The sequence below is a fragment of the Pseudomonas massiliensis genome, assembly GCF_000826105.1.
In the GTDB taxonomy this organism is placed as follows: Bacteria; Pseudomonadota; Gammaproteobacteria; order Pseudomonadales; family Pseudomonadaceae; genus Aquipseudomonas; species Aquipseudomonas massiliensis.
The window spans coordinates 2162376-2272429 of the sequence record NZ_CCYK01000007.1 but is presented as its reverse complement, the minus strand read 5'-3'; the positions used below and the strand labels follow the sequence as shown (position 1 = coordinate 2272429).

The window sequence follows — 110054 nt, the reverse complement described above, 5'->3', positions numbered from 1 at the left end:
CCGCGTAGCTGGGGCATGGGGTGAAGACATCACAGCGATAGCGAATTTCATGACGCTTCCGAGTAACAGAATGCCCTGATTCTAATCGTTCAGGCACAAAAAAGCCCGCCGAAGCGGGCTAGGGGTAAGCAACGTATCAGTCGTCCCGGCCCATCAGGCCGAACAGTTGCAGCAGGCTCACGAACAGGTTGTAGATGGAAACATACAAGCTGACGGTCGCCATGATGTAGTTGCGCTCACCGCCATGAATGATGGCGCTGGTCTGGAACAGGATGCACACGGATGAGAACAGCACGAAGCCCGCGCTGATAGCCAGTTGCAAGCCGCTGATCTGGAAGAACAGGCCCGCCACGGTAGCGCCCAGCAGCACGAAGAAGCCAGCTGTGATGAACCCGGACAGGAAGGACATGTCCTTGCGGGTGATCAGCACATAGGCCGACAGGCCACCGAATACCAGCGCGGTCATGGCGAAAGCGGAACTCACCACCTCGGCGCCACCGGCCATGCCCAGGTAGCGGTTTAGGATAGGCCCGAGGATGAAGCCCATGAAGCCGGTGAGGGCGAAGGTGGAGACGATGCCCCAGACCGAATCCTGCAGCTTGCTGGTGAGGAAGAACAAACCATAGAAGCCGATCAGCACCACGAATACGTTCGGGTAGCGGACGTTCATCTGCTGCGCCGCGAACGCCATCAGGGCGCTGAACGCGAGGGTAAGGGCAAGCAGGCCATAGGTGTTGCGCAGCACTCGGCTGACTTCCAGCTCGGCGCTTTTCGCGCTCTGGCTGAGGGTGTAATCCTGTTCGCGCATGGCGAAACTCCTTTAGGTCGTTGATGAGGCGATTGAACAGGCCTTTCGGCCCGGGGGCAAGCGCCATATCCGCCCCTGAAAGCTTTGGTCGCAAATGAGCATACCAAAGCCAGGCAACAAAGCCAGCGTCAGTGTTTGACAGCGTATTTCATTCCGGTATGATGGCGCCCGCAATACGAGGAGGTGTGGCCGAGTGGTTTAAGGCAGCGGTCTTGAAAACCGCCGATGGGCAACTATCCTAGAGTTCGAATCTCTACGCCTCCGCCATCTTCAAACCCCTGAGAAATCAGGGGTTTTGTGTTTTTGGGGCTGGCGCTTCCGAAGGCCTAAAAAGCAGGCGTTCCAGAATAGAAATGGAACAGTTCCAGAACTCAGCCTATTTCGCCGGCTTGGCGGTGACGCCGACGCGCCGGTAGACCTTCTTAGTGATGTCGCTCTTGGTGTGCCCAAGCAGCAGGCTGGCGTCCTCCAGGTTCTTGATCTCCGATGCGGCTTTCGGCCGAATGTCCCGGAACTGGAAAGCCTGGATGCGCGCTATTAATAGGGTGTCGCCGGCGGCGGTCGCAAGCTCGCTAGCCTTCGCCCTGGCATCATCCCAGCGGCGGCGAAGCATGGGCGCAGTCAGGCGCTTGCCGTGTTTGCTGATGAGCAGGTACTGCGAGGCATGCTCCGCTGTGCGCTTGTCGATCATCTCCACCAGCCGGCCCAGGCTGTTCAGCGAACCATCCTCGTGGCGCATCATGATCCGCAGCTTCTGGCTGGTCTTGTTCTGTTGCACAAGTAGGTAATCGCCCTCGATGTCGTCCCGGCGCATCAGCAGCACGTCCGCTGGGCGCTGTCCGGTCAGGTACGCCAGATCCATGGCTTCCTGCAGCTCCGGCGCCGCGGATTGGTATACGGCTGCCCAGACTGCCTCGTTGGCGTAGTAGTCCCGCGGCGCCTCCTTGTTCTTGCGAACGCCCTGGCAGGGATTCTCCTTGGCAGTGAGCCCCCACTCTCGAGCCATGTTGAAGACGTGCGATAGCGTAGCGATCTCCCGGTTGGCGCGGACCTTTGCCGTCCGTGCGTCCCGGTATTGGGCGATCATCGATGGGCTGATGGCGTCGACAGGGGCAGTGTCGAACACGGCGCGAAGGTGCTTCAGCTCGGCGCGGTTGTCCCGCTGGGTTCGCGCGGCCTTCTTCGGGATAATGTCTCGTTCATATCGGTCGAAGATCGACTTCATGACTTTCAAGTCCGAGGGCTTGTCCCTCGCTTCGAGCTCAGCCCACTTCATGCGGGCCTGATCCAGATCCTTTCCTAGAGGGATGTCTTTCCCTGTCTGGTCGCGGTAATAGTAGGCGACCCAAGTTTTTCCGTTCTTGCGTGTTCTGGTGCGTTGATACATCCGTGGCGGCAAATGCCGATATTCTGTATTCCTGGGCCGCATGCTCAGTTGATTCTCGAAAAGTCAGGTGTCCATGAGGGTTCAGGAAGGGGCGGCGGGCTCACCAGCCCTGGCGTGGGCGCGAGGCCCAACATCAGGCGCATATAGGCACGCCCGACCAAGGGCCGGCCGCCGCGGCTTTCTACAAAGCGCCAGCCGCGATCGCGCAGCCAGCGGCGCTGGTAGTGCCGTTGCTTGTAGCCGGTGACCTCAGCCAGCTCCTCTTCGGAGAGAATTTCAGTCTCCATGGGTATCTCCAGGCCGCCCGGGGCGGCGGTCGGGGTTAGGCGGTGGCCTTGGCGATGGTCGCTTCGAAGCGGGCGGCCAGGTTGGCGTTCACTTCAGCCTTCTCGGCGCTCTCTGCGGTGCCCTTGGCTCGGTGTAGCTCTTCATAGCGGCGCAGTGTTGCGGCGGCCAGGGCCAAGTCGGCGAGCAGATCGGGCGAGGCGGCCATCAACTGAGCATTCTTCTGCTGCTCCCCAAGCTCCATGAAGTCGGCGCCCGTGGCCAAGGCAATTTGTGATTGGCCTTTACCATTGGTGTACTCCCTGACAGGGCCGCCGTGGATGACACCGTGGCGCATCAAAACCCAGGGACCAGGCGTGTGCTTAATTTCGGACATAGCAATACCTCACCCACCGCCACCGGCAGGCTGAATAGGGAAGGGGGTTAGGCTGGGGTGTTGGGAGAGAGGGTGTCGTCGGCCAGGGCGGCATCAATAGCTTCGCAATCTTCATCAGTGCGCGGGCCACGCCATGCCTTACGCAGCAACCCCACCAACTCGGCGTTCTTGGCGCGCAGGGCGCCGATGTCAGTTCGCTGAGAAACGATCGTGTCGGCCAAGTCATTTCGGTGCTTTTCGGATCGTTCCACCTCCGCCTCCAACTCGGCATTCCGCGCAGCCATGCCAGCCACTACCTGGGTACAGGCGTCTAGGCGAACGAGAGGATGCAGAAGCTGCTCAAGCCCGTTAGCGAAGTCATAATCAACATCATCATCTTCGCCGCCGGTAGCGTTCTCCATTCCTTCGCGCAGATACTCTTTCACGTCCTCAGACAGTTCCACCGGCTCCGGCAGCCCCTGTGCCGCCTTGCTCAGCCAGGCTGTGAAGGCGTCTAGGCGAACAAATTTTGACCCAGGCGGCACGGTCATTCGATCTACAAGCCAATCAAGCCCGCGATCAGGGTCAAGCCAAGCCACTGGCTCCAAGGATGGCAACCCTGCCGCCACGGTCGGCGCTATGCACTTCGGGCAAGTCGGGCGAGGCCCGCCCCATAGCTCCTCTGGCCTACAGTCACCGGCCTTCAAGGCTGCCAATTCTTCTTCGCTCGGCTGGCAGCATGGCGCCACGGTCGGCGCGGGCTTATCTTCTTCATGCTGCATAATTCTCAAACCTCTGGATGATGGCTTTGGCAACCTTTTGGTCGCTTTGCTTGGCGGCAATAATTTTGGCTTGCTCTATCTTCTTAGAAACCCAAGCCAAATGCGCTTCTTCCGGGGAATCATAAATTCCCAAGTGAATCTGCACTCCGTCTACGGAGCATCGAGCCGTGTATCTACCATTACGGGTAAGCACGCCTCGCGGCAAGCCGTCCTTCTTTCTTGAGGACGTGTTCGTCAGAAATGAGTTTGTAGCGCCATCAACGAAAACACATGTTTCTGACGAGTAAATCTTGTTACCAGGGAAAAGCAGGTCTTTATCAAGCTCCTTACCTTCCCAATCTTGCTTTTCCATCCATGCCTTGAAATTAGAGAATGTCAGCCATTCCTTCGCTACTTCACATCCTACATAGCTAGGCTATCTTGTTGACCGTGCTGGTATGGAGGTGAACCGCTCTGGCAGCGGCGATCACGCCCAAGTGCCGGTGAGCGCGAATGGTGGCCACCACTTCCGGATCATCCGTGGTGCTGACTAGCGGCCCGGCTGGTGTGCGATCAATCGTCACGATCCGGCCGCCAGATGCGAAGAAGGCAGCCTTAGCTGCCTCCAGTTCGGCCTGCCGTGGCCGCTGCGATGATGTCGTTGGTGCTCATGTACGCCTCACTTAATGCGAATGGAGGACTGACCACGCTCCAGGCGCGCGCCGGGGATTTCTTCGCCAGCCTTCAGCTTGGCGGCAATTGCGGTCTTGTCGGGAGATACGTCGGTCTTCACCCGCATCAGCTCGTCAGGCAGCTGGTCCGGGTCGTCCACGACCACCGATTCGCGACCATTGGCCAGGGTGATGGTGAACAGCGGGCAGCTGATCTTGCTGATGCCCGACGCTTCCATGTTCTCCCGGAGGTATTCCCGAATCTGGTTCTGGCGATTGGTGAGCAGGCGCCTGCGCTCCTGTAGGCGCTCAATCTCGCGGTCCAGCGCATCCGTGTCCGAATCCATGTTCAGGATGATCCGGCTTACGGCCAGGGCCTTGTCGTTGAACTCGGCCTCGATGGCGCCCATGGTGTCGCGGACGGCGATAGCCAGGTCTTCGTCGGCGTTCTCAGCTAGGACAGCCAGCTCCTTGAACTGGCCGGTCAATTCGTAGAGGTGGCTCATGCTGCAGCCTCCTGATTGAAGCGGGGCGTGAGCGTGGCGAGCTCCCGAGCGATCCGCTTGACCCCGGCATCATCCCGGCGCGCTGTGAGGCGGCGGACAGCGGCGTCATGCAGCTTCTTCAGCTCATTCAGCGTCTGGGCGCCCTGCATCGTCTCAACCACCGACTTGATATATTCCAGGCGCTCCTGATTCTGCTTCTCCAGCTCCGCTTCCCGGTCTTCGGCCTGCTCGACCGCCACTTCTTCCTGGCGCTGGGCCACATAATCGCGGTCGTCGAACATGCCCAGGAACACGTCAGCGCTGAAGCCGAGCATCGATAGGGACTTTTTGATGGCATCTGTCAGGGACTTCTTCGGTGCCTCGCCATCAGTGGTGGTGCCATACTTCGACTTGTAGAGGTACGGAGTACATCCGTACTGCTCAATCTCCCCACGCTCGCCGTCCAGCTTGAACCAGAAGGCGATCTTGATCGTGTGGTGCAACTCGAAGCCCAGGCTGACCCGCTTATCGCCCTCGCCGCTGAACATCTCGGCGCCCTTGTCGAAGCGCTCTTCCACGATGTTCCAGCCGAAACCGATGCCCGCGGGCCCGAACACTTCGGTGGCCTTCATGATCATCGCCGTGCCGTTCAGGCTGGTGATGTTCTGGCCGCCGACCTTGGCTTCCTTGGTGAACCTGGTATCGGTCTTCTCGACCTGATCCCAGATCTTCATGTTCATAGACATAGGGGCTCCCTGCGCTTCGCTGAGCGCATACAGAAAGGGAAGGGGAAAGGGGTTTAAGCAGTAACAGACCCGCCCAGGGCGCTGAGCAGCAACCAGAGGCTACAGATCAGCAGGGCCAGGAATGAACCGCGTAGGCGGGCGATGCGCTTGGCGCGTTGGTAGGTGGTCATGGCATGGCCATCCCGATCTCAGCTGCAGCGCGGACGATGGCGCGGCGAGTCATCTGGTAATGGCAAGAGTTTGGCTCAGTAAACTCACACCAGACCTCATCGCCAGCTTCGTCGCAAACATCTACGCCGGTTTCACAGGGCTTTACTTGCAGGCTGAGATCTACTGCCAGCCGCAGCGCATCGCCGTCATTGCGCAGCGGATTCCAGTGCCCGCGCCGCTGCTCATTTGGCGCATATTTGAATGGCCAGTCTTCATTCCTGCATGTGCAAGGAACGATCTGTACGCCAGCCGCCTTAGCCGCCAGCTCCAGCAATTCACGATCATTCATGACGCGCCCTCACAGCCACCCGCTTCCCCTTCAAGGTCACGGACAGCCTTTGCTTCAGGTCCGCGACACGGTGCTCCCTGGGCAGGCCCAGGACTTCGTTTACGGGCAGCGCGAATCCGATCATGGCCATGCTGCGTTCCAGTTGGGCCAGTTGCTCGTCGATAATTGTGGGGTAGGGTGCGGTGGTCATGGCTGTTCTCCCGTGGCTTTGGCAATGGCATAGCGGCCTCTCACCCATGCATCGATCGACTCTGGAGATATGTCCCGGCGATCGCCCATCCAGGCGATACACATTTGCAGAGCCTTCAGCAGATCAGGCGCGGCTTCGATTAGCCGTGCGTCCGGGCCAGGCTTGATCCGGATGGCGGCTTCCGGCAGGTAAGCGCATGGCTCCCAGCGCGAACCGTCCCACCGGGCGACGCCATGTACTGATGGCGTGCGGTAGTAAACCGGCTCGCTTCGAACGCCTTCCTTGAGCGGGAGCAGATGCGTTGCCCCCTCTGGTGCTGTGCTCATGCCGCTCTCCTTACGTCACGCTGTGCAAGGCGCCGGAAGCGCTCGCAGTAGTAGTGGAACTCGTCAGCCTTGATCTGGCCGCCCATGTAGGCATCGATGATCTTCTTCTCGACCATCGCCTCGTAGAACGGGACTGGGCGCTCTTCCAGATCATCCAGATAGCGCCCGATCAGAACGTGGATGCTGTTCATAGCTCGTCGTCCGCGCGGTCCTGCTCAACCCCGGCTTCGGCCAGGTGTTTAACCATGCTCTCGGCGATCTCGTGCAGGACACCCAAGGAGTGATCCGTAGGGCCCAGCAGCCGGCGCGCCATGGCCTGCCGAGCGTTGCCGCACATGGCATCGACTACCAGCTGGGCGAAGTTCAGGTCGTCGTCCTGATCGAGGCGGCAGGTCAGGTGCTCCTGAACCCGCAGCAGGAAGTCCGCGTGCGTCACTGTCGCCACGTGCCAGCCGCGTCGGGACACTTTGATGTCTTCGCCGCGGGCCAGGCGCTCGGCCGCATCGTCGATCCAGCGCTGTAGTGCTTCCTGTTCGGCGCTGTCGTCCGCCGGTTCGGCGTTGTCATAGCGCAGCTGTGCTTTGAGTAGTGCGTTCATGGGCGCCTCCGGGGACGCTGATAAAACCGCAGTGGCCAGACGCCAAGCGCGGGTGACCAGACCCACCGTGAGGTGGCTTGGCGTCTGCCGCTGCGGTCGTAAGTGGGGAAGGGGTGATGCAGATGGCCGGCGAACCGGGGCGGGGTTGTTTACTTGCCTAGAACCGCCTTGGTAACCACTCGCGGGAATTTCTTTTCTCGAATCGCCTTCACCTGGCTATCGGTCAGCATGTCTGCCATGTAGAGGTAGGTGATCGCGTGGTTCAGGCGGTCGAGGCGCTCAGCCTCTTTCGCATCCATTTCCGGAAACTGCTCTGCGAACGGCCTTGCCGCCCAGCCTTGCTCGAATGTGCCTGGCATTGATATGCCCTCCAGGGCTCCTGTGGATTTCCAAAACGCCCGGTCGCCCAGGCGCTTCAGCAAATCGTTCGGTCTCTCAGGCCCGGCTCGCTCACACCGGCTCACGCTTCCCCCTCGATTGGGCATGCGTGCTATTTGGTAGCCAGCCACGCCGCCAGGCGGGTCATCACTGACCGCTGGTTGTACCCGTTGTCGTCTTTGCGCGGCACGACGTTTGGAAGTGCATCACAGAAGGCGTGCACGTCCTCGATTTCCTTTGTAGCTTCAATGGCGCGTGCCTGGTGATAGCTGATGGTGCCTTTTGTACTCTCCAGCTCCTTGGTCAGCTTGGCGATTGCCTCATTGGCCTGTTTAAGCAGGGTGCTTGCGGCGGGTTTGCGGGTTGCCATGTTCTTGCCCTCCGGGGCGATTTATTTCCCTGATACCCCTCGCGAGAAGGGCATCGAGGAAATCTGTCCCTCATTACCGCCAGGGTGGCGGGGCGCATTGCTTGCCGGGTCATTCGCGCGGTTCGAGCGTTTCGCTCTCGATCAGCCGTCCAGGTTGTTCCTGTCGTGGGCAGGCTTTCGGGCCTGTCTGATCGCCGGTCGCCGGTAGAGGCAATGCGGTCTGTTGGGTGTTGCGTCGAGTTGTATAAAGAGCGAGGGCCTTTTGAGGGCCTGCCACATCGCTGCGGCATGGACGTAATATCACGCATCGTGTTTATCCCTGTCAACACATACTGTGATTATTTTATCACGGGCACAAAAAAGCCCGCTCAGTGGCGGGCTTGGGTCAGGCAGGCAGGATCAGAGGGCAAAAGAAAACCCGCCGGGGCGGGCTTTATGTGTGCGGAGCTGGTGTCCTTCTTTCAGTGCATCGAGGCGCCATAGTGCTGTTGGAAGTCACTGAACAAGATGGTCGAGGCCAGACCCCCAAGCACGGATAGCTCATCCTCAGCTTTTTTCCGTTTTCCGGCGCGGTCATCAACGATGAACAAGATGTCGGCTGGGTCTTCAATTTTACTAATCAATACTGCCTTTCTGAGCTTCGGGTTGACGGATTGAGGTATGGGAGCTACCGCGTCGATATAGGTATCGCCCCATAAGAAGTCGAATGACATTTCCACTTTGCCCACCTGGAGAGAGGCATTGCGAATCAGCTTCCGACCAGGCGCCTTCGCCCTTAAAAGGAGCTCAATTTCGTCAGTGAGCGAGAAGTCAGTATCGCCCTCGGCAGATCGTTCCTCCTCCCATGCCAGCACCGCAGCCATCAATCGAAGGATTTGTGCGCCCCATACATTCAGATCGGTCGCCGGGAAGGTAGCTTCGAAGGCGCCCGAATCAGATAGAGTAAAACCGAATTTCAGGCCAAGGTTATCCAGGCCTCTCCAGTTTCTCTTGTCTGACAGTGGGTAGCCAATTGATCTGAGGGCGAAAAGCGTCACGCCATCATCTGTGAATTCCACGAGGCTTCCACGCTCAATCAGGTAGAAGTCGAGAGGTTTCCCGCCGGGAAGCGTGATCGGGGTGCTTATGTAGGTCGCGGGACCACTACCGGCATCAATGATCTGACAATGCCAGCCAGCCCTGGTGAAAAAATTTCCACATCCGAGTGCGCACATGGCTATTGTCCAAAAAGATCATGACCGAACGGTGGAACGATAGACATCCGCTCACTCTGGATTCTAGCGTGGCGCACAAAGCGGTCAACCCACCCCTGCTCAGCGGGGCCGGTAATTGAAGACCTGACCTCTCGGGTGATCTCGTCAAGCCTGTAGTCGCCAAGGTGGATATGCGGGCCAAACAGGGGAGTGCCGTCTTTGTACCTATGCGATCTCTGGTGAGAGGGCCATATCTCAAGCATAAATACCCGGTGCCGCTCCTTGCCCTCCTTGTGCATAAGCCCGTAAGTCACCCTATCACCCATCCGGCCGGCCTGGAATTCGCCTTTGAAGTAGAGATGAGGAATGGTGACGCGGCGCTCATCAAGAAGAAGGCTTGTAGCCTCCTTCCATCCACTATGGCTTGGCTTTTCCGCCCATTCTATATCTTCGGCTATGAACTTGATCTGCCTGCACCACTTGCGGCAGTCGTCAAGCCACGTTTCTTTAATCATTCGTCAACATCCCTGCCTAAAATGTCACCCCTTGCGCGGTTACTACCAACCCAAAGCGCCCCGCCTCACCCCAATACCGCCCGCGGCCACTTGGCATCCACAACCTTGCCCACGATCACCCAGGTGTCGTCCACCTCAACGGTGGGGAAGGCTGGGTTCAATGGCTTCAAGTAGGCCTTGCCGGAATCCCAGATGTACTGCTTGAAGGTCGCTTCGTCGGTATCGACCAGCTTGGCCACCACGTAATTTCCGGGTTCCACGTCGAAACCCGGCGCCACCAGGATGACCATGCCTTCGATGAAGGAGATACCCCCCTGGGCAGTCATAGACGGCCCCCTGACCTTCAGCCAGAACCCATGCTCGCCGGCCCAGGCATCAGAGGGGTGCATTTCACATGTGGCGATATTCGACAGCTCTACTGCTTCCACGGGCATCCCAGCCTGAACCCAACTGATTTCGGGGTATTCGTAATAGCGCACCGGGCCCGGCGCGGGCTCGATGTTCCGGTCCACCTGGTAGGTAGCGCCGCTCTCCCTGACTTTATGGCCCGACTTCTCGCCAGACACGACCAGCTGCAGCACCGATATGCCAAGCACGCCAGCGATGGTTTCTAGGTCGGCAAAGGAGGGCTCGCGAGCGTCCGTTTCGTAGTTACCCACACGCGACTGCGACTTCCAGCCGCACGCTTCCGCTAGCTGCGCCTGCGAAAGGCGCGCTGCTTTCCTGAGTTTTTTAAGGCGTTGCCCAAAGGTCTCGTTCATGCGCGGGATTCAATCACGGATTGAAATGCCCGGCTTTCACTTATTGTGATTGATTTAAACACAATCTGTGTTTTATCCTTCTGGCATCTATGGAGGAAAACCCGATGAACCGAGTCCGAACGATCCGCGAAGAGGCTGGCGTAACGCAGGCAGCGCTGCGCCGGGCGCTCGGCTGGAACCAGTCACGCTTGGCCAACTATGAGTCAGGCCTTCGCCTGCCTGGGCTCAACGAAGCCAGGGAGATCGTAGGTGCGCTGAACAGCCTCGGCGTGAAGTGCGACCTAGACGATGCGTTCCCTCCAGCTAAATCAGCCGCTTAACCCTACCTATTCCTTTATCAGCAGTAAGGAGCACCACCCGAATGGCCTTCGATAACCCTGCCCACAAGCGCAGCGAAGTAATTAAGACCCGCCACAAGCCGGAAGAAGCGCGGAAGTTACGCATGGAAGCCCGCATGGCCGGCATGCAGCTCGCGACCTATGTGTACGAACTGGCAAACCTAGCTCGCAGCCTGGGTGCTGCCGATCTTCTTCGCGAAATGCACGGTGCCAGCTCGCAGGATAAATCGGCTTAAGACCCCTATGGAGGGCCTATGCCTGAAACGACATTCGAAATGTTGCCGCCAGAGGTTCAGGAGGAGGTTCGACAGGTAAGTGTTGACCTTGGATGGAGCCTTTGCCGAGCGACAGACGAGTACCTGGAGATGGGCAAGTCGTTAGCGATTCAAGCCCAGCTCAAGCAGATGAAGCGCAAGGCACCAGTGCTCGCGCTAGCAGGACACAAAAAGGGCCTCGATCGGGGCTAATTGTGGAACAGAAGGGGCTAACGCTTTCTTCGGGACGAAAAAAAGCCGGGGTAGTGACCCGGCTCTCTTAACAACCATATGCAGGGCCCAAGTATATGCAAATCCAGACACAAGGCAATACCCAGCAGTTCGCGCCACAAAACGACGGCTTTCAAAACGTGGCGCGCACAGTTTCCATGAGCAGCCTAGAGCTGGTTGACTTCATCAACACCCCGAGTCACCAGCCGCTCATTCAACCGGTAGCGGGGCCATGGCCTACCTATAGCCAGTGCCGCCACCTTCCCGAACAAGACCGCTGGCAGATCTATGAGTCGGCCAAGGCCTACCGCCGGATGCTGGAAGACACCGGCTTCCTGATGGCTGAAACCTACGACCAATTCATCAAGCGCGTCACCGACGAGCTGGAGATCTGAGATGAACTACTACAGCCACAACATCGGTGACTACGCCCAGGCCACTTCCCATCTCACCCTGGTTGAAGATGCCATCTACAGCCGACTGCTGCGCCGCTATTACGCCGAGGAGCAGGCGATTGTGAATGACCTTCCACAGGTATGCCGGTGGGTAGGTGCGCGCTCCCAGGAAGAGAAAGAGGCGGTGGCCACGGTACTGAGCGAGTTCTTCACCTTGGACAGCGGAGCATGGCACAACAAGCGCGCGGAGCAGGAAATACAGGCGTATCGAGCGAAGGCTGAAACCAATCGGGTTAATGGAAAAAAGGGTGGGCGTCCTTCTGGGAAGCCATTGGAAACCCAGTCGGTTATTTCTGGGTTAGCGAATGAAACCCAGCAAGAACCCAGTCGTAACCCTAACCAAGAACCAATAACCAATAACCAAGAACCAGAAGATCAAGATCAAAAGATTTGCGCCGCTACCGCAGCGCCAGCTCCAAGCGCTGAGCAAGAGACCATCCTCGACCCTGTTCAACCCAAGGCGAGTAAGGGCAGCCGCCTAGCCAAGGGCTGGACACTTCCTGAGGACTGGCGCGATTGGGCTCTGACCAACCGCCCAGACCTGGGGCCGAGCGGCATAGCCCTCGAAGCAGACAAATTCCGCGACCACTGGCTGGCCGCCACTGGCACCAAGGCGACCAAGGCAGATTGGCTGGCCACCTGGCGCAACTGGGTGCGCAACGCCAACGGCTCCCGCAACGTCCACGCCTTCGCCCCGAAGTCCCGCTACACCAACCTGCCTCAGGTGAACGCCGACGAGATTCGAGCCAGGACCGAAGAGAACAAGCGCCTGGGGGTTCGTCGTGCGAATTTCTAAGTTCGGCGCTCAACCTCGGGTGAAGACTCGCCCTGACAACTGCGAAACCCATGGGCCGTTCGATCGCAAGCTGATCGAGGCATTCGATGGCGATAATCGCGTACTGGGTTGCCCAAATTGCCATTGGGAGGCGCTGAACACCGCCGCCGTCGATTCCGAGGCCCACAAGCAGGCCGCCGACCTCAAGCGCTGGCGCTCACTGAACGCCAGGCTGTTCGCCACCGGTATCGCGCTGCGGTTCCGCCCCTGCTCGCTGGATAACTACCTGACCCGTTTGCCCGGCCAGGCTCAGGCGCTCGCCGTGTGCCAAGCCTACGTAGACCAATTCGAAGAGTGCCTGGACGCTGGCCGCTGCCTGCTGATGCTGGGCAACTTCGGGAACGGGAAGACTCACCTAGGCTGCGCGATCCTCAAGTCGGTGGTTACCCGCTATGGCGCCACCGCCCTGTACGCACCTGCCCCGGACATCATCGCCGCGCTCAAGGCCAGCTTCGCCAAGGGATCGGAAGACACCGAGCAATCCATCTTGGCCGACCTGTCCGCAGTGGATCTTCTGCTGATCGACGAGCTTGGGGCCCAGGGCGGAACGGAGTTTGAGCGCCATTCCCTGCACACGATTATCGATACCCGGTACCGCAACATGCTGCCGACCATCATCACATCCAACCTGCCTTCGTCCGAGCTATCCGACTACATCGGCGACCGCGCCCTGGACCGCCTGCGCCAGAACGGGGGAGAGGCCATCGCATTCACCTGGGAATCACACCGAGGGGGTGAGGCATGAGCCGCCAACTACACAGCCCTGAGGCCGAATACGGTGTTTTGGGCGCCATGATGCTTGACCCGTCCCTATTCGACGACATCACCAGCCGTCTGAGCGTGGAGGACTTCTACGAGCACGACAACGCGGCGCTGTTTGATGCGATCAAGGATTGCCACAAGGCCGGCGAGCCGATCGATCCCGTAACCGTAGGAGTGAATTACCCCTTCATGCCCAGCGGAGAGAGCACCATAGCCTACGCCGGGCTGATAGCGAAGGAGGTTCCCTCTACCGCCAACTGGAAGTCCTACGCCAAGACCGTAGCCGAGCGCGCCGTTCTGCGCCGGCTGGTCAACGCAGCCGATGCGGTTCGCGATATGGCGACGGAGGATGCTCCCGTCGCTGACATCATCGCCCGCGCCCAACAGGCCATGGCAGATCTGCGCGACCTGAACGAAGACACCCCCGACTACAAGCGGCTCGACTCGATCATCACTGCCAACATCGAAGTCATCGACGAGAAGTTCAACCGCCGGGCCCAGGCAGGCCTGCAAACAGGCCTGGTCGATCTGGACAAGATGATCAAGTCGCTCAAGCCCAAGACCGTCACGGTAGTGGGCGGCCTGCCAGGCAGCGGCAAAACTACCCTGGCCATGCAGATCTGCCAGCACGTCGCGCTCAACGATCATGGCACCGCATTGGTATTCAGCCTGGAAATGCCTGAGGAAGAGTTGGGCAACCGTATGCTGGCCTCCGTAGGGGCGATCGACTTCAGCCGGATCGATATCGGCCATACGCTGGAAGACGAGGACTGGCCCCGGCTGACCTCTGCGGTCAACAGGATCAAGGGCAAGCCGCTGTTCGTCTGCGATAAGCCAGGGATGACCCTCTCCAAGATCCGCTCCATCGCCCGCAAGGTGCAGAAGGAGCATGGGTTGGCCGTCTTGGCCATCGATTACATCGGCCTGATCAAGTCCGAAGAACGGGTGCAGAACCGTACTGCCGAGCTGGCCAAAATTTCTACGGGAATCGTGAGCCTGGCCAAGGAGCTAAACGTGCCAGTAATCCTGCTGGCCCAGCTCAACCGCGAATCGACCAAGCGCCCTGGCAAGAAGCCCATTGCAAGCGACCTCAAGGACTGCGGCCAAATCGAGGCCGACGCCCACATGATCCTGCTGGTGCACCGCGACCACGACACCGAGGCCGGCCAGAACGGCGTGACTGAAATCATCATGCCCAAGTGCCGCCACGCCCAGGTGGGGAGCTGTCTTGTTCAGCAGCAGGGCAAGTTCCTGCGATTCGTCAACTTCGCCGGCACCAGAGAGGTTTCCCAGGAGGAAGTCGAGATGGGTCGTGGATTCCGCAAGGAGCGTTTCTGATGACCAACCCAGCAAAAAAACTAACTCCGGCCACCGAGGACCTGGTGCGCTTACGTGATGACATCGCGATGCACGCCTTGAACGCCATGGTTATCGCCGGCGGCTGGGGTATGACCCAGGACGATGGCAGTCACCGCAAATACGCGAACATGCGCGAGTACTCAGACGCCGCCTACCTGTTCGCTGACTACATGCTGGCCGCACGGGAGCGCAGGCAATGACCGACTACAGCGAACTGAAGCGGCTGGCTGAGGCTGGCATGCCAAAAGGTGAGTGCGCCGTATGCCAGGCGCCCCTCATGAAGAAACCTCATGAGACTTGGGCCAAGTTTGAAATTCGCAAGGTTTGCAGCGTGCCGTGCGCGAACGCTAACCGTGCCGCGATAAAGATTGGAACTCGGTTCGGAATGCTCACCGTCACCAAAAATGCCGGCGTGAAAAGCGGCCTTGTGCACTGGTCCTGCCTTTGCGATTGCGGAAATGAGATGACGACTACTGGGTCCTCTCTCCGCCTCCAGCACACGATTTCCTGTGGTTGCGCACGCGCCCACGCAAACAAGAAGCGCCTTACGACTCACGGCCTGTCAAAAACTCACCCCCTCTACGCTACTTGGTCATCAATGCGTGACCGCTGCAAAAACCCTGCGAACCACGCCTACAAAAACTACGGCGGCAGGGGTATTTCGGTGTGCGCCCGTTGGGATTCATTTGAGTTGTTTGTGGAGGATCTTGGCGATAAGCCAGGACCTTCCTACTCAATCGACCGGATAAACAACGACGGTAATTACGAGCCTGGGAATATTCGCTGGGCCACACCGCTTGAACAGGTGCGGAATCGGAGGGTTTCAAAATGACGGAACTTGAGATTCTCCAAGCAAGAAATCTGGCCCTGATCGCCGAGAACGAGCGCCTTGAGGCATGGCGTACCGCATTCCTTTCCGAACGATCCGCGCAAATTCGACAGCGCGACCAGCTCAAGGCCGAGAACGAAGCCCTGCGCAATGGGTTAGTGAAGATCATTGAAATGAACCGGCAGCACGCAGAGGACCAGTACGGCGACGCGAACAAGGCTGAAAGCTGGTCTTGCGTGACCGTGGCGAGGGAAGCCATGGCCAAGGAGGCCCGCCCATGAGCAAGTCACTGGGTCACCTGTACATCGCTCGCCGCGCCTGCGGGAAGGTATCGGCCATGTGCTGGGATGACGCGAACGACAAGAAGGGCACCGCCAAGTGCGTGGCCGGGTACATCAAGCGTGGTGATTCGGTGGAGCACGTCGAGCGTTTCGAGGGCGATCCGATGCCTGAGTGGATCTGCCGACCGGGCTGCAACGACTGCATGGGGGTTAAGCCATGACCGACCGCGCCCGCTCCGAATTCAACACCTGGTGGGAGCGCCAGCCCTTCAAGGACCAGTTCGCAGACGTGAAGGAGCAGATGGGGAACGTCTGGGTGGCAAGTAGGGAAATGAAGGCGGCCCAAATCCCCGAATGGTCTGGCTGGGCGGTTCAATACCCAGGGAAGCTACCGAAGCTCTATGGCGCACTTGAAATCGCCGAGCTGAATTGGTGTCCCGACGAAGGCGCTGACCTGATCAAGCTCGCTGTAGTGGAGCGAATGGTGGCGAAGCCATGACCCGCGAGCGCACCTTCCGCATTCAGGGCGCCGCTGGCGTCCGCCCGGCCTTCATTGCTGCTTGGAATCTCGTTCAGGGCCTCATGAGGGAAGCAGGCGCCGGTTATGAACTGGTCCTGCGCCCGCTCAAGTCGAAGCGCTCGATTGATCAGAACCGCCGCTACTGGGCATTGCTCCGTGAGATCGCCGCGGTGGCATGGGTCGAGGGTCGGCTGTACCCCGATGAGGTATGGCACGAACAGTTCAAGCGCTGGTTCATCGGCTGCGATGAGGTGGTGATGCCTGATGGCTCGACCGAGATGCGCGGGATCAGCACCACGAAGCTGAGCATTGCCGAGTTCGGCGACTACATGACCCGCATAGAGCAGTGGGCCGCCGAGCAGGGCTGGCCGCTGATGGTGGAGGCAGCATGAGACAAACCAAGCTCACCAAGGCCGCCCGTGGCCGTGACTGCCAGGTGCGTGTGCCGGGCATATGCAATCACAACCCTGAAACGGCCGTGCTGGCGCATTACCGCCTCGCTGGTACCTCGGGTATGGGATTCAAGCCAAACGACCTACAGGGCGCCTGGGCGTGCTCTGCGTGCCATGACTACTGCGACTTCCGGGACCGGCGCGCCAGTGACCGGGATCAGGCGAGGCTCTACCTCGCTGAAGGTGTGCTCAGAACGCTCAATATCCTGGTGCAAGAGGGCCTGATCGCATGAGCCAGAGAAGAGAAGAATGCAAGCGTAGGCTGATTTCGGAACTTCTTGCCTACGACTCGTCCGCCGGTGTTCTGCGGTGGAAGAAGGATCAGGGCAGAGGTCGTGCGGGCGAGCCGGCTGGTGCAGTTAAGGCTCCTGGCTACATCAAGATTGGCCTCGGGGGATTCGGCTTTCTGGCCCATCGCCTGATTTGGGAGATGCACTACGGCACCTTGGGAGACCGAGAAATTGATCATGTGAACGGGATCGGAACTGATAACCGCTTGGCCAACCTGCGCATAGCTACGCGCTCGGAGAACCTGTGCAACACCAGACTTAGATCGGACAACACCAGCGGGGTTAAGGGGTTATACCGGCTAAGAACAGGGAAGTGGAGAGCAGAGATATACCTCCACGGTAAGCGGATCACCTTCGGGCCTTTTGAAACTGTGGAGGCCGGCAAGTCGGCACTCGCTGCCAAGAGGACGGAGCTTCACGGGGCTTTTGCTAACGAAGGCACCCAAGCCATTTTGATCAGTGAAGGAGTCGTAGCAGCATGATTGACCTCAGCACCTGGAACTTAACGATCCCGGCCGGCGCCTCGGTGATTCCCACCAACAAGCTGAACTCGGGCTACCAAGACCCGTTCTTCCAGCGCCAGGCGGACGGATCGCTAACCTTTATCGCGCCATCCAACGGCGTAAACATCAAATCCACCAAGAACAGCACCTATCCGCGCTCAGAGCTGCGCGAGACGCTAACCAATGGTGACGACAAGGAAGCGAACTGGAAGCCCGCCAGCGCCGAGCTGCACAGCCTGGAAGCCGAGCTGGCGGTACAGGAGCTGCCCAAGTCGAAGAAGGCGATCATTGGCCAGATCCATGGCGAGACCGATCACCCCCCGCTGAAGATCCAGATTACCGACACCACGATCTATGCCCAGCTGCGCCGCAAGCTCGACGGTGACGAAGACAAGCCCGTATTGCTCAAGGGCTACACCCTGGGCCAGTTCATCACCTACCGCTTCGAGATCAGCAAGGACGGCAAAGCCAAGTTCTTCATCAACGGCAAGCAGGTGATCAATGACGATCTTCCCGAGGACGGCTACCAGTTCGACATGAAGTCCTACGCCAAGGACACCTGGTACTTCAAGGCAGGGATCTACAGCCAAGAGAAGGTGGGCGGCACCGGTACCGGCCGAGCCACGTTCCGGGCGCTTACTGCCTATCACGGCCCGGCCAAGGCCGCCGAGCCTGAGACTCCGGCGACGACACCCGCCACCCCAAGCGCACCTACCACCCCGGCCGAGCCCACCCTGGCCGACCAGATCACCGCCGTCTTCAACAGCTGGAAGGCAGGCACCACCACTGCCTATGACGCCCTGGTAGCGATGAACAAGTTCTCCAAGCAGGTCGCCAGCATCCCGACCAGCGAGGAACGGGCGCCGTATTACAGCCAGATCACCGACTACAAGCTGCGCATCAACGGATCGAAGAAGTAGCCATGACCATGCTGACGCTTCCCTGGCCGCCGGCCGCATGCAGTCCCAAAGGAAAATGGTCGTTGGAAGAGGACGCCGCACTGAGGGTGTGGCTGGAAGCAGGGGCAAGCCAGGCGGAAATCGCCGTGGCGTCAGGCCGCACCGCCGGGTCGGTTAAGAACCGTGCCTGGCGGCTGGGCCTACTTGAGTCGAGAGCTTGGACGCCTGAGCAAGAGCAGCTGCTGCGACAAGCATGGGCGGCTGGTTCGATAGTTGATGTGGCTGCGGTTTCCGCAGCTATAGGCAAGTCCAAGTTCGCCGTCTACATCAGGGCGTCACGGCTCGGGCTAGGCGATTACTCGCGGCCGATTGTCGAGGAAAGAAAAGTCAGGACAAAAATGTTTGAGGATGCTGAAGAGCGCCGTGCGCACTTGTCGGCAGTGCGCAAGCGCTTAGTTGCCGAACGTGGGCATCCTCGGCACATGGCTGGCAAAAAGCACACAGATGCCACGAAAGCACTCCTGTCCCAGGCCTCCATACGAGCGAATGCTGCTAAGACTCCTGAACAAAAGATGGCTGCCGTGATGAAGGCGGCAAAGACCAGGGTCGCTAATGGCACACACATACGACCGCGGCCGAATGCTTCCTGGAAAGCGGGCTGGCGAGAGATTGGAGGTGTCCGCAAGTACTACCGATCAAAGTGGGAGGCGAATTATGCCCACTACCTGGAATGGCTCAAGCAACAAGGACAAATAGCCTCATGGGCCCATGAACCGAAGACCTTCTGGTTCGAGGGCGTTAAGCGGGGTTGTGTCAGCTATCTGCCCGATTTCCTTGTAATTGAAAACGACGGCAGAGAAGCCTTCCACGAGGTGAAAGGCTGGATGGATGCTCGAAGCGCAACAAAGATCAAGCGCATGGCCAAGTACCACCCGGACGTGACGCTGATCGTCATCGACAGCTCGGCCTACGGAAAGCTCAAGACAAAAGTATCGAGAATCGTCCCTGGATGGGAGGCGTGACTGTGAGCAAAGAAACCACGAAAGGCGGCGCTGTGCGCGTCCGCATCGAAGCATTAGCGGGAGAGGCAGCATGAAACTGATCGGAGCACGTCAAGCCTGGGCCGACTCGCAGCATGAGTCGAACGCGTCCATTACCGGTGCGGCGCTGGAATCGGCCGAGTCGGCCACGAAAATCAAGGCTGCCAGGATGCGCCGCCATGAGGTGGTATTTGCCGCCATAGGTGAGGAAGAGGAAGCCCGCATCAAGATCGTCCGCCAGCGCATCAGCATTGCCGAGACACGGCGCACCCCTTTAGGCCGGTCAACCGCCCGGGCGGCCCACTTGGTCATGATGGGCAAGATACAGCGCGCCATTGAAACTCTGCCGTTCCAGGTCCAGCAGTTCGGGCACTTCATGTACCACCCGATGATGACCATGCAGCATGTCATGAACGCCGTGGCGCTGATCACCGCTAGGGCTGACCTGTCCGCACTCACCGACCAGAAACGTCAGAAGGTGTATTGCCTGATCACTATGGCGCTCCAGTCCTATAAGTCCGAGGTGCGTGGTGGGCCTCAATGGGGGCCGGCCAGGGTCGCGGAGGACATCCAGGCGTTCTTTGGCGTGTCGATCGACCCCAAGAATTGGACGCGTGACTGGCTGGACCTTTGGGATTCGCTGCGAAAAGTGATTCAAGAAGCGGATATCGAGGCGCAAAGCCCGGTTTGGCAGGTGATTCACGCGGAAAAGGCTGAAAACGCGGCATAATCATGTTGACATGACGGGAGAATGGAAGTAATTTTTCCATAGTGCGCAAGTCACACCCCCGCGCAAGCCATTCAGAACCCAGCCTAACCCGCTGGGTTTTTTCGTTTCTGCGCATCACACGTCCAGCAATGAAGGCGCAATCCCCAAAGCCGCTGCGATTTTATCGCGCGTGGCCTTGCGTGGCTTTGCTGCTTGCTCTTGCTGGGCATAGGCGGATTGGCTGATTCCGATACGCTCGGCCACCTGGGCTTGAGAAAGGCCAAGATGCTTGCGCCAGGCGCCAACGATGGTCAGGTTATCCTTCACCATATACCCGACGACCTCGTTAGGAATCAGGTCATCCTCCGGATGATCCTTGACGTAGTCCGCGTAAGGGATGACCACGAAGGCCGGCGCTCCGTCCGGCCCGTTGATGATCTGTACGTTAGTAGGTGTGTTCATCACGCTTTTTTACCTCTTCGATGTTCACGATCTTCACGGCGCCGTCCCAATCGAACATCACGCGGTAGTTGCCTACCCGGAGCCGGTACCCGTACTGGTGGTTGGTGAGGCCTTTGATGTTCTGGACGTTCGGCATGTAGGCAAGGGCTTGAGCTGCATCGTAGATCCTGACCTGTTCGGCCTTGTGGATCTTGCCGAGTTGCTTGAGCGCTTTCCGTGTCCAGTTGATCTTGTTCATGTTTGCCTCACTGTGTATGGAGGCATTATAAGTATTTCGATAAGTATTTGCAAGGGTTTGTTCGGGATTTGCCCGAAATAATACTTCTAATGCTTATGGCTATCGCCCGGGTATGGCAGGCGCCCGCCGATCACCCTCCGGCCGCAGGGCCTCAATAGTCTCCCGCTCCAGGAGCAGAAGCCACGGTGCCTACCATGCTTGAACTTGCCCTCTCATGGAGTCAGTTCGGGTTGCTCGGCGTGGTGGGCGGTGTGGCGAGCTACTTCTACAAAGGGTCCACCGAGCCACGGTTCTCCCTGCGCTTCTTCATCTCCAAGCTGGTCCTGGCCTTCTTCGTGGGCAAGGTCGCCGGTGAATTCATCGCTGCAGACAATCAGTTCAAGTCGGGCTACATCATGTTGCTCGGCTTTTTCGCGTATCCGGTCCTGGCAGTACTTGAGGTCAAGGTGAAGGGCTGGGTTGAGAACTACAACCCGAGAGGGCCCCCGTGATGCTTATCGTGTCCATGCTGGCCCTGATCAGCTTCGTGCTGGTGTTCATCCATGGCGCCGTGTTCGCACTGCTGCCGCGCCCCAGGCGCCAGGCTGACAATTGCGAAGTCGCCTTCATGATGGCAGTCGCGTTCTGCTATGTGGTGACCTTCACGTTCCTATGGGTGTACGAGCCCTGGAAGCTGACAGCCAACACACCCCCGAGCGCGATGTTCGTGGGGCTGACCATCTTCAATGCCGGGTACTTCTTCCGGCGCATCGGAGCGTTGATCGACGGACGTGAACGACGCAGAAACCAGCGGCGTGCCGAGGACGAATCGGTTGATCGTCGCGTCCGGAGACCTTCCGAATGAGAGTAGCCAAGGGCATGGCCCGGCTCATGGTCTGGATTGTCCTAGTGTTCTTCACCGGGAACGGCCTGGGCTATGTGTTCCGCACCTATGAGTGCCGAAGCGACCGCGTGCGAATCTACGTCGCGGCCCCAGGGTATGAGGTAGAGCAGGGGATCCCCGCCAAGCTGTACGGAATGCAGGTAACCCGCTGCACGTTGCCCCAGCAGTGGGGCGGGGACCGAGGGCCGCTAGAGGGCTACCCGTAGCGCGCCACATTTCCATATACGCCAGTTTCGTGGCGCGGAGGTCCGATGCTCATAATCAAAGAACTCGACGACTACCGCCCACATCTGATGGTGGTCGCCAGTGATGGGGTGCATCTCATCCCCCAAGCCCTGATCGAGAACATCATCGCCGGCCGCAAAGAATCAATGCTGCTCACCGAGCCCGTGATACGGCGGGTGCTGGAAGAGTGGCTGGAGAAAGTAATCCAATGACAACCAAGCAACCCGACTGGGAGGCGATTGAACGAGCCTACCGGGCCGGGTCGCTTTCGGTCAGAGCCATAGGCGAAGCCCAAGGCGTCAACCACGCCACCATCCTCAAGCGTGCGAAGAAGGAAGGGTGGGCTCGCGACCTGACCCAGCAAGTCAGGACGGCAACAAAGCAGAAGGTCACCACCGCCGTAACCGGAACCAGTCACCAGTCACCACTGGTTACCGATGCCGAGATCATTGAAGAGGCCGCTACCCAAGCCGCATCCGTGGTGCTGGCCCACCGCACTGGACTGGCCCAATGGCGAGCGATTGCCGACAAGCTGTCCGTGGCCCTGTCCGAGATGGAAGTGAACGAAGCCAATCTGGGCGACTTCTCCCGCGCGCTGAATGCCGGGGTCGATGCCCAGCTCAAGGTTATCAAGGGCGAGCGCCAGGCCTATAACCTTGACAGCGAGGAAGGCGACAAGACCGTGGGCGAGCTGGCCTCCCTGATGGATGAGCTATCGAAGGAAGCCTGACCATGAAGCCCGAGCATTTGAAGTTGCTCAGGGACAAGCGGTGGCGGCTGAACAACCTGTACTTCATCACGGACAAGCAGGGCAAGCAGACCCGCTTTCGGATGACGGCAGAGCAGCTGGAGTACTTCGAAGGCCTGCATACACGCAACATCATCCTCAAGGCGCGCCAGCTCGGCTTCACCACTGAGCAGTGCATCATCCAGCTGGACGCCGCGCTATTCGAGTCGGCGAAGTGCGCCCTGATCGCCCATACGCTGAACGACGCCAAGCGCCTGTTCCGCGAGAAGATCAAATACGCCTACGACCACTTGCCCGCCGAGATCAAGGCAGCCAACCCGGCCAGCAACGACGCCGCAGGCGAACTGGTATTCAGCAAGGGCGGATCGCTCTACGTGTCCACCTCCTTCCGGGGTGGCACGCTGCGTTACCTGCATGTCTCCGAATTCGGGAAGATTTGCGCCAAGTTTCCGCACAAGGCGCGCGAGATCGTCACCGGTGCGTTCGAAGCCGTGGCCGCTGATTGTTTCGTGACCATCGAGTCCACGGCAGAGGGTCGGGCGGGCTACTTCTTCGAGTACAGCCAGACCGCCGAGAAACAGACCAAGCTAGGCCATCGCCTGGGCGCCCTGGACTGGAAGTTCTTCTTCTTCAGCTGGTGGAAGAACGCGGCCTACTGGCTCGAACCCGCTGGAGCGCTCATACCCGAGCGACTGACCGCCTATTTCAACGAGCTGGCCGGTAAGCATGGGATCGTGACCAGCCCCGGCCAGCGCGCCTGGTATGCGGCCAAGGAACGAACCTTGGGCGAGGACATGAAGCGGGAATATCCATCGATACCCGCAGAGGCGTTCCAGCAATCGGTAGAAGGCGCCTACTACGCCCAGCAATTCGCCAAGCTGTATGCCGACCGGCGCATTTGCCCGTTGCCCGATAACAGCCACCTACCTGTGATGACCTTCTGGGACATCGGGGTCAGCGACTCCACCGCCGTGTGGTTCGTGCGCAAGGTGGGCGAGCAGTGGCACATCATCGATTACTACGAGAACAGCGGCGAAGGCCTGCGCCACTACATGACCATGCTCAAGCGCAAGGGATACACCTATTCCGAGCATTGGGGGCCGCACGACATCGACAACCGAGAGTTTGGCAGCGATGCCAAGACCCGGCGCGAGCTGGCCCGCGAAGGCTACGAGATCGACGGGCAGAAATTCACCATGAACTTCCAGGTGGTGCCCAAGCTTGGCGTCAATGACGGCATCGAGCAGGTGCGCGAGATCCTGGCCCGCTGCGTCTTCGATGAGAGCAGGTGCGAAGAGGGCATCGCCTGCCTGGAGAACTACCGCAAGGAATGGGATGACAAGCGCGGCTGCTGGAAAGACAAGCCGCTCCACGACTGGACTTCGCACGGCTCTGACGCCTTCCGCTACTTCGCCGTGGCGAAGATGGCCCGCAAGCCGATCACCGCAATCAAGATGGGGTTTGCCCGCTAATGCCCAACGTACAATTCACCCGCCCGGAATACGACGCGGCCCTGTCGCGCTGGCGGCTGGTGCGTGACGTGTGCCAAGGGTCCGAAACCATCAAATACAGGCAGGACGTGTACCTGCCCAGGCCAAACCCCGAAGACAAGAGCGAGGACAACAAGGCTCGCTATGACAGCTACCTGAAGCGCGCCGTCTTCTACAACGCGACGGGTCGCACGAAGCGCAGCCTGATCGGCGCCGTGTTCCGCACGTGGCCTACGTTGACCGTGCCAGCGACCCTGGAATACGTGAACGAGGACGCGGACGGGCAAGGGATCAGCATCTACCAACAATCGCAGTCGGTCGTAGGCCACATCCTCGAGGTGGGCCGTCATGGCCTGCTGGTGGACTACCCACCAGTTGAAGCTGGCGCAGTAAGCCGAGCGCAGAGCGCGGCCGCTGCTATCCGCCCGACCATCTCCAGCTATGTGGCCGAGGCCATCATCAACTGGAAGACACGCAAGGTAGGCGGCCAAGTGCTGCTTAGCCTGGTGGTGCTGAAGGAGCGGGTAGACAAGGACACCGACGACGGATTCGGCGTGGAGATCCGCGACCAGTACCGCGTGCTGCGCCTGAACGACACCGGCCAGTACGAGCAGGAGGTCTGGACGGACGTAGGCGGCAGCTGGGACGTGATCGACGCCCGTATGCCGCTGGATGGCTCGGGCAAGCCCTGGCCCTTCATTCCGTTCGCCTTCGTGGGCAGCGAGAACAACGATTCCAGCCTGGACGACGCACCGCTGTACGACATGGCCGAGATCAACCTCGGGCACTACCGCAACAGCGCTGACTATGAAGAGGCCAGCTACCTGGTGGGCCAGCCTCAGCCTTGGATGTCTGGCCTGGACGAGATGTGGCGTGATCACCTGGAAGAGAAGGGGATCTACCTTGGCTCCCGCGCGCCCTGGCTGCTCCCGGCCGGCGGCCAGTGCGGCCTGATGCAGGCCCAGCCCAACAGCTTGGCGAAAGAAGCCATGGACGCCAAGGAGACCCAGATGGTGGCCTTGGGCGCCCGGCTGATCGAGCGGGGCAGCGCAGCCAAGACCGCCACCCAGGCCGACAACGAGAGCGCGGCGGAACACAGCATCCTGTCGCTGGCCGTATCCAACGTGAGCGAGGCCTACAACCTTTGCCTGACCTGGATGTGTCAGTTCCTCGGCGTGAAAGGCGAAGCGGTCTACAAGCTTGCTCAGGACTTCAGCCAGGTCACCCTGGATGCAACCATTCTCACGGCGCTATTCAACGCTGTGCAGGGCGGGAAGCTGCCGGAAGCGGACTTCTGGCAGTACCTGCGCGACCGCGGGGTCATCAACCCCGAGAAGACCGACGACGAGATCCGTGGCGAGCTGGAAGCCCAGGGCCCGAGCCTGGAGCTAGACGAGGAAGACGACGATGGCGGCGAACCGAGCGATTCTTGACGCGACGATCCGCCATGCCGTGTTCCTTGAGCGGCTGAAGTCCAATGAAGTGACCAAGTTCGCCCCGTTTCTAAAGGAGATCGACCGTGGCCTACGGGAGCGGCTGACCAAGGCTGACATGACAGCCTACAACCGGTCCCGCCTGGAGAAGCTGCTCAAGGACGTGGATAGCCTGCTGCTGGGCATCTTCGGCCGCTTCACCGATCAGCTTCAGCTGGACCTGGTGGACATCGCCAACTACGAAGCCGAGTTCGAGGCGGCCAGCCTTAACAACGCCATGCCAGCCGGGGTAAGCCTGGAAGCCGCTGTGCCGACCGCTGAGGCGATCCGCGCGGCAATCCTGACCAACCCCTTAGGCGTGCGAGGCGCGGACGGCGGCAAGCTGCTGGGCTCGTTCATCGAGGACTGGACCACGGCAGAGCGCACGCGGGTGGCTGGTGCTATCCGGCAGGGGTTCTTCGAAGGGCAGACCAACTTTCAGATCATCAAGAACATCCGAGGCACCAAGGCGCTGGGCTACAAGGACGGCATCCTGGCCACGACCGACCGCAACGCGGCCACGGTGGTGCGCACCGCGGTGCAGCATGTTGCCAGCCAAGCGCGCATGGAGACGGCCAAGGCCAACCCCAAGCTGGTGACCGGCATCAGGCTGATCGCCACCCTGGACAGCCGCACCAGCCAGATATGCCGCAGCCTGGACCAGCGCACTTTCCCGGTGAACGAAGGGCCCAGGCCGCCGTTTCATCCGAACTGCCGGACCAGCTTCGTGCTGATCACCCGCCTGAACGAGATGTTCGGCAAGGGCGCCACGCGGGCCTCAAAAGGCGCCGATGGGGCAGGGCAGGTAAGCGCCGATGTGACCTATTACGCCTGGCTCAAGCAGCAACCGGCAGCATTCCAGGACAAGGCCCTGGGCCCGACCCGGGGAAAGCTGTTCCGCAACGGCGGGCTCTCGGCTGAGCGCTTCGCCTCACTCCAGCTAGATCGAAACTTCGCACCAATGACCCTCGACGAGATGAAAGCGGTTGAGCCGCTGGCATTCGAGCGCGCGGGTATCAACTAGCAGGCTGGGCCTGCCAATCGTCTCCGGGAGACACGATGAAATACCTGATCGACAAGGCCGCATACGACGCTTTGGAGCCATCCCTCCAGGCTTTTTACAAGGCCCAGGGAGAAAACTACGTGCTGGCAGTGGAAGGACTGCCCGAGCCTGAGGACACCAGCGGCCTGAAAGCCAAGGTGGACCAACTGCTGGCCGAGAAGAAGGCCGAAGCCGAGAAGCGCAAGCAGGCTGAGGACGCCGCCCGCCTGGCTGCCGAAGAGGCAGCGCGCAAGAATGGCGACACCGAGGCGCTGGACCGCAGCTGGAACGAGAAGCACACCAAGGCCCTGACCGAGAAGGAACAGGCCTTGGGCGCGCTACAGGCCCAGGTTCACGCCCTGACCGTTGGCGCCACGGCTGCCCGCCTGGCTGGCGAACTGGCCGTCCAGGGCTCGGCCCTTGTGCTCCAACAGCTGATCGAACCGCGCCTGTCGATGGAGATCCGCGACGGCAAGCCCGTGGTGGTCGTGCTGGACGCCGAACGTCGGCCGTCCGCCCTGACCGTAGACGAATTCAAGCAGCAACTCTTCAACGATGCCTCCCTGGCGCCGTTGATCGCAGCAAGCAAGGCGACTGGTGGCGGGGCCTCCGGTGGCAAAGGCGGCGGGGCCGCGAAGAAGTTCAGCGAAATGACTGGCATGGAGCGAGTAGAGCTCCGCCGAAACAATCCCGCCGAGTACGAGCGCCTCAAGAAAGCGCAAGCGTAGGCCAAGCAAAGGAATAACCAGCAATGCCAACCATTCTTTCCGATGTGGTCTTCCGCGACGAACTGCGCGACTACATCAACGTAACCACCGTCGAGCAGACTGCATTCTTCCAGTCCGGCATCCTCGTTCAGAACAGCGATATGTCGACGCTGCTCGCCGGCCCGTCCAATACCTTCACCATCCCGTGGTGGGTTGACCTGGACGCTTCGGTCGAGTCGAACTACTCGAACGACGTGTACACCGACATCGCGACCCCGCTGTCTGTACACACCGCCAGCATGCAGGCACGCGCCGCGTACCTCAACGAAGGCTGGAACGCGATGCAGCTGGTGAAAAACATCACCAACCAGGATCCGCTGGAGTTCGTGGCCGGCCGCCTGACCAGCTACTGGCAGCGCGTGGCCCAGCGCCGCACCATCGCCACTGCTGTGGGCATCTACAACGACAACGTGGCCGGTAATGGCGGCGACATGGTTGTCGATGCCGGCGGCCCCATCAGCGCTGCCTCGATCATCCGCGCCCGCGGAACCATGGGCGACTATGGCAGCGATACCCTCGGCGTGATCGTGATGCACTCTGCTGTGCATGAGCAGCTGCAGATCCTCAACCTGATCGACTTCACGCCTATCGGCGATCAGGTGCCACTGGCCGGCCGCTACCAGGGCATGCGGGTGGTGCTGGACGACGGCATGCCCATCATCGGTACCGGTGCTGATGCCAAGTACCTGTCCATCCTGTTCCGCCCAGGCGCCATCGGCTATGCCGAGCAGCAGCCTGAAAATGACCTGGGCTACCAGATCGAAGAAGAGCGCGGTAACGGCGGTGGCGCCGAAACCCTCTGGACCCGACGCAACTTCGTGATCCATCCGCTGGGTTACTCGTTCACCTCGGCGACCATCACCGGTACCCCGGGCACCACTCGGCCAGCCTCCGCCAACTGGCAGGACCTGGCCCTGGCCACCAACTGGACCCGCGGCGTGGACCGCAAGCAAGTGCCGATGGCATTCGTGCTGTCCAGCGTAGCGGCCTGAGCCTGACCCGGCCCACTCCGGGCCGGGCATACCGAGGATGTGATCATGGAACAAGACAAGTACATCGACCCGAACGACAAGGCCCGCTGGGGCTTCGGCGGGGACGAGAAGGGCATCACCGTTGCCCCTCAGACCGTAGGCGAGACTGGCGGCGTAGAGCACGCTCGCAGCGAGCCGCGAGATGAGGGCGCCGTGAACGCCGGCGGCGGCACTTCTCAGCCCCAGGCCAAGGCCTCCGGTGACGCAGACCCGCGTGATAGCCTCACCAAAGAGGAAATCAAGGCCGAGCTGGACGCCAAGAGCGTCACCTACAGCGCCAGCGCCAACAAGTCTGAGCTGCTCGAGCTGCTCAAAGCCCAGGGGTAACACATGCTCATCATCGAGGACGGTACCGGCAAGCCGGACGCTGACAGCTATTCCACCGTTGAGGAGCTGGTCAGCTATGCCAAGCGGTATGGCCTGACCATTCCTGACGGCGAGGAAGCGCAGGAAGCGTTGCTGCGCCGGGCCGCCTTGGCGATGGATGGGCTTTCCTGGAAGGGATGCCGGGCCAAGGCCACCCAAGCCCTGGCCTGGCCCCGCCGTGATGCGCTGGTGGACCGGGCGTACCTACCGGTAAACCTGATCCCCGGCCGAATCGCCTACGGGCAGATGGCCCTGGCCGCAGAGATCTACCAAGATGACATCGACCCACCGGAGCAGCGCAAAGGCGCCGTGACCCGGGAGCGCGTCGAAGGCGTGGTAGATGTCGAGTACGCCGCCATCAGCAACACCAGCCGCAAGCTGTTACCCGCGGCGCCTGACCGGCCCAGCCGGACCCAATTCGCAGATTACCTGGCCAAGCGAGGACTGTTCGCTGTCCGCGCCTGACCCATAAGGAGCCCTATGTCGGCCTTCTACGACAGGATGGCCGATACGGCCCTGCGCCTGATTAGCCAGTACGGCCAGACCATGACCCTCCGTGAGGTCACGCCTGGAACGTACGACCCCAGTACAGGCGAGACATCTCCCGACGCTGCCACAGAAACCTCCGTATCCGGCGTGCTCATCGAGTACACCGGCCAAGAGCGTCAGAACAACAGCCTGATTCAGCAGGGCGACAAAAAGGTCCTGATGCCCGCCAAGGGCCTGGCCAAGCCTTCGCTGAACAGCAAAATCCTGATCCAGAGCGAGCTGTGGACCATCGTCCCGCCGCTCAAGGTGATGAACCCAGCCGGCACCCCGCTGGTGTATGAACTGCAGGTGCGCCGATGAGCCGCTATGCCGGGGCAACCGGCAGCTTCGCGCTGGACCTGGCCAAGTTCGCCCAGCAGTCACAGGACGCCATAGACGAGACGCTGCAAGAGGTCGTGATCGAGCTTGGCAACAGCCTGATCCGCATGTCGCCCGTAGACACCGGGCGATTCCGCGGCAACTGGCAGTTCAGCATCGGCACGCCAGCCAGTGGCAGCCTGGATACGAACGACCCCAGCGGGAACGAGACTTCGGCCAGGATCGTAGGCGATTCCATCCTGTTCAAGGCAGGGGAGACGGCCTACATCGTGAACAACCTGCCTTATGCGATACCGCTCGAATATGGCCACTCTGAACAAGCCCCTAGCGGCATGGTGAGGATCACCCTTGCCCGCTTCCAGGCCATCGTCGAGGAAGCCATCAGGACGAACAAGGTATGAGCCACAAGATCATCCGCTCGCTCTTTCAGGCCCGCCTGGCCGCCTGGGCTGCCGCCCGCACCCCTCCGCTGCGGGTGGCGTACGAGAACGTGGACTTCACGCCCGCGACCGATGAGCTTTACCTGAAGGCTTATAACCTGCCAGCAGGCACCGACAGCGAGACCCTCACGGCTGACCACAAGCGTTACACCGGCCTATTCCAAGTGACGATCGTCGGCCCGTCTAGCAAGGGCACTGGCGCTCTGGAGGGGGTCGTGGATGAGCTGGCCGCGCTGTTCCCGCTCTACGATCGCCTGACCGGCAATGGCCTGACAGCCCTAGTTCTGACGCCAGTCGATCAAGGCCCAGGCATACCGAACGACACCACGTATTCCGTCGCCGCGAGCTTCCAATACCGCGCTGACACCGAATAACCAGGAGGTCCGATGGACCTGAATGAGTTTCAAGCCCGAAAAAAGGCGCTCGAAGATGAACTGGCGCGAACCATCCAGCAAGCCTTCAGCCAGTTCAAGGCCGTTACCGGCGTGGGTATCCTCGCGATTGACGTGAATATCTACCGCACCTATCCAGTTGGCGACCCGGCGCCCGACCCACTGGTTGGCACTGTCACCCTGGTCGTCGACCTGTAAACCAATTCCGCCCGTTGGGCAACCCACCACCCGCTCCGGCGGGTTTTTTCGTTTAGAGGACCATCCAAATGGCGTTCACTCTGCCCAACGGCTCTACCTTCGACTTCGCTGCATCCGCTGGTACTGCTGTCGCTATCACCGCGATCACCAACGCAAACCCTGCCGTGGCCACCGCCGCGGGCCATGGCCTGGACGATGGTGACGTGATTGTTATTACCTCCGGCTGGTCGAAGCTTACCGGGCGTACCGTGCGCGTCACCGACGTGACCGCTGATGCCTTTGCCCTGGAAGGCATCAACACCACCAACACCCAGCGCTACCCGGCCGGTGCCGGCAAGGGCTCGCTCAGCCAGGTGTTGACCTGGGTGCAGATTCCCCAGATCACTGAGGTGGCCACTTCCGGCGGCGACCAGCAGTTCCTGACCTTCGGCTTCCTCGAAGACGACGACGACCGCCAGATCCCTACCACCAAGTCGCCGGCGAGCATGACCCTGACTGTGGCCGATGATCCGACTCAGCCCTATGTGCCTGTGGTCGAAGCGGCCGACGAGGACAAGGAAGTGCGCGCTCAGCGTCTGAACCTGCCGAATGGCGACGTGATTCTGTACAACTCCATCGCCTCGATCACCAGCACCCCGACCTTGTCGCGTAACAACCTGATGACCCGCGCTATCAGCCTGGCGCTGCAAGGCCGCGTGACCCGCTATAGCGCGGCGTAAGGAAGCCCCATGCCAACGTTCAAGATCGCTCAGAACCCCACCTTCAAGGCGACGGTGCAGGTTCCCCGCATCGGCGGCGACCCGGTGCCGGTTGAATTCGAGTTCAAATACATGGATCGCCCGGCACTTGCTGAACTATTCGACCGCTGGGGCGAGGCGCGGCGGGCGCTGCTGGAGCGCGTACAGAAGGAGGAGCTCAGCCTGTCGGACTCCACCCAGGCCGAGATCCAACTTCAGGCGCAGCAGATCAGCGAGGTCACGGCAAGCTGGGCCTTCGATGAGCCCTTCAGCGAGGAAAGCGTAAAGGCCCTGGTCACCACCTGCGTGGGTGCGCCCAAGGCAGTGATCGAGGCCTACCAGCAAGCCTACAGCCCGAGCCGTCTGGGAAACTCACAAGCGTAGCCCGGGCCATGTACGAGGCCGGCCCCGATGAGAAGCAGCTAGCCGCATTCGGGCTGACGCTATCCGATCTGCCGGAAACGGTGGTCGAGGTCCTGCCTGACGTGTGGCCAGCCTTCCACCTGTTCCGCGCCTTGTCCACGCAGTGGCGAACGGGCATGGCCGGGGCCACTGGCCTGGACTACGCAGCTATACCGGTAACCGGCGACCTGCTCGGGATGACTACCGAGGAAATCCGAACTGCTTTCGAGGACATCCGCATCATGGAGGGCGAGGCTTTGGATGTGATGCGGCCTCCAGCGGAGCAATCATGATAGATTCCGACGTTTCGAGTTGGAGAAGTCGTATGAAGCGTTACGCGTTTCTACTAGCGGGTGGTCTAGTGCTTGCCGGATGTGGAGATTCGAGGCTGGATGCAGCTCATACCGCTGTGAAAGGGCAATTGAAAGACCCGGGCTCAGCACAGTTCCAGAACGACCGAGTGCTTGACTCGGGCCGCGTGTGTGGTGAAGTCAACGCCAAAAACGCTATGGGTGGATATACCGGATTCAAGCCATACACCTACGCAGAAAAGCAGCCGCCACTAATCGGACAAGAGGACTGGCAGGCCGAAACAGTCGCTGACTACTGCAAAGACCAAAAATAAGACCCGCTCCGGCGGGTTTTTTTACGCCGGAGGAAAACATGACCTCGATCGCTGAGCTTGGTATACGCGTCGATTCTACAGAAGCAGCTCAGGCGGCGACCGATCTCGACAAGCTAACGCAGGCCGGCGGAAAGGCTGAGAAATCTACTGCTACCTTAGCGGCTCAATCTGATAAGGCCGAAGCCGCGTTAAAGGATCTGAGTCAGCAGGCCCAGGCGGCAGAAAAAGCGACCGCGGGTTTTGCTAACCAAGCGCAGAAAGCGGGCGTGTCCGCAGCTCAAACCGCAGCAGCTTTGAGGGGAGTCCCCGCTCAGTTCACAGATATCGTGACTAGCCTCCAAGGCGGCCAGGCGCCATTGACCGTGCTGCTCCAGCAGGGCGGCCAGCTGAAGGACATGTTTGGCGGGGTTGGGCCCGCAGCGCGCGCCCTCGGAGGCTATGTTGCGGGACTGGTGAACCCATTCACAGTCGCCGCTGCGGCTGCTGCCACCCTGGGGGTTGCCTACTACAAGGGCGCGGATGAAGCCGAAGAGTTCCAGAAAGCGATCATCCTCACCGGAAATGCTAGCGGCACGACGGCTGATTCACTTGCCGAGATGGCAAGGCAGGTATCTGCCACCGTAGGCACAACCGGTTCGGCCGCGGAAGTCCTTACCCAACTGGCCAGCAACGGTAACATCGCCAGCGAAAGCTTCGCGGCGATCACCGAAGCTGCCTTGGACATGCAGCGATCAACAGGGCGCGCGGTTGAAGATACGGTTGCCGAGTTCGCGAAGATCGCAAAGGATCCGGTAGCTGCGGCCCAAGAACTGAATAGCCAGTACCACTTCCTCACCCAGGCTGTGTATTCCCAAATCGTTGCGCTCAAGGAGCAAAACGACACGCAAGGCGCAGCCAAGGTTCTGACCGACGCCTACGTTGATACGATTCGTACGCGAAGCCATGAGGTGACTGAAAATCTTTCCCTCTGGGAAAAGGGTTGGAAGGCGCTTAAAGGTGAAGTGTCGGCCACTGTAGATGCTCTGAAAGACGTAGGTCGCGAACAAACGAGCGCGTCACGTATCGACGAACTCACCAAGAAGATCGCCTATGCGAAAGATGCCGTCCGGGCCGATCCAGACGACATCGACTCCAAGCGGGTTCTGGCCAACGCTCAACTAGAGCTGCAGTTCCTTACGCAGCAGCGCGACACTCAGCTTGCACTGGCAGCTGCCAGAAAGCTTGATGCGGACAACCAAGCAGCTGCGGTGCTGGCAACTAAGAACATCGATAGCATCGAGAAAGCGGCGCTCACCACGGCCCAAAAGCGTAACAAGGCCCTAGAAGACTACGCCAGGAACCTCGAAGCGATCCGAAAGGTGAATCCGAACGACTCCCGTCTTTCGGCGGACACCGTAGCGAAAACGCGGGCAAATATTGCTCAGCAGTACAAAGACCCCAAGGCCGCCGCCGGCAATGTTGATCTGTCTGGCTTCAACGCCCAGAAGAACGCCCTGGCCGAACTAGTCAGCACCTACCAGAACTCCTACAAGGAACTGGACGCCGCCCAGCGCGCCGGGGTGATCAGCCAGGAAACCTACACAGCCCAGCGCGCCACCCTGATCCGCGCCGAGCGGGAGGAGGTGATGGCAGGGTATGAGGCCGAGATCGCCGCGCTCGAGGAGGCCAAAGGCCGGGCCAGCACTTCAGCCGCCCAGCGCATCCAGCTGGACGAGAAGATTGCAGACGCCCGCACCTCTATGGTCAAGGCCCAGAAGGACGCGGACAGCCAGCTTGAAGTGCTCGCTACCAACGAGCAGGGCAGGCTGGCCAAGCAGGCCCAGGCTGTGAAGACGTACACCGATGCGCTGAACAATCAGGTGGAGACGCTTCGCCAGCAGGGCCAGCAGGCGGCAGCCACCCTTGGCATGGGCGACCGGCAGAGCAGCCTATACCAAGCCCAGAACGCCATAGACGACCGGGTAAACCAGCAGAAGCTGGACCTGGCCAACCAGTACGGCGATGGTTCGCGCGGTATGAGCCTGGACGAGTACAACCAGAAGCTGGCGGCGCTCAACAAGACTCAGCAGGACCTGCACGACACGGTACTGGCCAACTACAACGACATGACCGCTGCCCAGGGCAATTGGTCTGCCGGCGCCTCGGCTGCCTGGCAGAACTACTTGGACAACGGGCAGAACGTGGCCGGTCAAATGAAGACCGCATTCACTGACCTCTACGACGGCCTGACCGATTCGCTGGTGGACTTCGCCTTCGGGGCGGACGAGAGCTTCGGCGACGTGGCGGTCAGCTTCGCCAAGATGCTGGCCAAGATGGCCGTGCAGTCCGCTGCTTCCAGTGTGTTCAGCAGCATCTTCGGCAGCATCGGCACGGCCAGCATCGCCGGATTGGGCGGAGCCGCAAGCTCCGGTGCCTCCGGCTTTGACTTCGGCCTAGGCAGCGCTTCCTCAGGGCTTACCTACTCGGGCGGCTTTTCCAGTGGCGGCTATACCGGCGATGGCGGCAAGTTCGAGCCGGCCGGCATTGTCCATGGAGGCGAGTTCGTGCTCCGCAAGGAGGTGGTCAGCCAGCCAGGCATGCGCGGCTACCTTGAAGGGCTGAACGCCCGCGGCTATGCCGATGGCGGATATGTTGGCGGGGTGGCTTCGCGTCTGGCCGGTTCTTCAAGCTCCAACGCGCCCCAAGTGAACATCAACATCGCCAGCGATGGCAGCTCTCAGGTGAGCTCCAACACCAGCGGCCTGGAGTCGTTCGGGGCAGAAATCGGTGACTTCGTGACCCGCAAGTTCAAGGAGTTGGAAGCTAAGTCGCTCAGCCCCCAGGGCAACATCCGCAAAGCAATTAATGGGAGGGGCTAATGGCTGACACCTTCAAGTGGAAGCCTGACCGCTCGGCGCCGGGCACCTTCACCCAAAGGGTACGGTCGGCGCAGTTCGGCAACGGCTACACCCAGCGCGCCGCCGACGGCATCAATAACGAAACGCAGTCTTGGGACCTGACTTTCACCGGCAGCAAGGCGCGCATCATCGAGATCCTGACCTTCCTGCGGGAGCAGGAGGGCTACAAGGCCTTCATCTGGTCCACGCCCTTCGACGGCCCGCTGTATTTCACCTGCGCCAGCTTCCAACCGACCGACCAGGGCGGGGGAGCCTGGATGCTTACCGCTACCTTTGACCAGACCCACCAGGTGACCTGATGGCCGAAAGCATTTACGAGGACATCCAGCGCCTGGAGGTCGGCCAGTACGTCGAGCTCTTCGAACTGGACCTCATCGGCTTGGGCGGCGACGTGTACCGCTTCCACGGTTACACCCGGGTAGGCCCGATCTACTGGCAGGGCCTGGAGTACTCACCCTGGCCGATCAAGGTCGAGGGCATGGGGATGACCGGGGAGGGGCAGCAGAACAACCCTACGCTGACCGTGGCGAACGTGACGGGCTTCATTACCGCGCTGTGTGCCACGTATCAGGATCTGGTAGACGCCAAGGTGGTCAGGCATCGCACTCTGGGCCGGTACTTGGATGCCGCGAACTTCCCCGAGGGCAACCCGGAGGCCGACCCGAACGAGTACTTCTCGGACGATCTCTACACCATCGACCAGAAGCAGGCCGCCGACAGCCAGACCGTCGCCTTCGTGCTGAAGTCCCCGCTGATCGCGACCGACCGCAAACTGCCTGGGCGCCAGATCGTAGCCAACTGCTGCCAGTGGCTTGTTATCGGGCAGTATCGTGGTCCGTACTGCGGATATACAGGTAGCGTTTATGCAACTGAAGACGATGTTCTGACCGATGATCCGGCGAAAGACCAATGCTCTGGGACGCTGCGCGGATGCAAGCTCAGGTTTGGGGAAAACAACCAACTTCGCTACGGAAGTTTCCCCAGCGCAGGCTATTGATGGCCTGTAGAATGAGAGGGCGCGGCTAGACCGGCCAGTCGAAAAGCAGTTCACTCACTGCCTGCCGCGCTCCTACATGAGTGATCGAATGGAGTGATTCGATATGCCAAAAAAGATTGATCTGACAGGTCAGCGCTTCTTCCGTCTGACTGCGATCCGCGAACATGGCTACCGCAACAAAAAGGTTTGGTGGTGGTGCCGCTGTGATTGCGGGGTAGAAAAGGAAGTTGCTGCCGCCACCCTTCGCCAAGGCAAAGCTAAGTCCTGTGGCTGCTGGAAATCCGAGGAATTCAAGTCTCGCGTTACAGATCATGGGTGCTCGGGCCACCCTTGGTACAAATCATGGGAAGCGGCCAAGGCTCGATGCCAGAACCCGGCAAATGACGTTTATCACTTGTACGGTGGTCGCGGGATTCGTTTCTGTGAGCGCTGGGAAGACCCGCGCAATTTCCTCGCTGACATGGGCGAACGACCCGCTGGGATGTCGCTAGACCGTATCAACCCTGACGGTCATTACGAGCCAGGCAATTGCCGCTGGGCTACTGCGCTCCAGCAGGGTCAGTTCCGCCGTACCAATCGCCGCTTCGAAATCAACGGAGAGACGCTGAATGCGTTCGAGGCGAGTCGCAGGTACGGATTGTCTGCAACGGAGATATGCAGGCGCGTTGATTCCGGCATGACCGCCCAAGAGGCTATTGAAATAGGCCTCAAACAGGGCTGGCGCCGAGAACGGCAAAAGTCAGCCTGACATTTCATGAAGCCCGGCCACTGCGCCGGGTTTTTTATGCCCTAGAGGTTCCCATGCGACTGTCCAAGGACACCATCCAGGCGATCTACGACGACGCCAGCGCCCGGCTGCCCAACGAAGCGTGCGGCTTCATCGTCCGCGCCGACCGGATCAACCGCTATGTGCCTGCCGAAAACGCCGCGGCGAACCCTGCGGAGGATTTTCGGATCAGCGCCGAGGCCTGGGCCGAAGCGGAGGATCAGGGCAAGGTGGTCGCCATCGTGCACAGCCATCCGGGCCAGTCCGCGCGCCTGAGCCATGCCGACCGGGTATCGATGGAGGCCACGGGCTTGCCCTGGCTGGTGGTTGAAGTCCGCGAGGGCGAACCCACCGGCCACCTGATCCATGAGCCCACCGGTTATCAGGCGCCGCTGGTGGGGCGTCCGTTCCAGCATGGTGTTCTGGATTGCTACACCCTGGTGCGCGATTACTACCAGCGCGAACTGGGCATCCAACTGCCGGACTACGTGCGAGAGGATGGTTGGTGGGACCAGGGCCAGGACCTCTATGCCGACAACTTCGCCGCGGCGGGCTTCGAGCCGGTGAGCCCTGACGATCTGCGCCAGGGTGACCTGATCGTGATGCAGGTTCGCGCGCCAGTGGCTAACCACGCGGGCGTCTATCTGGCCGACGGCGTGCTCAAGACCGAGCCTGACCTGCACCCGGCACCGGGCGCCATCCTGCATCACCTCTACGGCCGTGATTCCAAGCGGGACCCCTTTGGCGGGTTCTGGCGGGAGGCGGCGCGCTTCTACATGCGACACAAGGATTCCCCCCATGGCTGAGCGGCTTAGAACGGTTCGCCTGTACGGCAAGCTCGGCGCCCGGTTTGGCCGGGTGCATCAACTGGCGGTCAACTCGGCTGCCGAGGCCATTCGTGCGTTGGGCGTGCTGCATCAAGGCTTCGAACAGTTCTTGATCGACTCCAAGGACATGGGCCTGGCCTTCGCTGTGTTCTACGGCAAGCGCAACCTGGGCGAGGACCAGCTGCGGGACCCGCCCAGTCACAACGACATCCGCATCGCGCCGGTGGTGCAAGGCTCCAAAAGCGGAGGGCTTCAAGTTGTACTCGGCATCGCACTGATCGCCATCGCCACGATTGCAACAGCAGGCGTTGCGGGGCTTGCCTCTGCTGCCGCATGGGGCGCAGCTATTGGAGGTGGAGGCTGGGGCATTGTCGGCTCGATCGGCCTATCGCTCGCGCTCGGCGGTGTCGCCCAGATGATCACTGGCACCCAGTCGGGTATCAGCAGCAGTGAAAGCGCTGACAACACGCCGAGCTATAACTTTTCGGGCATCAAGAACACCACCACCCAGGGTAACCCGGTCCCGCTGTGTTACGGCGAGATGACTGTTGGTTCTGCCTGCATTTCGCTGGGCATCGTCGCCGAAGACGAGCAATAGAGGCACGCATGAATATGATGGTAGTCCGGGGCGCCAAAGGCAGCTCCAGTACGCACACGCCTGTAGAAAGCCCAGACAGCCTGATTAACACCAGCTACGCCAACATTCTGGACGCACTAAGCGAAGGGCCGATGGTCGGATTGGTCAACGGCGCACAGTCGATCTACTTCGACGAAACCCCGCTGGCTGGCAGCGATGGCACCCTGAACTTCACCGGCGTGACCTGGGAGCAGCGTACCGGCGAGCACGATCAGGACTACATCACTGGATTCCCCGCGGTGGAGAGCGAGCACTCGGTAGGCGTAGAGCTGACCGCGAAGCAGCCTTGGACCCAAGCCATCACCAACCTCGAACTTTCCGCCGTGCGCCTGCAGTTGGGCGCCAGCACGCTGTACCAGCAGGAAAGCGACGGCGACACTGTGGGCTACACTGTCAACTATCAAGTGCTGTTGTCCACGGACGGCTCTGACTATGTGCCGGTAATCACCACTTCCTTTAGCGGCAAGACCACCAGCGGCTATCAGCGCTCGCACCGCGTAGATCTGCCCGCAGCCGAAGAAGGCTGGTCCATCCGGGTGCTGCGCACTACCCCCGATTCGACTAGTTCGAGCATCCAGGCCACCACCAGCGTGGTCAGCTACACCGAGGTGATTGATGCCAAGCTCCAGTATCCCTACACCGGCCTTGTTGGGCTAAAGGTCGACGCGAGCCAATTCTCGTCCATCCCGGAGCGAGCTTACCGCATCCGTGGGCGCATCATTTCAGTACCGGCCAACTATGAGCCGGCCACCCGAACCTATACCGGGACCTGGGACGGCACCTTCAAGCTGGCCTGGACCGATAACCCGGCCTGGATCTACCGCGACCTGATCCTCAACGACCGCTACGGCCTGGGCCGCTTCATTAGCGATTCGCAGGTGGACAAGTGGGCGCTGTACCAGATCGCCAGGTATTGCGACGAACTGGTCGACGACGGCAAGGGCGGCACTGAACCCCGGTTCACCTGCAACCTGTACCTGCAGTCGCGCAACGACGCGCTGACAGTGCTGCAGGACATCGCTAGCATCTTCCGCGGCATGGCGTATTACGCCGCCAGCTCCGTCACCGTATCGGCAGACATGCCCAGTGACCCGGTGTACACCTACACCAACGCCAACGTCATCGACGGTAAGTTTTCCCGCGCGGGTTCTTCGGGCTCGACCCGCTACAGCGTGGCCAAGGTCAGCTGGACGAACCGGGAGAACTTCGGCGAGCAGAAGGTGGAGTACGTCCAGAATCAGAAGTCGGTGGCGCGCTACGGCATCCGGGAAACCGAGCTGACCGCGTTTGGCTGCGTGTCGCAGGGCCAGGCCCAGCGCCTGGGGCACTACACGCTGCTGACCAACCAGCTGGAAACGGACACCATCAGCTTCAGCGTCGGCCTGGACGGCGTAATCGCGCGGCCCGGGCAGGTCGTACGGGTGGCTGACCAGAACCACGCCGGCCGGCCCATCGGCGGACGCCTCAAGAACGCTACTTTGAACACCGTGGTGGTGGACGATGACCTGACCGTTGCCGCGGGCGATACCCTGGTGGTCATTCAGCCCAACGGCAAGGCGCAGACCCGCATCATCCGGGCCGTTGCCGGACGCTCGATCACGGTCACCGAGGCGTTCGACGAAGCGCCCCTGGCCGAATCGATCTATGCCATCGAGACCGCCGAGGTGGTGCCCGAGACCTATCGCATCCTGACCGTCACCGAGAACTTCGGCGACGACAAGCTCCAGTACGACGTGGTGGCGGTTCAGCACAACCCGAGCAAGTTCGCGGCCATCGACAACGGCGCCCAGATCGTCACCTTGCCCACCACCACGCTGCCCGGCGCGGTGCAGGCCAAGCCGACCAACGTCGCGCTGTCGACCTTCGATGCAGTGAAGCAGGGCCTGACCGTGGCCACCATGCGGGTGACCTGGGACGCGGCCAAGGGGGCCAACGGTTACAACGTTTGGTGGAAGCGCAATTCGGGCGACTGGGTATACGCCGGGGTGACCTACACCACCTCGATCGAGGTGTCTGGCATCTACAGCGGCACCTACACCGCCCGGGTGTCCGCCGTAGGCGTTGGTAACGCGACTTCGCTCTGGGCCTACTCCGAGCCGACCCAGCTCTACGGCAAGACTGGCGAGCCGCCGGCCCTGGCCAGCTTCTCCACCACCTCGGAGATATTCGGCATTCGGCTGAACTGGACCTTCCCGGAAGGCGCCGAGGACACGCTCTACACCGAAGTACAGGAATCGGTCGCTTCGGACGGCAGCAGTCCGGCGCAGCTGGGGCTGGTGTCCTACCCCGCGCGGACTTACCTCAAGTCGGGCATGGCTGCCGGCGTGACCCGGTTCTTTCGGGCACGCCTGGGGGATCGCAGCGGGAATACCGGACCCTGGACCAGTTGGGCAATGGGCCAATCCAGTTCAGCTGCCGGGGATATCCTGACCTACCTTGCAGGACAGATCGGTGAGACCGAACTGGCCCAGGAACTCCAGCAGAAGATTGAGGAAATTGACGACCTTAAAGAGCAGATCGCTGCGCTTGACGGACTAAAGGCCTACCAAGCGGATCAAGCCTACGCCAAGGGCGACATGGTGGTCAGTGGTGAACGCATTTACCAAGCGTCCCAAACGGTACCTGCAAATACACCGCCACCTAATGCTATCTATTGGACTGACGTAGGCCAGTCGCTCCAGACGGTCGCCGGCTTGGCGCAGCAGGTCGCGCAAAACACCGCGGCTATCACTGATGTCCAGGCCGAAGCAAAAAGTACCCAGACCCTACGTGCTGCTTTGCGCGAGGATACGGGGGAGGGTGAGCTACAAGATGCACTCAAGCTGTGGGATACACAGGCCTCATACGCCAAGGAAGTGGTGGTTCGTGCGAACCAGGACCAGGCCTTGGTACAAACCACTGAAGTATTGCAGGCGAGCGTGGCGTCGAGTGATGCCAAGATCACCAATGTTCAGACGGTGGTAGCCAACAATCAGTCGGCAACAGCGCAGCAGATTTCCCAACTTCAAACATCGATCGGCAGTAACTCAGCGGCGATCCAGACGGTGAGCCAGGCCCAGGCCAACACGGACGGCAAGCTGTCCACTATGTGGTCGGTGAAGATGCAGCTCAACGCCAACGGCCAGTACGTGGCCGCGGGCATTGGGCTGGGCATTGAGAACACGGCCGCAGGGCTGCAAAGCCAGTTCCTGGTCTCGGCAGACCGGTTCGCCGTGGTGGGCACGACCGCTGGCGGCACGACGTTCACCCCGTTCGTGGTCCAGAACGGCCAGGTGTACATCAGCCAGGCCTTCATCGGCGACGGCACGATCACCAGCGCGAAGATCGGTGACTACATCCAGTCCACGAATTATGTCGCAGGCTCTGCGGGCTGGCGCCTGAACAAGAACGGCACCTTCGAGATCAACGCCACGGTCGCTGGACAGGGCCGGGTCATCATGGATAACAACGGCGTCAGGGTGTTCGATGCGAATGGCGTCAAGCGTGTGAATCTCGGGAATCTCTCAATATGAGCTATGGGCTGAACGTCTGGGATGGCAACGGCAAGCTCACACTGGGCTTAAGCGATTCCATCTCTCGGCTATTGGGGACCGTGCAGACGACGAAGGGACTTAACGGCTCGATATCCGCCGATTTCTCCAAGGGCAGGCCTTGGGCCCAGATACTCAACACAGGGGTGACGGGCGCTTCCGTCACCCCTCAAGTAACTATCTCGGGCAATACGTTGAGCTGGGCCTACACCGGCAACGCGTCAATGTACGTGTCGGTGGTCATACTTTATGGGGTGTACTAATGGGGTTTGGCCTTGAGGTCAGGAACGATGCCAGCTACCTGCAGATCGATCAGGATTACCGAAATCAAGTCCTGCTCAACAGGGTAACGGTCAACACAACCACAGCCGCGGCGGCTGGCGTGGCGGGCCGGGACACCTGGCTCGCCACTTGGTACCGCTACCGTGCACAGAGCCCAGAGTCTCTCATCGCGCTACGTTGTACCAGCACCCTATGCCTGATCTTCGGGGTCACACTTGAGAACGGTACCTATGTCTGGACCATCTGCTGCTACGCCGGGCCAGCCAGCGTACCGGTGGAAATATTCGAATTCGGGCCGGCACCGGTTTCAGCGAATTCAGGGTATGGCCTGAACGTCTTCGACGCGCAGGGACGTCTCGCCTTTTCCTCTAACTTCCAATACATGAAGGTCGTCGACTACATCAATGTGGCGAACTTTACCGACCCGCTCAATGGCCAGGATCAGCTGACCGGCGCGACAGTGACTTACACCGCCGGGCGAAGTTATGCCGTCTGTAGCGGCTGGGGCGCGGGCATCTATGACGCCTATCAAGTTTGGACAAACGAGTGGGAGGTCTCGCTCTTGATGATGGGATTCACCAGTGTAGATGCGGGCTTTCGGGTCAAGGGCGAGTACTTCTACAGCCAGAGCGCTAGCAACGGCGGCGGGACCGGGGCAACCGATTACAAGTACCAGCTGGTGATCATCGACGTCACCGATCTCTGATTCAACTCGCAACCTATCTATTGTTTTCAGGAGTCCCCCAATGGCTTGGTACCGAGCGGGCACGGTTTCGTGCACCCAAAATTCCACCACGGTGACCGGCACGGGCACTGCCTTTGCCGCTAACGCCCGGGTCGGGGACGCCTTCATGGGCCCAGACGGGCGCTGGTATGAGGTGGTGAACGTAGCCAGCGATACCGTGCTTTCCATCCAGCCCGCCTACCTGGGCGCGACCGTGGCGGTCGGCACCTATGCCCTGGCACCCATGCAGGGTTATGTGAAGGATTCGGCTGACGCGCTGCGGACGTTGGTGAACAAGTTCGGGGCGCTTGCTGCAAATCTGGCCGATTACATCCCAGATGCTACGGCCATTTCAGGGCTTATACCGTCATGGAATAGCTCTTCATCCATGACGTTTAGCTCGGGATCGGCTGCGCTGGTTACGGGCGCCAAGATAAATGTCGCGGCAGCGATTACGGTAAGCGGACTCACTGGGCTTGCAACAAGCAGCTGGTACTATGCATACCTGTACCTGAATGGCAGTGTCGCGCAAATTGAACTGGTGACTACAGCACCGTCTTCGCCATATTTAGGCTCTGCACGATCAAAAACAGGCGATACATCCCGACGATTCCTCGGCGCATTCCGTACAAATACGTCAGGCGGCCTAATGAGGTTCGATATAGATGCAAGCAATATTTTTAACTACCAAGAAGATGTAACAGTTGCTCCGCTGTTGGTCCTAAGCGCTGGCGCTGCTCAGGCAGCCACGGTCGTATCGCTTTCGTCAGTAGTACCCGTCACAACGCGGACAGCAAAAATAGCAGTGATTAACACCGGAACCCCTACTGCATTCATCTACCCAGCTGACGCACTCTCAAGCATTTTCTTCAGTCAGTCTGCAGGTGGTCGCGCTTCAATAGTTGTTCCAACAAACGCTTCTCAGCAGATTGCCTACGGTCACGGGAATGCAACTGGCGCGGCGCTTTACATCGACGTTCAAGGCTATGGGATGGATCGGTAAATGACCTATGCAATCACTGCCACAGGCTGGCGAGCGGTGCCGGATGACATGCGTCCGTCCCAGCTTTCACCGGGTGAGACGCTGGTGACGGAGATCAGCGACGAGATCCTCGCTTCCATGTCCAGCGCGAGAGCTCCTCAGCTCATCGCAGCGCGGCGCTTCACCGCCGAAACAGCTGGTATCACAGTGGGTGGCATGGCCATCGACACGGGCCGCGACAGCCAGGCACTCATCACCGGTGCCCGACTCGCCGGCATGGACGATCCGTCGTATGTCTGTAACTGGAAAACCCCAGAGGGCTTCATTCAGCTGAATGCCGAAACTGTCAGGGCCGTGGCCAACGCGGTTCGCGCCCATGTGCAAGCGTGTTTTGACCGCGAAGCAGCGCTGCTGACCATGGTTGAGGACGGGAGCTACACAGAGGCAGCGCTTGATGAGGGCTGGCCATGATTCTTGCCCCGGGCAAGTTCGCCGCCGGCGCGGCCACCCGCCAGATCAACCGTTGGCAGTTCCAGCTTCTGGAGCCTCTGGTCTTCAACGACCCAGAGCATGGTCAACTGACCGTGCCGGAAACCTTCGTCAGCGACCTAGCCTCGGTCCGGGTGCTGCGCGAGATCTGCCGGTGGGCCGCACTGGCCGCCGTGCTGCTGGGGCTGTTCCTAACTTCGGTCAGTTGGCTGGCTACGGCCATGTGGGTGGTCGCCGTAGGCGCCTTGGCCCTGTACGGCCTAGTGGTCGGCTACGGGATGCGCGCCGCGATCCTGCATGACTACCTCTACAGCACGGCCCTGTTGCCCAGGGCTGAGTGTGATGCGGTCTTCAGCCGGGCCATGCACACCGGAGACGGGACCGCCCATTGGCGCACCTGGCTGTTCTGGGTCGGCGTCCGCCTCGGGGGCGCGAAGCATTACGGCATTGCCTGATCCCTACCGTAGGGACAAACGACACCCGCCATGAGCGGGTTTTTTTACGCCTGGAGAAACCATGCAGATCACTGAAGAGCAGCTGAAGCGGATCATGCCGCTGGCCGGCAGCCGCGCGGCGACCTATGTCGGCCCGCTGAACTCGACCATCGCCTATTACGGCATTAACACACCGGAGCGGGTAGCGGCTTTCCTGGCCCAGGTCGGCCATGAGTCGGGCCAGCTGCGCTACGCCAAGGAATTGGGCAGCGATGCCTACTTGGCCAAGTACGACACGGGCGGCCTGGCCAAGCGTCTGGGCAATACAGCCGAGGCCGACGGCGACGGCCAGATGTACCGGGGCAGGGGACTGATTCAAGTCACGGGGCGCGCCAACTACCTGAATTGCAGCATGGCGCTCTTTCGAGACATCCGTCTGCTGAATGAGCCGCAGCTGCTTGAGCAACCGCAGTGGGCCGCGATGTCCGCTGGCTGGTACTGGTCCACCCGCCGCCTCAACGAGCTGGCCGATGCCGGCGAATTCGAGGCTATCACACGCAAGATCAATGGCGGGCTCAATGGCCTGGCTGAACGGCTGGACCTTTATGCGCAGGCGCTCAAGGTGCTTGCGTGACAGCCCTGCAGTGGAAGCTGCTCGGCTATGCCGGCGCTGTGCTTCTGGCTGTGCTCGCCTGTGGCGGGGCGCTCTATGGGGCCTACCGCCATGGCGAAACGACTGCCGACCTGCGCTGGCAGGCCAAAGCGGCGGACCAGCAGGCCCTCCAGGCAAAGGCCCGCGCCGCCGCGGAGGGTAATGCCCGTACAGAAGAGCAGCGCCGGCAGACGGCCGCCAATGAGGTGGGAAACGATGCGCGAAGGGAAAGCGCGGCACTGGCCGCTGATGTGGCTGGGGCTGATGGCGCTGGTCAGCGGGTGCGCGACGCGGCAGATGCCTTTGCCGCCGGAGCCAGTTGCAGACCCAGCGATCCCGGCATTGCCCGCCGAGGGGAGGCAGCCACCCGCGCCGCCATGGTGCTCTCCGAACTGTTCAAGCGGGCTGACCAAAGAGCGGGAGAGCTGGCAGCAGCGTATGACCGAGCCCGAATAGCGGGCCTGGCATGCGAAAGAACGTATGACGCACTGACCAACAAACAGGGGAAGAGGAATGGCATCACGAAGTGATCAATTTGTGCTCAAGTACAGCTACGGGGTCCATACCCTGGCTGTGAAGGCGAACGGTGGAAGCGTCTCGGTCGAGAAGCAGGTAGGGACGGATTGGGTGGTGGCGGATACCTTCGCGGCTGACGGCGTTCACCGGCTGGACCTGGGCAACACGCCCACGCGGTTCACGCCCCGGGGCGGCGCTGCCTATGAGGTGGCCAAGTGAGCCTGGTCGTGGGTGCAAAGCCCACCCGCCGGCGCATCCGTCGCGGCCTGGGCCTGCTGGGGGACAGCTTCAGCGCCAACTGTCATTCCATCGGAGCCACCGTCTATGGCACCGAGGCCTATGGCTACGCTGGCGCGATAGCGGCCAAGACCGGCCTGTTCCCTGACTACCGGGACAATCAGGGCAAGGTGGGCGACCACACCGGGCAGTTCATGGCCCGGCTGCCGGCGGCCATTGCCTCGGCTACTGCTGACTTGTGGCTGCTGCTGTCTCGCACCAACGACAGCACCACCGCAGGCATGAGCCTGGCCGACACCAAGGCCAACGTTATGAAGCTGGTCACCGCCTTCCAGAACATCCCGGGCAAGTACCTGGTGGTGGGAACCGGAACCCCGCGGTTCGGAGCCAAGGCACTGACCGGTACCGCGCTGCAGGAGGCGATCGACTATAAGGATTGGGTGCTTCAGTACGTAAGCCAGTTCGTGCCGGTGGTGAACATCTGGGACGGCTTCACGGAAGATATGACAGTGGAGGGGTTGCACCCGAACCTGCTGGGCGCGGACTTCATCCAGTCCCGTGTGGTCCCGGTGATCAACGCCAACTTCGAATTCTTCGGGGTGCCGCTGCCGACCGACGCCGCCGACCTGTACTCAGCCATTCGCCCATTCGGCTGCCTGAACGCCAACCCGCTGATGACCGGCACGGGCGGCACCATCAACGCTTCGACGAACCCAGTGGCCGGCTCAGTCCTGGCTGACAGCTACAAGGCGTCCGGCTCAGGCCTGACCGGCATCACCACGCGCTGGTACAAGGAGCCGGCGGCCTACGGCGAGGCCCAGGTAATCGAGCTGGGCGGCACAATGGCGGCGGCAGGGGGATACATCTATCTCCAGCCAGCGGCAAACGTCACGCTCGCCAACCTGACGGCCAATGATGTGATCGAGATGGTTTCGGCGCCGGAGATCGTCGGCAACAGCCGCGGCATTCTGGGCTGGGAAGCCGAACTCATCATCAACAAGCCGGTGGCTGGCACGGCAACCACGATCTATTACCGCTCGATGGACAAGTACCAGGAGCCCTTCACCCTTCCGGCCAACTGGAAAGGGGCGCTGGAGACACAGCGGTACACCTACGACGCCACCGAAACGACCATCAGCTGCCGGATGGGCCTGTACCTGGCCACGGGCATCGCCCAGGATTCGAAGGTCAAGGTTGCGCAGTTCGGCTTGAGGAAGGTTTGATCGATAAGGGTAAAGGATGACCCGGCCAGGAAGGCAGGGACTCGGCAGGATGTGCCGGGGAGGGCAGAGCGACTGGCAAAATGGCTGGAAAATGAGTTCCAGAACTTCAGCAGCACCACCAGTAAATACGGGGCCTTGAGGGCTAAAATAATGTCCACGTTATGGAACGCGAAACGTACTCCAGCCCTCGCCAGTAGGGGATTTATATAGCGGTCTTGAAAACCGCCGATGGGCAACTATCCTAGAGTTCGAATCTCTACGCCTCCGCCATCTTCAAACCCCTGAGAAATCAGGGGTTTTTGCGTTTTTGGGGTACCTGAAAAGCTTTCGCTTCGCGGGCCATTTGTCCCGCAACTCCGGAAAGTACGCCGCACCTGTGGCTAAGTGGTTCCTGCAATACCGAGACCGACCTTCAAACCCCACTTCCGGGGACGCGATCTTTTCCGAGGCAGTTTCCCCTGTCTGCACCCCAGACTTTCAAAGGAAACACCCCCAGGTAGCCACACTCGAAGCGCTCACCCAGGTACCTTTGCTGAGTCTCAGCCCGAGCCGCTGGCGTGCGCACCTTTGGGCCCCAATCGGTTGACGGGATTGGCTGGCGTACTTCGGTCAAGACGGTTCCAGCGCCCAGGAAGTGATGAGTTTCAGTCATTTCTCCACGCTGCTCGACGCTGTCGCGCGGGGGCAAGGCGTCGGCTTGGCCTGGCGACACCTGGTACAAGACCGCCTCGACGACGGAACCCTGATCGCGCCCTTGACGCAGTGCCTTGCGGCTCCTGATCGCAAGCATTACCTGGTGTACCGCCGCGATTCCATACGTGATGCCAATCTGCTTTGCTTGCGCGACTGGTTGCTGGAACAAACGGATTATCTAAGGAACGGGGCGCCGCCTTAACGGCGCACCAAGGATAGAGCGCATTGCTCAGGATGCGTCGATCCAGATGGTTTTGATCTCAGTGTACTGATCATGGGCCCAAATGGATTTGTCTCGACCGCCAAAGCCCGACGCCTTGTACCCTCCGAAGGGGGTAGAGGCATCGCCCTCGCCGAAGCAGTTCACGGTCACTATCCCGGCCCTTATCCCTCGCGATAGTCGTAAGGCATTGCGCAAGCTGCCGGTGTACGCAGAAGCTGCAAGGCCATACACCGTGTCGTTGGCCAATTCCAATGCCTGTTCGATTGTCTGGAAGGTTGTAACGCTGAGAACAGGGCCGAAGATCTCTTCTTGGAATAGACGGTCCTTAGGCTGGACGCCATCGATGATGGTGGGCTCCACGAACACACCGGCATGGGTGTCTCCACCGGCCACCACTTGCATATGCTCAGTGATCGCCTGATCCAGATAGCCCTTGACCTTCTGGAAGTGCGCCTGGCTTACCAGCGCGCCCAGACGATGGTCAGGGTCCAGGGGATCTCCCATCCGCCATTCGCTTAGGTGCGCCTTGATGCGTGCCAGCAACTCGTCTTTCACCGCCTCGTGGACGATCAGACGCGAGGAAGCTGAACAGTTCTCCCCCATGTTCCAGAACGCTCCGTTCACCACGTGTTGAGCTACGTGGTCCAGATCTTCCGCATCATCCATGACCACGGCCGGGTTTTTCCCGCCGCACTCGAGCACTATGCGCTTGAGGTTGGATTCGCTGGCGTATTTCAAGAACAGGCGTCCGGTGTCGGTGGAACCGGTGAAGCTGACCATGGCCACATCTGGATGACGGCCAATGGGCTCGCCCGCTTCGCGACCGCCGCCGGGAACCACGTTGAACACGCCTGAGGGAATTCCCGCATCGATGGCTAACTGCGCCACGCGAAGTGTCGTCAGGCTGGTTTCCTTCGCCGGCTTGACCACAATCGAGCAACCGGCTGCCAGGGATGGCCCGATTTTCCAGGCCAGCATCAGTAACGGAAAATTCCACGGCAGAACCAGGCCGACCACCCCGATGGGCTCGCGCACCACCATGGTCACCGCCCCAGCGCCGACTGGGGCGGTGGAATCGTAGATCTTGTCTATGAGTTCGGCGTGCCAGCGCAATGTGTTTATGGTTTCAGGCACATCAATGGTCTGGCACTCACGCACCGGCTTGCCACTGTCCAGGCTCTCCAGGACCGCCAGCTCGTGACTATTGTCTTCCAACAGCTGAGCCAGACGCAGCAGCGCAGCTTTGCGTGCCGAGGGCGGTTGGCTGTGCCAACGGCCATCATCAAAGGCGGCCTTGGCGCTGGCGACCGCCAGGTCAACATCCTCGGCCTGGCAGGACGCTATTTCCGTCAATGCCTCCCCTGTGGCCGGGTTAAGCGTAGTGAAGGTCTGACCCGATAGCGCGGGTTGAAACCTGCCATCGATGAAGGCCTGGTTGGGGAGGTTCAGGTTCGCTGCCACATCCGCATAACCCTGCTTGCTCAATAGAGAAGTCATTACGCCTCCTTGGCGGCCTGCGCCACTTGGTTCTTCACGTTTTGGATAATGTCGGCCAACGTCGCCTTTTCTTCGCTATTCAAGCCCTTGAGCGGAGCACGCAGACCGCCGGTTTTCAGTCCGTTGAGTTCGCAGCCGTATTTGATGGATTGCACGAATTTGCCGCTTTCAAGGAAATCCATCAGGGGAAGCATCGCCGACATGATCTTACGCCCTTTAACGAAATCCCCTTTCAGTACACAGGCCTCATAGAGTGCTACATGCTCGGCGGGAATGAAGTTGGAGCCGGCGCACACCCAACTTCTAGCGCCCCAGGCGAAGAATTCCAGCGCTTGGTCATCCCAGCCGCATGAAATTTGAAGATCAGGATGCGAATGAGCCAGGCGGTGCAGCCGATTCATGTCCCCGGAACTTTCCTTGATTGCGCAGATGTTCGCGCACCCTTGCACTGCCTCGAAAAACGCATCCTGCATGGCGACGCCGGTCCGTGCAGGGTAGTTGTACAGCATGATCGGCAGGCCGGCGGCCTGGTCCACGGCCAGTACATGGTCGGCCAGCTCTTGCTGGGTGGGCAGGGCGTAAGGAGGGCAACTGACCATGATGGCGTCAGCGCCAGCGCGCCGCGCGGACTGGGCATAATGGATGGCGTCCTCGGTGCGGATCGCCCCGGTGCCTATTACCAAGGGGAGCTGATCCTTGAGAATATCCTTCGCCAAGGCGATGAGCGCGACTCGCTCCTCCGGCGCGTGCGCATAATATTCCCCGGTGGAGCCGCCAATCACGATGCCATGTACTTTGGACTGCACTAGATAGTCTAGCATTTCAGCGAATGCACACTGGTCGATGCTGCCGTCGGCGGCAAGAGGCGTGATCGCCGGCGTGAAGATCCCATCGAAGTTCATTTTTCATCTCCTAGCGGAAGGATTGGTAAGGTCCGTTTATTGGCCTGTAAGCCTTAGCGGAAGGCAAATAAAACCAAGAACGCGGTATGCGTCGACGGGGCGAGCTCAGCTCTCACGGCCGGCCCGATACTGTCCCCACATCAAATTCATGTTCACGCCCAACGACAGAAAGGGTTGTGGCGGATTGCCGTTGGGCCCAGGTGCTGTCAGAAGAAATGCCGTCAGCTCGTCTTCTTGCCCTGCCAGCCAATCCCCCAGTAGCGCTCCGCTGATCGTCCCCCGCGTGACGCCCAGGCCGTTGCAGCCCAGCGCGGCGAAAACGTTGTTGGCAAGCTGGCCAAAGAAACCGTTGTGGTTGCGTGCCATAGCCAGCGCCCCTCCCCAGGTGTATTGGAACTCCACGTCGGGAAGCATTGGAAAACGTGCTTCGAACGATGCGCGGTGGCGATGGACAAACCGTTGATTGAACTTTGCCTTGCTGCGCCCGTCCGGATTGAAACTGAAACTGTTACGGATCAACAGCCGGTTGTCGGGAGTGCGGCGTACCGTGGTACCAAAGGGGTCTGCGGGAATGGCGCCCCAATACGGCTTGCCGCCGAGGCGGTGTTGCTCGTCGATGGTAAGAGGCCGGGTGAGGCTGCCGTATGTGTATATGGGCAGCATGCTTCCCTTTAGAAATCCAAAGCGCATGCCAAACGAATTGTTGGCCAGCACCAGCTTCTCTGCCGTGATGCTGCCTTGAGCATGCTTAAGTAGTGTATGTGTCCCGTATTCCACTTCGCGGATGGGGGTCCATTCATAGAGCGTGACGTTGGCCGGCAAGCTGTCGGCCAACCCTTTCACCAGCGCCGATGGCTGCACCAATACCGCTCCGGGCGTATAAAGCGCCTGCCGGTAGAAATGAGTTCCAAGGTGTTGCGGCAGGATATCCCTATCGATCATTTCATAGGGCTGGTCCAGCTTATCCAGCCCTCGCCGGTAGGCTTCAAGAACTTGGATGCCTCGATCTTCCACCGCGGCCTGATACTTGCCACAACTTTTCAGTTGGCAATCGATTCCATGTTGCGCCACCAGCTCCTTGAGCAGGGTTTGCCCAGCGATATTGAGTTTTAGGCTCTTGCGGGCAAGCGTTATATCACCGATGTAATCTTCAGCGCCGATATCGTGCGGCAGGTCGATGGCGAATCCGGCGTTACGGCCGGAAGGGCCAAGACCTACTTCCTGGGCCTCCACCAATACGATTTCATCAGCTGGAAAGTTTATCGCTAGTTGCCGCGCTGCTGCCAATCCCGTGAATCCAGCGCCTACCACTACCCAAGGCGCGCTGCTATGCCCCTTATGAGCGGGGCAAGGTGTACGGGGCTGGCTCAGGTGGTACCAGCCACAACTGTTATCATCGGCGGGTAGCGAACTTACTTTCATGAATGAACCTTCAATCCAGATAACTGATGAGCGCGCGCCAGCCGCGCTTGGAAACGTGCATACGGATAAACAGATATTCGTCGGGTTATTTCTGGTCGCTCGAAATCGGATCGATCAGTCCATATCAAAAACCTGATGCAATAGCGTAGCGCTGATTACTCACTTGATCGCATAACTCATAGGCATCCCGAAAAACCATCGGAGGGACCCCAAAAATTTCTTTGAAACGTTTGTAAAAGTGTGGGTAGCTGACAAAGCCAGTGGCGATTGCCACTTCGGTCAAGGAACGGTTGCTCTGCACGATCAATTGTCTTGCGCGTGTGAGGCGCAGTTCCATGTAATACCGGTTTGGGCCCGCTCCTAGATAACGAGCGAAGCGACGCTCCAATTGGCGCCGAGAGACGCCCACTTGGCCAGCGATGTCCTCAACGGCTAAGGGCTCCTCAATGTGCTTTTCCATCAGGGCAAGCGCTACAGCCAGCAGCTTGGGGACAGTCTTGGGCCCATGGTCAGTGCCTAGCTTCTGCGGCGCTTCGAAGGGGCGCGCTGCAAGATGTATCCGGCGGATTTCTTCCACACGGTCGTCGCTGTCGTCGACTTTGAACCGGGACATTATTCGCAGCATGAGCTCCATAACGTAAGTTGCGTCTGAACAACTGCCGAAATTACCGCTGATGGCGAAGCCGCCGGTTTCCGCCACCTTCACCGTCCGGTAGTACTCTGTGATTAACGCGCGGGTGTCTTCGTGGCAATAACACATCTGTCCATCGATAAGGCCGGCGTCGGCCATGTGGAAGGCACCGTTCCATAGACCGGCGATAATGGCCTGGTTAGCGGCGGCCTGACGCAGCGCGCGGGCATGAGTACGGTCTGGCGCCAAGCGCACTCGGTGCCCCCCTACCACTACTACAAGTGAGTGGTCCATGGCGGTAGGTACCAGCTTTGCAGTTTGTACGACAAGACCGATATCGCTCGATTGAGGCCCGCCTTCAAGCGAATAGCAGGCCACTTCGAAACGGGGCTGACCTTCGCGCAAGCTAGCGCTGGCGAGTGCGTCCATCGCTGATGAGAATGAGGTCAGCGAAAAATGCTTCAGGAGGATGAACGCGACCTTTACCGTCTGCTCGCAGCATGGCTTAGTGGTTTTGCCAAATGGGGCCAGATTCTGACGGCCCAGCACACTTTGAAATCGTTCGTTCATGGAAACGGTTTCCTTGCTCCGCATGTCGCCAATGCAAGGCCACTACGAAGGTGGCCTGCAAAGATCAAGGTTTGGCTGCTGCCCTCGCATCACGCAGCCAACCGTCGTAGACGCTTTGATGTGCCTTGATCCACTCAGCCGCATGGCGCTTGATATCCGCCAGAGATTTCTCCCCCTTCTGCATCCGCAAGTTCTGGGCGCTTTCGTCGGCCGTACTGATGGTGTACTCAGAGAGGAATTTGGCCGCCGCAGGGTTCTTCTCAGCAAAGTCCTTGTTCAACACGGCCTTGACGGTATCCACCGGGGCGCCAAGATTCTTGCCTTCGTAGAAGGTATCTTTACTTTGCTTGCCGTCTGGAAGTGAAGTGAAAGGCACCGGGAGCCACACCACGTCCTTGCCTTCTACCAGCACTCCCGCAATCCATTGGGGAACCCAGGTGTAATAGAAGATCGGCTTACTCTGCTGATATCGGGCGATGGTGTCGGCCATGAGCGCGAAATAGGACCCGCGGTTGTCTGTTACCGTATCCTTGAGGCCGTACGCCTCCAACTGATGCTCTACCAGCAATTCGCATCCCCAGCCCGGGTTGCACCCAGTCAGGTCTGCCTTTCCATCCCCATTGCTGTCGAAGAGTTTGGCAATCTCTGGTTTCTTGAAGTCCGAGACGCTCTGGATGTGGTAAGCATCGGCGGTCTTCTTGTCGATCATGAATCCTTGCAGCACACCGGTCATGACATCCCCGGCTTTGACCATAGTGTCATCACCGCCGGCCTTTTCGTAAAAGCCCTGGTGTAGTTGGTTCCACATGTGAACGGTAAAGTCAGCATCACCGTACGACAAGGCCAGGAAAAGCGCTGGATAGTCGGTTTCCTTAGGTTCCTTGACGTCATAGCCCAGCTCTTTCAAACCGGCCATGGCAATTTCGCCACGGAAGCGCTCTTCGGCAATGGTCGGGAAAATAGGCGTGATGCTTTCGCCCTTGCCAGGCTCGTTGGAGTTGGCCGCATGGGCCGTTCCAGCCAGCGAGCCTGCAAGGAGGGTCGCAGCCAGGCATTTGAGCAGAGGGTGTTTGCGCATGGTCGTTTTCATGGTTCACCGGGGTCAGAGGGCGGGCAGGTTCAATGAGTCACTGGCTGCGCCAGGGTTTTCTTCTTCTTTTTGAGCTTGAATGCCAGGCCGATCGGCCCTGTTTCGTACCAGCGCAGCCCTGTGGCCATGTGGCTGCTTCGTTCGCCCAGTGCCTGGGTGAAACGATCCAGGAAGATCGCAAGGAGCACCAGCCCCGCGCCCCCGACGCTGGCCAGGGCCATGTCCAAGCGCCCGATTCCACTGAGCACCATCAAACCGAGACCGCCTACCGAAATCATCGAGGCTACCACCACCATCGACAGCGCGAGCATGAGAGTCTGATTCAGCCCAGCCATGATGGTCGGCGCTGCCAGGGGAAGCTGCACCTTCAGCAGCATCTGGGTCGCGGTACAACCGAACGCACGGGCCGCCTCGACCTTGTCTTGTGGAACCTGGCGGATGCCAAGGTTGGTGAGCCGTACCAGCGGCGCCACCGAGAAGATGATGGTGACGATAACCCCCGGCACGTTCCCGATACCGAACAGCATTACCACCGGCACCAGATAGACGAAGGCGGGCAGGGTCTGCATGGCGTCCAGCACAGGGCGGATGAACATCTCCAAGCGATCGCTGCGAGCGCACAGGATGCCCAATGGAATCCCGACCAGTGCGCAGAACAGCAGCGAAGTCAAAACCAGCGCCAGAGTCACCATGGACTCATTCCACACACCGATAAGCCCAAGGCCCGTGAGCGTGCATATGGTAAAGGCAGCGATTTTGCGCCCACCTATCTGCCAACTGATCAGCCCCGCCAAGATGATGAAAACGGTGGGCGGCACAGACAGCAGGCCACCTTGGATGGCGTCCAGCACTTGGTCGACGGGCCATCGGATCGAGCGGAACAGGTCACGGAAGTTGTGTACCAGGTAGCGCAGAGCCGCTTCCACCCAGTTCCCCAGGGGCAGGGTAAACGTTTTAAAAGGGTCGAGAAAATTGAAATCAGACATAGCCTTGCCTCGGTTCCTGGTGCGCGTTCGAAAACAGCGTTGGCGTTAAGCTCTACTCAGGCAGCTCAGTAGCTGGCCTTGTGAGATGCTGCCCTTGTACAAGCCCGCGTTGTCGATTACAGGGATGGGGCAGGTTGCCGTGGCAACGATGGGAAGGATCTCCTTGAGCGGAGTGTCCGCCAGGAGCACCGGCTGGGTGCCGGCTATATAAGGGGCGGCTACATCGGGTCGGGCAATGTCGCCCGCCCGTAGGATCCGGCTACTATCGAACCCATTGAAAAAGGTCCGTACGTAGTTGTTGGCAGGGCGCGACAATAGTTCGTGGGGAGTACCAATCTGCACCACGCGCCCGCCCTCCATGATCGCGATCCGATGGCCGATCCGCACCGCTTCGTCGATATCATGGGAAATGAAGATGATGGTACGGTTCTGCTCGGCCTGCAGCTTGATCAGTTCGCCTTGCATTTCGCTACGGATCAGCGGGTCGAGGGCGGAAAATGCCTCGTCCATCAATAGAATTGCCGGGTCGTTGGCCAGGGCACGTGCCAGGCCTACCCGCTGCTGCATTCCGCCTGAAAGCTGATGAGGAAAGCAATGCTCCTGCCCAGCCAGCCCGACCTGTCGCAGGGCCTCCACCGAGCGGCCGTTGCGCTCGCGCTCGTTGACCCCGCTGATTTGAAGACCAAAACCGACGTTGTCCAGGACGTTCATGTGCGGCATCAAAGCGAATGATTGAAATACCATTCCCATGTCCTTGCGCCGAACCTGAAGCAGGTCCTTGTCAGCCAGGCCGGTGATCTCGTTTCCGTTAAGGAAGATCGAACCGGAAGTAGGCTCGATCAAGCGATTGAACAGTCGCACCATGGTGGACTTTCCGGAACCGGAGAGGCCCATGATCACGAAGATCTCGCCACGCCTGACCGCGAAGTCCGCGTCGAACACACCGATCACCTGGCCGGTTTTTTCGAATACTTCTCCCTTCGACGCGCCCGCCTTGAGCATCTGCATAGCTAGGCCCGGCTGGGCACCGAATACCTTATAAACATTTTTGACTGAAATGATGTCGTCAGTGCGGGTCATGGCTAGCCTCCTGGGTACCGGGAACACCTGTGAGCCTGAGCGAACAAGGTCCAAACGGATAGGTTTTTCTTGGGCAGTAGCAATGATTCGCGTAAGTCACAATTCTTTCCTTTTGTTATTTTTCAGCCTAGGAAATGAGGCGTTTTTTCAATCTATGCGCATCCACCAAGCGCTTCCAGCAACATTTACAGGCACGAATGGATAACCTGTCGTTATGAAAAACTATGGCCGGACCCGCTGTGTTCAGGAGAGCGTCTCAAAGCGGCGCGAGTGTCCTGGCAGCGACCGTAACAGTGGCCGTGCCAAGCGGCTTTGCGCTAGGCTCCCGGCGCAATTTAGCCCAGAGGCATTCGACGAGGCTCCTAGATGTCCAAACACGTTGATCCGGACACCGTACTGCTGACCATGCCCTCGTTAAGGGCGGTCAAGGCGTTCGTAGCTGCGGCGAAATACCAGAGCTTCACCCGGGCCGCGGAGGCACTGTGCGTTTCGCAGGCGGCAATCAGCCGCCAAATCCGTGACCTGGAAGGTTTTCTCGGAACCAAACTGTTCAACCGTGTAGGGCGTACCGTGGAATTGACCAGCACGGGCACGCTCTTCTTCGATGCGGCGCAGTTATCCTTCGTGAACATTGCGCAGGCCGCGGAACGCATCCGCCACAGCCGCGCTGAAAAACGCGTATTGACAATCTGCTGCTCCCCCGCCTTTTCGGCTCTATGGCTGTCAAACCACTTCCCCGAGTTCTTCGCCCAGAACCAGGACATCGGTTTGAACATCATCACCAGCCAGAATTTTCTCACCATGGAGCCTGGCGCCGAACCCGACATTTTCATTACCAAGATTCTTGCCATAAGGGAGGGGTACCGGAGTTATCCGCTGTGCTACGACATCATCTATCCGGTCTGTTCGCCCCAGTACCTCCAGCAAAACCCTGGAATCACTCATCTGAAGGGCGTATACGACAGCGCTCTGCTCGACTTGAGTCCCTACGGCCGCTCGCAGGTTGCCGAACATGTGGATTGGGGCGTGTGGCTGGCATTCCAGGCGGTCGATCTGGATGATCGCTCCCGCGCCAGCCCGCAGATATTCCATGCCAATGATTACAACCTGCTCATAAGCCTGGCGCTGACCCACCAAGGTATCGCCTTGGGTTGGAATCATTTGGTTGCGCGCCAGGTCGAGCTAGGCGCATTGGTTCGCCCCATCAAAGAGCAAGTGGTGTTGCGAAACAGCTGGCATTACGTTGCTTGCCGCGAGAACAGTGAAAACGAAGATGCCGTTCGCCGATTCCGAGAATGGATACTCAGCAAGTTTTCTCGCCATCCCTCTGGTTAACCACCGGTTATCGTCTCTACGGCAAAAAAGTCGCTCGTTTGGTATCGGCGGGGGCGTCATTGTAGGAAGTGGAGCAGCCCGCTCCGGTTAGCCATACAAGGAGGGAGTGGATGTCGCTTTTTGAGTATTGTCGTGAGTTTGATTTCTCCCAGGCCCCCGTTCATACCCAGGGAATTCTCAGAAAAAGCCTGCTGGACCTGCTAGGTGTCATGGCGGGGGCGGTAGGTAACGATACGAGCCAACGAATCTATCGATACGCTCAGGTCAACTATCCGGCTGGTGGCTTCATGAGCCGCCTGCCTTTCGATGGCCGTCGCGTAGGCGTACTCGGCGCCGGGTGGGCTGGCGGATTCATGGCCGACAGCCTCGATGCTCACGAAGGCCACTTCACGTCCAAGGGGCACGCGGGCGCCACGGTCGTCCCCGCGGTGTTGGCCCTGGCTGATGCTCTTCAGCGTCAAGGCAAGCCTATCAGCGGTCATGAACTCCTGAGCGTGCTTTGCCTGGGCTATGAGACCGCGTTGAGGGCGGGCGTGGCCTTGATGGCCACTTCGCCCACTTACCATGCGTCAGGAGGGTTTTCGGCTATCGGCGTCGTCTGCGCGGGCGCCCGCATGCTGGGCTTCGATGAAGCGCGGTTTCGTCATGCCCTGGGCATAGCCGAGTACTTTAGTCCCCGTTGTCCGATGATGCGCGTGGTTCAGGCACCGACCATGCTTCGCGATGCTCATGGCGCCGGTGCGTTCGTGGGCCTGAACGCGCTTTTGATGGCCCGTGAGGGTCTTACCGGTGCTCCTGCCGAAACCATTGAAGGCCAGGACGTGGCACCGTATTGGCATGACCTGGGCAAGCGCTGGGAAATCGACAGCCAATACTTCAAGCCCTGGCCTGTGTGTCGTTGGGCTCAGCCTGCGCTTACGGCAATGCTCGCGCTGCGCCAAGCCAGGACCGATCTGACCGCCCAGAGCATCCACTCCATACGGGTGGAAACCTTCTATGAGTCCATGTGCCTGCAAGGGCACCGGCCAATGAACGCCGATGAAGCCCAGTATGCCTTGGCGTTTCCCTTGGCTGCGCTGGTTGTCAGAGGACAGGTCGGACCAGCTGAGGTCACCGGTGCATCCATCGAAGCGCCAGACATCCTAGCCATGAGCGCTCGCATCGAAGTTGTGGAGGCCGCGGACATCTCCGCGCGATTCCCAGAGGAAATCCTTTCTCGTCTGGTGGTAACGCTCAAGACCGGGGAAGTGCTTGTATCACCGGTTACAGCGGCCAAGGGCGACCCGAACAATCCTATGAGTCCGGAGGAAATCAGCCGCAAGTTCGATCTCTTCGCAACCACGACCTTGGGCGTCGACCACGTTGAAGCCGTCAAGCGCGCTGTAGTGGGGCTTGGCGAAGCCAAGGACGCGATCTCAACGCTCGGTGCGGTGTTCAAACCGGCCAGGGGGTTGAAGACGGATGCCGCTAAAGTCGCAAGCCCAAGCTGAGCCGCCATCGGACTGTCCGTGGATAACCTCAGCGCATCCTTTGTCTGTGCAAAATGTCGTTTGTGGTTTCTCAAGAAAGGGGTATAGCCTGCAATTCGGCTGTTTCGCCTCCGGCCTGTCAGCCACAGGTCATCCAGGTATCTTTATAACAACAACGATTCGAGTCTTCTTCTATTCGCCACTGCCCACGTACTCGAATGTCTGGAGGAAACAATGAATTCTACCCAAGCCGTGATAGACCTGATTGCCAAGCGCAAACCGCGCCATGCGTTGCCACGAGAGTTATACAGCGCGCCGGAGGTGTATCGTCAGGACCTGGAGCAGATATGGCATCGGGATTGGGTGTTCGCCGGCCATACGTTTGAAATTCCCAAGGCTGGGCAGTATTTTACCCTGCAGATCGGGGATTATCCCGTTGCTGTCGTTCGCGGCAAGGACGGGCAGGTACGCGCGTTCCATAATGCGTGTCGCCATCGCGGCGCCAAAGTTTGCGAAGAAGCCCAGGGCAAGGTGGCCAAGATGGTTTGCCCCTATCATAAGTGGACCTTCGAGCTAGATGGCACGCTTCTGTTCGCCGGCAATATGGGTCAGGATTTCGACAAAACGCAATACAATCTCAAACCGGTACACTGTGAGATCGTACAGTCGTACATTTATGTCTGCGTTGCCGCCAAGGCACCTGATTTCGAAGCGTTCCGTACGGCGGTAACTCCTTTCGTTGCTCCGCACTTCCTGGAAGATTGCAAGGTCGCTTTCGAGTCCAATTTGGTCGAGCGCGGCAACTGGAAGCTCGTATTTGAAAATAACCGTGAATGTTTCCATTGCGACGGTACCCATCCCGAGTTAATGAATTCCTTCGTTGAAAATCTGTCGGTAGCTGGCGTAGGCGGCGACGACGATCCAGAATTGTCCGCGCATTGGGCACGTTGCGAGCTCGCAGGCATGCCCAGCCGCCTGGTCATGGACATCAATGGGCGGTTCCGGATGACTCGCATTCCGCTCTCCGCCGGTGCGGTCAGCTACACAATGGATGGTAAACCGGCGGTAAACGGCCGCTTGGACAAGAGCGGCGAAGCCGATATAGGCGCGCTTCTGTATTTCAACTACCCTTCAACATGGAATCACTTTCTAGGTGACCATGCGCTCAGTTTCAGGGTGCTCCCGCTGGGGCCCAATGAAACGCTGGTCACTACCAAGTGGCTGGTGCCCAGTACAGCCGTGGAAGGGGTCGACTACGATCTGGATCGCCTCACCAAGGTATGGCTGGCTACCAATGATCAAGACCGCAAGCTGGTCGAGGGCACCCAGATGGGGGTTAATTCACCATCCTACGAACCAGGCCCTTTTTCGGAGATTGCGGAAAACGGGGTCTGCCAGTTCGATGACTGGTATTGTTCGACCATGCTTGACCGTCTGCGCGGGCCGATTTCACTTAAATCAGTAGGCTAACGCAAGAACGCGGCCCCTGTTACTCCATGCAGCTTCGTGCGGAGTAATCAGTAATATCATATGCAGCCCGAACGGCTTCACACATGCGGGCTGCAATCCATAAGAATCTTGGCTATGAAGGGTATATGGATAGCGCAACTGCCAACCGAGGCGATACCTTAAGGTACCGGCGACGTAGTATGTAGCCGGCCAACTCAGTGGCTAGAACCATGATAGGTTACACCACTCCTTGGGACACGATCGTAGACCGCTACATGGACACTCACGCGGATTAGTTGCATCACTACATAGTCACCTCGGTATTTGTCGGCAATTCGCTCCGGAGCGCACATCGCGCCGATAGCTTCCATTTGGCAGGATGAGCCACATTAGGTTGTGAGCCCAGCGGTGACCCTGCATAGCATTTCGTGGCCGTCAAAGACGTGGCTGTATCGCAGGGGCTTAATAGCCCCGTTGCCGATCGATACAGCCTTGCAAACACTCGCCGCGTTGATGGCGCCTGATGTTCTCCAGCAGGCTGTTGAATGCGCTTTGAGGCGCCGTCATCGCGCCAATATGCGGCGTCAGCCAAATGAGTGGGTGCGTCCAGAATGGATGATTCCCCGGCGGAGGTTCATCCCCGAGGACATCCAAAATGGCATGGCTTAGGTGCCCGCCATCAAGGGCTTCAAGCAGATCGTTCTCTTGGAGATGCGCTCCACGGCCGAGATTGACGAGGCTGGCACCTACTGGCAGAGCGGCCAGGGAGTTCGCGTTGAGAATGCCACGTGTGTCGTCGGTCAACGGCAGCAGGCATACCAGGATGTCGCATTGCCTCAGGAATGCGTGTAGGTGGGCATCGCCGGCGTAGCATTCCACCCCAGGCAGGGATTTCTGGGACCGGGACCACCCGCTGAGCCTGAAGCCGAAGGGCCGTAAGCTCTCCAGCACCGCCCGCCCCAGGTTGCCCAGCCCCATTACGCCTACCCGTCGTTGAGCGGCAGGTACCAGGGCATGGGGTTGCCAATGCTTGAGCGTCTGTTGGCGCTGGTACATCGGGATCTGCCGATGAAGAGCGAGAACGGCGAAGCAGGCGTATTCCACGATGCCTTGGGCGATGCCTGGGTCCAGCATGCGCACCACTTCAATGGCCGGAGGCAACAGGCTCAGATCAAACTGATCCACTCCCGCGGACGTCGCGAAAATCACCTCGAGGTTGGGGAATTTTTCGTGCAGTCCCTGAGGCGGTTGCCAGGCGGCAAAATAGCGCACCTCCTGCGGGTCGTCGATCTCTGGCCAGAAGCGGACATCCAGCTCAGGTGCGTGGGTTTCGAACAAGGTTTTCCAGGCGGCGGCGCGGGCATCGTCGACTTTGAACACAAGGGCCATGGCAGTCTCGGCGGGGCAGGTTTGAGCACTCACGATGCCAGATCCGCACGCCACAATCTCCCGTATCGCGGATGGTATACGGGAGACTCTATGCTATTGCCGGGTTCAGACCGCAGCCGCGATGGCCTTGCCCAACGCCTCGGTATTCCCGGTGCCGCCTATGTCTGCGGTGAGCGGGGCGTTCTCGGGGCCCATGGCCAATACCGCTTCGATGGCAGCGACGACGTCGGCACCGGCTTCGGGGTGGCCCAGGTGCTCGAGCATCATCGCGCCGCACCAGATTTGCCCAATGGGGTTGGCGATGCCCTTGCCAGCGATGTCCGGCGCCGAACCATGCACCGGCTCGAACAGGCTGGGGAATCGGCGCTCCGGGTTGATGTTGGCGGACGGCGCGATGCCGATGGTGCCAGTGCAGGCCGGGCCCAGGTCGGACAGGATATCGCCGAACAGGTTGCTTGCCACTACCACGTCGAACCAGTCGGGGTGCAATACGAAGTTCGCAGTCAGAATGTCGATGTGGTACTTGTCCACCTTTACGTCAGGGTAGTGTTCGCCCATGGCCGCGACCCGCTCATCCCAGTACGGCATGGTGATCGCGATGCCGTTGGATTTGGTCGCCGAAGTCAGGTGCTTCTTGGGGCGTTTCTGCGCCAGTTCATAGGCGAACTTCAGAATGCGATCCACGCCCACTCGGGTCATCACCGTTTCCTGCAACACGATCTCGCGCTCGGTGCCGGGGAACATCTTGCCGCCGACGCTGGAGTATTCGCCCTCGGTATTCTCCCGTACCACCCAGAAGTCGATGTCTCCCGGCTTGCGATTGGCCAGGGGGGCTTTCACGCCTGGCATCAGTCGGCAAGGGCGCAGATTGACGTATTGATCGAACTCGCGGCGGAACTGCAAGAGCGAATCCCAAAGGGAAATATGGTCCGGCACGACGTCGGGCCAGCCTACGGCGCCGAAGTAGATCGCATCATAGCCCTTGAGCAGGTCGAACCAGTTGTCGGGCATCATCTTGCCGTGGGCCAGGTAATAGTCGGCGCTGGCGAAGTCGAACCAGTCCCAGCGCAGCTCGATGTCGTGCCGCGCGGCAACCGCATCGAGAACACGCACGCCCTCTGGCATCACCTCTTTGCCAATCCCGTCGCCGGGGATCACCGCAATCTTGTACTGGGCCTTGCTCATGGTTCGACTCCTGGGATTGATAGGGCACGCAGCTCAGTGTATTGAATGACCAGTGATTAACAATCAGCTATTCAAGAAAGCCATTCTTGGATTTATGGAAAGAATCAATGAGCGCAATCGATGACCTGAGTTTCTTCCAACAGGTAGCCAGTCGGGGCAGTCTCACTGAGGTTGCGCGCCAGCTGGGGCTGTCGCTACCGGCCGTCAGCAAGCGCCTGAGCCAGCTTGAGGCACGGCTGGGCGTACAGTTATTACAGCGCACCACCCGCAGGCTTTCGCTCACCCCCGAAGGCTCGTTGTACCTGGAGGGCGGCCGGCCGATCTTGCGCCAACTCGAAGAATTGGAAAATGCCCTGACCAGCCAGCAGTTGAAGTTGCAGGGGCGGCTGCGCATCAATGCCACCCTGGGGTTCGGTCGCCGACACTTGGCGCCGGTGGTTTCCAGTTTCGCGCGCCTTCACCCGGAGCTGGCGCTGTCTCTGGAACTCACGACCCAGCCCGTGAGCCTCCTCGGCGATGAGTTCGACCTGAGCATTTGCATGGGAGAACCCCCGGATTCCCGGTTGATTGCTGTTCGCCTGCTTCACAACCCACGGATTTTATGTGCGGCTCCGGAATACCTTGAAGCTATGCCTCCCTTGAGGAGCGTGGCGGATCTGGCGCGCCACAACTGCATCGTGCTTCGCCAGTTTGGCAGTGACTATGGTATCTGGCGCTTCCACCGGGGCGGGCAGGACTACGCCCACAAGGTGAATGGCACTCTGTCGAGCAATGACGGTGAAGTGGCACTGCGTCTGGCACTAGATGGACACGGCTTGATCATGCGCTCCCGCTGGAATGTGCAGGAACACCTGGATAGCGGCCGTCTGCATGCGGTGCTGGTCGATTACCAAACGCCCCCGGCTGATGTGTTTGCGATATATCAACACCGCCGCCACATACCGCGGCGTATTTCCGAGTTTGCACGGTACCTTGGCCAGGAACTCGCCAAGCGCTTGCCGTTCGCGGCGATCGAGTAAGACCACAATGGTCATATTTGACGGGCCTATCCCAACAGGCATGATTTGAAAGCATGGCTCGCCTGACTATTGGTGCATTGTCCATGGCCGTCTCGCTCTTGTAACGTTGATGCGGCCACACCCCCGAATAACAACATCAGGTTAGCCCCCGAGCGGCCGCCAGAATGAGCACCGCTACTCCGACACTGCCGAATTGACCTCCCTCCAGGATGATTTGCCATGAAAACCTTGTCCGTTGCTCAAGTGTTCGGTCCGGCCCTGTCCCTGTTGGCGTTTTCGGTAGTGGGAAGCGTGCCCGCACTGGCCGATCAAATCACGTTTGTGTCCCAAGGGGGCAGCTACCAGGAGGCGCAGACGAGCGCCATTCTGGACCCCGCCGCGAAAGTGCTGAACATCACCATCAAGCAGGACAGTGCGCCGGATGCCTGGCCCATGGTCAAGGCCCAGGGCGAAGCTAAAAAACCGGTGTGGGATGTGATCGATACGCCGCCATCCAACTGCGTGCGCGGGGGGAACGAGGGCCTGATCGAGCCGCTGGACCTGTCCAGAATGCCTAACGTGCAGAATATGCCCGCCCAGTACCGCACCCCCTGGTCGGTCGCATACGAGTTCTATTCTTCGGTGATCGGCTACAACACCAAAACCCTCAAGAAGGTGCCTCACACCTGGGCCGAGTTCTGGGACGTCAAGAACTTCCCAGGTACGCGGGCGCTGCGCAATGACCCCATGAGCACGCTCGAGGCCGCGCTTCTCTCCGACGGGGTCCCGAGGGACAAACTCTATCCGCTAGACGTCGATCGTGCCTACAGGCGCCTTGAACAGATTAAGCCCGACATTGCCGTGTGGTGGAGCTCTGGCGGGCAGTCGGCACAATTGCTGGCCGACGGCGAAGTCGACATGCTGATGATCTGGAATGGCCGCGCCAGTGCTGTGCAGAAAACCAACCCAGAGGTAGGTTTCACCTACAACGATGGGCTATTACAGAACACCCAGCTGTGCATCCTGAAGAACGCTCCCAATTATGACGCCGCCGTCAGGTTCGTGAACGAGGCGCTGTCGCCCCAATTCCAGGCCAATCTGCCCCTGTATATCGACTACGGCCCAGGCAACCCGGCCGCGTTCGGTACCGGAAAGATCACGTCCGAGCGGGCCAGCCAGTTGCCAAGCTCGCCAGATAATGCGGCTCGTCAGGCACTTATGTCGGAAGAGTGGTGGGCCTCTGCCGCCGGCATCGCCGCCAAGGACCGTTGGCTCAAGTTCGTGCAGTAAGGAGGAGGATTGCCATGATCGATTATTTGATCCTCGGCGGCGGTTCGGCCGGCTGCGTGCTGGCCGCGCGGCTTAGTGAAGATCCTGAAAAACAGGTGTGCCTGATTGAAGCGGGGCGGGACATTTCGGCAAATCATATGCCGGCCGCTATCCGCAGCCGCTATCCAGGCCGGGCGTACCTGGATGTACGCAACATCTGGAAGCGTCTGACGGCAACCATGCGTCAAGGCGACCAGACACGCCGCTACGAGCAGGCGCGGATACTCGGCGGTGGCTCTGCGATCAATGCGCTGATGACCAACCGAGGCGCCCCAGCCGATTATGATGAATGGGAGGCCCTCGGCGCCCAAGGTTGGAACTGGCAAGCGTGCCTGCCGTACTTTCGCAAATTAGAGAACGACACCGACTTTGATGGGCCGGCATCGGAAACACTGCACGGACAGGACGGCCCTGTACGGATCCGTCGCACACCTGCGCACCGCCTTTCACCCTTCGTGAAGAGCGTGATGCGGGTGCTGGGCCAGCAAGGGTTCGAGCATAAGCCTGACCAGAATGGCCTATGGGAAGAGGGCGTCTACGTTGGGGCCATTGGTGTGAGCGAGCAGGGCGAACGCATTCCGACCTCGGTCTGCTACCTCACCGAGGAGGTGCGACGCCGCGCCAACCTTACCGTGCGTACCTGTTGCCTTGTAGACAAGGTGATTGTCAGGGAGGGCTGCGCCGTTGGAGCCAAGTTCATCACGCAGCAAGGCTATAATGAGTCGCTGATGGCACGGCAGGTGATCGTCTGTGCTGGCGCGATTCATACACCGGCAGTGCTCATGCGCAGCGGCATCGGCCCTGCCGAGCACCTTCGTTCCCTGGACATATACCCCGTCGCCGACCTGCCAGGTGTGGGCGCGAATCTTATGGAGCATCCATCCATCGCGGTGTCGGCGCTGCTCACTCGAAGCGGCCGTACGCCATTCCCTGCCGAGCACCACGAGCAAGCCATCATGCGATTTTCGTCCGGGCTGGCCGATACGGTGCCCTGCGACATGCACGGGGCCATCCTTTCCCGTTCAGGTTGGCATTCAATCGGCTACCGGATGGGCACGCTGTTTTTCTGGGTAAACAAATCCTATTCCCGGGGCCATGTGCGGTTGACTGACCGCGATCCTCATGCGGAGCCAGAGGTGTGCTTCAACATGCTCAGCGATCCGCGGGATGAGGCTCGCCTGCAGCAAGCGCTGCGTCTTGGCGCGCAAACCCTTAATGCCAGTGGCATGAGCAAGGCATGCAGCGTGGTATTCCCGTCCAGCTATTCGCCACGGGTAGCCAAGGTAGCCATGCCGGGTCGATTCAATGCTCTGCAGCGCGGCGCTCTGAGCCTATTGCTCGACATAGCGGGCCCCCTGCGGGGTTGGCTGATACACCGGTTGGTGACCCAGGGCGTAACCATGCAGCGCTTGCTGGCCGACGACATTGCCCTGAGCCATTTCGTGAAACGCAATGTTGGCGGTACCTGGCATCCGTCCGGTACCTGCCGGATGGGGCGCAGCAGCGATCCCATGGCAGTGACCACCGGTGATGGCAGGGTTATTGGGGTTCAGGCCTTGCGGGTGTGCGATGCGTCGCTGATGCCGTCGATCCCCTGCGCCAATACCAACGTACCTACTATCATGATCGCCGAGCGGCTGGCTGACATGATCAAGGCGCAGGCGCTGGCCGCAAGCATGGGCACTGTGCATGCCGAGCCGCAGCATTGAGTCGAGCGAAGGGGCTCAACAGCCCCAGCCCACGATGCCTTTGGTTTCGAGAAATGCCTCCAGCCCCCACTCGGCGTATTCCCGACCATTGCCCGACTGCTTGTAACCGCCGAACGGCGCTGCCGGGTCCCAGGCAGGATCGTTGATATACACGCTGCCGGCGCGCATTTTCAACGCTATCTGCCGGGCTCGCTCGAGGCTGGCCGATTGCACATAGGCCGCAAGCCCGAACACGCTGTCATTGGCCATGCGCACAGCTTGTGCGTCATCGTCGTAGGGTTGAATGACCAGCACTGGCCCAAATACCTCCTCCCGCGCGATCGTCATGTCGGCCGCTACATTAGCGAATACCGTGGGCTGCACGTAGTAGCCTTCAAGCAAGTCGGCGGGGCGCCCCAATCCTCCACACACCAGGCGCGCGCCTTCGGCTATCCCCTGGGCAATCATTCCCTGGATGGCTTGGTACTGGCGTGCGCTGATAACCGGGCCAAGGGTAGTGGCGGGATGTTCGGGATTGCCGAGGACATGCGAGCGTGCGACGCCGCTGGCGATCTCCGCCGCCTGGTCATGTAGCGCCGCTGGTACCAACATACGCGTGGGCGCGTTGCACGACTGCCCACTATTGTTGAAACAGCTGTTCACCCCGGCGGTGACTGCGGCGACCAGGTCGACATCATCCAAGAGGATGTTGGCCGATTTGCCACCCAGTTCCTGATGGACTCGTTTGACCGTGGGCGCCGCCAGTCGAGCGATCTCGACCCCAGCCCGGGTAGACCCAGTGAACGACACCATGTCGACCAACGAGTGGGCGGCCAGTGCCGCGCCTACCGTAGGGCCATCGCCATTGATCAGGTTGAACACGCCAGGCGGCACCTGCGCTTCGTGCATCACTTCTGCAAAGAGCAAAGCATTCAGGGGTGAGACTTCGCTAGGCTTGAGCACCATGGTGCACCCGGCCGCCAGGGCTGGACCGACCTTGCAGATGATCTGGTTGATCGGCCAGTTCCATGGGGTGATGAGCGCCGCCACCCCGATGGGCTCCTGAACAATCCGCGTAGTTCCGCGCATGCGCTCGAAGGGGAAGGTTTCGAGGGTCAGCAGCAGTTGCTCGAGGTGGCGCTTGCCGATGCCGGCTTGCCACTCATGGGCCAAGGACGCTGGCGCGCCCACTTCCAGCATGACTGCATGGGCAATTTCATCGTAACGCCCCATGAATGCTTCGAGCACCCGCTGAAGCAATCGCTTGCGCTGTGCAGGCGAGGTGCTGGCAAATGCAGGAAAGGCGTCGCGGGCGGCTGCTACTGCGGCATTCACATCGGCCAGGTTACCCATGGCGATTTCGGTCAGCGGTCGCTCGGTGGCAGGGTTGATCACGGAAAGGCGGTCCGCACCCCGGGGCGCGACCCAGCGGCCGTCGATATAGAATTTCAGGGGATCATGCATAGCAGGCGGGCGCTCCCAGGACGAAGATGACTAAGTGCCCGGGACGACAGTGGAGTGCCGACCTGACACGGTGCCCGGCAGAATAGGTGGCGTTTTTGGCCCGTGGCAATTTACTAATAGTTTGTCAGGTCATAAACTCAGGTAATGTCTACCCTACGTCGTAAAGTGCCCAGTTCGGGTTCCCTGTTTGTCTTCGAGGCCGCCGCCCGGTGCGGCAGTTTCACTCGTGCGGCCGATGAACTATGTGTCAGTCAACCGGCCGTCAGCCGTATGCTTTCGCGTTTGGAAGAACACCTGGGCGTGCGGTTGTTCGAGCGGGTGCATGGTGGCGCAAGGCTCACCGAAAGCGGGAGCCTGCTGTACCGTCGGGTACAGGAAGGCTTCAGTACCATTGAATCGGCCATCAGCGAAATCGAAGCCCGGGCCACCGGTATCGAGACGGTAACGCTGTCGGTTTCCACGGCCTTCACCACCCACTGGCTGATGCCGCGGATGAGCCGTTTCACCGAACGTTTCCCAGCCGTGGACATGCGTTACCAGCTGATGGCCGGGCGCATTGGCGGCCCGCTGGTGGATGTGGACCTGGGCATGCGCTACCTCGAAGCCGGTAGCCTGAAAGCCGCGGATACCTTGGTGTTGCCGGAGTTTACCTTGCCGGTATGCAACCCTCACTACCTTGCCGAGGTCGTGCAGGCCAAGCGCCGGGGCGTTATCCCGACCGTCATCGGTCTCGATCATCAGGACCGCGCCTGGGCGGCTGCTTTCCGCGCGCCGGGGCGCGCGGATAACGCGTTGGAGTTTTCCGATTATGCGGTGGTAGTGCAGGCGGCACTGCTGGGCCAGGGCGTGGCGTTGGGCTGGTTGAACGTAGTGTCCCACGCCTTGTGCAAAGGCGAGCTGGTGCCCGCACCGGGCATACCGCAGGTACATTCGCGGCTTTGTTGCCTGGTAGTGCCAGGCCATCGCCCAGTACGCCCGATCGTGGAAAACGTGCGCCAGTGGATCATCGAAGAAATGCGTGCCGACATGCTCCAGATCGATGCGCTATATCCCCAGTTGAAGCTTTCCAGCCTGCTTGCAGGTGCCCTCTAGCACGGGCGGAACGCCCTCGTTGGAAAAACAGTAGGTTATGCCTTCGGGCCAGACCAAAACAAAATATATGGCGCGGGCATGGGCCGATAATGGGGCGACCCAACAGTCATACCTCACGACTTTCTTGCGGAGCGCCCTATGTCCTTCAAGCAGTTCAAAGCCTTGACCTTCGATGTGGTCGGTACCCTGATCGATTTCGAAGCCGGAATTCTCGCTCATGTGCGTGAGGTCGCAGGCGACGCGGGCAAGGCCTGCAGTGACGACGACATCCTCGCGGCTTACCGCGAGGCGCGGGCCTCTACCGAATCCGGCTGGTGGCCCGATGACCTGGAGCGCTGCTACCACGTCATGGCCGCCAAGCTGGGCCTGCCGGACAACGATGACCACGCCAAGGGCCTGGCCCAGGCGGTAAGAAACTTTCCGGCATTTCCCGACTCGGTGGAAGCGCTCAAACGCCTGCGCAAGCACTTCAAGCTGGTTGCTACCACCAATTCGCAGCTCTGGGCCTTGAACCACATGGCCGAAACACTTGCCCAGCCATTCGACGTACGGGTGACGGTGGACGATGTGCGCTTCGAAAAGCCCGACCCGCAGTTTTTTGCCTACACCCGAGGGGTGCTGGCCACACAAGGCATTCTGTTCGAAGACATCCTCCACGTTGCTCAGAGCCAATACCACGACATTGGCGTGGCCATGCGCCTGGGCTACCAGACATGCTGGATCGAGCGTCGTTTCGACAAGAAGGGCACTGGCGGTACGCTGGAGTCTGAACGCACCGAGCCGCACTACCATTTCACGTCGCTGGCCCAACTGGCCGACGCCGTAGAGAAAGAGTTGGGCTGAGACCTGCGCGCCTGGCATTACCGGGCGTATGCCTTCTTGCTTAGCCGAGACGCTGCCATGACTGTTCAGAGCTTGTGGGCGGCCACCGCCCAGCCCGCGCCTGCGCTGCAATCGCTCTACGGCGAGCGGCAGTGTGACGTGGTTATCATAGGCGCCGGCTACACGGGCCTTTCAGCCGCGTATCACATCGCCCAGAGCGGTCGCGAACCCGTGATCGTGGAAGCCAACACCTTGGCCTGGGGCGCTAGTGGACGCAATGGTGGTGTGGTGTCGCCCAAGTTCCGGGTAGGTTTTCCCACCCTGATGTCGCGCTTCGGCCGTGATACCGCCTTGCACCTGTACCATGCCGGCCACGCTGCCGTGAACAGCCTGGTCGAGATGGTGCAGACCCTGCGCATTACCGATGCAAACCTTCACATGGGCGGCCATATCGCCGCAGCGCACAATGTTCATGCCTTGGCAGGGCTCGAAGCGACCGCCAACTGGATCAAGCGAGAAACCGGCGGCGCCTCCTCCGTGATGGTATCGGCCGGACAAGTACGAGAAATGACCGGCACGGCGATCTTTTCCGGAGGGCTGCTCACCTCCGGTGCCGGCGGCATACACCCCCTGAATTACGCCCGTGGCATCGCCCGTCATCTGGTGGGCCGCGGCGTCAAGCTGTTCACCGAAAGCCCGGCACAAAGGGTAAGTCACCAGAACGGCCGCATAGTGGTGCATACACCCACAGGCGCCGTGAGCGCCCGCCACGTGATCTACGCCACCAATGGCTATTCCGACCAGACGCGGCTGACCCAGACCCTGCATCAGCGGCTGATTCCGTTTCGCAGCGCGATCATCGCCACCGAGCCGCTCCCACCGCAGGTGCTCGACAGGCTGATGCCGGGCGGGCAGGTGTGCGGCGATACCAAGCGCATGTTGCGCTGGTTCCGGGTAGTAGGGAATCGCCTGATCTTCGGTGGGCGGGGCGCTTTCGGCAAACACGATTCTCAGAGCGCCTTCGACGACCTGCGACGCAGCATGGCGGTGGTGTTCCCGGTGCTGGAGGATGTACCGATCGCCTATAGCTGGTCAGGCCTGGTGGCGATGACCCTGGACTACTTGCCTCACGCCGGTCAGCTCGATGAGCGCAGCTACTACGCCATCGGGTACAACGGCGGAGGCGTCGCTATGTCTACCTGGATGGGCAAGCAGCTGGCGGCCATGACGGCGGGCGAAAAGGTACAGCTTGGCTTGCTCGCCGGCGATGGCTTCAATCCCATTCCACTGCATGCCTTCCGTGCCCCAGGGGTTCGCCTGGCAGCGGGCTGGCAGCAGTTTCTCGATGTAATAGGCCGATGATAACCATGCAGCTCAAGGCTCCCATCCTGCATTTTTCCAACCCGCGCGAACGCCGGACGTTGCCCGAGCTGGCGTTCACCCTGCGCGATGACCCACTGGGAATCGGGCGTGTGGTCAACCTGCGCGATCCCGATGGCCGTTATGCAGCAGGCAGCTGTACGAGCGAAGAGGTGGACATTCAGCTCTACAGCTTCCCTTGGGTGGAGCTGAGCATCGTGGAGGCGGGGACGCTATACCTGCAGGGGGATGACTTCGAGCTCGAGCTTTCGGCGGGTGAGTGCGTCGTGGTCCCCCGTGGCGTCGATCTACGTTGGCGGCATACCGGTCAACTGAAGCGTGTGTTCATGGCGTTTCCGATGCTGGACGCCAGCGCCCAGATGCCCCTTGTACCGCTGAAAATCGACCTGGCGCAGCCACTCCCACCCTGTGATCCGCCGGCGGTCAGCGTGTTGCTGACTCCTGCACCCCGCGCCTGGAGCCAGACCCTTTTTACCGCGGGCACCTTGCGCATCGGGCTATGGCAATGTGAGGCGTATACTCGCCGGCAGGTCGAGCCTGGTTACAGCGAGCTGATGTTCATCCTTCAGGGCGCCGTGACGCTGACCTCTGAACACGGCGATCACTACCAGGTGGGGATGGGTGAAACCATCATGGTGCCCCAAGGCGCGACCAACGCCTGGACCAGCGACGATTGCGTGCGGAAGGTGTTCTGTATCCTGTCTTGAGCTATTTCGTAAGGTAATGCTTCGTGATGGCCCCATGCAGCGGCGGGCCGGTTGCATGGGCTAGGAGATTCACCTACCCGCATTTCAAATGCCGTCAAACGGCCCGCATCAGGCTACGCACTGGCACGGTACTTTTGACCACTGGCGACTTGATCACGATATAGCTGAAGTACTTCTCGATCCCGAGATTTTTGTCCAGGATCGACTCCATCAGTTCCTGATAGTGCTGGATGCTGCCGCACAAGAACCGCACCAGGTAGTCGTAGCCACCACTGATCAGGTGGCATTCGAGCACTTCATCGATGTTTCGAATGCTCGATTCGAACTTCACGAAGTCAGCACGCTTGTGGTCTTGCAAGGTGATTTCGGTGAAGACAGTCACCGAGTTGGCGAATTTCGACAGGTTCACATGGGCTTCATAGCCGCTGATATAGCCGGCAGCTTCCAAGCGTTTTACCCGCTGCAAGCAAGGGCTGGGGGAAAGGCCGACGGCCTCGGCAAGGCTTACGTTGGTCATGCGACCATCTTTTTGCAGTTGGACCAGAATGTTGATGTCGATGCGATCAAGCTTGGCGGCGGCGTCCATTGGTCAATCCTCGCAATGTGGAATCCGGTCAGTCGTTTTCAGGCGTGCAATGCTTTCTGATGGGCATGGGCCAGGTCGGCGAGGCTGGCGTATTCACAGCGCTTGCCGTCCATTGCCTGAGGCGAATGGTTCCACGGCGGGTTATGGCCGCGGCGTAGGGTACACAGCGGAAAGTCGACCCGATCCACCCAGGGGTCGTCGCTTTCAGTGCTGCGCACCGGTAACAGTTCCGATCGCTCCAGCCCCAAGTGCTGCAAAGCCTGCTCCAGGCTGCCGTGCCAGTTCAGGGCGCTGGGTTCGACGATCGCATCGAACTCCAACGGCAAGCGGCGGCTCAGGGCGGCAACATCAATACCTTGTGGTGGGGCGACCAGAATCAGACGGTAGAACTTCTTCAGATACTGGAGCGCGCCAGGTGCGTCTTCGTAGACTGGCCAATGGGCGGATGAGCTACCGAAGGCCACACTTTCGTCCCACTCCGGAGCAACCTGCAAGAGCTGCGCCACCTGCTGGTAGAGCTGGCCATGGAAGGCTGTAGAAGTTGCCTGAGCGGCGGGGCAGGCAAGCATTCGCGCTACCTGTCGATAGACGGCGAGCAACTGAGTATCGTCCATCGCGGATCGGCCTTGCACCGCCAGGGGTCGCAGGCCCTCGAGTATGCCCCGTTCACGGTCAAGCACCGTGCCCACAGAAAGGCCCAGCGCCTTGTAATGAGTAACTTTCATGGTGGCTCCTCGAAGGCCGTGCCAGCGCCGCTTCTTTTGGCCCAGGCCCGGCCCGGTAGGGAGACGCAGGGCAGGGAGGTAGGCTTACTGGTTTACACAGGCTGCCGCCAGCGCGGTGTCCAGCATCCCCAAGGCTTCGTCCAACTGGGCAGGCGTAGTGACCAGGGGGGCGAGAAACCGCACGACGTTGCGATGCACGCCGCACTTGATCACCAGCAGCCCGGCAGTACGGGCGTGATCGATCACCCGTTGCGCGAGGCCCGCATCCGGGCTTTGCGAGTCGTCGCCAGCGACCATTTCGATGGCTTGCATGAAGCCCAGCCCGCGCACATCCCCAATGCGCGGGTAGCGTCGCTGCAAGGCGCGTAGGCCGTCCTGCAGCTGCATTGCCAGCGCCTTGGCCTGGCCGAGTAGATCCTGCTCTTCGAACAGATCCAGCACGGCCAGTGCTGCGGCACAGGCCACAGCGTTGCCACCGTAGGTGCCTCCCAGGCCACCTGGCGTAGGGGCGTCCATGATCGCTGCACGGCCCACCACCCCCGACAGCGGCATGCCCCCGGCCAGGCTTTTGGCAACTGTGACCAGGTCGGGCTGAATACCCGCGTGCTGGAACCCGAACATGCTGCCGGTTCGGCCGAAACCGGCCTGGATTTCATCCAGGATCAACACGATGCCATGCTCGGTGCAACGGGCGCGCAGGGCCTGCAGAAAGGCCTTGGGCGCTGCCAGGAAGCCGCCGTCGCCTTGTACCGGTTCGATGATGATGGCGGCCACGCGATCGGGCGCCACGTCGGTGGCAAACAGGGTGTCCAGCTCGGCCAGTGCGTATTCACTGCTGATGCCCCGGTAAGCGTCAGGGTAGGGCGCATGGTAGATCTCGGCGGGGAAGGGGCCGAAGTTCTGCTTGTACGGCTGGCTCATTCCGGTCAGGGTCACACCCAGCAAGGTCCGTCCATGGAAACCGCCCCGGAAGGATATAACCGCTGTGCGATTAGTGTAGCCGCGGGCAATTTTCACGGCGTTCTCTACCGCCTCGGCACCCGAGGTGAACAGCACGGCCTTGTAGTGCTCGCCACCACCTACCAATGCGTTCAAGCGGGCGGCCACCTGGATATAATTTTCGTAGGCCACGACTTGGAAACTCGCATGGGATATTTCGCCCACCTGGCGACGCACAGCCTCTACCACTCTGGGGTGGTTATGCCCGACGTTGAGCACACCGATGCCGCCCACGAAGTCCAGATAGCGCTTGCCATCGACATCCCATAGCTCCGCGCCCTGGGCTCGTGCGGCCACCAGCGGGTGGGCGGTGGCAATACCGCGTGGTACATGCTGATCGCGCAGCGCCAGCAGGCGATGGTTCTCTGTCAATGCAGAATTCATCTCGATCTCCGTGAACGCCGAAGGTGGCATTTGATGTGATCAGGATAAGGCGTCGCCGGAATCACAAGCGCTGAAGTTGAGCCGCCTCGCGCTGTGATTGACTGTTTCATGAAGGGAGCACGACATATTTCACTGTGACGGTAGGAGCGCTCGCTGCCGTCTTGCCATTACCAGGGGCGCGGACGCGATCGGGTCAGCCTTCGCAATGACGAGGGACCACGATGGTGTCTTCAGGATGCAAACGCATCGACATCGGTGAGCCGATAGGGGGTAGGCTCAGGTTGCCTTCGTGATGGCTGGGTTGGCGCAGGCTTACCGTAGGGCCGCCGTCGAGGTCCACGAACACTTTCAGGCTCTCGCCCTGGAAAACGATGTCGGAAACGCGGCCGCGCAGGCGGTTCCATTCGGGTCCGGCACTCTCGTTGTCCAACAACAGCTTTTCCGACTGCAAAGCCAGGAACACGTCGCCCGAGGGCGGCACCGGTCGCGTGGTGCGTAGTAGTGTAGCGCCCAAAGCCAACGCATCGCCTGCTGAGCGTTGCAGTGGCACCAAGGTGCTTTCCCCAATGAAGCCTGCAACGAAATCGCTGGCTGGATAATCGTGCAGGCGCCGTGGGGTATCGACCTGCACCAGTTGCCCGCCGCGCATGATCGCGATGCGGTCGCTCATGGTCAGGGCTTCGCGCTGGTCATGGGTGACGTAAATCATGGTGGCGCCCAAGCGTTTGTGCAGGGCGCGCAATTCGATCTGCATGGTTTCGCGCAGCTGTTTGTCCAGTGCCGACAGGGGCTCGTCCATGAGGATCAGCTTGGGCTCGAACACGATGGCACGGGCCAGCGCAACCCTTTGGCGCTGGCCGCCCGACAGGGCAGCGATGTTGCGGTCTTCGTAGCCCGACAACTCGACAGTCGCCAAAGCGTTTTTCACCCGGTCCCGGCTCTTGCTCGGGCTTTCACCCCGGGCGCGCAGCGGGAACGCGACGTTTTCCCCAACAGTCATGTGCGGAAACAGGGCATAGTTCTGAAACACTACGCCAATGTCCCGCTTGTGTGGTGGCATCAAGGTCACGTCACGCTCACCGAAGAAGATATTTCCTGAACTGACCCGAATGAACCCACCGAGGATGCTCAACAAGGTGGTTTTGCCCGACCCCGAGGGGCCGAGCAATGACATGAATTCGCCCGCCTCGACCTTCAGGTCCACTTTGTTCAGGGCGCTGAGGCTGCCGTAGTGTTTGCACACCTTGTTGATGCTGACCGATTCAAACCCTTCAGTGAACTTCATGCAGCGCCTCCTCTGCGGAACGGGAGATTGCCCGAAACCCTTGCCTGTCATCTGAACACAGGCCAGTGCCTGGTTCGTGCCGTTTTAGGCGGCCGGGCCAACAGCTTATGCTGTTGCCGGCCACCTATCTGCTTTAGCGTCAACCCAAGCCACCGATGTGCCAGGCCTTCACTTCCAAGAACTCATCCAGGCCATATTTGGAGCCCTCGCGCCCCGTGCCGGATTGCTTCATACCGCCGAAGGGCGCCACTTCCATGGAGATGATCCCGGTATTGAGGCCGACCATGCCGAACTCCAGTTGCTCACCCACGCGCCAGGCACGGCGCAGGTCCCGGGTGAAGTAGTAGGCTCCAAGCCCATAGGGAGTGGCGTTTGCCAGTTCCAGAGCCTGGGCTTCGTCACTGAAGCGGAACAGCGGGGCGACCGGGCCGAACGTTTCCTCAGTCGCGAGCAACATCTGTGCCGTGGCGTCGCGCAAGACGGTAGGTTGGACATACAGGCCTTCACCCTCGGGAGCGCCGCCAATGGCGATACTGGCGCCTTTGTCGACCGCATCGCCAATATGCCGTCCTACCTTGTCCACCGCAGCGGCGTTGATCAACGGGCCAATGGTGACGCCGTTTTCCATGCCGTTACCCACGTTAAGCTGCGCGACCGCGGCGCACAGGCGTTCGGCGAAGCGGTCATAGATCCCCTCCTGCACGAGAATGCGGTTGGCGCACACGCACGTTTGCCCCGCATTGCGAAACTTGCTTTGCATCACCCCGGCGACAGCCAGATCCAGATCGGCATCGTCGAACACAATGAACGGCGCATTGCCGCCCAATTCCAGGCTCAGGCGCTTGACGGTCGGGGCGCATTGGCTCATCAAGAGCTGGCCGACACGGGTTGACCCGGTAAAGGACAGTTTGCGCACCGCGGGGTTGGCGGTCATCTCACCTCCCACGCCCGCTGGCAGGCCAGTAAGTACATTGAAGACACCCGCCGGGATGCCTGCCCGCTCTGCCAGTACTGCCAGGGCCAGCGCAGACAGCGGGGTCATTTCCGATGGTTTGACCAATACCGTGCAGCCAGCCGCCAATGCGGGCGCGCATTTGCGGGTGATCATGGCGTTAGGGAAGTTCCAGGGAGTGATGGCAGCGACCACACCGATGGGTTGCTTGAGAACCATGATGCGGCGATCGGCGGTAGGCGATGGGATGGTATCGCCATAGACACGCCGGGCTTCTTCGGCAAACCATTTGACGAAGCTGGCGCCGTACGCGATTTCTCCACGGGATTCGGCCAGCGGCTTGCCTTGCTCTGCTGTCATGATCAGCGCGAGGTCTTCCTGGTTGGCCATGATCAATGCGAACCAGGCCTCCAGATACCGGGCTCGGTCCGCGGCAGGTACCTCTCGCCAGCTGGCGAAGCGTGCCTGGGCAGCCTCGATGGCGTGGCGCGTTTCGCTTGCCTGGAGCGCGGGCACCCGGGCAATTACACTGCCAGTGGCGGGATTGGTGACGTCGATCGTGGCCCCATCATCAGCGTCGATCCAGACGCCATTGACGTAGGCGCGTTCAACGAGCAGAGAAGGGTCACGCAGTTGGGCTTTCAACATGATGGGGCCTCGGGGTCCGAACGATGGCCCATTGTAGAAACCACGCCTCGATAGCCGATGCCGAGATCAGCCATGAGGCGGGTGTTAGCTGCTGAAATGCACCGCGTGGCGGCAGGCTGTGCTGGCCGCCGTCGCGCTGTCAGTCAGGCCGATTTGTTGCGCCCGGCCACTGCCACCAGAATCAGCGAGGCCAGAATGAGGATCGAGCTGATCGCCGCGATGGTAGGGTCGATTTCGTCACGCAATGCCGTGAACATCCTCTTGGTAAGGGTCTGGTTGTCCCCACCGGAAATGAAGAGCGCGACCACTGTTTCATCCAGAGAAGTGATGAATGCGAACAGCGTCGCCGACACCAGGCTCGGCTTGATCTGGGGTAGGGTCACCGCCATGAACGCGCGGAAGCGATTCATGCCCAGGCTGCGCGCAACCATTTCCTGAGACATGTCGAAGTTACGCAAGCCCGCCAACAGTGCGATGATCACATAAGGCAGCGCGAGCATGATGTGCGCCAGCACCAGCCCGGTGAGCGTGCTGATCAACCCCACCCGGGCGTAAACGAAGAATACGCCTGCGGCAATCAGGATGATCGGGACCATCATGGGTAGCAACAGGATGATCTGTAGCGTGCGCACCACTTTCAATGAGGAGGTGTTGATGGCATAGGCTGCTGCCATGCCGATCGGTAGGCTGGTCGCCATGGTGAAGAACGCCGTGATCAGGCTCACCCGCGCTGCCGACATCCATTCCGCGCTATTGAAAAACGCTTCGTACCAGTGCAATGACCATTGCTTGGGGGGAAATTGCAGAAAGCGTGCCTCGGAAAACGACATGGGTACCACGATCAACACCGGAATGATCAGATACAACAGGATCGCCACCACAACGATCGTGAAAAGTACGTGGGACGCTCGTAGGTCCCGCAGGTTGGCCAGGATCATTATCGTGCTCCCAGGATCCGTTCGATGGGGATAAATCGATTAATGCCCCAGAAGATCAGGAACACCACCAGCAGCAGGATCAAGCCGACAGCGCTGGCGGCACCCCAGGCGTGGTAAAGCTCCACGTTGCGCTGTACCAGCATTGACACCAGGATGGTACGGCCGCCGCCCAGCAATTCAGGCGTGATGAAAAAGCCTAGGCAGATCACGAAGACCAGTATCGATCCCGCCATGATGCCGGGTGCGGTCATGGGCAAAAACACCCTGCGGAAGGTATAGAACGGCTTCGCGCCCAGGCTTTCGGAGGCTTGCAGCAAATCCTGGGGGATTTTCTTCATCACCGAATACAGCGGCAGCACCATGAACGGCAGCATCACATGCAGCGTGCCGATGACCGTGCCGGTGGTGTTATGCATGAGGTTGAGGGGCTGGTCGATGATACCCAGGTCAAGGAGAGTCTGGTTCACCAGGCCGCGCCGTTGCAGCAGTACCAACCAGGCGTAAGAGCGAACCAGCACGCTGGTCCAGAAGGGCAGTATCACACAGATAAGCACCAGGTTGGCCCAGAAGCCATGGAGGCGTGAGGCGGCATAGGCGATGGGAAAGCCCATGATGATCGACAGCACTGTCACCAGGAAGCTGATCTTGAAGGTAAGGACGAAGGTGTCCCAGTAGATGGCTTCCTGGAAGATCCTGGCATAGTTGGCCAGGGAAAAGCCTTCTTCGGTCTGCACCGACTGAAACGCCAGCCAGCACAGAGGCAGTATCAGCAGTACCACCACCATTATCAGCGCAGGCGCGAGTAGCAATAACATCGAGGCATGTTCCCGGCGCGTTTCACGTGCCAGGGCATGGGCATTGCTCAAGGGCGATTGGCCCTGGTCGCTCGAGCTGGGAAAAGGCTTGGCGAGATAGGCGTTGGACATGGAAACCTCTCAACAATGGCGAATTCACTTGCCTTGCACAAAGGACAGCCAGCGCTCTTCGGCCTTTACCCCATCGGCGGATGCCCACCATTGAGCCGACAACACCGCCTGGCGCGCCAGATTGGCGGGAGACGAGGGGAGTTTTGCCTCGCGATCAGGCGGAATTACACCGGTCTTGAACGCTTCGGGATTCAAGGGGCCGTAATCGATGATCATCGGCAGCGCAGCCTGGAGCTTTGCGTCGATGGCCTCGTTGACGAACTTCATCGCCGCAGCCTTGTGTGGCGAGCCCTTCACCACGCACAGGGAGTTGGTTTCCAGCACACCCTGGTTGTAATCGAACGCCACCGGCGCGCCGGCCGCTTGTACGGCACTGATACGGCCGTTCCAAGCCTGGACCATGTCCACTTCGCCGTCGCTGATCAACTGCGCCGATTGCCCGCCGGAAGTCCACCAGGTCGCGATATTTGGCTTGATCTGTTCCAGCTTGTTGAACGCGCGATCTACATCCATGGGGTAAAGCTTGTCGGGCGGCACCCCATCGGCCATCAAGGCAATTTCAAGAGTAGGCCGGGGAAGATTGCGAAGGGACCGTTGGCCCGGGTACTTTTTGGTGTCCCAGAAGTCGGCCCATGTCTTGGGCCCGTCATTACCTTTGAAGGCATCGGTCCGGTACGCCAGCACGGTGGAGTAACTGATATACCCCACGCTGTAGTCGTCTTTGAGGCTGGCAGGAAGCTGGGCGGCGTTGGGAATCAAGGCAAGGTCAAGTTTCTCGAACAGCCCTTCGGTTTCTCCGCGAAGGCAGTCGCCGGTTGGCAAGTCCACCACGTCCCAGGTCACCTTGCCGCTCTGCACCTGGGTTTTGATGATGGGGTAGGCCTTGGGTGAGCTGTCCTGTTTGAGCGTAAGGCCGAGCTTCTTGGCTGCCGGCTCCAGGATCGCCTTGCTTTGCGCCTCTTGGTAAGCGCCGCCCTGGGAGACAAAGGTGATGTCTTCGGCCAGGGCATGCCCGATGCCACCGATGCCGGGCCCCAGGCTTGCAAGCATGAATGCTGTGACACGCAGTTTAGTCATGGAGAGACCTTCTGTAGGTTGGCAGAATTCATGGATAGCGACGGGATTAGACGATTTGTTAGGGCCCGCCTGCCTAATGTACTTAATGAGCGACGGACAAAGCGCTGGTAAAATGCTGGCGAAAAAGCGGTTTATAGCGAAAGTAGCGGCCCTTTTGGCAGATCGTGTCCCTGGAAGTGGTGTAACTGAACCAGCCGAAAGCGACCAAGGGCGAAAGAGGGTCATCGTGGTTCTTGGCTAACGTTGGGTTTGCGGACTCAACCTTCACCAGAGAAACCCCGATGATCAAGTCCACTATCACATTGACCGAGCTGGTTGAGAAAGGGGCAGACGCTGATCTGCTCAAGCAATGATCCAGTTCGTTGCCCAGCGCATGATGAAGTTTGACGTCGAAGGCCTGTGCGGCGCCGGTTTCGATGTAAAAAGATCAGACCGGAAAAGCAGTCGCGATGGCTACCGTAATCGCCTTTGGCAGACCCGTGCGGGCGATGTATTCGGCTTACTTTTCTGATGTCCACTCAGGCTCACGGGGCGGGTCCGCAAAATCGCATGTCGACTGCTGACACAGTACCATGACGGCCTCGCACAGCTTGGGTATCAAATGACGTTGCAGGGCAACGGTTAACCCACGCACCAGCTTCAAGTTGGATGTCTACCTCCAACTCACGGACTTCCAAAGCGCGCAGCTTGCTGACATTCCTGTCAGTTAACGGTCATGCTCCGGTTCGGCTAGCCCAGGTATAACAGCGCTATTCTCGCCAACCCTTCGCCAGCTGCGTACCCACTATGCCCAGATTCGCTCGCTTGTTTCTTGCCTGCGCCGTGCTTGCCTCGCTGGTCGCTCTAGGCTACTGGCTCTCACGCCCTGCGCCTGCAATCGTTGCATCGAGCAAGCCCAGCGCGGTGCCTGTCAAGGTTGTGCAGGTAGGACAAGCCGACGTCCCTGCTACGGTTTCGGCCCTGGGGACCGTGACCCCTTTGCAAAGTGTGACGCTACGGCCACAGGTAGACGGCATACTCACCCGCCTGTGGGTAAAGGAAGGTGAGTTCGTGCACAGGGGCCAGACCTTGGTCAGCATCGACGATCGAGCGCTACGCGCAGCACTAGACCAAGCTACTGCCCAGGCGGCGCAGACACGAGCACAGCTCAAAGTCGCGCAGGTCGACCTTAAGCGCTACCAGGCGTTGGCCACCGATCGTGGCATTTCCCGCCAGCAGCTGGACCAGCAACAAGCGCTTTATGATCAACTGCAGGCCACGCTGCTGGGCAATGAAGCCGCGGTGAGCGCGGCCCGGGTGCAGCTTTCCTATACTCAGATCGCCTCGCCGCTGGCGGGCCGGGTGGGCATCCGCGCCGTGGATGAAGGTAACCTTTTGCGCGTCAGCGATGCCCAGGGTTTGTTCACCATCACCCAGCTGGACCCTATCGCCGTACAGTTCAATCTGCCCCAGGCGCAACTGCCGCTGCTGCAAGGGCTGCTCGCCAGCGGCGAGGCGGCGTCGGTAACCGCTTATGCCGGAGGCGACATCGAAGGTACCGCGCCCTTGGCCAACGGCCAGTTGAGCCTGCTCGACAACCAGGTTTCCAGCACCACCGGTACGGTCCGGGTGAAAGCCCGGTTTGCCAATCCGAACCTGCGTTTATGGCCGGGGCAACTGGTCAACGTGCAACTGCAAACTCAGTTGCGCCGCAATGCTCTGGTTGTCCCGGCGACCGTTTTGCAACGCGGCCTCGAAGGCAGCTATGTCTATCGGGTCGCGGAAGGGACGGTCAGCCCGGTTCCGGTCAAGGTCATCGACCAGACGCACGAGCAAGTGGTCATTGAAGGGGTGAGCGTTGGGGATACCTTGGTCAGTGATGGCCAATCAAGGCTCGTTCCGGGTAGCCGGGTGCAGGTAACCGCAGAGGCTGGCTCTGCGAACACGAAGGTGGCGCCATGAACCGCTTGCGATCCCCTTCCGCCTGGTGCATCGACCACCCGGTGGCCACCCTCCTGCTGATGTTCGCCTTGGTGTTGCTGGGCCTGATCGCCTTTCCACGGTTGCCCGTGGCGCCTCTGCCCGAAGCTGAATTTCCAACCATTCAGGTCACTGCTCAACTGCCGGGCGCTAGCCCGGAAACCATGGCATCCTCCGTGGCCACGCCGCTGGAGGTGCAGTTCAGCGCCATTCCTGGGGTGAGTCAGATGACGTCCACCAGCGCCCTGGGCTCGACCACGCTGACCCTGATGTTCACCTTGAACAAGAATATCGACGCCGCCGCCCAGGAAGTTCAGGCGGCCATCAATACGGCGGCCGGCCGGCTGCCACAGGACCTGCCGAACCTTCCAACCTGGCGTAAGGTCAACCCGGCCGACAGTCCTGTACTGATCCTTGGCATCAGCTCCGCGCAGCTCACCGGCCCAGCCTTGAGCGACGGCGTCGAGACGCTCCTGGCCCGCCAGATCAGCCAGATCGACGGTGTGGGCCAAGTGAATATCACCGGTCAGCAACGGCCGGCAATTCGCGTGCAAGCCCAGGCCGACAAGCTGGCCGCCTTGGGCCTGACCCTGACGGACCTGCGCGGCGTCATCCAGGCCAGCAGCCTGAACCTGGCCAAGGGTGCGCTTTATGGTGATACCCGAGTATCCACTTTCTCAGCCAACGACCAGTTGTTCAGCCCCGAAGGCTATGCGGACCTGGTTGTGGCTTACCGCGACGGGGCGCCCGTGTTCATGAGGGACGTGGCCACGGTGGTGGCCGGCGCTGAGAATGACTACGTACAGGCCTGGTCGGAGAACCAGCCCGGCGTCAACCTGGTGATTACCCGGCAACCGGGGGCCAATATCGTCGACACTGTCGAGCGGGTGCAGAGCGCGCTACCGGGGCTGCAAGCCATGCTCCCGGCCTCGGTGGATATCAAGGTGCTCACTGACCGAACCGAGACCATCCGCGCTTCGCTGCATGAGGTAGAGCTAACCCTTCTGATTGCCATCGGCTTGGTAGTGGCCGTGATGGCTCTGTTTCTGCGGCAACTGTCGGCGACCCTGATCGTTTGTGCCGTTCTGGGGGTGTCGCTGGTAGCCAGCTTCGCCTGGATGTATCTGCTGGGCTTCAGCCTCAACAACCTGACCCTGGTGGCCATCGTCATCGCTGTGGGTTTCGTGGTGGACGACGCCATCGTCGTGGTGGAGAACATCCATCGTTATCTTGAGCAGGGCCTTGACCGCCGCGAAGCCGCCATTCGCGGCAGTGGCGAAATCGGCTTTACCGTGGTGTCCATCAGCTTCTCGCTGATCGCGGCCTTTATTCCTCTACTGTTCATGGGCGGTGTGGTGGGCCGGCTCTTCAAGGAATTCGCCTTGACTGCCACCTCAACCATTCTGTTGTCGGTAGTGGTGTCCCTCACCCTGGCACCCACCCTGGCCGCATTGTTCATGAATGCGCCCAAGCATGCTCGCCAGGGGGCGAAGGGGCCGACCTTCGCCGACCGTTTGCTGACCGGCTACCAACGCTGGCTGGACCAGGCTCTCGACCATCAACGACTGATGCTTGGCCTGTTCGCTCTGTCACTCGGCCTGGCGGTGGCTGGCTATGTATTTATCCCTAAAGGTTTCTTCCCAGTGCAAGACACCGGCTTCGTGCTGGGTACCAGCGAAGCGGCGGCTGACGTTTCTTACCAGGATATGATTGCCAAGCACCTGGCCTTGGCCAAGATAGTGGCGGCGGATCCAGCGGTTCGCACTTTCTCACACTCGGTCGGAGTGACCGGCAGCAACCAGACGGTAGCCAACGGACGCTTTTGGATTTCCCTCAAGCCCAGGGAAAATCGAGACGTCAGCGCCAGCGAATTCATCGATCGCCTGCGACCCAAGCTCGCCGCCGTGCCTGGCATTACCCTTTACCTACGCGCTGGCCAGGACATCAACCTCAGTTCAGGCCCCAGCCGCAGCCAGTATCAATACGTGCTTAAAAGCAATGATGGCGATGCGCTCAATGTCTGGGCGCAGAAACTCACCGAGGCGCTGCGAGGCAAGCCCGCCTTCCGTGACTTGTCCAACGACCTGCAGTTAGGCGGCAGTATTACGCCCATTGAGATAGATCGGGCCGCTGCCGCCCGTTTCGGCTTGACCACCAACGACGTGGATCAGGCGCTGTATGACGCCTTCGGCCAGCGGCAAGTCAGCGAGTTTCAGACACAGACCAACCAATACAAGGTGGTGCTGGAGCTGGACGCCGCCCAGCGCGGCCAGGCCGAGAGCCTGAACTATTTCTACCTGCGCTCGCCGCTTACCAGCGAAATGGTGCCCTTGGCCTCCCTTGCCCACGTCGGTGCGCCAAAAAACGGACCACTCTCCATCGCTCACGACGGCATGTTCCCGGCCGCCAACCTTTCGTTCAACCTGGCCCCTGGGGTCGCGCTGGGCGATGCGGTAAGCCTTCTGGAGCAAACCCAGCGTGAGCTGGGCATGCCGGCCAACATCAGCGGCACCTTCCAGGGTGCTGCCCAAGCCTTCCGCAGTTCTCTGGCAAGCCAGCCCTGGCTAATCCTGGCCGCCCTGATGGCGGTCTACATCATCCTCGGCGTGCTGTACGAGAGTCTGGTGCATCCGCTGACCATCATTTCCACGCTGCCATCGGCCGGCCTGGGCGCGCTGGCGCTGCTTTGGGCCTGTGGACAGAGTTTTTCCATCATGGCGCTGATCGGCCTGGTGCTGCTCATCGGCATCGTGAAGAAAAACGGCATCCTCCTTATCGATTTCGCCTTGAATGCCCAGCGCGCCGAGGGCTTGTCACCCCGCGAGGCCATTCGTCGCGCCTGCCTCACCCGGTTGCGCCCAATCGTGATGACGACCCTGGCCGCGCTCCTGGGCGCTGTGCCCTTGATGCTTGGCCTGGGCGCTGGAGCCGAGCTGCGCCAACCGCTGGGTATCGCCGTGGTGGGGGGGCTGATGGTCAGCCAGGTGCTGACCTTGTTCACGACGCCGATCATATACTTGCAGCTCGAACAACTGTTTCATGGTCGTCGCGCTCCAGCGCCACGCCAGGCCCCGGAGGGCAACCATGCGTATCCTGATCATCGAGGATGAAGACAAAACTGCGGATTACCTGCGCCGCGGCCTCAGCGAGCAAGGCTATGCCGTGGATGTGGCCAACGACGGCCTCAACGGACTGCATCTGGCGCTGGAACTGGACTACGCGGTGATCGTACTGGATGTGATGCTACCCAGCCTGGACGGTTTCGGCGTGTTGCGCGCCCTCCGCGCGCGAAAGCAGACTCCAGTGATCATGCTCACGGCTCGTGAGCGCGTGGAGGACCGCATTCATGGCCTTCGTGAAGGCGCTGACGATTATCTGAGCAAGCCGTTTTCTTTTCTCGAATTGGTGGCGCGACTGCAGGCCCTGACCCGACGCAGCGGCAGCCAGGAGCCGGTACAGGTGCAGATCGGGGATCTGTTCATCGATCTGATCAGCCGCAAGGCTCTGCGGGCAGGCCAGCGCCTGGACCTCACCGCGAAGGAGTTTTCCTTGCTGACCGTATTGGCTAGACGCCAGGGCCAGATCCTGTCCAAGACGGCTATCGCTGAAATGGTCTGGGACGTGAACTTCGATAGCGACGCCAATGTGGTGGAAGTGGCGATCAAGCGCCTGCGGGCCAAGCTGGACAACCCATTCGAGGAAAAGCTGCTGCATACCATACGGGGCATGGGCTACGTACTGGAGAGTCGACTTGCGCACTGACTCGATCGCGCTGCGCCTGGCGGGGCTCTTTGCGCTGGTCGCCGTGAGCGTGTTCGTGATCATCGGCGGCGCGCTCTACCGTCAGGTCGACAAGAGCCTGGATGTACTGCCCAATGCTGAACTTGAAGCGCGCTACAGCGTACTGGAGTCGGCGATCAGCCGTTTCGGCGACCCCGAGCACTGGGGCCGACTGACAAACAAGCTCAACCTGCTATCGGAGGAAGACAAGCGCATCCACTTCTGGGTGGTCAGCGGGAATCCGACCTATGAGTATGGCGCACCCGGCCCTGACGTCCGCCGCCTGGCCCAGGGGCCGCTGGGCATTCATGAGTGGCAGCGCGAAGACGGTACAGCGCTCAAGGTATTGGTCAGCACCCTGCCTGGCCGTGAGCAGCGGCCTTCCTTGCGTTTTCTTATCGGCATCGACGTTGCCAACGTGCGTCAGACCCACCACGATCTGGCCATGGCCCTGATCGCTTGCGCGGCGCTTGGCGTGATACTAGCCAGCCTCCTCGGCTATTGGGTCGCCCGTATCGGCCTGCGGCCGCTGCGGCGCGTCTCAAGGCAGGCCCAGCAACTGGCACCTCCGCGGCTGTCCGGACGGTTGCGGCCCAGTCACCTTCCACCCGAGCTGGAGCAGTTGGTAGAAGCCTTCAATGCGGCCTTGGAGCGCGTGGAGGGGGCCTATCAACGGTTGGAATCCTTCAATGCCGACGTGGCCCATGAATTGCGCTCGCCCTTGACCAACCTCATCGGCCAGACTCAGGTGGCCCTCACCCGGGGCCGTAGCGCCGAACATTACTTCGAGGTATTGCAGTCCAATCTTGAAGACCTCGAACGCTTGCGCAGCATTGTCAACGACATGTTGTTTCTTGCCCGGGCGGATCAGGGCAGCCGCCTCAATAATCTGGAAAGCAGCAGCCTGGCGGCGGAGGTCGCGGCCTCTTTGGATTATCTGGATTTCATCCTCGAGGACGCCGGCATCCAGGTCACGGTCGAAGGGGACGCTCAGGTGCAGGTGGACCGCAATCAACTGCGCCGCGCCTTGATCAACCTGCTTCACAATGCTGCCCAGCACAGCGAAGCTGGCCAGCGAGTCCGCGTCGCCATTACCGTAGACCGCGGCATGGCCCGGGTCTCTGTCAGCAATCCCGGCCCGCCCATTCATGGTGAATATCTGCCGTTACTGTTCGAGCGCTTCTTCCGGGTGGATACCGCCCGCCATAACGAAGGAGGCAATCATGGGCTGGGCCTGGCGATCGTCAAGGCAATCGCCACCATGCACGGCGGCAATGTCTTTGCGCGCAGCGAAGGGGGAGCTAACACGTTCGGGTTGGATTTGCCGCTAACGGCCATTCGGGACTAAGCCAAAAAACCGGTGGAGTCGGTTCGGTAAAGGGTTAGTCAGGGCCCGAGCGTGGCCCCGATGCATCTGCCGCCCGTGGCTAATGCATGCCCTATGCACGTCCGAAGCGTGTAGCACACGGCGACGAGACCACGCTAAATTCTTCATGGAGCCTCCAATGTCCCGTCGTGACTCGCCCGGGACACGTCTTGTCATTGAGGATGAAACAGCACCGCGCTGAAGCTTCAGGCCCGTGCGGCAGCAGCCTTGGCAATCTCTGCAGCAGACGCCAACGACTCGACATTTCGACACAGCTGGATAAGGTGCTCGGCTTGGCCCTGCGTGAGGATATCCTTGGCCAGATCAAGAAACTTCGCGTCCAGTTGCTGATCGGTCATAGGCACTTCCACGCTGCCAATCGCGTGCTCGATAAATCTATGCAAGGTACGCCCGTCATTGAGTGTGATGGTCATATCGACCTGCTCGGGCTTGATCGCAGGGTCGACGGTGGTTACTACCCGGTCGCGTAACTTCACCACGGTCGGATCCTGCACGGCTTGATCGCTGTATTGGCGCTCTCCCGCCGCACCCTGCACGATCGCCACGGCAACGGAGTGGTAAATGCTGAACTTGCCCTCCAGGCCAATTTTTGGAGTCTTCTTGCCGGTAAGCTCGATCACTAATGGATGGACCTTCAAATCCACTTTGGTGATCTGGTCGGGAGTCAACTTGTACTCATTGCGCAGCTGGATGGCCGCATCGAGGGCCGGATGAATCACGATCCCGCAGGCGAACGGCTTGTAAGTATTGAGTGCCGACTCGTAATGGGTTCCCAGCCCCTCTGTGATCTGGCTGAAATCCTGCTTGGTGCTGATAGTGTGTGCCCAGCCACGCTTCGCTTCGATCATTGCTTCCGAACTGGTGTAGTTCTGCGCTGCCAGCAGTGCTGCGAACAATCCGTTACTTGCGGCCCTGCCGGGGTTGAAACTTTTGTTCATCGATCCGAACGACTCCCGTAGCCCAACCGGTTGCGAGGCCGCCAGGCCAAGTGCCCAAACCATTTGCTGTTCGGTGAGCCCAAGCAGCTTGCCCGCCGCCGCGGCCGCTCCGAACACGCCTGCCGTGCCCGTGATGTGCCAGCCCACATCGTAGTGGTTGGGGTAAACCGAGTTGCCGATCCGGCATTCGGTCTCAACCCCCAGAACCAGGGCGTTCAGAAATTCCTTGCCGGAGACTGGCCGGTACTCCGCCAGCGCCAGAATCGCTGAGGTTACCGGCCCGGCGGGATGAATGATGGTTTTGAGGTGCGTGTCATCAAAGTCGAAGATGTGGCTGGCAACGCCATTGAGAAACGCGGCGTTCATGATGTCGAAACGCTCGCTGCGGCCGAGCAGGCTGGCCTGCTCGGGGCCAGAGAAAGGCTTGAGCGCCACAATCGCTCGCTCAACCGTCTCGTGATGTGAGCCGCCGACCGCGACCCCAACCCAGTTAAGCAATGTGCGGCAACCCTCTCTGCGGACATTGGCGGGTAAATCCTCATATCTGGCCTTTACCAGATAGGCAGCCAAGGTACGAGTGACGCCGTTACCCTTGGATGCGCCCGGGGCGCCGCCTGGGCCAGGGCCGGTAGCTGCAACCCCTGCCTTTGGCTCAGCCGAAAACACCAGGCTCGAAGCGGCGGCAGCGACAGAACCAATGGCCCCGGCCTTGAGCAGTGCGCGGCGGTTGAACGAATTCATAGGTGCTCCTGTGCTTGTAATTATCGGGACGCACGTGCTTTCACGCACCAAGGGATGATCGCGCACAACTTCTGCTAAGTTAATTGCAATAATATTGGGTACTTATGCATGGCTAACATGAATGTAGAGATGGGAGATCTGCGCGCGCTGGTTGCGGTCGCGGAGCTTGGAAGCTTCAGCGCGGCCGCGACAGAACTGCATCTTTCGCAGCCTGCCTTGTCCCGGCGCATTTCAAAACTGGAAAGCAACCTGGGGGTACGGCTGCTAGAACGAACCACGCGTCGCGTTGAGCTGACCGCAACGGGGCGTGAGTTCGCCCGCAAGGCGCGTCAGGTGGTGAACACGTTCGACGAGTCGTTCATGGGGATAAAAGAGGGGGCAAGCGCCCTTCGCGGGGAGGTCACCGTTGCCTGTGTACCTACAGCCGTGAACCAGTGCCTACTTACGGTATTGACTGAATACCAGCGCCAGTACCCGCGTATTCTCGTGCGGGTACTGGACGAGGGTGCAAGCGATGTACTTTCCACCGTGGTCCGCAACGAGGCGGACTTCGGCATCAACTACATTGGCGTGCAGGAAGCGAACCTAGAGTTCGTGCCGATCTTCAAGGAGCGTTTCGTCGTGGCCTGCCGTCATGATCATGCGCTGGCGGCTCGGCGCTCCGTTACCTGGGCGGAGTTGGCCAGGCACGACTACATCGCGGTGAGCAAAGCCAGTGGCAACCGTCTTTTACTGGACATGGCACTGGCGGATGTTCCCGACCTGCCTACCGCGAGCTGCGAGGCCAGGCATGTGCGGACGGTGGTGGACATGGTTGCCGCAGGTCTCGGCGTTGCGGCGGTGCCTCAACTGGCAATTCCTCCTCATCTGATGCGCTCGGAGTTACGCGCGGTGCCGCTCACCAAACCCGTCCTCGATCGCACCAGCGGCCTGATCAAGCGCAGAGGAAGAGTGCTCTCGCCGGCCGCCGAGCGCCTGTATCAGATGATTCTGACATCAGCCGCAAGCACGAAATCAGAACGACACGCGTGGAGATAGTCAACGAACATAGGTCCGGACCTTTTTCGTTTAGGGCTCGCCAATCAGTTGATGGTCACCAAGGTTTTGCCCGGCTGGTCGCCGCGTCGCAGGGCTTTCAAACCGGCCGGAACCTCTGCCAGCTCGATGGTCCGTTCGATCATCGGGAATAACTTGCCGTTGGCAACGAGTTCCAGCGAAGCAGCGAGCATCACCGCGAAGTCTTCTTGGGTCGGCCGGTGCCCGGCTGCATAGGCACCGCCCAGCGCCACTTCATGGATGGACGCCGCGTAAGTGTAAGGTGGCACCTGGGTCAAGTTGGGCATCGGATCGATGCACAGCAGGTGGCCGTTGTAGTGCAGCAGGTCCAGAGAACGCCGCGCATCCCCAGGGTTGACCACTTCAAGCATGGCGTCCACACCGTACCCTCCGGCCGTCATGGCCTTGATCTTGGCGATCAGCGCCGGGTCGTCGCGTTGGAAGACCGCGTCAGCGCCCAGCTCGCGTACCCGCTGCGCCTGACTCTGTCGGGCGAGGGCAATGACTTGAGCGCCGATCAGCTTGCCCAGTTGCACGGCAAAACCGCCTACCGCGCCGCTGGCGCCCTGGACCAGCAAGGTTTGCCCTGCTTGCAGGTTGGCCTTGCGCACCAATGCCTGGTAAGCCGTCAGTGCCGCGCACGGCAGGGCGGCGGCGCTGAGGAAGTCGACAGTGGCCGGAATGCGCGCCAACACATGAGCGGGCGCTAGGCTGTATTCAGCGAATACCCCCGGCTCGCGCAGGTTGGCGTGCCACACCACGCGGTCACCGACTTGCCAGTCTTGAACACCGGGCCCCAGTTGGTCGACGACCCCGGCACCGTCCACGCCAAGCACTTGCCCTGGGGTCAGCCAAGGCGCGGTGCCGTCGGCCAGTTTCCAATCTACCGGATTGAGCGAGGCGGCGTGCAGCCGTACACGGACTTGCCCGGGGCCAGGCTCCGGTACCGGGCGCTCGGCCAGATGCATGCTGGCGAGGCTGGTATCGGCGTTATCACAGACAATGGCTCGCATGGATCGATCTCCTTATTGTTGTCATTTTGGGAAGGTCAGTTGTAAGCGCCAGCCGAGTAGGTCAACTCGTAGCTGTGGCTGTAGATCTCAAGGATGATCCCGAACGGATCTTCCATGTACACCATGCGGAACGGTTTCTCGCCAGGGAAGTATTCACGTACGGGCATGCGCTGTTTGCCGCCGGCCGCAACGATTTTTGCGGCCAAGCCTTCGACGTCGGGGTCTTGGACACAGAAGTGGAACACCCCGGTTTTCCAATATTCGAAGTTATGCTCGGGTTTGACTGAATTGGGGAACTCAAAGATTTCTACGCCAATGCGGTCGCCGGTCGACAGGTGAGCGATCCGGCAGGAGGACCAGCCGGCGCCGAAGACGTCCGTGCACATCGCGCCGACGGCGGTGTCGTCTTCAACGATGGTAGTAGGCGGCATGATCACGTACCACCCCATGATCTCGGTGTAGAACTTTACAGCGGCATCCAGATCTGTCACTGACAGACCGATGTGAGAGAAACTGCGAGGGTATGCCTGGGACATTCTTTTGATCTCGGTTAACCACGGGTAGGCTTCAATCTAGAGGGCCTGGGCCATAATTTGAATAAGCCCGTAGTGATGGTTTCAATAAGACATGCTTATGCTTGACCGCAAAATATGAATAAGGCCAATGTTTTTAGTTATCTGTGTAACCAGTCGAAGGTGTAGTGGGTCAACTGACACTGCATTGTTTTTTCTTGACGACGGCAGGCACCCGCCGACATTTGCCCATCGCTAACCGCATGACCACAGAACAATCCCGCACCTCTGCCCGTGGTGGCCCGCACCGCAACGCTCTACCATTGATGCACATTTCCGATCAAAAGGTACGGAACCGCAGGTGAACATTCATTTCGATTTGAACGACCTGGTTGCCTTCCGCGGCGTTGTGGAGCAAGGCAGTTTCCGGCGTGCCGCTGACTCGATACGCATCACGCAATCGGCCCTGAGTCGGCGGATCGAGAAGCTGGAAACCGCACTCGGCGTCAGGCTTTTCGAGAGAACCACACGCAAGGTAGCGTTGACCAATGTTGGCCGAGCGTTCCTGCCTCAAGTGGAGCGGTTGCTGGACGATCTTGACCTGGCGCTGTTGAGCGTGGGGGAGGGTGGGGCCCTGCGCACTGGCACGCTGACCGTGGCCTGCGTGCCATCTGCCGCCTACTACTTCATGCCGCACGCCATCCGCAGCTTTCATACGCAATACCCGAAAATCAAGATAAAGCTGATCGACGCCTCGGCGAACGAGGTCAGCGCGGCGGTGGCGTCAGGCGAGGCGGATTTCGGGTTGGGTTTCACCGGCAACCTTGCGCCTGAAGTCGAGTTCAGCCTACTGATGGAGGAACGGTATGTCATTGCCTGTCGGAACGACCACCCGCTCGCCTCACGAACCAGCGTGACTTGGGTTGAGGCTTATCAGCATGACTACATCACGCTGGACAGATCATCCGGGAATCGTCTGGTGCTAGACCGCGCGTTGTCAGGCCTCCAGGTCGGAAAGGACAGCCTCTGCGAGGCGCGTCATGTCACCACTGTGCTGGGGTTGATCGAGGCAGGTTTGGGCGTGGCGGCGGTTCCGTCCATCGCCATGCCCGTCGCGCCTCATCCTATCCTTACCAGTGTCACGCTCAGCGAGCCTGAAGTGGTAAGGCAGATGGGGCTGTTGAAGCGCCGCGGCCGTACCTTGACGCCCGCTGCACTGGAGTTGGAACGGTTGATTCGCGAGCTGCCCGAGCGCTTAGCGAGCCACTGAGTCGAGCCCCGTGGCGCGAACGGTTGGCTGCGCTTGCGGTGAGGCCAAGTAGTTCAGCAGCTTCTTCGCCTCGGCCGGGTGCTCGGCGTTTTTCGGAATCCCCGCAGCATAGCGGGTAACCGACTGAACGTTTTCAGGGATCTTCCCAGCGAAGGTAATGCCCGGAACGGGCAGGAGTTCTGCGACCTGTTGGAAACCCACTTCGTAGTCACCTTTCGCGACCACGGACGCTACCGGAATGCGTTCTATCATCGTGCTTTTGGGCGCCAACTGGGCCTGCACATCCAGCTTTTTGAACAACTCATTCTGGATGTAGACACCACTGGCGCTATCGGAATAGGCGACGGACTTCGCAGACAGCAGTACCTCTTTAAGTTCGGCGTCGGTTTTTATCGAAGGCGTGGGCGCGCCTGCCTTGACGGCCATGCCGATGCGCGAATCGGCAAGTTCTACACGGGAGCTGGAATCGACCTTTCCCTGTTTGATCAAGTCATCCAGCGCATAACCGACCATGATCACGACGTCGGCGTGTTCTCCCCGTGCGAGTCGATTCGGTATGGCTTCCTGCGCTTTCCCCATCGAGGGCCCGAGCACGGTCTTCAATGTATTGCCACTGCTCTCGGCGTACTGCGGGGCCAGGCCCTGATACGCCGCAGTAAAGCCACCCGATGTCATGACGGTCAGTTCTTCTGCCTGAGCGACAATGCTGAATGCGCATCCGCTGATCAGCAATGCTGAAATGGATTTAAATAGCGGTTTCATGATGACTTCCTTTTTTTCAAGCGATGACGGGAGACCGAGCAGCCAGGCGGCGGTAAAGCACCAGCGTGGCGGCAAACGCGCAGCCTGAGGCGAAGATCATCCAGAAGGCGGGCGCGGCTTTGTCACCTGTCATGTGAATGAGCCAGGTCGAAACAGCCGGGGTGAAGCCCCCGAAGATGGCTGTGGCCAGGCTGTATGCCAGGGAAAACCCGGCGACGCGAACCTGGGCGGGCATGATTTCAGTCAACGCCGGAATCATTGCGCCGTTGTAGAGGCCGTAGAGGCAAGAGAACCAGAGCAGCACTTCCAGCATGTGCGAAAAGCTAGGGGCTTGTGCCAAGAACGATAGCGCTGGATAGGCCGTAATGAAGGTGAGCAGTGACATTGCCAACAATAACGGTTTGCGTCCGAAGCGGTCGCTCAGGGCGCCACCTACAGGCAGCCAAATGAAGTTGGAAATGCCGACCAGCAAGGTGACCATGAGCGCGTCACGGGTGCTGAGCTGCAATACGGATTTACCAAAGGTAGGGGCATACACGGTAATCATATAGAAGGCGGTCGTTGTCATGGCCACCATCAACATGCCCAGTATCACGATCGCGGCATTGCTGTAGAGCGTGGCAATCACTTCCTGCATTGTCGAGCGGTGTTTGCGAGTGGAAAACGCTTCGGTTTCCTCCAAACTGCGACGCAACAGGAAAATGAAGGGAATGATCAGGCACCCGATACCAAATGGAATTCTCCAGCCCCACTCCGACACTGCGGTGGGCGCCAGCCAGATATTCAAGGTATAGCCCAGCCCCGCTGCCACCACAATGGCGATTTGTTGACTAGCCGACTGCCAACTGGCGAAGAAGCCTTTTCGACCAGGGGTGGCCATTTCAGCAAGATAAACAGACACGCCGCCCATTTCCGCTCCCGCTGAGAAGCCTTGAAGCAACCTTCCCAACAACACAAGCGCGGGCGCCCAGAGGCCAATGGTGGAGTAGCCAGGAATCAGCACAATCAGCAAGGTGCCGCTGGCCATGATCGCCAGGGTGACGATAAGCCCCTTGCGACGGCCGACGTCGTCGATGTAAGCACCTAACAGCACAGCGCCAAGCGGGCGCATCAGGAAGCCTGCGCCAAAGACCGCGAAGGTCATCATGAGCGAAGCGAATTCATTGGTCGCCGGGAAGAACGCGGCTGCGATTTGTGTGGCATAGAAGCCGAAGAGAAAGAAGTCGAATTGTTCGAGGAAATTCCCGGAGGTGACCCGGAAGACCATGGCGGCCTTGGACGTCCCTTTGGACGCAGGGCTTGGATGAGGCATTGTATTCTCCAGCGTTTTTTAGAGTGTTTTGTAAGCGCTTGTAACTGGAGATTCTCGGGTAAAACGCGGGAAGCGATAAACGTTGATTTTTCATCGATTGATGCGCGAATGCGATCAATCAAGGTGAGCTGAACTGACGCTCGTGACTGGAATTCGATGAAACACCTTCAGCCGCAAGCCTGTTTGAACTCATCGGCGAATAGGCCTTCGCTTGACGCGGCTTCGCTTTGACAGCTCTAGCATGCTGTGCTTAGGTTCTTAGCGCCGTCAGGTAGCCTCTCACATGACAGGACTTGCCCTGTTCTGTCTTCCATAGCGCTGTGCCGGCAAGTAGTAGCTACATCAATTGGATGCTGCGGCGCGCAGGTTCCTTGCTGCGCTCTGTGTTGCGGCTATTCCAGATACGCCTGATCGTCTCTCGAAAGTCCCGCAACCCGGACGTTGATCGAAGGTAACCAATGGAATATCTGCACCGCATTCTCAATCAGTCGCCTGAACTGGCGTTATTTCTTTCTCTAGCAATCGGTTACTGGGTCGGCAGTATCCAGTTCGGCAAATTCCAGTTAGGAGGCGTGGCCGGATCGTTGCTGGCAGCCGTGGTCATCAGCCAGGTCGGGGTCAACATCGATAACGGTATCAAGTCCGTGCTGTTCGCCTTGTTCATCTATGCGGTCGGCTTCGAAAGCGGGCCGCAATTCTTTCGCTCTCTGGGCCGGCAATCGCTTCGTGAGATTGTATTGGCGGCGGTCATGGCGCTCAGCGGCCTGGCCACCGTTATCGTCGCCGCCAGAGTAATGGGGCTCGACAAGGGGCTTGCTGCGGGTATCGCCGCAGGCTCCATGACCCAGTCGGCTATCATCGGCACTGCAAGTGCCGCCATCGCAAAGCTCGAGCTTCCGTTGGAACAGATCCAGGCTTTGCAGGGCAACGTCGCGGTCGGTTACGCCGTGACCTATATTTTCGGCTCGTTCGGCGCCATCCTGATGTGCGTTAACGTTCTGCCTTGGTTCATGAAGCGTTCGATCCGAGACGATGCGACCCGGGCAGAAGCTGAGTTGCTTGCCGGCGCACGCGTATACGGCCCAGGCGAGCAGCCGGCCACGCCTACGCTTGTAGGGCGTATCTATCGCATCGAACAGGCGGCTGGCAAAACCGTCGAGCAACTGGAAACTGCCCAACAGGACACCAGCCAGGCACCCTTGACGATCGAGCGTATCAAACGTGGCGGCGCGATGATCGGCGTAACGCCCGATACAGTGCTCGAAGCCAATGACGTTGTGCTTGTGGTAGGCCGTCGCGCTGGCGTGATTGCCGTTGCCGAGCGTCTTGGGACCGAGCTGCAGTCTTATCCTGACATGGATGTAGTGGTGGTGCAGCGCGACCTGAGCCTGGATAACCCCGCTTTCATCAATCGCACAGTGGCGGACATTCGCCAGGAAGCGAACCGAGCCCTGCGTCACGGTGTGTATGTAGTAGGGGTCAAGCGCGCCGGGCGGCCGCTGGAGCTGCAGCCGGATACTGTGATCAACGCGGGGGACATGGTGACGCTCTACGGCACGCCAGACGATATTCAGCGCGTGGCGAAGCAGGTTGGGACCATTATCGTGCCTAGCGAAAAAACCGATTTCGTCTTTCATGGTTTCGGGCTGGCCATCGGCCTGCTCATTGGCATGGTCGTCATTCGCCTAGGAGCAATTCCCCTGACCCTGGGCAGCGGTGGGGGGGCGTTGATCGCCGGCTTGGTCTTCGGCTGGTATCGAAGCCGCCATCTCACCCGCGGCAACCTCCCTACACCAGCTTCCACACTGTTGCGGGACCTGGGCCTGGCAGGATTCGTGGCCGTGGTAGGCCTGCAGTCGGGACTACAGGCAGTCCAGACGATCGCTACCCAGGGGGTCTCCATTTTCCTCGTGGGCGTAGTGGTCTGCATCGTTCCGATCGTGATCGCTATGCTCGTAGGCCGCTACGTATTGCGTTACGACAACCTGGCGATATTCGCCGGCGCCGTTTCTGGGGCGCGCAGCGCCAATCCTGCTTTTGGGGAAGTGCTCGACAAAGCAGGCAATTCGATACCCACCGTTCCATTCGCGGTCACTTACGCATTGGCCAATGTGTTTCTTACCTTGCTTGGGCCGCTGGTCGTAGCCTTCGCTTAACCGAAAGGAAATACCATGAGCGACGAAATTGCCAAGAACGACGATTACGCGCAGTACGCCAAGCTGAGCCCATTCGAGCTCAAGGATGAACTGATCAAGCTTGCTTCCGGCACGGAAAACCGTTTGATGCTTAACGCGGGTAGGGGTAACCCCAACTTTCTGTCCACCTTGCCTCGTCGCGCCTTTTTCCGCCTCGGCCTCTTCGCTACGAGCGAAGCCGAGCTATCGTATTCCTACATGCCCCACGGGGTGGGTGGGCTGCCGCAGATCGACGGCATCGAGGCGCGTTTCGAGCGCTACACCGCCGAGCATCGGGATCAGCCCGGCGTGCTTTTCCTTGCCAAAAGCCTCAGCTATGTACGCGATCAGCTAGGTCTCTCCGCCTCGGCGTTTCTGCACGAGATGGTGGAAGGCATCCTGGGTGTCAACTATCCAGTGCCACCTCGCATGTTGAGGGTTTCAGAGCAGGTCGTCGGCCACTACATCGTGAAGGAGATGATCGGTGGCTTCGTTCCGGCGGGAACGATAGATCTCTTTGCCGTGGAAGGCGGTACGGCGGCGATGACTTACATCTTTCATTCGCTGCAGCAGAATGGCTTGCTCAAGCGGGGCGACAAGGTCGCGATCGGTATGCCGGCGTTTACGCCCTACATTGAAATTCCAGAGCTGGAAGAGTTCGGCCTGGAGCAGGTGCATATCGACGCGGACCCACACGCCAACTGGCAATACCCGGATACTGAGCTTGACAAACTCAAGGACCCGGCGATAAAGATTTTCTTCTGTATCAATCCGAGCAACCCGGCCTCCGTGAAGATGGACGCGCGCGGGCTGGAGACTGTCGCCCGCATCGTCGCGCAGTCTCGTCAGGATCTGTTCATTCTCACCGACGATGTCTATGGCACGTTCGCCGATGACTTCCAGTCGCTGTTTGCCATATGCCCGCGCAATACCCTGCTGGTGTATTCATTCTCCAAGTACTTCGGTGCCACGGGCTGGCGGTTGGGAGTGATTGCCGCGCACAAGGACAGCGTCTTCGATCAAGCGCTTGCTGATTTGCCCGAGGCGATGAAGGTCTCCCTGGATCACCGCTATGGAACGCTCTTGCCGGATGTCCGCGGCCTCAAATTCATTGACCGCATCGTCGCGGACAGCCGTACAGTGGCGCTGAATCACACCGCGGGGTTATCCACGCCGCAGCAGGTGCAAATGGTGCTCTTCACGCTCTTCGCCCTCATGGATGAAAGCGACGGCTACAAAGCCGAACTGAAAAAACTAGTGCGCCGACGTGAAGCGGCGCTATATCGCGAATTAGGCGTCGAGCCTGAAAGCGACCCAAATGCGGTCGACTACTACACGCTGCTCGATCTGGAAGATCTGGCGCGCAAGATACATGGCAGCGAGTTTGCCAGTTGGGTAAAAGCGCGCTTCAGCAGCGGTGACCTGCTGTTCAGGATTGCCAAGGAAACAGGCATCGTCTTGCTACCGGGCAAAGGGTTCGGTACCAAGCAACCCGCTGCCCGTGTGTCCTTGGCCAACCTTAACGAATACGAATACGCCAATATCGGGCGCTCCCTCAGGGCCATGGCGGATCAATATTTTGAAGAATTCAGGCAGACGCTCGGCGGTAAGCGATCGGTGGATGCGCCCAAAGAGCCGTAATCGGCACGGCTCACGAGTACATGTAGGAGGGGGCAAAAGCTTTGATTTGCGGTGCGAGGTTCAGCAGATCGCCCTGAGTGGCCTTCGAGGCAACCATGGAGACAAGCCGAGAGCCGAAGCTACAAGCGCGGCTGCCGTCTTGCTCAAGGCCACATCCTCATCTTTCACCTACCTGGCGTACGCGGACATACATAACGAACTCATGCACCACTTCGGTGGAAATCCAGGGCCATTCTGCTTATAGAGATCGCCGACGGCTACGCTCTGCACAGATCTGGCGCTGGTTAACTACCATGCCAACCCGATCACCTCTACCATGTCTCTTACAGTTATTGCGCCCGACCCGCGGGTGATGGATTACGTAGCCAAGGCTACCAATCATTCCGCCGGAATACCTGGAGGCCTTCATGCTGATGATGACGGCCGGGTCTGCCATCATGATGATACTGATCCACTATGCAACTGGAACTTCGCCCATCATCTTCGGCAGCGGCTATGTCACGCTGGGACTGTGGTGGCGCGTCGGCTTGGTCATGTGCCTGTTCGAACTGCTGGCGTTCGCACTGGCGGGCGTCGTGCGGTGGACTATTGGGGTACTGGTGACTCAAAACCCGCCGTCGACCTGGCCCCTGCTCGGGCACAACCCTCCCAAACCCAGAAACGGATACTCCAGATGAGAATCGCAGTCTTCAGCGCGCGTCCCTATGACCGCCGTTCACTCGATCAGGCCAATGGGGCCGCCCCATTGGAGCAGCGGGTCCAGTTTTCCTACAACGAGGCCACACTTGATTCCTGTACAGCCGCGCTGGCGGATGGCTGCGACGGAGTTTGCGCGTTCGTCAACGACCGCCTTGATGCGCCGGTGCTACAGACATTACATGAGCTAGGTGTGCGTGCCATCGTGCTGCGCTGCGCTGGATTCAATAACCTGGACCTGGCCACGGCGCAGCGGCTGGGTTTCTTCATCGCACGCGTGCCTGCGTATTCGCCAGAAGCCGTGGCCGAGCACGCATTGGCACTGGTGATGACCCTGAACCGCCATACACACCGGGCTTACAACCGTGTGCGCGAGGGGAACTTCATGCTGGATGGCCTGCTCGGGCGGACGCTGCACGGCAAAACGTTGGGCATCGTGGGCACGGGAAAGATAGGGTTGGCCACGGCACGCATCTTTAAGGGCATGGGCTGCAAGGTGCTTGGTCATGATCCGTATATTTCGCCTGCCTTCCAAGCGATCGGTGAGAACGTAGAGCTTGACGAACTTCTGGCCGACTCGGACATCGTCTCACTGCATTGCCCACTGACCGAGCAAACAAGGCACTTGATCAATGATGTCTCGCTGTCGCGGATGAAAACCGGTGCCATGCTGGTCAATACCTCACGCGGTGGACTGGTGGAAACCGATGCGGTAATCCGTGCGCTGAAATCGCGCCATCTGGGCCACCTCGCCATTGACGTGTATGAGCAGGAAAGCGCGCTGTTCTTTCAGGATCGCTCTGGCGAGATCATTGAAGACGACCTGTTCCAGCGCCTGATGACCTTTCCGAATGTGCTGGTGACCGGGCATCAAGGGTTCTTCACCGCCGAAGCGCTGGAGGAGATTGCGCGGACCACGGTGGCTAATCTTAGGCACTTTATGGCCGGCACACCGTGCCCTAACTGCGTCGACTGATTCAGCCGACAATTATACCTGGCAGTGCGCCGCGCCCGCGCGCACTTGCGTAGCGTTGGCACCACTCGGAGCTCCAAATGTGGCCGCAGAACTACGATCCGCTGGATAATCCTAATCTCTCCGCACTGCTGGCTGCCTTGCCCGTGCTGGTTTTCCTCCTGGCACTTACGGCGTTTCGTCTCAAGGGATTGACTGCCGCACTGCTGGCACTGGCTGTTTCCGCAGCGGTTTCCGCGCTGGTATTTGCGATGCCTGCCAGCGCGATTGCCGGGGCGGCAATCTTTGGCATCGTCAGCGGCGTCTTCCCTATCAGTTTCATCGTGCTTATGGCGGTTTGGTTGTACAAGCTTTCCATCCGTAGCGGCAAGTTTGAGATCATCCGCAGCAGCATCGCGACGATATCGGAAGATCAGCGCGTCCAGGTGCTATTGATCGCCTTTTGCTTCGGCGGCTTTTTAGAGGGTGCGGCAGGATTCGGTGTGCCGATAGCCATCTGCGCTGCGCTGCTGGTTGAGCTGGGCTTTCGGCCATTAAAGGCCGCCATGCTGTGCCTGCTGGCCAACGGTGCGGCAGGGGCCTACGGAGCGATCGGCATTCCGGTGCTGGTTGGGGCGCAGCAAGGCGCAGTCGCAGTATCCGAAATGGCTCCAATGCTGATGGCGCTAGTCCAGATCATCGCTCTAGTATCGCCGACCATCCTGGTACTCATGCTGGACGGCTGGCGTGGCGTGCGCGAGACATGGCCGGTGCTGATCGTCGTCGGCGTGGCCTTTAGTGGTGTGCAGGCGGCCACGCTGTACCTGCTCGGGCCTGAGCTGGTGGATATCCTTGGTCCATTGGCGGCGATGGGGGCTCTGGCCGGCTTCATGCAGCTATGGCGTCCTAAGCGGATCTACCGCGAAGCCGACACGACGTCTGGGCCAGCACGCCAATATACACTCGGCGAAGTACTGCATGCTTGGTCGCCGTTCTACATCCTGACCGGCGCAATATTGCTGTGGAGCCTGCCCGCGTTCAAGGCGCTGTTCGTACCGGGCGGAGCGCTGGCCAAGACAGTGCTGAAGCTGCCGATCGGGCTACTGGATGGAAAGGTTCTGGAGCTACCGCCACTGGTGCCGCATGTACATGCGCTGCCGGCCATATGGAATGTGGGTTGGCTCAATGCCTCCGGGACCGCGATTCTGGTGGCAGCGATACTGACAGTTGCGCTGTCGGCTCGGCTCAGTACCCGTATCGCTGCTCAGGAGCTGGCGCGGGCCTGCCGGGAGATGTGGAAGCCGCTGGCAACGGTTTCCCTGGTCATGGCGGTGGCCTACATCACGAACTATTCGGGCGGATCATCTACGATCGGGCTGGCGCTGGCGCAGACCGGTGGCGTCTTCCCGCTTCTGTCGCCAGTCATAGGCTGGATGGGTGTCTTCATAACCGGCTCGGTAGTCAACAACAACACGCTGTTCGCGCACCTGCAAGCGGTGACAGCCGGACAGATCGGCGCGCCAGAGGCGCTGCTAGTGGCGGCAAATACAGCAGGTGGCGTCATGGCCAAACTGGTTTCCCCGCAGTCCATTGCTATTGCCGCAGCGGCGGTGAAGCTGGTGGGCCAGGAATCCGCAATCATGCGCACGACGCTGTTCATCAGCATTATGCTGCTCGCCTACGTTTCCTTGGGCACGTGGGTGCTTTGCACCCTGTGAGGTCCGCTCTGGCCGGGTGCCGTTGTCGAAATTCCTGGCCGGGCCGTGACTCGGACCCGTCCTTCGGAATTCAACCTGACGCCCGCTCGACTCGGCGTGAATAGATCCGACCAGTACATGGACTTGACACTCGTGCCGCCTTGGAAGACTCGACGTGCAAGACCTCTCTGTCTTTTCCAGATATGTTCAGCAGCGCCTAAGATCTTCCCCGGTTCCCCCTTCCGCAACCACTCCACCAACGCCACCCGCGCCTCATGCGCGGTTCGCTCGAAATGCAAGGGTGTCACGGCGATTCCACCCCCAGCAAGCACCGCGGTTTCGCTGTCCGGCGCGTCCGGGGTGTCATCGCGCTTTATATTCAGCCAATAGTAAGCCTGCTCCCGTAAGTCGGTGCGGCCGGTCACCTGCAGCCCGTGCATGCGGCCGCGGCCCTGGCAGGTTACCTGGAGCGGGCCGGCCTGGTCGGCGGGCACGTCCGGGAAGTTGACATTCAGGCAAGCGTCGGGGCTCCATCTGGCGGCCCAGAGCTGACGGATAACGCCCGGCGCCAGCTGGCGCGCGGTTTCCCAGCGCACCGCATCGCGGCGGGTGAACGCCTGGCTTAGGGCAATCGCCGGCAGTCCCATCAGCAACGCGGCCATGGCGGCGCCTACAGTGCCGGAAAACGCCGTTTCCCGGCCCAGGTTCGCGCCTTTGTTGATACCGCTAAGTACCAGTTGCGGGCGCGCGGGCATTAGCTCGCAGATGGCCATGGCAACACAGTCTCCGGGCGTGCCTGAGACAGAGAAGCGCCGGCTGCCGCGGTTCGTTACCCGCAGGGGCTGATGCAAGCTCAGCGCATGGGAAACACCGCTCTGATCGTGGTCCGGCGCCACTACCCATACTTCGACCCCGAGGTCATTGGCCACCGCTTCCAACGTGGCCAGGCCAGGCGCATCGATGCCGTCGTCATTGGTCAGCAGTACAGGTCCAAGGCGTGGTTCAGTCATGGGGCACGGCGTTCTCAGGCGTGTGGGCGAAGTTCCAGCGCGGGGCCGTCTTGGCCAGACGGTGGCGCATGTCGTCGACGTTCGCGGCCAATTGCCGGGTCATTGCTCGGTAGCCGTCCAGCGCAGGATAGGGCAGGGCTTCGAGCGGTTGGCCGGCCAGGCTTTCAACGCGTAGCAGTCGCTCGCTGTGGCCGTCACGCAGGGCACGCGCCATGGCGACCAGTTGTCGACGAATGAAACGGTGCTCGGCCTGTAGCGAGTCACGCAACGCAGCCATGGCGGCGAAGTCCTCCGCTGGCGGGCGGGTGTCGGCGAGAATTTCCAGGAAAGAAATACACAAGCGCAGGTTTCGCTGCAGCGCGTCCAGTTCGGTTTGTGAAATATGCACTTCCTTCGACACCGATGCCATCAGGCCGCGCAGTTGCACCAGCGAAGCGCTCAGGTTGCGCATGCGCTTGAGGTGGGCGTCGCTGGTAACGGCTTCGCCCGCGATGATCCGCCCGTGCACCGCGGCGCATTCGCGCAGGGTGCTGGCCAGGTTGTAGCGCCAGGAGTACACCGCGTAGAGCGGCAGCGCAAAGGAGAAGGCCAGGGCCAGGACATTGCCGATCAGTATGTCGACTGTGCGCCAAAGGCCATCCGACATGGGGTTGTCGCCATGGCCGGCGACTATGAATATCGTGATGGCCGAGAGCAGCGCCGTGTAGCCGCCCTTGCCGATGGCATGGTAGGCGAAGAATCCGCACGCCGAAGACATCAACACATAGGTGAGTAACGGCCAGCCCAGGTAGCTTTGCTGGGCCACGATGGCCAGCCCTATGATCGCGCCGATCAAGGTCCCATAGGCTCGCTCCGTGGCCTTGCGCCTGATGTTGCCATGATGCTGCAGCCCACCGATCACGATCAGCATGGTCACCGATGCCCATTCCCCATGGGGCAGGTGGATTCCGGTGGTAAGCAGGATAGTGGCTATCAGGCCGATGGACACCCGTACCGCATGGATCAGCCGGGCATGGCGAAAGCGGCGGTAAGGGTCGAGCAAGGGGCGGAGCAGGCGACGAAGGAAATACGGCAGCGAGGCGGTCATCAAGGGCTTCAGGGGCTCTGGGCAGGTAGGCGAGTGACGCGATACCAGGCGACATGGATAGGCAGGCCGCCTGGTGAAGTTACGAAGGGTAGTTGCTGGAAGCGTGCTGAGCAAGGGCGCCAGGCGGCGTCCGAACCTGATGGGCAGGAGCATCGCTGCTCGACAGGCCGGAGATAGCCGGGGCATTGGGCAGCACGCCACTCGCCTCGATGATTTGCGCCTGCTTCTGCCAGGGTGGCTCGAGCCTCACCGTCGTCTGGTCGGCCTAGCGCCGATGGCGTCTGCGCTCAGGATTCACCACGGTGATGGTCGACAACCTGTTCTTGAGCTCGGCGACGAAGGTCGCGATTTCCCGCGCTGAAGACAGGTCGGCCGTCCGAATGTTTCGTTCTTCCAGAATGGCTTCATTGGTGCGGGCATTGATCAGTTTCAGGTTCATCATGCCGGCCGTATCGATTTCGCACTTGCAGACAGTAGGCAGAAACGCGTTTTCCATAATGTATCGCAGCTCTAGCGGAGATAGCATGGCTCATCCTTGTTGTTCTTAGGTAAAACTGAGTACCTAAGAGCATAGCCCACCAGCCGGTTTTTTCCCGTGAGCTGCGACAGGGGGGGCTGCCCTAGAGCCGGCCGCTACGGTTCCAGCGCTTCGCAGAAGCGGTGGTCCAAGCCGGGAGCAAAGGCGCCTTCCGTGGTTCCCCAAGCAGGCCCAGGCTAGGCACCGAAGCGTTCGACGCGCGCCGGGGTGCGCTGCATCAAGACCTTGCCGGCACGGATCGAGGTCAATACCTGCCCCTGGCTGCGAACCATTTCATAGTCGTCTGGCGCCGAAAGAACCAGCAAATTGGCCGGCCGGCCAGCCTCCAGGCCGTAGCGTTCCCCCAGATGCAGCGCGCGAGCGCTGTTGTCGGTGATCAGGTCTAGGGAGCGCTGCAAGTCTTCATAGCCAAGCATGTGACAGATATGCAGGCCCGCTTCGAGGATACGCAGGATGTTGCCATTGCCCAGCGGATACCAGGGGTCGACGATGGAGTCCTGGCCAAAGCAGACATTCATGCCGGCCCGGTCGATCTCGGCCACTCGGGTAACCCCGCGTCGTTTCGGGTAGGTATCGAAGCGCCCCTGCAGGTGGATACTCTCCGTGGGGCAGGAGACGAAGCTGATTTTCGAGGCCTTGAGCAGGCGAAACAATTTGGAACAATAAGCGTTGTCGTAGGAACCCATGGCGACGGTATGGCTGGCCGTGACCCTTTCCCCCATGTCCCTCACTCGGGCCTCCTCGGCGAGCACCTCAAGGAACCTTGACTGCGGATCGTCGGTTTCATCGCAATGGACGTCCACCAGGCAGCCGGTGCGCTCGGCCAGGTCCATCAGGAATCTGATCGACGCGACGCCTTGCTCGCGGGTATTTTCGAAGTGGGGAATCCCACCCACCACATCCGCGCCCATGGCAATCGCCTCAGCCATGAGCGCACGGCCATCCTTGAAGGACTCGATACCCTCCTGGGGGAAGGCGACGATCTGTAGGTCGATCAGGTGCCTGGCGTCCTCACGCACCTCCAGCATGGCCTTGAGCGCGGCCAGGCTTGGATCAGTGACATCCACATGGGTGCGCACGTGCTGGATGCCGTGATCGACCAGCATGTCGATGGTCCGCCGTGCGCGGACCTTGGTGTCTTCATGGGTGACCACGGCCTTGCGCTCGGCCCAGCGTTCGATGCCTTCGAAAAGAGTGCCGCTCATGTTCCAGGCCGGCTCCCCGGCGGTCAGGGTGGCGTCCAGATGGATATGCGGTTCGACGAAGGGCGCGGTAACCAGGTTCTGGCCAGCGTCCAGGTCAGTGTCGGCGGCTGGCTGAAGGACACCGGGCTGCAGGGTAATGGCAGCGATCCGATCGCCCTGAAGGCCGATGCGATGCAGGCCTGGCTTGCCGCGCAGGCGGGCGTTGAGAATATTCATGGTAACTCCTTGGTATAAGCATGCGTCCTGGGCCAGCTTCCGGCGCGGCTGCCGTTGAACTGCATCAGGCCGATATAGCACAGAGCAGCCACGGCGATACCTACCAATGGCGCTACCCAGGGCGAGCAATAGGCCAGGACCGCGCCCACGGCATAGGCGAGCAACCCCTTGAAGTTGTAGCGCGGTAGTCGGGTCGTGGCCAGTACAGGGTACTTGCCGTGATGGCGATACCAGAAGTCCGCCATGATCACACCCCCCACTGGCGGGATGATGGAACCCAGCAACACCAGGAAGGGAATCAGCAGCTCGTACATCCCGCCAATGGCCAGCACCACACCCACGGCCGCGGAAATCAGAGTCATGGTCCGGCGGCGTGGTGTACGTAACAGATGGCAGGCCGCGGCAGAAACGTTATAGATGGTCGGCCCCTGGATGGTCCAGAGGTTGAAGCAGAGCATGATTACCGCGGCGAACGACAGCCCCTGCAAAATCATCACCTCGACGATATCGGCCTGCTGGTAAACGATGGCGCACCAGGCCCCGGCGACCACCATCAGGCCATTGCCGAGCAAAAAGCTCAGGGCGCTGGCAATGATCGCCACCCGCCCGGTGCGCGACAGGCGCGTCCAGTTGGTGGCCTGGGTCGCGCCGCTGGCAAAGGTGCCGAACACCATGGTGACAGCCGCTGAAAAGTTCATGGTTTCGTGGGGGATGACCGCGGCCAGGCCCTTGAAGCCCCCGGCATGGCCTGTGGCCAGGTACATCGAAACCATCAGCAGGGCGAACATCAGCGGTACCGACACCCGGGACAATACGTCCAGGCCCTTGTAGCCAACCAGCGCCGTGATGCTGAAGCCAAAGCCGAACAGCACCATCAGCGGCGTGGTCAACCCTTCGCTGAGCCCGAGGATCTTCACCAGCACGATGGCGACGGTCGCGGTGCCCCACGCATACCACCCCAGTTCGGCGAACCCGAGCAGAAAATCCGAAAGACGGCTGCCCGCCTCGCCGAAGCAGAAGCGCCCCATCAACACGGTATTGAGGCCACTGCGCGAGGCTATGAACGCCAGCCCCGCCGCATACAGCGCCAACAGGCTGTTGCCGATGAAGGCGACCCATAGCATGTCGGTGAAAGAGAAGGCCATTCCTAACTTGCCGCCCGCGAACATGGTGCCGGTGAAGAAGGTAAAGCTGAACAGCACCATGGAAATGGACAGCAATCCTTTCCTGGCCGAGGCGGGTGCTTCGCTTAACGGAAACTCTCCTGCTGAGTTCATCGCGTTCTCCTTGGCTGACGCCTGCCGGAAGGCAAGCGCTGGCAGAAGAGCAATTCACAGGCCGCTTTCGCAGTTTGCCGCGAACATAGGCAAAAAGATGCCAAACGAACGGCAGTTGGCTGGATAGCAAGCCGCTGCGCTAAAAGCGAGTCGGGCTGATGTTAAGCGCGCGGCGCACTACTTCAAGTCGCCGTTGCACCTTTCGGGCGCTCGATCAGCTACCCGCCCCACCGTGGGCTTCTTCGAAAAAGTAGTCCTTCCAGCTGTCGGCCTTGTTCTTCAATACACCCAGTTCATGCAGTTTTTCCGCATAGATAAAGGTGCGCTGGGGTACTACGGTGAAGTCGATCTCCGGGTCCTTGACGATCTTCTCGACCAGCGCGGGGGGCAACTTCGATTGCTCCACCCGAATGTAGGTCTGGGCGGCTGCGGCTTTGTCCGCCTGGATCAGCTCCGCAGCTTCGACCAGGGCGTCATAGAACGCCCTATAGGTCTTCGGGTTCTGGTCATGGAATTCCTGGGTGGTGTAGAGCACGTTGAAGGTCGCCGGGCCACCCAGAATGTCGTAGGAACTGAGCACCTTGTGCACCTTGCCACTCTCCAGCGCCTGGTACTGGAAAGGAGGGCTGGAAAAGTGAGCGGTGATTTCCGAGCCACCGGCGATCAGCGCCGAGGTGGCGTCCGGGTGGGGCAGGCTTACCGACAAGTTGTCGAATCGCTTGAAGTCCTCGTTGCCAAATACCTTTGCCGTTTCCAGTTGCAGGGTACGCGACTGGAAGCCCACGCCGGCCGCGGGCACGGCGATACGATCCTTGTCGGTGAAATCCTTGAGTGTCTTGACCTCCGGACGATTGCTCAGCAGGTAGTTGGGCATGGAGCCGAGCGAGGCGATAGCCTTCACGTTCTGTCTGCCACGGGTACGGTCCCACACTGTCAACATGGGAGGTACGCCGGCTGAGACGACGTCCAGGGCGCCGGCCAGCAGCGCTTCGTTCATGGCCGTGGCGCCGGAGATGCTGCTCCAGTCAACGGTGATATCCAGGCCTTCGGCCTTGCCGTGCTTCTCGATCAGGTGCTGGTCCCGCACCACATCTAGGATCAGGTAGCCGATGCCGAATTGCTGCGCGATGCTGATTTTGCCCTCGGCCTGGGCGCTGCCGCCAAATGCCGCGCCAATCAGGCCCAAGGCCAGGGAAAGCTTGTTCAGGTAGGTCATGAAGGTACTCACGTCATGGGTGGTGGGCCGG

125 protein-coding genes, 1 tRNA gene and 2 pseudogenes (1 of these 128 only partly in view) are annotated in these 110054 nt (G+C 60.1%); 77 read left to right on the top strand and 51 right to left on the bottom strand.

The window, feature by feature from the left end; genetic code table 11:
- Positions 1-51, bottom strand: partial view of a sulfurtransferase complex subunit TusD gene (gene tusD / locus BN1188_RS21200; protein ID WP_040263762.1) — the beginning only. The gene continues 342 nt to the left of window position 1, outside the view; only the first 51 of its 393 coding nucleotides appear in the window; its start codon is at positions 49-51; the stop codon falls past the left edge of the window.
- 85 nt (positions 52-136) lie between these two features.
- Entirely contained in the window at positions 137-808 is a 672-nt protein-coding gene (locus tag BN1188_RS21195) for a Bax inhibitor-1/YccA family protein (RefSeq protein ID WP_040263759.1), read from the bottom strand.
- A 179-nt stretch (positions 809-987) separates the two neighbouring features.
- Here BN1188_RS21195 and BN1188_RS21190 point away from each other — a divergent pair.
- A tRNA-Ser gene (locus BN1188_RS21190) sits at positions 988-1075 on the top strand.
- A 109-nt stretch (positions 1076-1184) separates the two neighbouring features.
- Here the strand turns inward: BN1188_RS21190 and BN1188_RS21185 are convergent.
- The 18 genes from BN1188_RS21185 to BN1188_RS21105 all read right to left on the bottom strand — a co-directional run bounded on the left by BN1188_RS21185 (position 1185) and on the right by BN1188_RS21105 (position 10328).
- Entirely contained in the window at positions 1185-2237 is a 1053-nt protein-coding gene (locus BN1188_RS21185) for a tyrosine-type recombinase/integrase (protein ID WP_040263758.1), read from the bottom strand.
- Between the two features lie 2 nt (positions 2238-2239).
- Positions 2240-2482 (bottom strand): DUF4224 domain-containing protein, encoded by a 243-nt coding sequence (locus BN1188_RS21180; RefSeq protein ID WP_040263756.1) that lies wholly within the window; start codon positions 2480-2482, stop codon positions 2240-2242.
- Between the two features lie 35 nt (positions 2483-2517).
- Positions 2518-2856 (bottom strand): hypothetical protein, encoded by a 339-nt coding sequence (locus BN1188_RS21175; protein WP_040263754.1) that lies wholly within the window; start codon positions 2854-2856, stop codon positions 2518-2520.
- Positions 2857-2903: 47 nt separating this feature from the next.
- Positions 2904-3386 (bottom strand): hypothetical protein, encoded by a 483-nt coding sequence (locus BN1188_RS21170; protein WP_040263752.1) that lies wholly within the window; start codon positions 3384-3386, stop codon positions 2904-2906.
- A 220-nt stretch (positions 3387-3606) separates the two neighbouring features.
- Positions 3607-3969, bottom strand: a complete 363-nt coding sequence (locus tag BN1188_RS21165; protein WP_052469434.1) for a hypothetical protein — start codon at positions 3967-3969, stop codon at positions 3607-3609.
- A gap of 58 nt (positions 3970-4027) precedes the next feature.
- The gene (locus BN1188_RS21670) at positions 4028-4180 is read right to left on the bottom strand and encodes a hypothetical protein (protein WP_157395830.1); all 153 of its coding nucleotides are present in this window, start codon (positions 4178-4180) and stop codon (positions 4028-4030) included.
- Between the two features lie 95 nt (positions 4181-4275).
- The gene (locus tag BN1188_RS21160; protein WP_040263750.1) at positions 4276-4773 is read right to left on the bottom strand and encodes a siphovirus Gp157 family protein; all 498 of its coding nucleotides are present in this window, start codon (positions 4771-4773) and stop codon (positions 4276-4278) included.
- Positions 4770-5498: a hypothetical protein gene (locus BN1188_RS21155; protein WP_040263747.1), complete on the bottom strand. Its 729-nt coding sequence runs from the start codon at positions 5496-5498 to the stop codon at positions 4770-4772. Before BN1188_RS21155 ends, BN1188_RS21160 begins: the two co-directional genes overlap by 4 nt.
- A 166-nt stretch (positions 5499-5664) precedes the next feature.
- Entirely contained in the window at positions 5665-5997 is a 333-nt protein-coding gene (locus tag BN1188_RS21150; RefSeq protein ID WP_040263745.1) for a hypothetical protein, read from the bottom strand.
- Positions 5990-6187 carry a hypothetical protein gene (locus tag BN1188_RS21145; protein ID WP_040263744.1) on the bottom strand — a complete coding sequence of 66 codons (198 nt, stop codon included), beginning with the start codon at positions 6185-6187 and terminating at the stop codon, positions 5990-5992. Before BN1188_RS21145 ends, BN1188_RS21150 begins: the two co-directional genes overlap by 8 nt.
- A complete protein-coding gene (locus BN1188_RS21140; RefSeq protein WP_040263742.1) occupies positions 6184-6513 on the bottom strand; it encodes a hypothetical protein in 330 nt (109 codons plus the stop codon). The genes BN1188_RS21145 and BN1188_RS21140 overlap by 4 nt, the downstream gene beginning before the upstream one ends.
- Positions 6510-6704, bottom strand: coding sequence for a hypothetical protein (locus tag BN1188_RS21135; RefSeq protein WP_040263740.1), 195 nt, complete (start codon positions 6702-6704; stop codon positions 6510-6512). Before BN1188_RS21135 ends, BN1188_RS21140 begins: the two co-directional genes overlap by 4 nt.
- Positions 6701-7111: a hypothetical protein gene (locus BN1188_RS21130; protein WP_040263738.1), complete on the bottom strand. Its 411-nt coding sequence runs from the start codon at positions 7109-7111 to the stop codon at positions 6701-6703. Before BN1188_RS21130 ends, BN1188_RS21135 begins: the two co-directional genes overlap by 4 nt.
- 149 nt (positions 7112-7260) lie before the next feature.
- Complete coding sequence (locus BN1188_RS21125; RefSeq protein WP_187375340.1) at positions 7261-7533, bottom strand: hypothetical protein; 273 nt, start codon at positions 7531-7533, stop codon at positions 7261-7263.
- A 68-nt stretch (positions 7534-7601) separates the two neighbouring features.
- A complete protein-coding gene (locus BN1188_RS21120) occupies positions 7602-7859 on the bottom strand; it encodes a hypothetical protein (RefSeq protein WP_040263734.1) in 258 nt (85 codons plus the stop codon).
- 461 nt (positions 7860-8320) lie between these two features.
- Positions 8321-9073, bottom strand: a complete 753-nt coding sequence (locus tag BN1188_RS21115) for a DUF1828 domain-containing protein (protein ID WP_040263733.1) — start codon at positions 9071-9073, stop codon at positions 8321-8323.
- A gap of 2 nt (positions 9074-9075) precedes the next feature.
- Positions 9076-9567 (bottom strand): hypothetical protein, encoded by a 492-nt coding sequence (locus BN1188_RS21110; protein ID WP_040263731.1) that lies wholly within the window; start codon positions 9565-9567, stop codon positions 9076-9078.
- A gap of 65 nt (positions 9568-9632) precedes the next feature.
- Positions 9633-10328 carry a helix-turn-helix domain-containing protein gene (locus tag BN1188_RS21105; RefSeq protein WP_040263729.1) on the bottom strand — a complete coding sequence of 232 codons (696 nt, stop codon included), beginning with the start codon at positions 10326-10328 and terminating at the stop codon, positions 9633-9635.
- Positions 10329-10432: 104 nt separating this feature from the next.
- Between BN1188_RS21105 and BN1188_RS21100 the strand changes: the two genes are divergently transcribed.
- From BN1188_RS21100 to BN1188_RS21015, 17 genes are all read left to right on the top strand, one after another.
- Complete coding sequence (locus BN1188_RS21100; RefSeq protein ID WP_040263727.1) at positions 10433-10648, top strand: helix-turn-helix transcriptional regulator; 216 nt, start codon at positions 10433-10435, stop codon at positions 10646-10648.
- 41 nt (positions 10649-10689) lie between these two features.
- Complete coding sequence (locus tag BN1188_RS21095) at positions 10690-10902, top strand: hypothetical protein (RefSeq protein ID WP_040263725.1); 213 nt, start codon at positions 10690-10692, stop codon at positions 10900-10902.
- Positions 10903-11228: 326 nt separating this feature from the next.
- Positions 11229-11546 carry a hypothetical protein gene (locus tag BN1188_RS21085; RefSeq protein ID WP_325062749.1) on the top strand — a complete coding sequence of 106 codons (318 nt, stop codon included), beginning with the start codon at positions 11229-11231 and terminating at the stop codon, positions 11544-11546.
- 1 nt (position 11547) lies between these two features.
- Positions 11548-12402, top strand: a complete 855-nt coding sequence (locus tag BN1188_RS21785) for a YdaU family protein (protein ID WP_052469433.1) — start codon at positions 11548-11550, stop codon at positions 12400-12402.
- On the top strand, positions 12389-13186 hold the full coding sequence (locus BN1188_RS21075; RefSeq protein ID WP_040263720.1) for an ATP-binding protein: 798 nt from the start codon (positions 12389-12391) through the stop codon (positions 13184-13186). The genes BN1188_RS21785 and BN1188_RS21075 overlap by 14 nt, the downstream gene beginning before the upstream one ends.
- Positions 13183-14541, top strand: coding sequence for a replicative DNA helicase (locus tag BN1188_RS21070; RefSeq protein WP_040263718.1), 1359 nt, complete (start codon positions 13183-13185; stop codon positions 14539-14541). The genes BN1188_RS21075 and BN1188_RS21070 overlap by 4 nt, the downstream gene beginning before the upstream one ends.
- Positions 14541-14762: a hypothetical protein gene (locus BN1188_RS21065; RefSeq protein ID WP_040263716.1), complete on the top strand. Its 222-nt coding sequence runs from the start codon at positions 14541-14543 to the stop codon at positions 14760-14762. Before BN1188_RS21070 ends, BN1188_RS21065 begins: the two co-directional genes overlap by 1 nt.
- Positions 14759-15394 carry a hypothetical protein gene (locus BN1188_RS21060; RefSeq protein ID WP_052469431.1) on the top strand — a complete coding sequence of 212 codons (636 nt, stop codon included), beginning with the start codon at positions 14759-14761 and terminating at the stop codon, positions 15392-15394. The genes BN1188_RS21065 and BN1188_RS21060 overlap by 4 nt, the downstream gene beginning before the upstream one ends.
- Positions 15391-15672 carry a hypothetical protein gene (locus tag BN1188_RS21055; protein WP_040263715.1) on the top strand — a complete coding sequence of 94 codons (282 nt, stop codon included), beginning with the start codon at positions 15391-15393 and terminating at the stop codon, positions 15670-15672. The genes BN1188_RS21060 and BN1188_RS21055 overlap by 4 nt, the downstream gene beginning before the upstream one ends.
- Positions 15669-15893, top strand: coding sequence for a hypothetical protein (locus BN1188_RS21050; RefSeq protein WP_040263713.1), 225 nt, complete (start codon positions 15669-15671; stop codon positions 15891-15893). The genes BN1188_RS21055 and BN1188_RS21050 overlap by 4 nt, the downstream gene beginning before the upstream one ends.
- Positions 15890-16171: a hypothetical protein gene (locus BN1188_RS21045; protein WP_040263711.1), complete on the top strand. Its 282-nt coding sequence runs from the start codon at positions 15890-15892 to the stop codon at positions 16169-16171. The genes BN1188_RS21050 and BN1188_RS21045 overlap by 4 nt, the downstream gene beginning before the upstream one ends.
- On the top strand, positions 16168-16584 hold the full coding sequence (locus tag BN1188_RS21040) for a recombination protein NinB (RefSeq protein ID WP_040263709.1): 417 nt from the start codon (positions 16168-16170) through the stop codon (positions 16582-16584). The genes BN1188_RS21045 and BN1188_RS21040 overlap by 4 nt, the downstream gene beginning before the upstream one ends.
- Positions 16581-16877 carry a DUF1364 domain-containing protein gene (locus tag BN1188_RS21035; protein ID WP_040263706.1) on the top strand — a complete coding sequence of 99 codons (297 nt, stop codon included), beginning with the start codon at positions 16581-16583 and terminating at the stop codon, positions 16875-16877. The genes BN1188_RS21040 and BN1188_RS21035 overlap by 4 nt, the downstream gene beginning before the upstream one ends.
- Positions 16874-17416 (top strand): HNH endonuclease, encoded by a 543-nt coding sequence (locus BN1188_RS21030; protein WP_052469430.1) that lies wholly within the window; start codon positions 16874-16876, stop codon positions 17414-17416. The genes BN1188_RS21035 and BN1188_RS21030 overlap by 4 nt, the downstream gene beginning before the upstream one ends.
- Entirely contained in the window at positions 17413-18357 is a 945-nt protein-coding gene (locus tag BN1188_RS21025) for a polysaccharide lyase family 7 protein (protein WP_084596314.1), read from the top strand. Before BN1188_RS21030 ends, BN1188_RS21025 begins: the two co-directional genes overlap by 4 nt.
- A 2-nt stretch (positions 18358-18359) precedes the next feature.
- On the top strand, positions 18360-19358 hold the full coding sequence (locus BN1188_RS21020) for a DUF1064 domain-containing protein (RefSeq protein ID WP_040263705.1): 999 nt from the start codon (positions 18360-18362) through the stop codon (positions 19356-19358).
- Between the two features lie 70 nt (positions 19359-19428).
- Positions 19429-20106, top strand: coding sequence for a hypothetical protein (locus BN1188_RS21015; RefSeq protein ID WP_040263703.1), 678 nt, complete (start codon positions 19429-19431; stop codon positions 20104-20106).
- A 114-nt stretch (positions 20107-20220) separates the two neighbouring features.
- Here BN1188_RS21015 and BN1188_RS21010 read toward each other — a convergent pair whose 3' ends face one another.
- Together BN1188_RS21010 and BN1188_RS21005 are read right to left on the bottom strand one after the other, a co-directional pair.
- Positions 20221-20547: a helix-turn-helix domain-containing protein gene (locus tag BN1188_RS21010; RefSeq protein WP_040263701.1), complete on the bottom strand. Its 327-nt coding sequence runs from the start codon at positions 20545-20547 to the stop codon at positions 20221-20223.
- On the bottom strand, positions 20531-20785 hold the full coding sequence (locus tag BN1188_RS21005; protein WP_040263699.1) for a type II toxin-antitoxin system RelE family toxin: 255 nt from the start codon (positions 20783-20785) through the stop codon (positions 20531-20533). Before BN1188_RS21005 ends, BN1188_RS21010 begins: the two co-directional genes overlap by 17 nt.
- A gap of 194 nt (positions 20786-20979) precedes the next feature.
- Between BN1188_RS21005 and BN1188_RS21000 the strand changes: the two genes are divergently transcribed.
- The 37 genes and pseudogenes from BN1188_RS21000 to BN1188_RS20820 all read left to right on the top strand — a co-directional run bounded on the left by BN1188_RS21000 (position 20980) and on the right by BN1188_RS20820 (position 48558).
- Positions 20980-21276, top strand: coding sequence for a hypothetical protein (locus BN1188_RS21000; RefSeq protein WP_040263697.1), 297 nt, complete (start codon positions 20980-20982; stop codon positions 21274-21276).
- A complete protein-coding gene (locus BN1188_RS20995; protein WP_148485278.1) occupies positions 21273-21629 on the top strand; it encodes a hypothetical protein in 357 nt (118 codons plus the stop codon). Before BN1188_RS21000 ends, BN1188_RS20995 begins: the two co-directional genes overlap by 4 nt.
- Entirely contained in the window at positions 21626-21874 is a 249-nt protein-coding gene (locus tag BN1188_RS20990; protein ID WP_040263694.1) for a hypothetical protein, read from the top strand. Before BN1188_RS20995 ends, BN1188_RS20990 begins: the two co-directional genes overlap by 4 nt.
- 45 nt (positions 21875-21919) lie before the next feature.
- The gene (locus BN1188_RS20985; RefSeq protein WP_040263692.1) at positions 21920-22105 is read left to right on the top strand and encodes a hypothetical protein; all 186 of its coding nucleotides are present in this window, start codon (positions 21920-21922) and stop codon (positions 22103-22105) included.
- On the top strand, positions 22102-22623 hold the full coding sequence (locus BN1188_RS20980) for a hypothetical protein (protein ID WP_040263690.1): 522 nt from the start codon (positions 22102-22104) through the stop codon (positions 22621-22623). Before BN1188_RS20985 ends, BN1188_RS20980 begins: the two co-directional genes overlap by 4 nt.
- Before the next feature lie 2 nt (positions 22624-22625).
- Positions 22626-24113, top strand: a complete 1488-nt coding sequence (locus BN1188_RS20975) for a hypothetical protein (RefSeq protein WP_040263688.1) — start codon at positions 22626-22628, stop codon at positions 24111-24113.
- Positions 24113-25564, top strand: a complete 1452-nt coding sequence (locus BN1188_RS20970) for a DUF4055 domain-containing protein (protein ID WP_040263686.1) — start codon at positions 24113-24115, stop codon at positions 25562-25564. Before BN1188_RS20975 ends, BN1188_RS20970 begins: the two co-directional genes overlap by 1 nt.
- Positions 25539-26627, top strand: coding sequence for a phage minor head protein (locus BN1188_RS20965; protein WP_040263684.1), 1089 nt, complete (start codon positions 25539-25541; stop codon positions 26625-26627). The genes BN1188_RS20970 and BN1188_RS20965 overlap by 26 nt, the downstream gene beginning before the upstream one ends.
- 35 nt (positions 26628-26662) lie before the next feature.
- On the top strand, positions 26663-27373 hold the full coding sequence (locus BN1188_RS20960) for a hypothetical protein (RefSeq protein WP_040263682.1): 711 nt from the start codon (positions 26663-26665) through the stop codon (positions 27371-27373).
- A 23-nt stretch (positions 27374-27396) separates the two neighbouring features.
- On the top strand, positions 27397-28404 hold the full coding sequence (locus BN1188_RS20955; RefSeq protein WP_040263681.1) for a hypothetical protein: 1008 nt from the start codon (positions 27397-27399) through the stop codon (positions 28402-28404).
- A 45-nt stretch (positions 28405-28449) separates the two neighbouring features.
- On the top strand, positions 28450-28770 hold the full coding sequence (locus BN1188_RS20950; RefSeq protein ID WP_040263679.1) for a hypothetical protein: 321 nt from the start codon (positions 28450-28452) through the stop codon (positions 28768-28770).
- 3 nt (positions 28771-28773) lie between these two features.
- The gene (locus tag BN1188_RS20945) at positions 28774-29274 is read left to right on the top strand and encodes a DnaT-like ssDNA-binding protein (protein WP_040263677.1); all 501 of its coding nucleotides are present in this window, start codon (positions 28774-28776) and stop codon (positions 29272-29274) included.
- A gap of 15 nt (positions 29275-29289) precedes the next feature.
- On the top strand, positions 29290-29658 hold the full coding sequence (locus tag BN1188_RS20940) for a hypothetical protein (protein WP_040263675.1): 369 nt from the start codon (positions 29290-29292) through the stop codon (positions 29656-29658).
- On the top strand, positions 29655-30077 hold the full coding sequence (locus BN1188_RS20935; protein WP_040263673.1) for an HK97 gp10 family phage protein: 423 nt from the start codon (positions 29655-29657) through the stop codon (positions 30075-30077). Before BN1188_RS20940 ends, BN1188_RS20935 begins: the two co-directional genes overlap by 4 nt.
- Positions 30074-30490: a phage tail terminator-like protein gene (locus BN1188_RS20930; protein WP_040263671.1), complete on the top strand. Its 417-nt coding sequence runs from the start codon at positions 30074-30076 to the stop codon at positions 30488-30490. The genes BN1188_RS20935 and BN1188_RS20930 overlap by 4 nt, the downstream gene beginning before the upstream one ends.
- A 12-nt stretch (positions 30491-30502) precedes the next feature.
- Complete coding sequence (locus BN1188_RS20925) at positions 30503-30706, top strand: hypothetical protein (RefSeq protein WP_040263669.1); 204 nt, start codon at positions 30503-30505, stop codon at positions 30704-30706.
- A 68-nt stretch (positions 30707-30774) separates the two neighbouring features.
- Complete coding sequence (locus BN1188_RS20920) at positions 30775-31425, top strand: phage tail protein (protein ID WP_040263667.1); 651 nt, start codon at positions 30775-30777, stop codon at positions 31423-31425.
- Between the two features lie 9 nt (positions 31426-31434).
- Positions 31435-31827: a phage tail assembly chaperone gene (locus BN1188_RS20915; RefSeq protein WP_040263665.1), complete on the top strand. Its 393-nt coding sequence runs from the start codon at positions 31435-31437 to the stop codon at positions 31825-31827.
- 8 nt (positions 31828-31835) lie between these two features.
- Positions 31836-32138: a DUF1799 domain-containing protein gene (locus BN1188_RS20910; protein ID WP_040263663.1), complete on the top strand. Its 303-nt coding sequence runs from the start codon at positions 31836-31838 to the stop codon at positions 32136-32138.
- Between the two features lie 32 nt (positions 32139-32170).
- A complete protein-coding gene (locus tag BN1188_RS20905; RefSeq protein ID WP_040263662.1) occupies positions 32171-32470 on the top strand; it encodes a hypothetical protein in 300 nt (99 codons plus the stop codon).
- 38 nt (positions 32471-32508) lie between these two features.
- Complete coding sequence (locus BN1188_RS20900) at positions 32509-35328, top strand: phage tail tape measure protein (RefSeq protein ID WP_040263660.1); 2820 nt, start codon at positions 32509-32511, stop codon at positions 35326-35328.
- Positions 35328-35666 (top strand): phage tail protein, encoded by a 339-nt coding sequence (locus BN1188_RS20895; RefSeq protein WP_040263658.1) that lies wholly within the window; start codon positions 35328-35330, stop codon positions 35664-35666. Before BN1188_RS20900 ends, BN1188_RS20895 begins: the two co-directional genes overlap by 1 nt.
- Entirely contained in the window at positions 35666-36364 is a 699-nt protein-coding gene (locus BN1188_RS20890) for a phage minor tail protein L (protein ID WP_040263656.1), read from the top strand. The genes BN1188_RS20895 and BN1188_RS20890 overlap by 1 nt, the downstream gene beginning before the upstream one ends.
- 103 nt (positions 36365-36467) lie before the next feature.
- Positions 36468-37112 (top strand): hypothetical protein, encoded by a 645-nt coding sequence (locus tag BN1188_RS20885; protein ID WP_052469428.1) that lies wholly within the window; start codon positions 36468-36470, stop codon positions 37110-37112.
- Between the two features lie 53 nt (positions 37113-37165).
- A complete protein-coding gene (locus BN1188_RS20880) occupies positions 37166-37936 on the top strand; it encodes a C40 family peptidase (RefSeq protein WP_088776234.1) in 771 nt (256 codons plus the stop codon).
- Positions 37929-38555 (top strand): tail assembly protein, encoded by a 627-nt coding sequence (locus BN1188_RS20875; protein ID WP_040263654.1) that lies wholly within the window; start codon positions 37929-37931, stop codon positions 38553-38555. The genes BN1188_RS20880 and BN1188_RS20875 overlap by 8 nt, the downstream gene beginning before the upstream one ends.
- Before the next feature lie 8 nt (positions 38556-38563).
- On the top strand, positions 38564-42106 hold the full coding sequence (locus BN1188_RS20870) for a TipJ family phage tail tip protein (RefSeq protein WP_052469427.1): 3543 nt from the start codon (positions 38564-38566) through the stop codon (positions 42104-42106).
- Positions 42103-42387, top strand: a complete 285-nt coding sequence (locus BN1188_RS20865) for a hypothetical protein (protein ID WP_040263652.1) — start codon at positions 42103-42105, stop codon at positions 42385-42387. Before BN1188_RS20870 ends, BN1188_RS20865 begins: the two co-directional genes overlap by 4 nt.
- Positions 42387-43112: a hypothetical protein gene (locus BN1188_RS20860; RefSeq protein WP_040263650.1), complete on the top strand. Its 726-nt coding sequence runs from the start codon at positions 42387-42389 to the stop codon at positions 43110-43112. Before BN1188_RS20865 ends, BN1188_RS20860 begins: the two co-directional genes overlap by 1 nt.
- Before the next feature lie 40 nt (positions 43113-43152).
- Positions 43153-43446: pseudogene (locus BN1188_RS22070) on the top strand (phage tail protein); the annotation flags it as partial.
- 687 nt (positions 43447-44133) lie between these two features.
- Positions 44134-44583, top strand: a complete 450-nt coding sequence (locus BN1188_RS20850) for a DUF4376 domain-containing protein (RefSeq protein ID WP_052469425.1) — start codon at positions 44134-44136, stop codon at positions 44581-44583.
- Positions 44580-45056, top strand: coding sequence for a DUF1353 domain-containing protein (locus BN1188_RS20845; RefSeq protein ID WP_040263648.1), 477 nt, complete (start codon positions 44580-44582; stop codon positions 45054-45056). The genes BN1188_RS20850 and BN1188_RS20845 overlap by 4 nt, the downstream gene beginning before the upstream one ends.
- A 61-nt stretch (positions 45057-45117) precedes the next feature.
- Positions 45118-45669, top strand: a complete 552-nt coding sequence (locus BN1188_RS20840; RefSeq protein ID WP_040263646.1) for a glycoside hydrolase family 19 protein — start codon at positions 45118-45120, stop codon at positions 45667-45669.
- On the top strand, positions 45666-46217 hold the full coding sequence (locus BN1188_RS20835; protein ID WP_040263644.1) for a DUF2514 domain-containing protein: 552 nt from the start codon (positions 45666-45668) through the stop codon (positions 46215-46217). Before BN1188_RS20840 ends, BN1188_RS20835 begins: the two co-directional genes overlap by 4 nt.
- Positions 46201-46422: a hypothetical protein gene (locus tag BN1188_RS20830; protein ID WP_040263642.1), complete on the top strand. Its 222-nt coding sequence runs from the start codon at positions 46201-46203 to the stop codon at positions 46420-46422. The genes BN1188_RS20835 and BN1188_RS20830 overlap by 17 nt, the downstream gene beginning before the upstream one ends.
- Entirely contained in the window at positions 46419-47663 is a 1245-nt protein-coding gene (locus BN1188_RS20825) for an SGNH/GDSL hydrolase family protein (protein ID WP_040263640.1), read from the top strand. Before BN1188_RS20830 ends, BN1188_RS20825 begins: the two co-directional genes overlap by 4 nt.
- 595 nt (positions 47664-48258) lie before the next feature.
- Positions 48259-48558 carry a LysR substrate-binding domain-containing protein gene (locus BN1188_RS20820; RefSeq protein ID WP_267904452.1) on the top strand — a complete coding sequence of 100 codons (300 nt, stop codon included), beginning with the start codon at positions 48259-48261 and terminating at the stop codon, positions 48556-48558.
- Between the two features lie 27 nt (positions 48559-48585).
- Here BN1188_RS20820 and BN1188_RS20815 read toward each other — a convergent pair whose 3' ends face one another.
- The 7 genes from BN1188_RS20815 to BN1188_RS20785 form a co-directional block, all read right to left on the bottom strand.
- The gene (locus BN1188_RS20815; protein WP_040263636.1) at positions 48586-50076 is read right to left on the bottom strand and encodes an aldehyde dehydrogenase; all 1491 of its coding nucleotides are present in this window, start codon (positions 50074-50076) and stop codon (positions 48586-48588) included.
- On the bottom strand, positions 50076-50978 hold the full coding sequence (locus tag BN1188_RS20810; RefSeq protein WP_040263634.1) for a dihydrodipicolinate synthase family protein: 903 nt from the start codon (positions 50976-50978) through the stop codon (positions 50076-50078). Before BN1188_RS20810 ends, BN1188_RS20815 begins: the two co-directional genes overlap by 1 nt.
- Before the next feature lie 105 nt (positions 50979-51083).
- Positions 51084-52400 carry an NAD(P)/FAD-dependent oxidoreductase gene (locus BN1188_RS20805; RefSeq protein ID WP_040263632.1) on the bottom strand — a complete coding sequence of 439 codons (1317 nt, stop codon included), beginning with the start codon at positions 52398-52400 and terminating at the stop codon, positions 51084-51086.
- Between the two features lie 124 nt (positions 52401-52524).
- The gene (locus BN1188_RS20800; protein ID WP_040263630.1) at positions 52525-53601 is read right to left on the bottom strand and encodes a GlxA family transcriptional regulator; all 1077 of its coding nucleotides are present in this window, start codon (positions 53599-53601) and stop codon (positions 52525-52527) included.
- Positions 53602-53665: 64 nt separating this feature from the next.
- Positions 53666-54679 (bottom strand): glycine betaine/L-proline ABC transporter substrate-binding protein ProX, encoded by a 1014-nt coding sequence (gene proX, locus BN1188_RS20795; RefSeq protein WP_088776233.1) that lies wholly within the window; start codon positions 54677-54679, stop codon positions 53666-53668.
- Positions 54680-54720: 41 nt separating this feature from the next.
- Positions 54721-55677 carry an ABC transporter permease subunit gene (locus tag BN1188_RS20790; RefSeq protein WP_040263627.1) on the bottom strand — a complete coding sequence of 319 codons (957 nt, stop codon included), beginning with the start codon at positions 55675-55677 and terminating at the stop codon, positions 54721-54723.
- A 45-nt stretch (positions 55678-55722) separates the two neighbouring features.
- Positions 55723-56757: a quaternary amine ABC transporter ATP-binding protein gene (locus BN1188_RS20785; RefSeq protein WP_040263625.1), complete on the bottom strand. Its 1035-nt coding sequence runs from the start codon at positions 56755-56757 to the stop codon at positions 55723-55725.
- 366 nt (positions 56758-57123) lie between these two features.
- Between BN1188_RS20785 and BN1188_RS20780 the strand changes: the two genes are divergently transcribed.
- The 3 genes from BN1188_RS20780 (at position 57124) to BN1188_RS20770 (ending at position 61031) form a co-directional block, all read left to right on the top strand.
- Positions 57124-58092 (top strand): LysR family transcriptional regulator, encoded by a 969-nt coding sequence (locus BN1188_RS20780; RefSeq protein ID WP_040263623.1) that lies wholly within the window; start codon positions 57124-57126, stop codon positions 58090-58092.
- 110 nt (positions 58093-58202) lie between these two features.
- Complete coding sequence (locus BN1188_RS20775; protein ID WP_052469424.1) at positions 58203-59582, top strand: MmgE/PrpD family protein; 1380 nt, start codon at positions 58203-58205, stop codon at positions 59580-59582.
- 213 nt (positions 59583-59795) lie between these two features.
- Positions 59796-61031 carry an aromatic ring-hydroxylating oxygenase subunit alpha gene (locus BN1188_RS20770; RefSeq protein ID WP_040263622.1) on the top strand — a complete coding sequence of 412 codons (1236 nt, stop codon included), beginning with the start codon at positions 59796-59798 and terminating at the stop codon, positions 61029-61031.
- Between the two features lie 441 nt (positions 61032-61472).
- Here BN1188_RS20770 and BN1188_RS20765 read toward each other — a convergent pair whose 3' ends face one another.
- Complete coding sequence (locus BN1188_RS20765; protein WP_040263620.1) at positions 61473-62399, bottom strand: 2-hydroxyacid dehydrogenase; 927 nt, start codon at positions 62397-62399, stop codon at positions 61473-61475.
- A gap of 105 nt (positions 62400-62504) precedes the next feature.
- The gene (locus BN1188_RS20760; RefSeq protein ID WP_040263618.1) at positions 62505-63584 is read right to left on the bottom strand and encodes a tartrate dehydrogenase; all 1080 of its coding nucleotides are present in this window, start codon (positions 63582-63584) and stop codon (positions 62505-62507) included.
- A 107-nt stretch (positions 63585-63691) separates the two neighbouring features.
- Here BN1188_RS20760 and BN1188_RS20755 point away from each other — a divergent pair, with 107 nt between their 5' ends.
- The 3 genes from BN1188_RS20755 to BN1188_RS20745 all read left to right on the top strand — a co-directional run bounded on the left by BN1188_RS20755 (position 63692) and on the right by BN1188_RS20745 (position 67620).
- Positions 63692-64603, top strand: coding sequence for a LysR family transcriptional regulator (locus BN1188_RS20755; protein ID WP_040263616.1), 912 nt, complete (start codon positions 63692-63694; stop codon positions 64601-64603).
- A 219-nt stretch (positions 64604-64822) separates the two neighbouring features.
- On the top strand, positions 64823-65872 hold the full coding sequence (locus BN1188_RS20750; protein ID WP_052469423.1) for an ABC transporter substrate-binding protein: 1050 nt from the start codon (positions 64823-64825) through the stop codon (positions 65870-65872).
- Positions 65873-65886: 14 nt separating this feature from the next.
- On the top strand, positions 65887-67620 hold the full coding sequence (locus BN1188_RS20745; protein ID WP_040263615.1) for a GMC family oxidoreductase: 1734 nt from the start codon (positions 65887-65889) through the stop codon (positions 67618-67620).
- A gap of 15 nt (positions 67621-67635) precedes the next feature.
- On the opposite strand, the gene BN1188_RS20740 is transcribed toward BN1188_RS20745, so the two are convergent.
- Positions 67636-69063 (bottom strand): aldehyde dehydrogenase family protein, encoded by a 1428-nt coding sequence (locus BN1188_RS20740; RefSeq protein ID WP_040263614.1) that lies wholly within the window; start codon positions 69061-69063, stop codon positions 67636-67638.
- Positions 69064-69207: 144 nt separating this feature from the next.
- Here BN1188_RS20740 and BN1188_RS20735 point away from each other — a divergent pair, with 144 nt between their 5' ends.
- The 4 genes from BN1188_RS20735 to BN1188_RS20720 all read left to right on the top strand — a co-directional run bounded on the left by BN1188_RS20735 (position 69208) and on the right by BN1188_RS20720 (position 73064).
- Positions 69208-70155, top strand: coding sequence for a LysR family transcriptional regulator (locus BN1188_RS20735; protein ID WP_040263613.1), 948 nt, complete (start codon positions 69208-69210; stop codon positions 70153-70155).
- 138 nt (positions 70156-70293) lie between these two features.
- A complete protein-coding gene (locus tag BN1188_RS20730; RefSeq protein WP_040263612.1) occupies positions 70294-70998 on the top strand; it encodes an HAD-IA family hydrolase in 705 nt (234 codons plus the stop codon).
- Positions 70999-71055: 57 nt separating this feature from the next.
- Positions 71056-72339 carry an NAD(P)/FAD-dependent oxidoreductase gene (locus BN1188_RS20725; RefSeq protein WP_040263609.1) on the top strand — a complete coding sequence of 428 codons (1284 nt, stop codon included), beginning with the start codon at positions 71056-71058 and terminating at the stop codon, positions 72337-72339.
- A gap of 5 nt (positions 72340-72344) precedes the next feature.
- On the top strand, positions 72345-73064 hold the full coding sequence (locus BN1188_RS20720; RefSeq protein ID WP_040264432.1) for a cupin domain-containing protein: 720 nt from the start codon (positions 72345-72347) through the stop codon (positions 73062-73064).
- Between the two features lie 94 nt (positions 73065-73158).
- Here BN1188_RS20720 and BN1188_RS20715 read toward each other — a convergent pair whose 3' ends face one another.
- The 8 genes from BN1188_RS20715 to BN1188_RS20680 all read right to left on the bottom strand — a co-directional run bounded on the left by BN1188_RS20715 (position 73159) and on the right by BN1188_RS20680 (position 81584).
- The gene (locus BN1188_RS20715; RefSeq protein WP_040263607.1) at positions 73159-73650 is read right to left on the bottom strand and encodes an Lrp/AsnC family transcriptional regulator; all 492 of its coding nucleotides are present in this window, start codon (positions 73648-73650) and stop codon (positions 73159-73161) included.
- A 38-nt stretch (positions 73651-73688) separates the two neighbouring features.
- Complete coding sequence (locus BN1188_RS20710) at positions 73689-74375, bottom strand: HAD family hydrolase (RefSeq protein ID WP_040263605.1); 687 nt, start codon at positions 74373-74375, stop codon at positions 73689-73691.
- A gap of 84 nt (positions 74376-74459) precedes the next feature.
- A complete protein-coding gene (gene gabT / locus BN1188_RS20705) occupies positions 74460-75758 on the bottom strand; it encodes a 4-aminobutyrate--2-oxoglutarate transaminase (RefSeq protein ID WP_040263604.1) in 1299 nt (432 codons plus the stop codon).
- A 193-nt stretch (positions 75759-75951) separates the two neighbouring features.
- Positions 75952-77043 carry an ABC transporter ATP-binding protein gene (locus tag BN1188_RS20700; RefSeq protein WP_040263602.1) on the bottom strand — a complete coding sequence of 364 codons (1092 nt, stop codon included), beginning with the start codon at positions 77041-77043 and terminating at the stop codon, positions 75952-75954.
- 139 nt (positions 77044-77182) lie between these two features.
- On the bottom strand, positions 77183-78643 hold the full coding sequence (locus BN1188_RS20695; RefSeq protein WP_040263600.1) for an NAD-dependent succinate-semialdehyde dehydrogenase: 1461 nt from the start codon (positions 78641-78643) through the stop codon (positions 77183-77185).
- 143 nt (positions 78644-78786) lie between these two features.
- A complete protein-coding gene (locus BN1188_RS20690) occupies positions 78787-79581 on the bottom strand; it encodes an ABC transporter permease (RefSeq protein WP_084596313.1) in 795 nt (264 codons plus the stop codon).
- Positions 79581-80507: an ABC transporter permease gene (locus BN1188_RS20685; protein WP_040263598.1), complete on the bottom strand. Its 927-nt coding sequence runs from the start codon at positions 80505-80507 to the stop codon at positions 79581-79583. The genes BN1188_RS20690 and BN1188_RS20685 overlap by 1 nt, the downstream gene beginning before the upstream one ends.
- Positions 80508-80531: 24 nt before the next feature.
- On the bottom strand, positions 80532-81584 hold the full coding sequence (locus BN1188_RS20680) for an ABC transporter substrate-binding protein (RefSeq protein WP_040263596.1): 1053 nt from the start codon (positions 81582-81584) through the stop codon (positions 80532-80534).
- A gap of 281 nt (positions 81585-81865) precedes the next feature.
- Between BN1188_RS20680 and BN1188_RS22065 the strand changes: the two are divergent.
- The 5 genes and pseudogenes from BN1188_RS22065 to BN1188_RS20655 all read left to right on the top strand — a co-directional run.
- A pseudogene (locus tag BN1188_RS22065) lies at positions 81866-82077 on the top strand (transposase); the annotation flags it as partial.
- A 293-nt stretch (positions 82078-82370) separates the two neighbouring features.
- Positions 82371-83525, top strand: coding sequence for an efflux RND transporter periplasmic adaptor subunit (locus BN1188_RS20670; protein WP_084596312.1), 1155 nt, complete (start codon positions 82371-82373; stop codon positions 83523-83525).
- Positions 83522-86653, top strand: a complete 3132-nt coding sequence (locus tag BN1188_RS20665) for a multidrug efflux RND transporter permease subunit (protein ID WP_040263595.1) — start codon at positions 83522-83524, stop codon at positions 86651-86653. Before BN1188_RS20670 ends, BN1188_RS20665 begins: the two co-directional genes overlap by 4 nt.
- Positions 86628-87305: a heavy metal response regulator transcription factor gene (locus BN1188_RS20660; protein WP_040263593.1), complete on the top strand. Its 678-nt coding sequence runs from the start codon at positions 86628-86630 to the stop codon at positions 87303-87305. Before BN1188_RS20665 ends, BN1188_RS20660 begins: the two co-directional genes overlap by 26 nt.
- Positions 87295-88671 (top strand): heavy metal sensor histidine kinase, encoded by a 1377-nt coding sequence (locus BN1188_RS20655; RefSeq protein WP_040263591.1) that lies wholly within the window; start codon positions 87295-87297, stop codon positions 88669-88671. The genes BN1188_RS20660 and BN1188_RS20655 overlap by 11 nt, the downstream gene beginning before the upstream one ends.
- Positions 88672-88895: 224 nt before the next feature.
- Here BN1188_RS20655 and BN1188_RS20650 read toward each other — a convergent pair whose 3' ends face one another.
- A complete protein-coding gene (locus BN1188_RS20650; protein ID WP_040263590.1) occupies positions 88896-90389 on the bottom strand; it encodes an MmgE/PrpD family protein in 1494 nt (497 codons plus the stop codon).
- Positions 90390-90506: 117 nt separating this feature from the next.
- Between BN1188_RS20650 and BN1188_RS20645 the strand changes: the two genes are divergently transcribed.
- The gene (locus BN1188_RS20645) at positions 90507-91427 is read left to right on the top strand and encodes a LysR family transcriptional regulator (RefSeq protein ID WP_040264427.1); all 921 of its coding nucleotides are present in this window, start codon (positions 90507-90509) and stop codon (positions 91425-91427) included.
- 44 nt (positions 91428-91471) lie between these two features.
- On the opposite strand, the gene BN1188_RS20640 is transcribed toward BN1188_RS20645, so the two are convergent.
- Both BN1188_RS20640 and BN1188_RS20635 read right to left on the bottom strand, forming a co-directional pair.
- Positions 91472-92458, bottom strand: coding sequence for a zinc-binding dehydrogenase (locus BN1188_RS20640; protein WP_040263588.1), 987 nt, complete (start codon positions 92456-92458; stop codon positions 91472-91474).
- A gap of 35 nt (positions 92459-92493) precedes the next feature.
- Positions 92494-92994, bottom strand: coding sequence for a lactoylglutathione lyase family protein (locus tag BN1188_RS20635; protein ID WP_040263586.1), 501 nt, complete (start codon positions 92992-92994; stop codon positions 92494-92496).
- A 337-nt stretch (positions 92995-93331) separates the two neighbouring features.
- Here BN1188_RS20635 and BN1188_RS20630 point away from each other — a divergent pair, with 337 nt between their 5' ends.
- Positions 93332-94240, top strand: coding sequence for a LysR family transcriptional regulator (locus BN1188_RS20630; RefSeq protein WP_040263585.1), 909 nt, complete (start codon positions 93332-93334; stop codon positions 94238-94240).
- On the opposite strand, the gene BN1188_RS20625 is transcribed toward BN1188_RS20630, so the two are convergent.
- Together BN1188_RS20625 and tcuC are read right to left on the bottom strand one after the other, a co-directional pair.
- The gene (locus BN1188_RS20625; RefSeq protein ID WP_040263584.1) at positions 94226-95002 is read right to left on the bottom strand and encodes a substrate-binding domain-containing protein; all 777 of its coding nucleotides are present in this window, start codon (positions 95000-95002) and stop codon (positions 94226-94228) included. The genes BN1188_RS20630 and BN1188_RS20625 overlap by 15 nt on opposite strands.
- A gap of 16 nt (positions 95003-95018) precedes the next feature.
- Positions 95019-96314, bottom strand: a complete 1296-nt coding sequence (tcuC, locus tag BN1188_RS20620; RefSeq protein WP_040263583.1) for an MFS transporter — start codon at positions 96312-96314, stop codon at positions 95019-95021.
- Positions 96315-96772: 458 nt separating this feature from the next.
- Between tcuC and aspT the strand changes: the two genes are divergently transcribed.
- The 5 genes from aspT (at position 96773) to BN1188_RS20595 (ending at position 103495) form a co-directional block, all read left to right on the top strand.
- Positions 96773-98470, top strand: a complete 1698-nt coding sequence (aspT, locus tag BN1188_RS20615; RefSeq protein ID WP_040263582.1) for an aspartate-alanine antiporter — start codon at positions 96773-96775, stop codon at positions 98468-98470.
- Between the two features lie 15 nt (positions 98471-98485).
- Positions 98486-100129, top strand: coding sequence for a bifunctional aspartate transaminase/aspartate 4-decarboxylase (locus tag BN1188_RS20610; protein WP_040263581.1), 1644 nt, complete (start codon positions 98486-98488; stop codon positions 100127-100129).
- Between the two features lie 407 nt (positions 100130-100536).
- Positions 100537-100806 (top strand): anion permease, encoded by a 270-nt coding sequence (locus tag BN1188_RS20605; protein WP_040263579.1) that lies wholly within the window; start codon positions 100537-100539, stop codon positions 100804-100806.
- Positions 100803-101801 carry a 2-hydroxyacid dehydrogenase gene (locus tag BN1188_RS20600; protein WP_040263577.1) on the top strand — a complete coding sequence of 333 codons (999 nt, stop codon included), beginning with the start codon at positions 100803-100805 and terminating at the stop codon, positions 101799-101801. Before BN1188_RS20605 ends, BN1188_RS20600 begins: the two co-directional genes overlap by 4 nt.
- 77 nt (positions 101802-101878) lie before the next feature.
- Positions 101879-103495 (top strand): lactate permease LctP family transporter, encoded by a 1617-nt coding sequence (locus BN1188_RS20595; protein ID WP_040263575.1) that lies wholly within the window; start codon positions 101879-101881, stop codon positions 103493-103495.
- Here the strand turns inward: BN1188_RS20595 and surE are convergent.
- The 6 genes from surE to BN1188_RS20565 form a co-directional block, all read right to left on the bottom strand.
- Complete coding sequence (gene surE / locus BN1188_RS20590; RefSeq protein WP_084596311.1) at positions 103456-104484, bottom strand: 5'/3'-nucleotidase SurE; 1029 nt, start codon at positions 104482-104484, stop codon at positions 103456-103458. The two genes, BN1188_RS20595 and surE, sit on opposite strands and share 40 nt — an antisense overlap.
- Positions 104477-105571 (bottom strand): FUSC family protein, encoded by a 1095-nt coding sequence (locus BN1188_RS20585; protein ID WP_052469421.1) that lies wholly within the window; start codon positions 105569-105571, stop codon positions 104477-104479. Before BN1188_RS20585 ends, surE begins: the two co-directional genes overlap by 8 nt.
- 265 nt (positions 105572-105836) lie before the next feature.
- Positions 105837-106097, bottom strand: coding sequence for a DUF1652 domain-containing protein (locus BN1188_RS20580; protein WP_084596310.1), 261 nt, complete (start codon positions 106095-106097; stop codon positions 105837-105839).
- 188 nt (positions 106098-106285) lie between these two features.
- Complete coding sequence (gene codA / locus BN1188_RS20575; RefSeq protein ID WP_040263573.1) at positions 106286-107530, bottom strand: cytosine deaminase; 1245 nt, start codon at positions 107528-107530, stop codon at positions 106286-106288.
- A complete protein-coding gene (codB, locus tag BN1188_RS20570; protein ID WP_040263572.1) occupies positions 107527-108807 on the bottom strand; it encodes a cytosine permease in 1281 nt (426 codons plus the stop codon). Before codB ends, codA begins: the two co-directional genes overlap by 4 nt.
- Before the next feature lie 214 nt (positions 108808-109021).
- A complete protein-coding gene (locus BN1188_RS20565) occupies positions 109022-110023 on the bottom strand; it encodes an ABC transporter substrate-binding protein (RefSeq protein WP_040263571.1) in 1002 nt (333 codons plus the stop codon).
- Between the last annotated feature and the right edge of the window lie 31 nt (positions 110024-110054).

Bases quoted from the DNA above. Each gene is read 5' to 3' on its own strand.
- BN1188_RS21030 (WP_052469430.1), top strand. From the start codon at position 16,874: ATGAGCCAGAGAAGAGAAGAATGCAAGCGTAGGCTGATTTCGGAACTT.
- BN1188_RS20750 (WP_052469423.1), top strand. From the start codon at position 64,823: ATGAAAACCTTGTCCGTTGCTCAAGTGTTCGGTCCGGCCCTGTCCCTG.
- BN1188_RS20760 (WP_040263618.1), bottom strand. From the start codon at position 63,584: ATGAGCAAGGCCCAGTACAAGATTGCGGTGATCCCCGGCGACGGGATT.
- BN1188_RS20950 (WP_040263679.1), top strand. From the start codon at position 28,450: ATGGAACAAGACAAGTACATCGACCCGAACGACAAGGCCCGCTGGGGC.
- codB (WP_040263572.1), bottom strand. From the start codon at position 108,807: ATGAACTCAGCAGGAGAGTTTCCGTTAAGCGAAGCACCCGCCTCGGCC.
- BN1188_RS20735 (WP_040263613.1), top strand. From the start codon at position 69,208: ATGTCTACCCTACGTCGTAAAGTGCCCAGTTCGGGTTCCCTGTTTGTC.
- BN1188_RS21160 (WP_040263750.1), bottom strand. From the start codon at position 4,773: ATGAGCCACCTCTACGAATTGACCGGCCAGTTCAAGGAGCTGGCTGTC.
- BN1188_RS20900 (WP_040263660.1), top strand. From the start codon at position 32,509: ATGACCTCGATCGCTGAGCTTGGTATACGCGTCGATTCTACAGAAGCA.
- BN1188_RS21085 (WP_325062749.1), top strand. From the start codon at position 11,229: ATGCAAATCCAGACACAAGGCAATACCCAGCAGTTCGCGCCACAAAAC.
- BN1188_RS20975 (WP_040263688.1), top strand. From the start codon at position 22,626: ATGAAGCCCGAGCATTTGAAGTTGCTCAGGGACAAGCGGTGGCGGCTG.
- BN1188_RS21025 (WP_084596314.1), top strand. From the start codon at position 17,413: ATGATTGACCTCAGCACCTGGAACTTAACGATCCCGGCCGGCGCCTCG.
- BN1188_RS20865 (WP_040263652.1), top strand. From the start codon at position 42,103: ATGAGCTATGGGCTGAACGTCTGGGATGGCAACGGCAAGCTCACACTG.
- BN1188_RS21060 (WP_052469431.1), top strand. From the start codon at position 14,759: ATGACCGACTACAGCGAACTGAAGCGGCTGGCTGAGGCTGGCATGCCA.
- BN1188_RS20940 (WP_040263675.1), top strand. From the start codon at position 29,290: ATGTCGGCCTTCTACGACAGGATGGCCGATACGGCCCTGCGCCTGATT.
- BN1188_RS21100 (WP_040263727.1), top strand. From the start codon at position 10,433: ATGAACCGAGTCCGAACGATCCGCGAAGAGGCTGGCGTAACGCAGGCA.
- BN1188_RS20850 (WP_052469425.1), top strand. From the start codon at position 44,134: ATGACCTATGCAATCACTGCCACAGGCTGGCGAGCGGTGCCGGATGAC.
- BN1188_RS20740 (WP_040263614.1), bottom strand. From the start codon at position 69,063: ATGCATGATCCCCTGAAATTCTATATCGACGGCCGCTGGGTCGCGCCC.
- BN1188_RS20645 (WP_040264427.1), top strand. From the start codon at position 90,507: ATGAATGTAGAGATGGGAGATCTGCGCGCGCTGGTTGCGGTCGCGGAG.
- tcuC (WP_040263583.1), bottom strand. From the start codon at position 96,314: ATGCCTCATCCAAGCCCTGCGTCCAAAGGGACGTCCAAGGCCGCCATG.
- surE (WP_084596311.1), bottom strand. From the start codon at position 104,484: ATGACTGAACCACGCCTTGGACCTGTACTGCTGACCAATGACGACGGC.
- BN1188_RS20690 (WP_084596313.1), bottom strand. From the start codon at position 79,581: ATGATCCTGGCCAACCTGCGGGACCTACGAGCGTCCCACGTACTTTTC.
- BN1188_RS20875 (WP_040263654.1), top strand. From the start codon at position 37,929: ATGGCTGAGCGGCTTAGAACGGTTCGCCTGTACGGCAAGCTCGGCGCC.
- BN1188_RS21015 (WP_040263703.1), top strand. From the start codon at position 19,429: ATGAAACTGATCGGAGCACGTCAAGCCTGGGCCGACTCGCAGCATGAG.
- BN1188_RS20745 (WP_040263615.1), top strand. From the start codon at position 65,887: ATGATCGATTATTTGATCCTCGGCGGCGGTTCGGCCGGCTGCGTGCTG.
- BN1188_RS20935 (WP_040263673.1), top strand. From the start codon at position 29,655: ATGAGCCGCTATGCCGGGGCAACCGGCAGCTTCGCGCTGGACCTGGCC.
- BN1188_RS20805 (WP_040263632.1), bottom strand. From the start codon at position 52,400: ATGAAAGTAAGTTCGCTACCCGCCGATGATAACAGTTGTGGCTGGTAC.
- BN1188_RS21195 (WP_040263759.1), bottom strand. From the start codon at position 808: ATGCGCGAACAGGATTACACCCTCAGCCAGAGCGCGAAAAGCGCCGAG.
- BN1188_RS20800 (WP_040263630.1), bottom strand. From the start codon at position 53,601: ATGAACGAACGATTTCAAAGTGTGCTGGGCCGTCAGAATCTGGCCCCA.
- BN1188_RS21040 (WP_040263709.1), top strand. From the start codon at position 16,168: ATGACCCGCGAGCGCACCTTCCGCATTCAGGGCGCCGCTGGCGTCCGC.
- BN1188_RS20895 (WP_040263658.1), top strand. From the start codon at position 35,328: ATGGCTGACACCTTCAAGTGGAAGCCTGACCGCTCGGCGCCGGGCACC.
- BN1188_RS20625 (WP_040263584.1), bottom strand. From the start codon at position 95,002: ATGAAACCGCTATTTAAATCCATTTCAGCATTGCTGATCAGCGGATGC.
- BN1188_RS21035 (WP_040263706.1), top strand. From the start codon at position 16,581: ATGAGACAAACCAAGCTCACCAAGGCCGCCCGTGGCCGTGACTGCCAG.
- BN1188_RS20905 (WP_040263662.1), top strand. From the start codon at position 32,171: ATGAAGCGTTACGCGTTTCTACTAGCGGGTGGTCTAGTGCTTGCCGGA.
- BN1188_RS21140 (WP_040263742.1), bottom strand. From the start codon at position 6,513: ATGAGCACAGCACCAGAGGGGGCAACGCATCTGCTCCCGCTCAAGGAA.
- BN1188_RS21170 (WP_040263752.1), bottom strand. From the start codon at position 3,386: ATGACCGTGCCGCCTGGGTCAAAATTTGTTCGCCTAGACGCCTTCACA.
- BN1188_RS21120 (WP_040263734.1), bottom strand. From the start codon at position 7,859: ATGGCAACCCGCAAACCCGCCGCAAGCACCCTGCTTAAACAGGCCAAT.
- BN1188_RS20890 (WP_040263656.1), top strand. From the start codon at position 35,666: ATGGCCGAAAGCATTTACGAGGACATCCAGCGCCTGGAGGTCGGCCAG.
- BN1188_RS20635 (WP_040263586.1), bottom strand. From the start codon at position 92,994: ATGTCCCAGGCATACCCTCGCAGTTTCTCTCACATCGGTCTGTCAGTG.
- BN1188_RS20710 (WP_040263605.1), bottom strand. From the start codon at position 74,375: ATGAAAGTTACTCATTACAAGGCGCTGGGCCTTTCTGTGGGCACGGTG.
- BN1188_RS20660 (WP_040263593.1), top strand. From the start codon at position 86,628: ATGCGTATCCTGATCATCGAGGATGAAGACAAAACTGCGGATTACCTG.
- BN1188_RS20925 (WP_040263669.1), top strand. From the start codon at position 30,503: ATGGACCTGAATGAGTTTCAAGCCCGAAAAAAGGCGCTCGAAGATGAA.
- BN1188_RS21095 (WP_040263725.1), top strand. From the start codon at position 10,690: ATGGCCTTCGATAACCCTGCCCACAAGCGCAGCGAAGTAATTAAGACC.
- BN1188_RS20600 (WP_040263577.1), top strand. From the start codon at position 100,803: ATGAGAATCGCAGTCTTCAGCGCGCGTCCCTATGACCGCCGTTCACTC.
- BN1188_RS20670 (WP_084596312.1), top strand. From the start codon at position 82,371: ATGCCCAGATTCGCTCGCTTGTTTCTTGCCTGCGCCGTGCTTGCCTCG.
- BN1188_RS21000 (WP_040263697.1), top strand. From the start codon at position 20,980: ATGCTTGAACTTGCCCTCTCATGGAGTCAGTTCGGGTTGCTCGGCGTG.
- BN1188_RS20880 (WP_088776234.1), top strand. From the start codon at position 37,166: ATGCGACTGTCCAAGGACACCATCCAGGCGATCTACGACGACGCCAGC.
- BN1188_RS20770 (WP_040263622.1), top strand. From the start codon at position 59,796: ATGAATTCTACCCAAGCCGTGATAGACCTGATTGCCAAGCGCAAACCG.
- BN1188_RS21070 (WP_040263718.1), top strand. From the start codon at position 13,183: ATGAGCCGCCAACTACACAGCCCTGAGGCCGAATACGGTGTTTTGGGC.
- BN1188_RS20845 (WP_040263648.1), top strand. From the start codon at position 44,580: ATGATTCTTGCCCCGGGCAAGTTCGCCGCCGGCGCGGCCACCCGCCAG.
- BN1188_RS20815 (WP_040263636.1), bottom strand. From the start codon at position 50,076: ATGACTTCTCTATTGAGCAAGCAGGGTTATGCGGATGTGGCAGCGAAC.
- BN1188_RS20970 (WP_040263686.1), top strand. From the start codon at position 24,113: ATGCCCAACGTACAATTCACCCGCCCGGAATACGACGCGGCCCTGTCG.
- BN1188_RS21180 (WP_040263756.1), bottom strand. From the start codon at position 2,482: ATGGAGACTGAAATTCTCTCCGAAGAGGAGCTGGCTGAGGTCACCGGC.
- BN1188_RS21165 (WP_052469434.1), bottom strand. From the start codon at position 3,969: ATGGAAAAGCAAGATTGGGAAGGTAAGGAGCTTGATAAAGACCTGCTT.
- BN1188_RS21105 (WP_040263729.1), bottom strand. From the start codon at position 10,328: ATGAACGAGACCTTTGGGCAACGCCTTAAAAAACTCAGGAAAGCAGCG.
- BN1188_RS20725 (WP_040263609.1), top strand. From the start codon at position 71,056: ATGACTGTTCAGAGCTTGTGGGCGGCCACCGCCCAGCCCGCGCCTGCG.
- BN1188_RS20790 (WP_040263627.1), bottom strand. From the start codon at position 55,677: ATGTCTGATTTCAATTTTCTCGACCCTTTTAAAACGTTTACCCTGCCC.
- BN1188_RS21005 (WP_040263699.1), bottom strand. From the start codon at position 20,785: ATGAACAAGATCAACTGGACACGGAAAGCGCTCAAGCAACTCGGCAAG.
- BN1188_RS20730 (WP_040263612.1), top strand. From the start codon at position 70,294: ATGTCCTTCAAGCAGTTCAAAGCCTTGACCTTCGATGTGGTCGGTACC.
- BN1188_RS21110 (WP_040263731.1), bottom strand. From the start codon at position 9,567: ATGATTAAAGAAACGTGGCTTGACGACTGCCGCAAGTGGTGCAGGCAG.
- BN1188_RS20665 (WP_040263595.1), top strand. From the start codon at position 83,522: ATGAACCGCTTGCGATCCCCTTCCGCCTGGTGCATCGACCACCCGGTG.
- BN1188_RS20755 (WP_040263616.1), top strand. From the start codon at position 63,692: ATGAGCGCAATCGATGACCTGAGTTTCTTCCAACAGGTAGCCAGTCGG.
- BN1188_RS20565 (WP_040263571.1), bottom strand. From the start codon at position 110,023: ATGACCTACCTGAACAAGCTTTCCCTGGCCTTGGGCCTGATTGGCGCG.
- BN1188_RS20980 (WP_040263690.1), top strand. From the start codon at position 22,102: ATGACAACCAAGCAACCCGACTGGGAGGCGATTGAACGAGCCTACCGG.
- BN1188_RS21155 (WP_040263747.1), bottom strand. From the start codon at position 5,498: ATGTCTATGAACATGAAGATCTGGGATCAGGTCGAGAAGACCGATACC.
- BN1188_RS20920 (WP_040263667.1), top strand. From the start codon at position 30,775: ATGGCGTTCACTCTGCCCAACGGCTCTACCTTCGACTTCGCTGCATCC.
- BN1188_RS20785 (WP_040263625.1), bottom strand. From the start codon at position 56,757: ATGACCCGCACTGACGACATCATTTCAGTCAAAAATGTTTATAAGGTA.
- BN1188_RS20910 (WP_040263663.1), top strand. From the start codon at position 31,836: ATGTACGAGGCCGGCCCCGATGAGAAGCAGCTAGCCGCATTCGGGCTG.
- BN1188_RS20720 (WP_040264432.1), top strand. From the start codon at position 72,345: ATGCAGCTCAAGGCTCCCATCCTGCATTTTTCCAACCCGCGCGAACGC.
- BN1188_RS21045 (WP_040263711.1), top strand. From the start codon at position 15,890: ATGACCGACCGCGCCCGCTCCGAATTCAACACCTGGTGGGAGCGCCAG.
- BN1188_RS21115 (WP_040263733.1), bottom strand. From the start codon at position 9,073: ATGTGCGCACTCGGATGTGGAAATTTTTTCACCAGGGCTGGCTGGCAT.
- BN1188_RS20775 (WP_052469424.1), top strand. From the start codon at position 58,203: ATGTCGCTTTTTGAGTATTGTCGTGAGTTTGATTTCTCCCAGGCCCCC.
- BN1188_RS20840 (WP_040263646.1), top strand. From the start codon at position 45,118: ATGCAGATCACTGAAGAGCAGCTGAAGCGGATCATGCCGCTGGCCGGC.
- BN1188_RS20595 (WP_040263575.1), top strand. From the start codon at position 101,879: ATGTGGCCGCAGAACTACGATCCGCTGGATAATCCTAATCTCTCCGCA.
- BN1188_RS20955 (WP_040263681.1), top strand. From the start codon at position 27,397: ATGCCAACCATTCTTTCCGATGTGGTCTTCCGCGACGAACTGCGCGAC.
- BN1188_RS20960 (WP_040263682.1), top strand. From the start codon at position 26,663: ATGAAATACCTGATCGACAAGGCCGCATACGACGCTTTGGAGCCATCC.
- BN1188_RS20930 (WP_040263671.1), top strand. From the start codon at position 30,074: ATGAGCCACAAGATCATCCGCTCGCTCTTTCAGGCCCGCCTGGCCGCC.
- BN1188_RS20650 (WP_040263590.1), bottom strand. From the start codon at position 90,389: ATGAATTCGTTCAACCGCCGCGCACTGCTCAAGGCCGGGGCCATTGGT.
- BN1188_RS20990 (WP_040263694.1), top strand. From the start codon at position 21,626: ATGAGAGTAGCCAAGGGCATGGCCCGGCTCATGGTCTGGATTGTCCTA.
- BN1188_RS21185 (WP_040263758.1), bottom strand. From the start codon at position 2,237: ATGCGGCCCAGGAATACAGAATATCGGCATTTGCCGCCACGGATGTAT.
- BN1188_RS21175 (WP_040263754.1), bottom strand. From the start codon at position 2,856: ATGTCCGAAATTAAGCACACGCCTGGTCCCTGGGTTTTGATGCGCCAC.
- BN1188_RS20695 (WP_040263600.1), bottom strand. From the start codon at position 78,643: ATGTTGAAAGCCCAACTGCGTGACCCTTCTCTGCTCGTTGAACGCGCC.
- BN1188_RS20945 (WP_040263677.1), top strand. From the start codon at position 28,774: ATGCTCATCATCGAGGACGGTACCGGCAAGCCGGACGCTGACAGCTAT.
- BN1188_RS21150 (WP_040263745.1), bottom strand. From the start codon at position 5,997: ATGAATGATCGTGAATTGCTGGAGCTGGCGGCTAAGGCGGCTGGCGTA.
- BN1188_RS21050 (WP_040263713.1), top strand. From the start codon at position 15,669: ATGAGCAAGTCACTGGGTCACCTGTACATCGCTCGCCGCGCCTGCGGG.
- proX (WP_088776233.1), bottom strand. From the start codon at position 54,679: ATGCGCAAACACCCTCTGCTCAAATGCCTGGCTGCGACCCTCCTTGCA.
- BN1188_RS20830 (WP_040263642.1), top strand. From the start codon at position 46,201: ATGGCATCACGAAGTGATCAATTTGTGCTCAAGTACAGCTACGGGGTC.
- gabT (WP_040263604.1), bottom strand. From the start codon at position 75,758: ATGAATTCTGCATTGACAGAGAACCATCGCCTGCTGGCGCTGCGCGAT.
- BN1188_RS20870 (WP_052469427.1), top strand. From the start codon at position 38,564: ATGAATATGATGGTAGTCCGGGGCGCCAAAGGCAGCTCCAGTACGCAC.
- BN1188_RS20640 (WP_040263588.1), bottom strand. From the start codon at position 92,458: ATGCGAGCCATTGTCTGTGATAACGCCGATACCAGCCTCGCCAGCATG.
- BN1188_RS21065 (WP_040263716.1), top strand. From the start codon at position 14,541: ATGACCAACCCAGCAAAAAAACTAACTCCGGCCACCGAGGACCTGGTG.
- BN1188_RS21785 (WP_052469433.1), top strand. From the start codon at position 11,548: ATGAACTACTACAGCCACAACATCGGTGACTACGCCCAGGCCACTTCC.
- BN1188_RS21130 (WP_040263738.1), bottom strand. From the start codon at position 7,111: ATGAACGCACTACTCAAAGCACAGCTGCGCTATGACAACGCCGAACCG.
- codA (WP_040263573.1), bottom strand. From the start codon at position 107,530: ATGAATATTCTCAACGCCCGCCTGCGCGGCAAGCCAGGCCTGCATCGC.
- BN1188_RS20580 (WP_084596310.1), bottom strand. From the start codon at position 106,097: ATGCTATCTCCGCTAGAGCTGCGATACATTATGGAAAACGCGTTTCTG.
- BN1188_RS20585 (WP_052469421.1), bottom strand. From the start codon at position 105,571: ATGACCGCCTCGCTGCCGTATTTCCTTCGTCGCCTGCTCCGCCCCTTG.
- BN1188_RS20715 (WP_040263607.1), bottom strand. From the start codon at position 73,650: ATGGACGCCGCCGCCAAGCTTGATCGCATCGACATCAACATTCTGGTC.
- BN1188_RS20605 (WP_040263579.1), top strand. From the start codon at position 100,537: ATGCTGATGATGACGGCCGGGTCTGCCATCATGATGATACTGATCCAC.
- BN1188_RS20860 (WP_040263650.1), top strand. From the start codon at position 42,387: ATGGGGTTTGGCCTTGAGGTCAGGAACGATGCCAGCTACCTGCAGATC.
- BN1188_RS20765 (WP_040263620.1), bottom strand. From the start codon at position 62,399: ATGGCCCTTGTGTTCAAAGTCGACGATGCCCGCGCCGCCGCCTGGAAA.
- BN1188_RS21145 (WP_040263744.1), bottom strand. From the start codon at position 6,187: ATGACCACCGCACCCTACCCCACAATTATCGACGAGCAACTGGCCCAA.
- aspT (WP_040263582.1), top strand. From the start codon at position 96,773: ATGGAATATCTGCACCGCATTCTCAATCAGTCGCCTGAACTGGCGTTA.
- BN1188_RS20810 (WP_040263634.1), bottom strand. From the start codon at position 50,978: ATGAACTTCGATGGGATCTTCACGCCGGCGATCACGCCTCTTGCCGCC.
- BN1188_RS20680 (WP_040263596.1), bottom strand. From the start codon at position 81,584: ATGACTAAACTGCGTGTCACAGCATTCATGCTTGCAAGCCTGGGGCCC.
- BN1188_RS20610 (WP_040263581.1), top strand. From the start codon at position 98,486: ATGAGCGACGAAATTGCCAAGAACGACGATTACGCGCAGTACGCCAAG.
- BN1188_RS21055 (WP_040263715.1), top strand. From the start codon at position 15,391: ATGACGGAACTTGAGATTCTCCAAGCAAGAAATCTGGCCCTGATCGCC.
- BN1188_RS20915 (WP_040263665.1), top strand. From the start codon at position 31,435: ATGCCAACGTTCAAGATCGCTCAGAACCCCACCTTCAAGGCGACGGTG.
- BN1188_RS20685 (WP_040263598.1), bottom strand. From the start codon at position 80,507: ATGTCCAACGCCTATCTCGCCAAGCCTTTTCCCAGCTCGAGCGACCAG.
- BN1188_RS20780 (WP_040263623.1), top strand. From the start codon at position 57,124: ATGTCCAAACACGTTGATCCGGACACCGTACTGCTGACCATGCCCTCG.
- BN1188_RS20965 (WP_040263684.1), top strand. From the start codon at position 25,539: ATGGCGGCGAACCGAGCGATTCTTGACGCGACGATCCGCCATGCCGTG.
- BN1188_RS21135 (WP_040263740.1), bottom strand. From the start codon at position 6,704: ATGAACAGCATCCACGTTCTGATCGGGCGCTATCTGGATGATCTGGAA.
- BN1188_RS21010 (WP_040263701.1), bottom strand. From the start codon at position 20,547: ATGAACACACCTACTAACGTACAGATCATCAACGGGCCGGACGGAGCG.
- BN1188_RS20985 (WP_040263692.1), top strand. From the start codon at position 21,920: ATGCTCATAATCAAAGAACTCGACGACTACCGCCCACATCTGATGGTG.
- BN1188_RS21020 (WP_040263705.1), top strand. From the start codon at position 18,360: ATGACCATGCTGACGCTTCCCTGGCCGCCGGCCGCATGCAGTCCCAAA.
- BN1188_RS20885 (WP_052469428.1), top strand. From the start codon at position 36,468: ATGCCAAAAAAGATTGATCTGACAGGTCAGCGCTTCTTCCGTCTGACT.
- BN1188_RS20700 (WP_040263602.1), bottom strand. From the start codon at position 77,043: ATGAAGTTCACTGAAGGGTTTGAATCGGTCAGCATCAACAAGGTGTGC.